Annotated in this window: 96 protein-coding genes, 5 tRNA genes and 2 rRNA genes; 80 read left to right on the top strand and 23 right to left on the bottom strand. The window is 71.7% G+C overall.

Annotation, left to right across the window (positions count from 1 at the left end; all coding sequences use genetic code 11):
* Window positions 1-222: 222 nt before the first annotated feature.
* Together BX285_RS00520 and cimA are read left to right on the top strand one after the other, a co-directional pair.
* Entirely contained in the window at window positions 223-1335 is a 1113-nt protein-coding gene (locus BX285_RS00520; RefSeq protein WP_097236142.1) for a branched-chain amino acid aminotransferase, read from the top strand.
* Window positions 1336-1711: 376 nt separating this feature from the next.
* Complete coding sequence (gene cimA, locus BX285_RS00515; RefSeq protein ID WP_097236141.1) at window positions 1712-3316, top strand: citramalate synthase; 1605 nt, start codon at window positions 1712-1714, stop codon at window positions 3314-3316.
* Between the two features lie 93 nt (window positions 3317-3409).
* Here the strand turns inward: cimA and BX285_RS00510 are convergent, their stop codons facing one another.
* The 8 genes from BX285_RS00510 to BX285_RS00475 form a co-directional block, all read right to left on the bottom strand.
* Window positions 3410-3994, bottom strand: a complete 585-nt coding sequence (locus tag BX285_RS00510; protein ID WP_097236140.1) for an ATP/GTP-binding protein — start codon at window positions 3992-3994, stop codon at window positions 3410-3412.
* The gene (locus BX285_RS00505; RefSeq protein WP_121174188.1) at window positions 3975-4706 is read right to left on the bottom strand and encodes a DUF742 domain-containing protein; all 732 of its coding nucleotides are present in this window, start codon (window positions 4704-4706) and stop codon (window positions 3975-3977) included. Before BX285_RS00505 ends, BX285_RS00510 begins: the two co-directional genes overlap by 20 nt.
* Before the next feature lie 161 nt (window positions 4707-4867).
* Window positions 4868-5281: a roadblock/LC7 domain-containing protein gene (locus BX285_RS00500; RefSeq protein WP_097236138.1), complete on the bottom strand. Its 414-nt coding sequence runs from the start codon at window positions 5279-5281 to the stop codon at window positions 4868-4870.
* A 10-nt stretch (window positions 5282-5291) separates the two neighbouring features.
* On the bottom strand, window positions 5292-8657 hold the full coding sequence (locus BX285_RS39070; protein ID WP_306458852.1) for a nitrate- and nitrite sensing domain-containing protein: 3366 nt from the start codon (window positions 8655-8657) through the stop codon (window positions 5292-5294).
* A gap of 553 nt (window positions 8658-9210) precedes the next feature.
* Complete coding sequence (locus BX285_RS00490) at window positions 9211-9789, bottom strand: ATP/GTP-binding protein (RefSeq protein WP_097236136.1); 579 nt, start codon at window positions 9787-9789, stop codon at window positions 9211-9213.
* Complete coding sequence (locus BX285_RS00485) at window positions 9770-10195, bottom strand: DUF742 domain-containing protein (protein WP_097236135.1); 426 nt, start codon at window positions 10193-10195, stop codon at window positions 9770-9772. The genes BX285_RS00490 and BX285_RS00485 overlap by 20 nt, the downstream gene beginning before the upstream one ends.
* A 164-nt stretch (window positions 10196-10359) precedes the next feature.
* Window positions 10360-10773 carry a roadblock/LC7 domain-containing protein gene (locus BX285_RS00480; RefSeq protein ID WP_097236138.1) on the bottom strand — a complete coding sequence of 138 codons (414 nt, stop codon included), beginning with the start codon at window positions 10771-10773 and terminating at the stop codon, window positions 10360-10362.
* A 10-nt stretch (window positions 10774-10783) separates the two neighbouring features.
* Window positions 10784-14599, bottom strand: coding sequence for a nitrate- and nitrite sensing domain-containing protein (locus BX285_RS00475; protein ID WP_259470390.1), 3816 nt, complete (start codon window positions 14597-14599; stop codon window positions 10784-10786).
* A 579-nt stretch (window positions 14600-15178) separates the two neighbouring features.
* On the opposite strand from BX285_RS00475, the gene BX285_RS00470 reads away from it, so the two are divergent.
* The 8 genes from BX285_RS00470 (at window position 15179) to BX285_RS00435 (ending at window position 18800) form a co-directional block, all read left to right on the top strand.
* Window positions 15179-15397: a hypothetical protein gene (locus BX285_RS00470; RefSeq protein WP_097236134.1), complete on the top strand. Its 219-nt coding sequence runs from the start codon at window positions 15179-15181 to the stop codon at window positions 15395-15397.
* A 334-nt stretch (window positions 15398-15731) separates the two neighbouring features.
* A complete protein-coding gene (locus BX285_RS00465; protein WP_097236133.1) occupies window positions 15732-16532 on the top strand; it encodes a fumarylacetoacetate hydrolase family protein in 801 nt (266 codons plus the stop codon).
* The gene (gltX, locus tag BX285_RS00460; protein ID WP_097236132.1) at window positions 16525-18024 is read left to right on the top strand and encodes a glutamate--tRNA ligase; all 1500 of its coding nucleotides are present in this window, start codon (window positions 16525-16527) and stop codon (window positions 18022-18024) included. Before BX285_RS00465 ends, gltX begins: the two co-directional genes overlap by 8 nt.
* Before the next feature lie 238 nt (window positions 18025-18262).
* Window positions 18263-18334 (top strand) — tRNA-Gln (locus BX285_RS00455).
* A gap of 53 nt (window positions 18335-18387) precedes the next feature.
* Window positions 18388-18460 (top strand) — tRNA-Glu (locus BX285_RS00450).
* Window positions 18461-18487: 27 nt separating this feature from the next.
* Window positions 18488-18560, top strand: a tRNA-Glu gene (locus tag BX285_RS00445).
* 26 nt (window positions 18561-18586) lie between these two features.
* Window positions 18587-18659: transfer RNA gene (locus tag BX285_RS00440), tRNA-Glu, on the top strand.
* A gap of 66 nt (window positions 18660-18725) precedes the next feature.
* Window positions 18726-18800 (top strand) — tRNA-Gln (locus BX285_RS00435).
* A 157-nt stretch (window positions 18801-18957) separates the two neighbouring features.
* Here BX285_RS00435 and BX285_RS00430 read toward each other — a convergent pair.
* On the bottom strand, window positions 18958-19671 hold the full coding sequence (locus tag BX285_RS00430; protein ID WP_030246527.1) for an IclR family transcriptional regulator: 714 nt from the start codon (window positions 19669-19671) through the stop codon (window positions 18958-18960).
* A gap of 234 nt (window positions 19672-19905) precedes the next feature.
* On the opposite strand from BX285_RS00430, the gene leuC reads away from it, so the two are divergent.
* The 4 genes from leuC to BX285_RS00410 all read left to right on the top strand — a co-directional run bounded on the left by leuC (window position 19906) and on the right by BX285_RS00410 (window position 23328).
* Entirely contained in the window at window positions 19906-21345 is a 1440-nt protein-coding gene (gene leuC / locus BX285_RS00425; protein ID WP_097236131.1) for a 3-isopropylmalate dehydratase large subunit, read from the top strand.
* Between the two features lie 3 nt (window positions 21346-21348).
* Window positions 21349-21945 (top strand): 3-isopropylmalate dehydratase small subunit, encoded by a 597-nt coding sequence (gene leuD, locus BX285_RS00420; RefSeq protein WP_097236130.1) that lies wholly within the window; start codon window positions 21349-21351, stop codon window positions 21943-21945.
* A gap of 182 nt (window positions 21946-22127) precedes the next feature.
* On the top strand, window positions 22128-22475 hold the full coding sequence (locus BX285_RS39440) for a hypothetical protein (protein WP_373560477.1): 348 nt from the start codon (window positions 22128-22130) through the stop codon (window positions 22473-22475).
* A gap of 133 nt (window positions 22476-22608) precedes the next feature.
* On the top strand, window positions 22609-23328 hold the full coding sequence (locus BX285_RS00410) for an HU family DNA-binding protein (protein ID WP_097236129.1): 720 nt from the start codon (window positions 22609-22611) through the stop codon (window positions 23326-23328).
* Between the two features lie 206 nt (window positions 23329-23534).
* Here BX285_RS00410 and BX285_RS00405 read toward each other — a convergent pair whose 3' ends face one another.
* Both BX285_RS00405 and cofC read right to left on the bottom strand, forming a co-directional pair.
* The gene (locus BX285_RS00405) at window positions 23535-23756 is read right to left on the bottom strand and encodes a hypothetical protein (protein ID WP_030257846.1); all 222 of its coding nucleotides are present in this window, start codon (window positions 23754-23756) and stop codon (window positions 23535-23537) included.
* Window positions 23757-23876: 120 nt separating this feature from the next.
* The gene (gene cofC, locus BX285_RS00400) at window positions 23877-24560 is read right to left on the bottom strand and encodes a 2-phospho-L-lactate guanylyltransferase (protein ID WP_183106966.1); all 684 of its coding nucleotides are present in this window, start codon (window positions 24558-24560) and stop codon (window positions 23877-23879) included.
* Between the two features lie 230 nt (window positions 24561-24790).
* On the opposite strand from cofC, the gene BX285_RS00395 reads away from it, so the two are divergent.
* The 3 genes from BX285_RS00395 (at window position 24791) to BX285_RS00385 (ending at window position 27841) form a co-directional block, all read left to right on the top strand.
* Window positions 24791-25621, top strand: coding sequence for a 1-acyl-sn-glycerol-3-phosphate acyltransferase (locus BX285_RS00395; RefSeq protein ID WP_097236127.1), 831 nt, complete (start codon window positions 24791-24793; stop codon window positions 25619-25621).
* Complete coding sequence (locus BX285_RS00390) at window positions 25618-26622, top strand: NAD(P)H-dependent glycerol-3-phosphate dehydrogenase (protein ID WP_257032396.1); 1005 nt, start codon at window positions 25618-25620, stop codon at window positions 26620-26622. Before BX285_RS00395 ends, BX285_RS00390 begins: the two co-directional genes overlap by 4 nt.
* Before the next feature lie 73 nt (window positions 26623-26695).
* The gene (locus BX285_RS00385; RefSeq protein ID WP_097236125.1) at window positions 26696-27841 is read left to right on the top strand and encodes a D-alanine--D-alanine ligase family protein; all 1146 of its coding nucleotides are present in this window, start codon (window positions 26696-26698) and stop codon (window positions 27839-27841) included.
* 112 nt (window positions 27842-27953) lie between these two features.
* Here the strand turns inward: BX285_RS00385 and BX285_RS00380 are convergent, their stop codons facing one another.
* On the bottom strand, window positions 27954-28472 hold the full coding sequence (locus BX285_RS00380; RefSeq protein WP_097236124.1) for a DUF3515 domain-containing protein: 519 nt from the start codon (window positions 28470-28472) through the stop codon (window positions 27954-27956).
* 19 nt (window positions 28473-28491) lie between these two features.
* The gene (locus BX285_RS00375; RefSeq protein ID WP_097239984.1) at window positions 28492-28725 is read right to left on the bottom strand and encodes an Lrp/AsnC family transcriptional regulator; all 234 of its coding nucleotides are present in this window, start codon (window positions 28723-28725) and stop codon (window positions 28492-28494) included.
* A gap of 223 nt (window positions 28726-28948) precedes the next feature.
* Here BX285_RS00375 and BX285_RS00370 point away from each other — a divergent pair, with 223 nt between their 5' ends.
* From BX285_RS00370 to thiD, 3 genes are all read left to right on the top strand, one after another.
* The gene (locus tag BX285_RS00370; RefSeq protein ID WP_097236123.1) at window positions 28949-29914 is read left to right on the top strand and encodes a thiamine-phosphate kinase; all 966 of its coding nucleotides are present in this window, start codon (window positions 28949-28951) and stop codon (window positions 29912-29914) included.
* Window positions 29915-30096: 182 nt separating this feature from the next.
* Complete coding sequence (locus tag BX285_RS00365; RefSeq protein WP_097236122.1) at window positions 30097-31122, top strand: ATP-dependent 6-phosphofructokinase; 1026 nt, start codon at window positions 30097-30099, stop codon at window positions 31120-31122.
* A gap of 23 nt (window positions 31123-31145) precedes the next feature.
* Window positions 31146-31973, top strand: coding sequence for a bifunctional hydroxymethylpyrimidine kinase/phosphomethylpyrimidine kinase (thiD, locus tag BX285_RS00360; protein WP_121174186.1), 828 nt, complete (start codon window positions 31146-31148; stop codon window positions 31971-31973).
* Between the two features lie 183 nt (window positions 31974-32156).
* Here thiD and rpmB read toward each other — a convergent pair whose 3' ends face one another.
* Window positions 32157-32342, bottom strand: a complete 186-nt coding sequence (gene rpmB / locus BX285_RS00355) for a 50S ribosomal protein L28 (RefSeq protein ID WP_014138233.1) — start codon at window positions 32340-32342, stop codon at window positions 32157-32159.
* Window positions 32343-32641: 299 nt separating this feature from the next.
* Here rpmB and BX285_RS00350 point away from each other — a divergent pair, with 299 nt between their 5' ends.
* The 10 genes from BX285_RS00350 to mutM all read left to right on the top strand — a co-directional run bounded on the left by BX285_RS00350 (window position 32642) and on the right by mutM (window position 42614).
* Window positions 32642-34273 carry a DAK2 domain-containing protein gene (locus BX285_RS00350; RefSeq protein WP_179852745.1) on the top strand — a complete coding sequence of 544 codons (1632 nt, stop codon included), beginning with the start codon at window positions 32642-32644 and terminating at the stop codon, window positions 34271-34273.
* A gap of 41 nt (window positions 34274-34314) precedes the next feature.
* On the top strand, window positions 34315-36546 hold the full coding sequence (gene recG, locus BX285_RS00345) for an ATP-dependent DNA helicase RecG (RefSeq protein ID WP_097236119.1): 2232 nt from the start codon (window positions 34315-34317) through the stop codon (window positions 36544-36546).
* Between the two features lie 105 nt (window positions 36547-36651).
* Window positions 36652-37185, top strand: coding sequence for a hypothetical protein (locus BX285_RS00340; protein WP_097236118.1), 534 nt, complete (start codon window positions 36652-36654; stop codon window positions 37183-37185).
* Window positions 37186-37297: 112 nt separating this feature from the next.
* Window positions 37298-37882, top strand: a complete 585-nt coding sequence (gene rsmD, locus BX285_RS00335; RefSeq protein WP_097236117.1) for a 16S rRNA (guanine(966)-N(2))-methyltransferase RsmD — start codon at window positions 37298-37300, stop codon at window positions 37880-37882.
* Window positions 37883-37931: 49 nt separating this feature from the next.
* Window positions 37932-38423, top strand: a complete 492-nt coding sequence (gene coaD / locus BX285_RS00330; RefSeq protein ID WP_097236116.1) for a pantetheine-phosphate adenylyltransferase — start codon at window positions 37932-37934, stop codon at window positions 38421-38423.
* Window positions 38424-38610: 187 nt separating this feature from the next.
* Window positions 38611-39792 carry an ATP synthase F0 subunit B gene (locus tag BX285_RS00325; protein WP_121174185.1) on the top strand — a complete coding sequence of 394 codons (1182 nt, stop codon included), beginning with the start codon at window positions 38611-38613 and terminating at the stop codon, window positions 39790-39792.
* 145 nt (window positions 39793-39937) lie between these two features.
* Entirely contained in the window at window positions 39938-40624 is a 687-nt protein-coding gene (locus BX285_RS00320) for a DUF177 domain-containing protein (protein WP_097236114.1), read from the top strand.
* A gap of 2 nt (window positions 40625-40626) precedes the next feature.
* A complete protein-coding gene (gene rpmF / locus BX285_RS00315) occupies window positions 40627-40800 on the top strand; it encodes a 50S ribosomal protein L32 (protein ID WP_097236113.1) in 174 nt (57 codons plus the stop codon).
* A gap of 20 nt (window positions 40801-40820) precedes the next feature.
* On the top strand, window positions 40821-41609 hold the full coding sequence (gene rnc / locus BX285_RS00310; RefSeq protein WP_097236112.1) for a ribonuclease III: 789 nt from the start codon (window positions 40821-40823) through the stop codon (window positions 41607-41609).
* A 126-nt stretch (window positions 41610-41735) separates the two neighbouring features.
* A complete protein-coding gene (mutM, locus tag BX285_RS00305) occupies window positions 41736-42614 on the top strand; it encodes a bifunctional DNA-formamidopyrimidine glycosylase/DNA-(apurinic or apyrimidinic site) lyase (protein WP_121174184.1) in 879 nt (292 codons plus the stop codon).
* A gap of 8 nt (window positions 42615-42622) precedes the next feature.
* Here the strand turns inward: mutM and BX285_RS00300 are convergent, their stop codons facing one another.
* A complete protein-coding gene (locus BX285_RS00300; protein WP_097236110.1) occupies window positions 42623-43543 on the bottom strand; it encodes a hypothetical protein in 921 nt (306 codons plus the stop codon).
* 346 nt (window positions 43544-43889) lie between these two features.
* Here BX285_RS00300 and BX285_RS00295 point away from each other — a divergent pair, with 346 nt between their 5' ends.
* From BX285_RS00295 to ftsY, 5 genes are all read left to right on the top strand, one after another.
* On the top strand, window positions 43890-45248 hold the full coding sequence (locus BX285_RS00295) for a hypothetical protein (RefSeq protein WP_097236109.1): 1359 nt from the start codon (window positions 43890-43892) through the stop codon (window positions 45246-45248).
* 107 nt (window positions 45249-45355) lie between these two features.
* Complete coding sequence (locus BX285_RS00290) at window positions 45356-45655, top strand: acylphosphatase (protein ID WP_097236108.1); 300 nt, start codon at window positions 45356-45358, stop codon at window positions 45653-45655.
* Window positions 45656-46079: 424 nt separating this feature from the next.
* Window positions 46080-46283: a hypothetical protein gene (locus tag BX285_RS00285; RefSeq protein WP_097236107.1), complete on the top strand. Its 204-nt coding sequence runs from the start codon at window positions 46080-46082 to the stop codon at window positions 46281-46283.
* A gap of 160 nt (window positions 46284-46443) precedes the next feature.
* On the top strand, window positions 46444-50055 hold the full coding sequence (gene smc / locus BX285_RS00280; RefSeq protein ID WP_097236106.1) for a chromosome segregation protein SMC: 3612 nt from the start codon (window positions 46444-46446) through the stop codon (window positions 50053-50055).
* A 47-nt stretch (window positions 50056-50102) separates the two neighbouring features.
* Window positions 50103-51329 (top strand): signal recognition particle-docking protein FtsY, encoded by a 1227-nt coding sequence (ftsY, locus tag BX285_RS00275; protein ID WP_097236105.1) that lies wholly within the window; start codon window positions 50103-50105, stop codon window positions 51327-51329.
* A gap of 74 nt (window positions 51330-51403) precedes the next feature.
* Here ftsY and BX285_RS00270 read toward each other — a convergent pair whose 3' ends face one another.
* The gene (locus tag BX285_RS00270; protein WP_121174183.1) at window positions 51404-52096 is read right to left on the bottom strand and encodes a bifunctional DNA primase/polymerase; all 693 of its coding nucleotides are present in this window, start codon (window positions 52094-52096) and stop codon (window positions 51404-51406) included.
* Between the two features lie 614 nt (window positions 52097-52710).
* On the opposite strand from BX285_RS00270, the gene BX285_RS00265 reads away from it, so the two are divergent.
* The 7 genes from BX285_RS00265 (at window position 52711) to ftsH (ending at window position 63572) form a co-directional block, all read left to right on the top strand.
* On the top strand, window positions 52711-54165 hold the full coding sequence (locus BX285_RS00265; protein WP_121174182.1) for a hypothetical protein: 1455 nt from the start codon (window positions 52711-52713) through the stop codon (window positions 54163-54165).
* A 333-nt stretch (window positions 54166-54498) separates the two neighbouring features.
* The gene (locus BX285_RS00260; RefSeq protein ID WP_097236102.1) at window positions 54499-55905 is read left to right on the top strand and encodes an ammonium transporter; all 1407 of its coding nucleotides are present in this window, start codon (window positions 54499-54501) and stop codon (window positions 55903-55905) included.
* Window positions 55905-56243 carry a P-II family nitrogen regulator gene (locus BX285_RS00255; protein WP_097236101.1) on the top strand — a complete coding sequence of 113 codons (339 nt, stop codon included), beginning with the start codon at window positions 55905-55907 and terminating at the stop codon, window positions 56241-56243. The genes BX285_RS00260 and BX285_RS00255 overlap by 1 nt, the downstream gene beginning before the upstream one ends.
* A gap of 266 nt (window positions 56244-56509) precedes the next feature.
* Complete coding sequence (locus BX285_RS00250) at window positions 56510-59014, top strand: [protein-PII] uridylyltransferase (protein WP_121174181.1); 2505 nt, start codon at window positions 56510-56512, stop codon at window positions 59012-59014.
* Window positions 59015-59115: 101 nt separating this feature from the next.
* A complete protein-coding gene (gene ffh / locus BX285_RS00245; RefSeq protein ID WP_097236099.1) occupies window positions 59116-60681 on the top strand; it encodes a signal recognition particle protein in 1566 nt (521 codons plus the stop codon).
* A gap of 107 nt (window positions 60682-60788) precedes the next feature.
* Window positions 60789-61313, top strand: a complete 525-nt coding sequence (locus tag BX285_RS00240) for a GNAT family N-acetyltransferase (RefSeq protein WP_097236098.1) — start codon at window positions 60789-60791, stop codon at window positions 61311-61313.
* Window positions 61314-61454: 141 nt separating this feature from the next.
* Complete coding sequence (ftsH, locus tag BX285_RS00235) at window positions 61455-63572, top strand: ATP-dependent zinc metalloprotease FtsH (RefSeq protein WP_259470389.1); 2118 nt, start codon at window positions 61455-61457, stop codon at window positions 63570-63572.
* A 50-nt stretch (window positions 63573-63622) separates the two neighbouring features.
* On the opposite strand, the gene BX285_RS00230 is transcribed toward ftsH, so the two are convergent.
* Window positions 63623-64450: a class I SAM-dependent methyltransferase gene (locus BX285_RS00230; RefSeq protein ID WP_259470388.1), complete on the bottom strand. Its 828-nt coding sequence runs from the start codon at window positions 64448-64450 to the stop codon at window positions 63623-63625.
* Between the two features lie 282 nt (window positions 64451-64732).
* Here BX285_RS00230 and proS point away from each other — a divergent pair, with 282 nt between their 5' ends.
* The 18 genes from proS to BX285_RS00140 all read left to right on the top strand — a co-directional run bounded on the left by proS (window position 64733) and on the right by BX285_RS00140 (window position 81425).
* Window positions 64733-66145 carry a proline--tRNA ligase gene (gene proS, locus BX285_RS00225; RefSeq protein ID WP_121174179.1) on the top strand — a complete coding sequence of 471 codons (1413 nt, stop codon included), beginning with the start codon at window positions 64733-64735 and terminating at the stop codon, window positions 66143-66145.
* A 432-nt stretch (window positions 66146-66577) separates the two neighbouring features.
* Complete coding sequence (locus BX285_RS00220; RefSeq protein WP_049650398.1) at window positions 66578-67156, top strand: hypothetical protein; 579 nt, start codon at window positions 66578-66580, stop codon at window positions 67154-67156.
* A 429-nt stretch (window positions 67157-67585) separates the two neighbouring features.
* On the top strand, window positions 67586-68014 hold the full coding sequence (gene rpsP / locus BX285_RS00215) for a 30S ribosomal protein S16 (protein ID WP_097236094.1): 429 nt from the start codon (window positions 67586-67588) through the stop codon (window positions 68012-68014).
* 2 nt (window positions 68015-68016) lie between these two features.
* The gene (locus tag BX285_RS00210; RefSeq protein ID WP_030056773.1) at window positions 68017-68256 is read left to right on the top strand and encodes an RNA-binding protein; all 240 of its coding nucleotides are present in this window, start codon (window positions 68017-68019) and stop codon (window positions 68254-68256) included.
* 245 nt (window positions 68257-68501) lie between these two features.
* Complete coding sequence (rimM, locus tag BX285_RS00205; RefSeq protein ID WP_121174178.1) at window positions 68502-69146, top strand: ribosome maturation factor RimM; 645 nt, start codon at window positions 68502-68504, stop codon at window positions 69144-69146.
* A 77-nt stretch (window positions 69147-69223) separates the two neighbouring features.
* On the top strand, window positions 69224-70042 hold the full coding sequence (gene trmD, locus BX285_RS00200) for a tRNA (guanosine(37)-N1)-methyltransferase TrmD (protein WP_097239983.1): 819 nt from the start codon (window positions 69224-69226) through the stop codon (window positions 70040-70042).
* A 154-nt stretch (window positions 70043-70196) separates the two neighbouring features.
* Window positions 70197-70547 carry a 50S ribosomal protein L19 gene (gene rplS / locus BX285_RS00195; RefSeq protein WP_030056776.1) on the top strand — a complete coding sequence of 117 codons (351 nt, stop codon included), beginning with the start codon at window positions 70197-70199 and terminating at the stop codon, window positions 70545-70547.
* Between the two features lie 77 nt (window positions 70548-70624).
* Window positions 70625-71470 carry a signal peptidase I gene (gene lepB, locus BX285_RS00190; RefSeq protein ID WP_121174177.1) on the top strand — a complete coding sequence of 282 codons (846 nt, stop codon included), beginning with the start codon at window positions 70625-70627 and terminating at the stop codon, window positions 71468-71470.
* 220 nt (window positions 71471-71690) lie between these two features.
* The gene (gene lepB, locus BX285_RS00185) at window positions 71691-72470 is read left to right on the top strand and encodes a signal peptidase I (protein WP_373560475.1); all 780 of its coding nucleotides are present in this window, start codon (window positions 71691-71693) and stop codon (window positions 72468-72470) included.
* A 243-nt stretch (window positions 72471-72713) separates the two neighbouring features.
* A complete protein-coding gene (gene lepB / locus BX285_RS00180; RefSeq protein WP_121174176.1) occupies window positions 72714-73742 on the top strand; it encodes a signal peptidase I in 1029 nt (342 codons plus the stop codon).
* 145 nt (window positions 73743-73887) lie between these two features.
* Window positions 73888-74643, top strand: coding sequence for a signal peptidase I (gene lepB, locus BX285_RS00175; protein ID WP_121174175.1), 756 nt, complete (start codon window positions 73888-73890; stop codon window positions 74641-74643).
* A gap of 112 nt (window positions 74644-74755) precedes the next feature.
* Window positions 74756-75229 (top strand): NUDIX hydrolase, encoded by a 474-nt coding sequence (locus BX285_RS00170; RefSeq protein ID WP_097236088.1) that lies wholly within the window; start codon window positions 74756-74758, stop codon window positions 75227-75229.
* 55 nt (window positions 75230-75284) lie between these two features.
* Entirely contained in the window at window positions 75285-75611 is a 327-nt protein-coding gene (locus BX285_RS00165) for a DUF2469 domain-containing protein (protein ID WP_030056781.1), read from the top strand.
* A 168-nt stretch (window positions 75612-75779) separates the two neighbouring features.
* Complete coding sequence (locus BX285_RS00160) at window positions 75780-76328, top strand: YraN family protein (RefSeq protein WP_121174174.1); 549 nt, start codon at window positions 75780-75782, stop codon at window positions 76326-76328.
* A gap of 1 nt (window position 76329) precedes the next feature.
* Window positions 76330-78039: a YifB family Mg chelatase-like AAA ATPase gene (locus tag BX285_RS00155; protein ID WP_121174173.1), complete on the top strand. Its 1710-nt coding sequence runs from the start codon at window positions 76330-76332 to the stop codon at window positions 78037-78039.
* Window positions 78036-79250, top strand: a complete 1215-nt coding sequence (gene dprA, locus BX285_RS00150) for a DNA-processing protein DprA (RefSeq protein WP_121174172.1) — start codon at window positions 78036-78038, stop codon at window positions 79248-79250. Before BX285_RS00155 ends, dprA begins: the two co-directional genes overlap by 4 nt.
* A 591-nt stretch (window positions 79251-79841) precedes the next feature.
* Window positions 79842-80699, top strand: coding sequence for an RNA polymerase sigma factor WhiG (gene whiG / locus BX285_RS00145; protein ID WP_373560553.1), 858 nt, complete (start codon window positions 79842-79844; stop codon window positions 80697-80699).
* Window positions 80700-80840: 141 nt separating this feature from the next.
* Window positions 80841-81425, top strand: coding sequence for a TetR/AcrR family transcriptional regulator (locus BX285_RS00140; protein ID WP_097239982.1), 585 nt, complete (start codon window positions 80841-80843; stop codon window positions 81423-81425).
* A gap of 67 nt (window positions 81426-81492) precedes the next feature.
* Here BX285_RS00140 and BX285_RS00135 read toward each other — a convergent pair whose 3' ends face one another.
* Window positions 81493-82107, bottom strand: coding sequence for a M23 family metallopeptidase (locus BX285_RS00135; protein WP_121177111.1), 615 nt, complete (start codon window positions 82105-82107; stop codon window positions 81493-81495).
* 605 nt (window positions 82108-82712) lie between these two features.
* Between BX285_RS00135 and rpsB the strand changes: the two genes are divergently transcribed.
* The 6 genes from rpsB to rlmN all read left to right on the top strand — a co-directional run bounded on the left by rpsB (window position 82713) and on the right by rlmN (window position 88915).
* Window positions 82713-83582 (top strand): 30S ribosomal protein S2, encoded by an 870-nt coding sequence (gene rpsB, locus BX285_RS00130; RefSeq protein ID WP_121174171.1) that lies wholly within the window; start codon window positions 82713-82715, stop codon window positions 83580-83582.
* Between the two features lie 129 nt (window positions 83583-83711).
* Window positions 83712-84551 carry a translation elongation factor Ts gene (tsf, locus tag BX285_RS00125; RefSeq protein ID WP_097236082.1) on the top strand — a complete coding sequence of 280 codons (840 nt, stop codon included), beginning with the start codon at window positions 83712-83714 and terminating at the stop codon, window positions 84549-84551.
* A 261-nt stretch (window positions 84552-84812) separates the two neighbouring features.
* Entirely contained in the window at window positions 84813-85577 is a 765-nt protein-coding gene (pyrH, locus tag BX285_RS00120) for a UMP kinase (RefSeq protein ID WP_030056790.1), read from the top strand.
* 98 nt (window positions 85578-85675) lie between these two features.
* Window positions 85676-86233: a ribosome recycling factor gene (frr, locus tag BX285_RS00115; RefSeq protein WP_097236081.1), complete on the top strand. Its 558-nt coding sequence runs from the start codon at window positions 85676-85678 to the stop codon at window positions 86231-86233.
* A 281-nt stretch (window positions 86234-86514) separates the two neighbouring features.
* Window positions 86515-87702: a phosphatidate cytidylyltransferase gene (locus BX285_RS00110; protein WP_121177109.1), complete on the top strand. Its 1188-nt coding sequence runs from the start codon at window positions 86515-86517 to the stop codon at window positions 87700-87702.
* Between the two features lie 73 nt (window positions 87703-87775).
* A complete protein-coding gene (gene rlmN, locus BX285_RS00105) occupies window positions 87776-88915 on the top strand; it encodes a 23S rRNA (adenine(2503)-C(2))-methyltransferase RlmN (protein ID WP_097236080.1) in 1140 nt (379 codons plus the stop codon).
* Window positions 88916-88924: 9 nt separating this feature from the next.
* Here the strand turns inward: rlmN and BX285_RS00100 are convergent, their stop codons facing one another.
* The 4 genes from BX285_RS00100 to BX285_RS00085 all read right to left on the bottom strand — a co-directional run bounded on the left by BX285_RS00100 (window position 88925) and on the right by BX285_RS00085 (window position 92976).
* Window positions 88925-90076 (bottom strand): hypothetical protein, encoded by a 1152-nt coding sequence (locus BX285_RS00100; RefSeq protein WP_097236079.1) that lies wholly within the window; start codon window positions 90074-90076, stop codon window positions 88925-88927.
* Between the two features lie 68 nt (window positions 90077-90144).
* Window positions 90145-90885: an ABC transporter ATP-binding protein gene (locus tag BX285_RS00095; protein ID WP_121174170.1), complete on the bottom strand. Its 741-nt coding sequence runs from the start codon at window positions 90883-90885 to the stop codon at window positions 90145-90147.
* A gap of 226 nt (window positions 90886-91111) precedes the next feature.
* Complete coding sequence (locus BX285_RS00090) at window positions 91112-92506, bottom strand: aspartate aminotransferase family protein (RefSeq protein ID WP_121174169.1); 1395 nt, start codon at window positions 92504-92506, stop codon at window positions 91112-91114.
* Window positions 92503-92976 (bottom strand): Lrp/AsnC family transcriptional regulator, encoded by a 474-nt coding sequence (locus BX285_RS00085; protein ID WP_030243538.1) that lies wholly within the window; start codon window positions 92974-92976, stop codon window positions 92503-92505. The genes BX285_RS00090 and BX285_RS00085 overlap by 4 nt, the downstream gene beginning before the upstream one ends.
* Window positions 92977-93275: 299 nt before the next feature.
* Between BX285_RS00085 and BX285_RS00080 the strand changes: the two genes are divergently transcribed.
* From BX285_RS00080 to BX285_RS00070, 3 genes are all read left to right on the top strand, one after another.
* The gene (locus tag BX285_RS00080) at window positions 93276-94721 is read left to right on the top strand and encodes a gamma-aminobutyraldehyde dehydrogenase (RefSeq protein ID WP_097236076.1); all 1446 of its coding nucleotides are present in this window, start codon (window positions 93276-93278) and stop codon (window positions 94719-94721) included.
* A gap of 235 nt (window positions 94722-94956) precedes the next feature.
* Complete coding sequence (locus BX285_RS00075; RefSeq protein ID WP_121174168.1) at window positions 94957-96315, top strand: aspartate aminotransferase family protein; 1359 nt, start codon at window positions 94957-94959, stop codon at window positions 96313-96315.
* 67 nt (window positions 96316-96382) lie between these two features.
* On the top strand, window positions 96383-97582 hold the full coding sequence (locus BX285_RS00070; protein WP_121174167.1) for a spermidine/putrescine ABC transporter substrate-binding protein: 1200 nt from the start codon (window positions 96383-96385) through the stop codon (window positions 97580-97582).
* 71 nt (window positions 97583-97653) lie between these two features.
* Here the strand turns inward: BX285_RS00070 and BX285_RS00065 are convergent, their stop codons facing one another.
* Window positions 97654-99309: a PucR family transcriptional regulator gene (locus tag BX285_RS00065; protein ID WP_097236073.1), complete on the bottom strand. Its 1656-nt coding sequence runs from the start codon at window positions 99307-99309 to the stop codon at window positions 97654-97656.
* 383 nt (window positions 99310-99692) lie between these two features.
* Between BX285_RS00065 and BX285_RS00060 the strand changes: the two genes are divergently transcribed.
* From BX285_RS00060 to BX285_RS00005, 11 genes are all read left to right on the top strand, one after another.
* Complete coding sequence (locus tag BX285_RS00060; RefSeq protein WP_121174166.1) at window positions 99693-101204, top strand: gamma-aminobutyraldehyde dehydrogenase; 1512 nt, start codon at window positions 99693-99695, stop codon at window positions 101202-101204.
* A 61-nt stretch (window positions 101205-101265) separates the two neighbouring features.
* A complete protein-coding gene (locus tag BX285_RS00055; protein WP_121174165.1) occupies window positions 101266-102525 on the top strand; it encodes a spermidine/putrescine ABC transporter substrate-binding protein in 1260 nt (419 codons plus the stop codon).
* 47 nt (window positions 102526-102572) lie between these two features.
* Complete coding sequence (locus BX285_RS00050) at window positions 102573-103715, top strand: ABC transporter ATP-binding protein (protein WP_121174164.1); 1143 nt, start codon at window positions 102573-102575, stop codon at window positions 103713-103715.
* Window positions 103712-104641 (top strand): ABC transporter permease, encoded by a 930-nt coding sequence (locus BX285_RS00045; protein ID WP_121174163.1) that lies wholly within the window; start codon window positions 103712-103714, stop codon window positions 104639-104641. The genes BX285_RS00050 and BX285_RS00045 overlap by 4 nt, the downstream gene beginning before the upstream one ends.
* On the top strand, window positions 104641-105444 hold the full coding sequence (locus tag BX285_RS00040) for an ABC transporter permease (RefSeq protein ID WP_121174162.1): 804 nt from the start codon (window positions 104641-104643) through the stop codon (window positions 105442-105444). The genes BX285_RS00045 and BX285_RS00040 overlap by 1 nt, the downstream gene beginning before the upstream one ends.
* Before the next feature lie 61 nt (window positions 105445-105505).
* On the top strand, window positions 105506-106900 hold the full coding sequence (locus BX285_RS00035; protein WP_121174161.1) for an FAD-binding oxidoreductase: 1395 nt from the start codon (window positions 105506-105508) through the stop codon (window positions 106898-106900).
* A 194-nt stretch (window positions 106901-107094) separates the two neighbouring features.
* On the top strand, window positions 107095-107526 hold the full coding sequence (locus tag BX285_RS00030; protein ID WP_121174160.1) for a bifunctional DNA primase/polymerase: 432 nt from the start codon (window positions 107095-107097) through the stop codon (window positions 107524-107526).
* Between the two features lie 68 nt (window positions 107527-107594).
* Window positions 107595-108368 carry a nucleotidyl transferase AbiEii/AbiGii toxin family protein gene (locus tag BX285_RS00025; protein ID WP_121174159.1) on the top strand — a complete coding sequence of 258 codons (774 nt, stop codon included), beginning with the start codon at window positions 107595-107597 and terminating at the stop codon, window positions 108366-108368.
* A 332-nt stretch (window positions 108369-108700) separates the two neighbouring features.
* Window positions 108701-110224 carry a CoA-acylating methylmalonate-semialdehyde dehydrogenase gene (locus BX285_RS00020; RefSeq protein ID WP_097236064.1) on the top strand — a complete coding sequence of 508 codons (1524 nt, stop codon included), beginning with the start codon at window positions 108701-108703 and terminating at the stop codon, window positions 110222-110224.
* Window positions 110225-110863: 639 nt separating this feature from the next.
* Window positions 110864-112387 (top strand): 16S ribosomal RNA (locus BX285_RS00010).
* 277 nt (window positions 112388-112664) lie between these two features.
* Window positions 112665-115343: ribosomal RNA gene (locus BX285_RS00005) — 23S ribosomal RNA — on the top strand; the annotation flags it as partial.

Below are 115343 nucleotides of genomic sequence, written 5' to 3'. Positions count from 1 at the left end.
TCCGGCCGGCGGGCCGGACCGACAAGGTTTCCGGCCAGGTGGGCCGGACCGCATAACCGCAGCTTGCAGCTCTCAAAGGAGCGGGCAACTGTTCGGCACGGCCCTCTGGATGCGAGTATCGACAGTGGGCCGTGCTGCTGTGCGTTCATTCCGGCGTCAGAACGCCGAAACGTCTCTGCGGTGGTGGCGGCCCCGACCAACCCCACGGTGAAGGAAACAGCCATGAGCACGCCCACCCAGGCGCCCATCACGTTCGACCTCAAGCCCTCCGCCCACCCGCTGCCCGCAGCGGAGCGACAGGCTCGGCTGACCAACCCCGGTTTCGGCCGGGTCTTCACCGACCACATGGTCACCATCCGCTGGACCGAGGGCGTGGGCTGGCACGACGCCCAGCTGGCGCCGTACGCGCCGCTGGAGATCGACCCGGCGAACATGACCCTGCACTACGGCCAGGCGATCTTCGAGGGCCTGAAGGCCTACCGCCAGGCCGACGGCTCCATCGCCACCTTCCGTCCGGAGGCCAACGCCGCCCGCTTCCAGGCCTCGGCCCGCCGCCTGGCCATGCCGGAGCTGCCGGTCGAGACCTTCGTCGAGGCCGTCGAGCTGCTGGTGCAGCAGGAGCAGGAGTGGGTCCCGAACGAGCCGGAGCAGAGCCTCTACCTGCGTCCGTTCATGTTCGCCACCGAGGTCGGCCTGGGTGTCCGCCCGGCCAACTCCTACCTCTTCATGATCATCGCCTCGCCGGCCGGCGCCTACTTCCAGGGCGGCATCAAGCCGGTCTCGGTCTGGCTGTCCAAGGAGTACGTCCGGGCGGCGCCCGGCGGCACCGGTGCCGCCAAGTGCGCGGGCAACTACGCCGCCTCGCTGGTCGCCCAGGCCCAGGCCGCCGAGAAGGGCTGCGACCAGGTCGTCTGGCTCGACGCCGCCGAGCACCGGTGGGTCGAGGAGATGGGCGGCATGAACCTGTACTTCGTCTTCGGCGAGGGCAAGGACGCGAAGATCGTCACCCCGGAGCTGTCCGGCGCCCTGCTGCCCGGCATCACCCGCGACTCGCTGCTCCGGCTCGCCGCCGACCTCGGCTACGCCGTCGAGGAGCGGAAGATCTCCACCGACGAGTGGCAGCAGGCCAACGCCGACGGCACCCTCACCGAGGTCTTCGCCTGCGGCACCGCCGCCGTCATCACCCCGGTCGGCTCGGTCAAGTCCGCGGCCGCCGACTGGACCGTCGGCACCGGCGAGCCCGGCCCGGTCACCATGGAGCTGCGCAAGGCGCTGCTGGCGATCCAGGGCGGCCAGGCCCCCGACACCCACGGCTGGCTGCACAAGATCGTCTGATCCCGGTCGTCTCGTCCCACGGGCGGTCCGCACCGCCCCCGGCCTGCCCGTTCCGCATCGCGAGACGGGCAGGCCGGACCCCGGGGAGCTGTGCCAGACTGCGAGCGTGTCCTCGCTTTCGCTGATTATCGGCAGCAGGCGCGCCGGTCCGCAGTGACCGCTTCCGCAGGACCCGATGCGGAGCGACCACCAGCGTCCAGACCCGCGCGCAGACCTCTCGCACCCGCGAGGGGTTTTTTTGTTTCCCCGGACCGGCCGGGAGCCTCCACAAGGGGCTCAGGGACACCGGGGCGCGCCGCGGGATGCTGGACAGTGGAGCCGGGACGTGAAAATCCGGCAGAGCAGTACGACTCCCCGAAACGGAGCACCAGAGGTCATGACCGAGGTCAGCCGTACCGACGACAGTTTCCACGTGTTCGACACCACGCTGCGCGACGGCGCCCAGCGCGAGGGCATCAACCTGACGGTGGCGGACAAGCTGGCCATCGCCCGGCACCTGGACGAGTTCGGGGTCGGCTTCATCGAGGGCGGCTGGCCCGGCGCCAACCCGCGTGACACCGAGTTCTTCGCCCGCGCCGCCGCCGAGCTGGAACTGCGGCACGCCCAGCTGGTCGCCTTCGGCGCCACCCGCCGGGCCGGCGGCCGGGCCGCGGACGACCCGCAGCTCGCGGCGCTGGTCAACTCCGGCGCCCCGGTCGTCACCCTGGTCGCCAAGTCCCACGACCGGCACGTGGAGCTGGCGCTGCGCACCACGCTGGACGAGAACCTGGAGATGGTCCGGGACAGCGTCGAGTTCCTGCGCTCCCAGGGCCGCCGGGTGTTCATCGACTGCGAGCACTTCTTCGACGGCTACCGGGCGAACCGCGAGTACGCCCTGTCGGTGGTGCGCGCCGCGCACGAGGCCGGGGCCGACGTGGTGGTGCTCTGCGACACCAACGGCGGGATGCTGCCGGCCGACGTCCGGGAGATCGTCGCCGAGGTACTGGCCCGCACCGGCGCCCGGCTCGGCATCCACGCCCAGGACGACACCGGCTGCGCGGTGGCCAACACGCTGGCCGCGGTGGACGCCGGCGCGACCCACGTCCAGTGCACCGCCAACGGCTACGGCGAGCGGGTCGGCAACGCCAACCTGTTCCCGGTGGTCGGCGCGCTGGAGATCAAGTACGACCGCCGGGTGCTGCCCGAGGGCCGGCTGGCCGAGATGACCCGGATCTCGCACGCGATCGCCGAGCTGGTCAACCTGGCCCCCTCCACCCACCAGCCGTACGTCGGTTACTCGGCCTTCGCCCACAAGGCGGGCCTGCACGCCTCCGCGATCAAGATCGACCCGGACCTGTACCAGCACATCGACCCCGAGCGGGTCGGCAACACCATGCGGATGCTGGTCTCCGACATGGCCGGCCGGGCCTCCGTCGAGCTCAAGGGCAAGGAGCTCGGCTACGACCTCTCGGCCGACCGCGACCTCGCCGGGCGGGTGGTGGCCAAGGTGAAGGAGCAGGAGAACCTCGGCTACACCTACGAGTCCGCCGACGCCTCCTTCGAACTGCTGCTGCGCGACGAGGTGCGGGGCAGCCGGGACCGCTTCTACACGCTGGAGTCCTGGCGGACCATCAGCGAGCAGGGCCCGAAAGGGCTCTCCGGCAACGAGGCGACCGTCAAGCTGTGGGCCAAGGGCGAGCGCCGGATCGCGGTGGGCGAGGGCAACGGCCCGGTCAACGCGCTGGACCAGGCGCTGCGCACCGCGCTGGAGGGGATCTACCCGCCGCTGGCCACCTTCGAGTTGGTGGACTACAAGGTCCGCATCCTGGAGGGCCAGCACGGCACCGGCTCCAAGACCCGGGTGCTGATCGAGTCCACCGACGGCACCGTCACCTGGTCCACCGTGGGCGTGGCCGACAACGTGGTCGCCGCCTCCTGGCTGGCGCTGGAGGACGCGTACACCTACGGCCTGATCCGGGCCGGGCTGGAGCCGACCGAGTAGGCGCTCCCCGGCGCGAGGTGAGGCCTATGGACCCGAAGGTCCATAGGCCTCACGCGTACTGCTCAGCGGAGTCGGGTTCCGCGGAGCGGGGGTTCAGCGGAGTCGGGCGAGGAGGGCGTGTTCGACGAGGGTGATGAGGGCGCTTTTGGCGCTGTCCCGGCGGCGGGCGTCGAGGGTGATGACGGGGGTGTCGGTGCCGAGTTGGAGTGCTTCGCGGACTTCGTCGGGGGTGTGGGGCTGGTGTCCGTCGAAGCCGTTGAGGGCGACGACGAAGGGGAGTCCGCTGTTCTCGAAGTAGTCGAGGGCGGGGAAGCAGTCGGCGAGGCGGCGGGTGTCGACGAGGACGACGGCGCCGATGGCGCCGCGGACGAGGTCGTCCCACATGAACCAGAAGCGGTCCTGTCCGGGGGTGCCGAAGAGGTAGAGGATGAGGTCTTCGTCGAGGGTGATGCGGCCGAAGTCCATGGCGACGGTGGTGGTCGTCTTGCCGGAGACGTGGCTGAGGTCGTCGATGCCGGCGGAGGCCGAGGTCATGACGGCTTCGGTGCGCAGGGGGTTGATCTCGGAGACGGCGCCGACGAGCGTGGTCTTGCCGACACCGAAGCCGCCCGCAACGACGATCTTCGCGGAGGTGGTGGCGCGGGTGGGGGCGGCCGCGTTAGAGCTTGCGAAGTCCACTGAGGACCCTTTCGAGCAGCGTGACGTCGGGCTGGTTTCCGGATTCGCCGCCGGAAGCGGGCTGGTGGATGGCGACCAGGCCGGCTTCGGCGAGGTCGGCCACGAGGATGCGGGCCACTCCCAGGGGAAGGGAGAGCAGCGCCGAAACCTCTGCGACGGACTTGACCTCCGTGCACAGCGTGCAGATCCGCTGGTGCTCGGGGAGGAGGGTGGCCAGGCGCTGCGGATCGACGTCGGCGGAGACCAGTGCCTCCAGCGCGAGTTCGTAGCGCGGCCGGGTGCGACCGCCGGTCATCGCGAACGGGCGGATCAGCGGGCCGGAGTCGGGTTCGTCCTCGAACTCCTCGACGTGGCCGGGCTCCTGGGCCGGCTGGTAGCCGGGGGCCGGGTCGGGCGTCGGGGCCGGAGTCGGCCAGCCGTTCGACTGCGGGCCGGGCGCCGGGGCGCCGTACGAGGGCTGCGGCCGGCCGTACTGGTCGTACTGGCTCTGGTGGCCCTGCTGGCCCTGCTGCGGGTCGTACTGACCCTGTCCGCCGTGCTGGTCGTGCTGGCCGTACTGCTCGTCGGGCCGGGAGTACGGGTGCTGGGGCTGCCCGTACTGGTGCCGACCGTACTGCTGACCGTGGCCGACGCCGGGTGCTCCGAAGGCGTCATGGCCTGTGCCAGGGTACGGAAGACCGTACTGGCCGCTGCGGTCGTCGGGCGGTGTCACGGTTCCTCTCCTCACAAGGTGCGGCGGTGCGGTGCGAGCTTCGGCGCAGGTCCGGAGCCGGTGGTGCGAAGGCCGTACAACGTCCGAACCCGAGCCCGCCGAAGCGGGCCCGGGAAGGACGCGGAGGTACTTCGAATACCTGGACGGTATCCGACGAACCGTCAGTGCAGGAGACTGCCCTGGAGTTCCGCGCGGAGTGCGGGGGTGAGGACGGCGCCTGCGCGGTCGACGAGCAGGGCCATCTCGTAGCCGACGAGGCCGATGTCCGAGTCGGGGCTGGCCAGGACGGCGAGGGCGGAGCCGTCGCTGATGGCCATGAGGAACAGGAAGCCCCGTTCCATCTCGACGACGGTCTGGTTGACCTCGCCGCCCTCGAAGATCCGGCTGGCGCCGGAGGTGAGGGAGGTGAGGCCGGAGGCGACGGCGGCGAGCTGGTCGGCGCGGTCGCGCGGGAAGCCCTCGGACATGCACAGGAGGAGGCCGTCCGCGGAGACCACCACGGTGTGGGACACCCCGGGGGTGTTGTCCACGAAATTGGTGATCAGCCAGTTCAGGTTCTGTGCGGCCTGGCTCATCTGAGTCAACTCAACGCTCCTGGTGGTTCGAGCCGCCGAAGAGATCGGTGCTGCGGTTCTGTCCGTTGCCGGACTGGTCTACCTGATCGGGGTCGATCCGGAAGCTTCCGGTGTTGCCGGCGCTGCGGCCCTGCTCCACACCGCGGCGCAGGTTGGTGAGGCGGCCACGGACCTCCTCGGGGCTGCGGGAGACCTGCGGCCCTTCCTGCGGGGCGGGCGGGGCGGACTGGGCGTTGCCGGGCACCAGGTTCTGCTTGGGCACGCGCCGCGGCAGACCGGCCCCGGTGGTTCCGGCGGAGGAAGGCTCGCGCAACTGCTCGGCCCGCTGCCAGTCGCCGTCGTTCGGCGACTGCCAGGCGGTGCTGGCGGTCGGGCCGGTCGGGCCGTAACCGCCGAGCGAGGACACGTCGTGGCCGCGCGGCTCGGGGGTGGCGGAGGTGTCCTTGGCGCCCGCGAACCAGTTCGGGGTCTCACCGGACGAGCCGGAGTTGACCGGCGCGCTGCCGAGGCCGCCGCCGGCCAGCTGCTCGCCGGGGCGGCGCTGCGGCAGCCCGGACGCCAGGGTGGAGCGGGGCTCCTCGGCGGCGGGCAGCGCGGGCGGCTCGGGGGCGTACGGGTGGCCGGCCGGGGCCTCCTGGGCCTGGCGGCCGTACTGGTCGGCGTAGTCGTCCTGCTGGTAGCCGCCGCCGTCGTAGCCGTACTGGTCGTCGGCGTACTGCTCGTCGGCGTAGGGCTGCTGGTCGTAGCCCTGCTGCTGCTGCGGGTACCGGCCGTAGGCGTCCGGGCCGTACCCGTCCTGCCGGTAGCCCTGCTGCTCGTAGCCGTACTGGTCGTCGGCGTAGGGCTGCTGCTGGTCGTAGCCCTGCGGGGCGTACTGGTCGTAGCCCTGCTGGTAGTCCTCCTCGACCTCGGCGTCCACGACCGGCGGCTCCTGGCCGCTCTCCAGGGCCGCGCGGCGGACCTGGTCGAGGCGCTGCGAGCGCTGGACGGCCTCCAGGGCCGGGCTGAAGCCGGAGGAGCCGGCGTTGCCGACACCGGTGAGGTGGTCGTCGAAGCCGAGTTCGGCGGCGCTGCGGTTGCGGTCGTCGGGCGCCCACTCGGAGGTCGGCTGCTGGTCCGCGAAGATCCGGGAGACGGTGAACTGCTCCTCCGGCTCCGGCGCGGCCCCGCCCTGGGTGACGAACGGCGGGAGCATGACCAGCGAGGTGGTGCCGGCCGACTCGCCGGACGGGCGGAGCTGGACGCGGATGTCGTGCCGCTGGGAGAGCCGGCCGACCACGAACAGGCCCATGCGGCGGGAGATGGTGGCGTCGACCGTGGGCGGCTCGGCCAGCTTCTCGTTGATCTCGGCGAAGTCCTCGGCGGTGAGGCCGATGCCCTTGTCGTGGATCTCGACCAGCACGCGGCCGTCCGGCAGGCGGGTCGCGTTGACCAGCACCCGGGTCTGCGGGCTGGAGAACGAGGTGGCGTTCTCCAGCAGCTCGGCGAGCAGGTGGACGAGGTCGGTCACGGCGGCGCCGACGACGTCGACCTCCGGGATGCCGGAGAGCTCGACGCGCTCGTACTGCTCCACCTCGGAGGCGGCGGCGCGGAGCACGTCGACCAGCGGGACCGGGGTGTTCCAGCGGCGGCCGGCCTCCTCGCCCGCGAGGACGAGCAGGTTCTCACCGTTGCGGCGCATACGGGTCGCCAGGTGGTCCAGCTTGAAGAGGTTCTCCAGCTGGTCCGGGTCGGCCTCGTTGTTCTCCAGGTCGGTGATCAGCGCCAGCTGGCGCTGGATCAGGCCCTGGCTGCGACGAGACAGGTTGGTGAAGATCGCGTTGACGTTCCCTCGGAGCAGGGCCTGCTCGGCGGCGAGCGCCACGGCCTGCTGGTGGACCTGGTCGAACGCCCGGGCGACTTCGCCGATCTCGTCCTTGCCGTGCAGCGGGATCGCGGTCACCGAGGTGTCGACCCGGTCGGGGTCGGTCTTGGAGAGCTTCTCGACCAGGTCCGGCAGGCGGTGGTCGGCGATCTCCAGGGCGGCGCTGCGCAGGGTGCGCATGCCGAGGATCATCGAGCGGGCCACGTAGCCGGTGAGCAGGCCGGCCAGGATCAGCGAGGCGACGACGATGACCGTGTTGAGGATGGCGTCGTAGAGCGCGTTGTCCTTCAGGCTGCGGGAGTCGGTGAGGACGTCGTCCAGCAGCGTGACTTCGGTGTTCCGCAGGGCCTGGATGTGGGTGTTGGCGGCCTGGTTCCAGTTGTCCGGGGTCAGGCCGGAGGCCTTCGCCTCGGCGAACGACGCGTCGGCGGCGGCCTTGCCCTTCAGCTGGCCCTCGGCGGCGGACTGGCTGTACGCGGCGGCCAGGGCCAGCAGGCCCTGCATGGTCGGCGCGGAGCCGTTCGGCATCTTGTACGCCGAGCGGTCCTGGGCGGTGGCCAGGGCGACCTGCGCGTCCGAGTACTTCCTGGCGTCCTCGGGGGCGCTACCGGTGTTGAACTCGTTGAGGGAGACCTGCTCCAGCTTCTCCGCGACCACGATCTGCTGGGTCGCGTCGGCGTTCTCGTACCGGGTGGTGCCGTTCTGGGCGATGCCGACCAGCAGGTGCAGCATCAGCGCACGCTGGGTCGAGGCGGAGGCCTTGGCCAGCGACATCGCGTAGATCGCGCGGCCCTTGCTGGTGGCGTTGGAGGAGCCCATGCCGACCGAGTTGTCGTAGGCCAGCAGCGGCGCGAACATCGTCGAGTAGGCGCTCGCGGTCGCGCTGAGGAACAGCTCGGGGCCGTACGCGTTGGCCCGCAGGTGCGGCAGGTCGGCGACCAGGATCTGGAAGGCGTCGTGGCGGCGCGGCAGCTCGCCGGACTTGTCGGAGGCCTCGTAGGCGGCGTTGTAGGCCTTCAGCGCGGCGTCGGTGTCGGCGCGGCGCTTGGCGACCTCGTTGTTCGGGTCCTGCTTGGTGAGCAGGGGTATGAGCGTCTTGTCGCGCTCGTTCTCCAGGGCCTCGGCGAGTTCGGTCGCGGCCTTGGCCAGCTCGGCGGTCTTCTCGGCGCGGGACGCCTTGATGTAGCCGTCGACCGAGGTGTTCACTCGCAGACCACCGAAGACGAGACTGATGATCACGGGGATCAGCAGGATCGCGATCAGGCGGGTCGGCACGCGCCAGTTGCGCGGGCGGAGGAAGTCGTACCGTCCGGAGCCGCCGTCGCCGCCCTGGGAGCCGCCGCTGCGGGGCGCCGTGGAGAGGCTCGGGGGGCTCGCGGCGGGGGTGGCCTGGGGGCGTTCCTCGGTGGGAGTGAACGCGGAGAATCCGGCCTGCTCCCCGGGGGTACGGTTCGGCTCGCTCTGGCGGGGCTCGGAGCGCCGCTGCGGGGCGGGTTGCTGCTTACGCCTCACTCGACAACTACCTCTCGGCCGACAGCCGGCCATGGATCAATCCAGCGCTACCCCCGGGCCCTGACCCGCTGCCGGACGGCCGGCGCGGGAGATTCAGGGGTAGCTGGAATTTCAGCACGTGCAGGGATGGGGGACAAACAGCCGCCGGAGGGCACCCGCGTCGGCACAATCTGGACATTCACCGACATGACGGAGCAAAACCGTGGTCATCTGGCGCTGAGTGACGCTGTTTCGCCACGCTGCGTCATTGTTGATCACAAAATGCCTACCGAACTGTTATCCGCTGCTTATACACGGGTCTTGCGCGGTGCCCCCGGAGGGCACCGGCCGGTAAGCATCGAGGCCCCGGCGGCCCGTTGGGTGGACGGGCCGCCGGGGCCTGACGGTTGCAGTTGTTTCGCGCACTCGCCTCCGGGGCGCTGGGACCCGGTGCCGACGGTCGTCGCTCCGATGCCCCTCGTACCTCGGGGCCTCCTCGCTTCTCCCTTTCGGCACCGGCGCGCCCCTTCGGCTCGGCGCGGGCCGCGCACTCGTCCGGTCTTGGTCGCCCTGTTCAGCGGAGTCGGGCGAGGAGGGCGTGTTCGACGAGGGTGATGAGGGCGCTTTTGGCGCTGTCCCGGCGGCGGGCGTCGAGGGTGATGACGGGGGTGTCGGTGCCGAGTTGGAGTGCTTCGCGGACTTCGTCGGGGGTGTGGGGCTGGTGTCCGTCGAAGCCGTTGAGGGCGACGACGAAGGGGAGTCCGCTGTTCTCGAAGTAGTCGAGGGCGGGGAAGCAGTCGGCGAGGCGGCGGGTGTCGACGAGGACGACGGCGCCGATGGCGCCGCGGACGAGGTCGTCCCACATGAACCAGAAGCGGTCCTGTCCGGGGGTGCCGAAGAGGTAGAGGATGAGGTCTTCGTCGAGGGTGATGCGGCCGAAGTCCATGGCGACGGTGGTGGTCGTCTTGCCGGAGACGTGGCTGAGGTCGTCGATGCCGGCGGAGGCCGAGGTCATGACGGCTTCGGTGCGCAGGGGGTTGATCTCGGAGACGGCGCCGACGAGCGTGGTCTTGCCGACACCGAAGCCGCCCGCAACGACGATCTTGGCCGACGTCGTGGCCCGGGCGGATCCGTTAGAGCTTGCGAAGTCCACTGAGGACCCTTTCGAGCAGCGTGACATCGGGCGTTCCGCCCGACTCGCCCGCGGCGGCGGGCTGGTGGATGGCGACGAGACCGGCTTCGGCGAGGTCGGCCACGAGGATGCGGGCGACACCCAGCGGCACACCGGCCAGTGCGGAGATCTCCGCGATGGACTTGACCTCACGGCAGAGGTTGACGATCCGCGCGTGCTCCGGCAGGAGACCGCCGGTCCGCTCGGCGGAACCGGTCGTGGAGATCAGGGCCTCGATGGCGAGCTGGTACCGCGGACGGGTCCGACCGCCGGTCATCGCGTACGGGCGGACCAGCGGCTGCTGCTCGTAGCCGTCGGACTGCTGCCCGCCGTAGCCGCTGCCGTACCCGTTGCCGTACGCGCCGGCGGGTGTCGAGGGCGGGGTCATGGGTCCTCCTTGTGCTGCAGCCTTGAGCAGCCGGTTCCAGCTGGGGCGGTGCCAGCTGAGGCGGGATCAGCTGCCAGAGGGTAGCTGAGGGTGAGTCGCCGGGTCCGGTCGGGTCGGACCCGGCGGCGGGGTGGGACGGGTGGGTGGATCCGTGCGGGCTCCGGTCAGTGCAGGAGACTGCCCTGGAGTTCCGCGCGGAGTGCGGGGGTGAGGACGGCGCCTGCGCGGTCGACGAGCAGGGCCATCTCGTAGCCGACGAGGCCGATGTCCGAGTCGGGGCTGGCCAGGACGGCGAGGGCGGAGCCGTCGCTGATGGCCATGAGGAACAGGAAGCCCCGTTCCATCTCGACGACGGTCTGGTTGACCTCGCCGCCCTCGAAGATCCGGCTGGCGCCGGAGGTGAGGGAGGTGAGGCCGGAGGCGACGGCGGCGAGCTGGTCGGCGCGGTCGCGCGGGAAGCCCTCGGACATGCACAGGAGGAGGCCGTCCGCGGAGACCACCACGGTGTGGGACACCCCGGGGGTGTTGTCCACGAAATTGGTGATCAGCCAGTTCAGGTTCTGTGCGGCCTGGCTCATCTGGTTCAACTCAACGCTCCTGGTGATCTGCGCCGTTGCCGTCGCTCCGGCCACCGAAACTATCGAATCCGGGCTGCTGAGCACCATGCTGGAAGCCCGGCTGATTGGCAGCCTGTTCGGCGCCGGCCCGGCGGCCCTGCTGGATGCCGCGGCGCAGGTTGGTCAGCCGGCCGCGGACCTCCTCGGGGGCCCGGGAGACCTGCGGGCCGGTCAGCGGCGCCGCCTCGGCGGTGCCGGAGACCAGGTTGGCCTGCGGGGTCCGCCGGGGCAGGCCCGACATCGTGACGCCGTTGGTCGAGGGCTCGCGGATCTGCTCGGCGCGGCGCCAGCGCTCGTCGTTCGCGGACGGCCGCCAGGGAGCCTCGCCGGCGCCCGGCTGCGGCTGCTGCTGGGGCTGCTGCGGCTGCTGGGCCTGGACCTGCTGCGGTTGCTGCGGGGCCTGGGCCTGCTCCTGGAGCTCCGGCGCGGAGGTGCCGGGGCGGCGCGGCTGGTACTGGCGCTGCCGCGCCTGCTCCGGGCCCTGCGGCTGGGTCTCGGCCTGCGGGTACCAGGGCTGCTGGCCGGCCGCCTCGGACGGGCCGGTCGGCAGCGCCATCGGCTCCTGGTGCGGCAGCGGCAGCGGCTGCGGCGGCTGCTGGAGGGCCTGCTCCGGGCGGACCGGCTCCGGCCGCGCCGGGTTCGGCACGTTCGGCAGCACCGGCTCGACCAGGCCGAGGCCCAGCGGGTCGCGCGGGTCGATCTGGCTGGCCTCGAAGCGCGGGCGAGCGAACTGCTGGGTGCTCTCCACCGGCGCCGGCTCGGCCGACGGCAGCGGCTGGGGCTGGACCTGCTGGGGCTGCTGGGGCTGGGCCTGCGGCGGCAGCTGCGGCTGACGGTCGCGCTGCGGCGCGTCCGGGCCGGGGCGCTGCGGACGACGCGGACCCTGGGCACCGGGCCGGCCGGCGGCCTCGGGGGCACCGGGGCCCTGGCGGCCGGGGGCGCGCTGCGGCAGGCCGTCCTGCGGACGGTTGCCCGGACGGGCACCCTGCTGGGGCGCACCGGGACCGCCGGGGCGGCCGTGCTGGGGCTGCTCGCCGGCCCGGGCACCCGGACCACCGTCGAACCCGGCACCGGGGCGCTGCCGTTCCTGGCCGGGCTGCGGCTGACCGGGCTGGGGCTGACCGGGCTGCTGCTGACGGCCGCCGCGGCGGGGCAGGCCGTTCGGGCCGCCCTGCGGCGGACCCTGGCGGCCGGGGGCGCGCTGCGGCAGGCCGCCCTGCGGCGACTGCTGCGGCTGCTGGGCCTGCTGGGCCTGCTGCTGGGTCTGCTGCGCCTGCGCGGGCTGCTGGGGCCGGCCCGGCCGGCCCTGGTTCCGGCCCTGCTGACCCGGGCCCTGCTGACCCGGGCCCTGCGGTGCGGGGTTCTCGCGCAGCGACTGGCCGATCTGGCGGGTCGGCAGACCGCCGGGGCGGCCGCCGGCCGCACCGGGACCGCCCGGCGCGCCCGGGCCGGCCGGAGCCGCCGGACCGCCCTGCGGGCCGGGGCCACCCTGGCCGAGCTGCGGACGGCTGCCCTGCGGGGCACCGCCGGCCGGGCCCTGGCCGAGCGCGGCCGGGCCGTTCTGGCGGCCGGGCGGCACCTGGCGCTGCTGACGCGGCGTCGGGGCGACCCCGCGCTGCTGCTTGCCCGGCGCGGCGCCGGCCCGGCCTGCGCCGCGGCGGTCGCCGGAGTTGGTGACGTCCACCGGCAGCATGACCAGCGCGGTGGTGCCGCCGGAGTCGCTGGGGCGCAGCTGGATCCGGATGCCGTGGCGCAGCGACAGTCGACCGACCACGAAGAGGCCCATGCGGCGGGAGACCGAGACGTCCACCGTCGGCGGGTTGGCCAGGCGCTCGTTGATCTCGGCGAGGTCGTCGGGGCTCAGGCCGATGCCGGTGTCGTGGATCTCGACCAGCACGCGGCCGTCGGGCAGCGCGTGGCCGGTGACCCGGACGCGGGTCTGCGGGCTGGAGAACGAGGTGGCGTTCTCCAGCAGCTCGGCGAGCAGGTGGACGAGGTCGTTGACGACGCGGCCGGCGACCTCGGCCGACGGCACGGCGGCGAGTTCGATGCGCTCGTACTGCTCCACCTCGGAGGCGGCGGCGCGGAGCACGTCGACCAGCGGGACGGGGCGGGTCCAGCGGCGGCCCGGGTCCTCACCGGCGAGGACGAGGAGGTTTTCGCCGTTGCGGCGCATGCGGGTCGCGAGGTGGTCGAGCTTGAAGAGGTTGGCCAGCTGGTCCGGGTCCGCCTCGCGGCTCTCCAGTTCGGAGATGAGCGACAGCTGGCGCTGGATGAGGCCCTGGCTGCGGCGCGAGAGGTTGGTGAACATCGCGTTGATGTTTCCGCGCAGGAGGGCCTGCTCGGCGGCGAGGCGGACGGCCTCGCTGTGCACCATGTCGAAGGCGTGCGCCACGTGGCCGATCTCGTCGGCGGAGTCGACGGCGACCGGTTCGACGGTGGTGTCGACGTCGTGCGGGTCGCTCTCGGAGAGCGTCTTGACCAGTTCGGGCAGGCGGCGCTCGGCGACGTCCTCGGCCGCGGCCTGCAGTCGGGTCAGCGAGCGCACCATCGAGCGGGCGATCAGACCGGCGCCACCGAGGGCGACGAGCAGCACCAGGGCGACCGCGACACCGATGATCAGGGCGTCCGTGTCGGCCTGGGACTGCAGGTCCTGGGCCTTGCCGTCGAGGTTCTCGATGAGCTTGGACTCGATCCGGCGCTCGGCGCTGATCTTGGCGCTGGACTTCTCGAACCAGTCCTTGTAGGTGACCGGCTCGGTCTGGTGGATGCCGCCCTGAGTGAGGATCGTCTGGGCGTAGCGGTCGGCGTCGGCGACGACGCCGTTGTAGCTCAGCTGGCTGCGCAGGTTGTCCAGGTCGTGCGCGGTGTAGATGTTGTTGAAGCTGGCGATCGCGTTGTCGTACGACAGGCGCAGGCGGATACCGAAGGACTCGTCGCTCGGGCTGAGGTCGGGGCCCTTGGGGTTGGCGAGCGCGGCGCTGATCAGGGCCCGCTGCTGCGAGGTCGCGTTCTTGGCGAGCGAGAACTGCTGCAGCGCGCGGGTGGAGACGACCAGGTCCTTGTTGTTCGAGGCGAGTGCGATGTCCTGGGTGATGGACAGCAGGTCGCGGATGATCACGTCGTAGGCGGTGATCGTCGACTGGATGTTCTGGTTGTTCTGGTACGGCAGGCTGCGGGTGTCCGCGATCGAGTTCAGGTCCTTGCGGATCTGCAGCAGCAGCGCCTTACCGCCGGACAGTTCGAGGTTCTCGAACTTGTCGGAGGAGGCGGTGAAGGTGCGGCTCAGGTCGTCGGTGGCCTTGCGGGCGGCGACGATGTCGTCGTCCAGCTGGGCGTTCGGCTCGTGGGTGATCGGGCCGGCGCTGATGTCGCGCTCGGTCTGCAGCGCGTCCGCGAGGTTCGTCGCCTTCTTGGCCAGATCGGACAGGTTGGCCATCTGGGCGAGTTGCTGCGAGTTCTCCATCGAGGTCTGGATGCGCAGGCCACCGAGGACCAGCGAGACCATGACGGGGAGGGCGAGCAGGGCGATCAGACGGGTGCGGATGCGCCAGTTGCGCATCGCGAGCCGGTTCAGACCGGTGGCCCGGCGTCGGGTCAGGGAGGTCCGGAACTTGTCCCGGGCGGACTTCCGCTCCTGACCGTCGTCCTCCGGGCGGCCGACGGCCTCGGGGGTCACCGGCTCGGCCGGGCCGCCGGGCGGCGCCGCCTGCTGGGCGGCTGCCGCGGGCTCGCGCGACTCCGGGTTGCCCGCGGCGCCGCTACCCCTTTTGAAACGTCCCTGCACTGGCGTCGCAACCTCTGGACCGGGCGTCCCGCCGCGTCGCCACGGCCTGGACGGTGTCGAGTTTCCATCCGCCCCCCGGCCGGTCCGGGAGAGCGGGTCACCGGGGTGGACCACTCCCTACCCACGGTCCGTCGCATTCCAGCACAGCCGGGGAATCCCAACAAGGGCCGCCGGAACCCGGCGCCCGGCGCTACCGACCGCTTGTGCGACCTCACTGACTGTGCGGTAACCGGACCGGAATACCGCCTTTTTCGGACACTCGCCGGATACATGCCAAGCGGACCCTAGATCGAAAAGAGTCACAGACCTTCCGGAATGCCCGTTACCACCGATATGTCGGAAAATTCCGATGCGGCGATATGTCGGATATCTGAGTTTCGCTCGGTATTTTGTGAGCAAAATCACAGACTAATGTGTAGCTTTGGTCACGGCCTCTGTGGAAAGAGATCTCGTAACCTGGCTGTCTCCGGAGCACGGCCCCGATCAGCCTGCCCAGAACCCCTCCGAATCAATCGGAATCCATCACGTCGGTGCCGGTCCCTCGGGATCCCGCCCGGCCGCGACCACGAGGTGCTCTCGATGTCCCAGGCGAAGAACGCCACCAAGTCCACGCTGTCCTGCCGCTCCACGGCGAACCCGCGCCGGACGACGCTGGCCTCGGTCGAGGACTTCAGCAAGATCCCGGGCGCCCGCAAGCCCGAGGACGTCGTGACCTACGGCACCGAGCTGCCGGCCGTCACGGCCAACCCGCGACGCACCCAGCTGATGGTCGCCCCGGTCGTCGTCCTGGCGGACTGACCCCCCAGCGCGTTCCCCGAGAGCGCCGCCGTCACCAACGTGACGGCGGCGCTTTCGGTGTTCTCGCCCGCTCGCCTCCGGGGTGCTCTGACCCGGCGCCGACGGTCGGCGCTCCCTCGCTCCTGCGTCGCTCCCTCGCTTCTCCCTTTCGGCACCGGCGCTCCCCTTCGGCTCGGAGCGGATCAAACTGGGCCAAACGGGAGCAAGCGGTCAGCCAGGGCCCCACGCGATAGCCTGGAGGCCGATTGACGGGGCCGCGCCCACTGCGGGCGGGGGGCCCGACCAGCGCCCGGGCGCGCCCCGGGCGGCCGACGAAGCGAGGGGTAGCCCAGCCGTGCGCATTGCCAGGTTTTCCGTCCGGGAAGGGAGTCCTGCCGCCGGCAGCGTCTCCTTCGGCGTGGTGGAGGGCGATCCTTCCCAGCCCGAGTCGATGGTCGTCCACGCGCTGGCCGGCCACCCGTTCGGCCAGCCCCAGCCCACCGGCGAGAGCTACCGCCTCCAGGACGTCCGGCTGCTGAGCCCGATGCTCCCGAACAAGATCGTGGCGGTCGGCCGCAACTACGCGGCGCACGCCGCCGAGCTGGGCAACGAGGTCCCGGACGTCCCGCTCACCTTCTTCAAGCCGTCCACCGCGGTCGTCGGCCCGACCGAGAGCATCGCGTACCCGCCGTTCTCCTCGGACGTCCAGCACGAGGCCGAACTCGCCGTGGTGATCGGCCGGATGTGCCGCGAGGTGCCGCTGGACCGGGTGCCCGAGGTGATCCTCGGCTACACCTGTGCCAACGACGTCACCGCCCGGGACGTCCAGCAGCGCGAGGGCCAGTGGGCCCGGGCCAAGGGCTTCGACACCTCCTGCCCGCTGGGCCCGTGGATCGAGACCGACCTGGACCCGAGCGACCTCGCCGTCACCTGCACGGTCAACGGCGAGCTGCGGCAGACCGGCCGCACCTCCCTGATGCTCCGCTCGGTCGCCGAGCTGATCGTCCACATCTCCGAGGCCATGACGCTGCTGCCCGGCGACGTCATCCTCACCGGCACGCCCGCAGGGGTGGGCCCCCTCAACGTCGGCGACGAGGTCGCCGTCTCCATCGAAGGCATCGGCACTCTCACCAACAAGGTGATCAAGCGTGGCTAACACTGACCCGGCCGTCCGGGTTCGCTTCTGTCCGTCCCCGACCGGCAACCCCCACGTGGGCATGGTCCGTACGGCCCTCTTCAACTGGGCCTACGCCCGCCACACCGGCGGCACCATGGTCTTCCGGATCGAGGACACCGACTCCGCCCGCGACTCCGAGGAGTCGTACGAGCAGCTGCTGGAGGCCATGCGCTGGCTCGGCCTCGACTGGGACGAGGGCCCGGAGGTCGGCGGCCCGCACGCGCCGTACCGGCAGTCGCAGCGGATGGACATCTACGCCGACGTCGCCCGCCGCCTGCACGAGGCCGGCCACGCCTACCACTGCTACTGCAGCACCGAGGAGCTGGACGCCCGCCGCGAGGCCGCCCGCGCGGCCGGCAAGCCCTCCGGCTACGACGGCCACTGCCGGGACCTGACGGACGACCAGGTCGCCGTCTACAAGCTGGAGAAGCGCGAGCCGATCCTGCGCTTCCGGATGCCCGACAAGACCATCAGCTTCGACGACCTGGTGCGCGGCACGCTCACCTTCGAGCCGGAGAACGTGCCGGACTACGGCATCGTCCGGGCCAACGGCGCCCCGCTGTACACCCTGGTCAACCCGGTGGACGACGCCCTGATGGGCATCACCCACGTGCTGCGCGGCGAGGACCTGCTCTCCTCCACCCCGCGGCAGATCGCGCTGTACGCCGCGCTCGCCGAGATCGGCGTCGGCGCGGGCCTCACCCCGCGCTTCGGCCACCTGCCGTACGTGATGGGCGAGGGCAACAAGAAGCTCTCCAAGCGCGACCCGCAGTCCTCGCTCAACATGTACCGCGAGCGCGGCTTCATCCGTGAGGGCCTGCTCAACTACCTGTCCCTGCTGGGCTGGTCGCTGGCCGAGGACCGCGACCTGTTCGACATGGACGAGATGGTCGCCGCCTTCGACGTCGCCAAGGTGAACGCCAACCCGGCCCGCTTCGACCTGAAGAAGTGCGAGGCGATCAACGCCGAGCACGTCCGCCGGCTGGCCCCGGAGGACTTCGCCGCGCGCCTGGTGCCCTTCCTGCAGAACGCCGGGCTGCTGCCGGCCGAGCCGACCGCCGAGCAGCTGGACGTGCTCGCCAAGGTCGCGCCGCTCACCCAGGAGCGGATGGTCGTGCTGAGCGAGATCGTGAACATGGCCGGCTTCCTGTTCGTGGCGCCGGAGGACTTCGCCCTCGACCCGGACGACGCCGCCAAGGTGCTGACCGCGGACGCCCGCCCGGTGCTGGAGGCCAGCATCAAGGCGCTGGAGGAGCTCGCGGACTTCACCCCGGAGCCGATCCAGGCCGCGCTGCGGGCGGCGCTGGTGGAGGGCCTGGGCATCAAGCCCAAGTTCGCCTTCACGCCGCTGCGGGTGGCCGTCACCGGCCGCCGGGTCTCGCCGCCGCTGTTCGAGTCCATGGAGCTGCTGGGCCGCCCCGAGACGCTGCGCCGCCTGCGCTCCGCCCTGGACGCCCTGCCGGCCGCCTGAGCGGGCCGCTGAGCAGGCCGCGGGCCCGGCTTCGTGCCGGGCCCGCGGCGTACCCGGAGGCCATCTGCCGGTCTCCCGGCCGCTGCCTGGGGTTATCGATTTTGGAGCCAGGGCCGACGTCGGGTAATGTTCTTTCTGCGCCGCCCGGGAGGGAACGGACGAGGGAGCGAAAGCCCCCCGCCAGGACCGAACGAGAGGCGCAGCGCCTGGGAAGATCCCGACGAGGGGTCAACTCTGGTGGGGTATGGTGTAATTGGCAGCACGAGTGATTCTGGTTCATTTAGTCTAGGTTCGAGTCCTGGTACCCCAGCGCAGTACCGCAGTTCGCAAGATCCGCGGCATCGCAGTACAAACGAAGATCAAGCCCCCGTTGTGTAGCGGCCTAGCACGCTGCCCTCTCACGGCAGTAGCGCCGGTTCGAATCCGGTCGGGGGTACGGATCCCGCAAGGGATCACCTGGAAAGCCCCCGTTGTGTAGCGGCCTAGCACGCTGCCCTCTCACGGCAGTAGCGCCGGTTCGAATCCGGTCGGGGGTACGGATCCCGCAAGGGATCGCCAGGAAGCCCCCGTTGTGTAGCGGCCTAGCACGCTGCCCTCTCACGGCAGTAGCGCCGGTTCGAATCCGGTCGGGGGTACTTCAGAGCAGGAAGCCGGTGGCTGTGTCCTTTTCAAGGATGTGCCCATCGGCCCTTGCTTTGTGTTGGGGTATGGTGTAATTGGCAGCACGAGTGATTCTGGTTCATTTAGTCTAGGTTCGAGTCCTGGTACCCCAGCCAGAAATTGAAGGCCCCGGTTCCCGGGGCCTTTTTTGCTTTGTGCCGTGAATGCCCAGAAGGGCCCCGCTCGATTCCGAGCGGGGTCCTTCTGCGTTTTCGGTGGGGGGAGTGGGTGGGGGAAAGGGGTGGGTGGGGGATCCGCCCCGGGCAGCGGGGGTCAGCTGCGGCGGAGGGCCTCGGTGAGCCGGTTCGCGGCCTCGATGATGGCCTGGGCGTGCAGGCGGCCCGGGTGGCGGGTCAGCCGCTCGATCGGGCCGGAGACGGAGACGGCGGCCACCACGCGGTTGGAGGGGCCGCGGACGGGCGCGGAGACGGACGCGACGCCCGGCTCCCGCTCGCCGATCGACTGGGCCCAGCCGCGCCGCCGGACGCCGCTCAGCGCGGTGGCGGTGAAGCGGGCGCCCTGGAGGCCGCGGTGGAGCCGCTCGGGCTCCTCCCAGGCCAACAGGACCTGGGCGGCCGAGCCGGCCTTCATCGGCAGGGTGCTGCCGACCGGGACGGTGTCCCGCAGGCCGGAGAGCCGCTCGGCGGCGGCGACGCAGATCCGCATCTCGCCCTGGCGGCGGTAGAGCTGTGCGCTCTCGCCGGTGACGTCGCGCAGGTGGGTCAGGACCGGGCCCGCGGTGGCGAGCAGCCGGTCCTCGCCCGCCGCGGCGGAGAGTTCGGACAGGCGGGGGCCGAGGATGAAACGCCCCTGCATGTCCCTGGTGACCAGACGGTGGTGTTCGAGTGCGACGGCGAGTCTGTGGGCCGTGGGGCGCGCCAGACCGGTGGCGGCGACCAGCCCCGCCAACGTGGCGGGGCCCGACTCCAGTGCGCTCAGCACCAGAGCGGCCTTGTCGAGAACGCCGACGCCGCTAGTGTTGTCCATGCCCTAAGACTGCAGTCTCAGTCCGCGAGACGCAAGTTCAATCTCGCCGGAAAAGCGCCACTCTGGATAGCAGCAGCCCGGGAGACAACCAGGATGCGGCCTCGTCCGAGTGTCCGCATCGTGGACAGCGATCCGGCGTGCAGGTCGTGCGAAGGTGCCCCCGCACTGGGCGGCGCACGCTTCGACCTCGACGACACGAGAAGGCCGGCACCGCGGCCGGCTGGAGGGAATCCGATGGGACGGACACTCGCAGAGAAGGTCTGGGACGACCACGTCGTGCGGCGTGCGGAGGGCGAACCCGACCTCCTCTTCATCGACCTGCACCTGCTCCACGAGGTCACCAGCCCGCAGGCCTTCGACGGGCTGCGGCTGGCCGGCCGCCGGGTCCGCCGCACCGACCTGACGATCGCCACCGAGGACCACAACACCCCCACCCTGGACATCGACAAGCCGATCGCGGACCCGGTCTCCAAGGTGCAGCTGGAGACCCTGCGTCGGAACGCTGCCGAGTTCGGCGTCCGGATCCACTCCCTCGGCGACGTCGAGCAGGGCGTCGTGCACGTCGTCGGCCCGCAGCTGGGCCTGACCCAGCCCGGCATGACCGTGGTGTGCGGTGACTCCCACACCTCCACCCACGGCGCCTTCGGCGCGCTGGCGTTCGGCATCGGCACCAGCCAGGTCGAGCACGTGCTGGCCACCCAGACGCTGCCGCTGGCACCGTTCCGCACCATGGCGATCACCGTCGAGGGCGACCTGCCCGAGGGCGTCACCGCCAAGGACCTGATCCTGGCCGTCATCGCGAAGATCGGCACCGGGGGCGGCCAGGGCTACGTCCTGGAGTACCGCGGTTCGGCGATCCGGAGCCTGTCCATGGAGGCCCGGATGACCATCTGCAACATGTCGATCGAGGCCGGCGCCCGGGCCGGCATGATCGCCCCGGACGAGACCACCTTCGACTACCTCCAGGGCCGCCCGCACGCCCCGCAGGGCGAGGACTGGGACGCCGCCGTGGCGTACTGGAAGACCCTGGTTACCGACGAGGACGCGGTCTTCGACCACGAGATCTTCATCGACGCGAACGAGCTGAGCCCCTTCGTCACCTGGGGCACCAACCCCGGCCAGGGCGCCCCGCTGGGCTCGAACGTGCCGGACCCGGCCTCCTTCGCCGACCCGCAGGAGCGCCAGGCCGCCGAGAACGCCCTGGCGTACATGGGCCTGGAGGCCGGCACCCCGCTGCGCGAGGTGAAGGTCGACGCCGTCTTCGTCGGCTCCTGCACCAACGGCCGGATCGAGGACCTGCGGGCGGCGGCCGCCGTCGTGGAGGGCCGCCGGATCGCCGACGGGGTAAGGATGCTGGTGGTTCCCGGGTCGGTCCGGGTCGCGCTGCAGGCCGTCGAGGAGGGCCTGGACAAGGTGTTCACCGCGGCCGGCGCCGAGTGGCGCCACGCGGGCTGCTCGATGTGCCTGGGCATGAACCCCGACCAGCTCGCCCCGGGGGAGCGCTGCGCCTCCACCTCGAACCGCAACTTCGAGGGCCGGCAGGGCAAGGGCGGCCGCACCCACCTGGTCTCCCCGCAGGTCGCCGCCGCGACCGCGGTGCTGGGCCGACTGGCCTCGCCCGCCGACCTGACCGCCGCCGACCTGGCGGACACCGACGTCACCGTGGAGGCCTGAGCCATGGAGAAGTTCACCACCCACACCGGCCGGGCCGTCCCGCTGCGCCGCAGCAACGTGGACACCGACCAGATCATCCCGGCCCACTGGCTCAAGAAGGTCACCCGATCCGGTTTCGAGGACGGGCTGTTCGAGGCCTGGCGCAAGGACGAGTCGTTCGTCCTCAACCGGCCCGAGCGGCAGGGCGCCACGGTCCTGGTGGCCGGCCCCGAGTTCGGCACCGGCTCCTCCCGCGAGCACGCCGTCTGGGCCCTGCAGAACTACGGCTTCCACGCGGTCATCTCGTCCCGCTTCGCCGACATCTTCCGGGGCAACTCGCTGAAGAACGGCCTGCTCACGGTCGTCCTGCCGCAGGAGACCGTGGAGCAGCTCTGGGTGCTCACCGAGAGTGACCCTTCGGCCGAGATCACCGTTGACCTGGAGGCACGCGAAGTGCGGGCCGAAGGCGTCACGGCGGCCTTCGAACTGGACGACAACGTCCGGTGGCGGCTGCTCAACGGCCTGGACGACATCAGCATCACGCTGCAGAACGAGGCCGACATCGCGGCCTTCGAGGCGACCCGCCCGGCGTTCAAGCCCCGTACCCTGCCGGTCGCCTGAGTTCCCTTCAGAACAAGCATTCTGACGATCCGCCGGATGGCCCGCGCCCCCCTCGGGGGGGCCGGGCCATCCGGCGTTCCGGAGCACGAGTTAGCGCCGGGGGCCGCCCCGGATTGCCCATTTGGCTTTGCGGAAGAGGGCCCCGCGCAAGTACAACTGCGGGTAGATGGCACAATCAGTACATGCACCGGCACCATGAACCTCCGTACGCGGGCGGCGAACCCGCGGCTGAGGACTCCATGGGCCGGCCATCCGAACGCCGAATTGACGATCGGCCGGACGTCACCTCCGCGCCAGCTGAGGGGCCGGACGACCAGGAAGTCGCAGCGCTCTACGCGCTCGTGGCCGAGCGGTTGAAGCAAGCTCACGACCGCGTGCATGCGCTGAACGTGTCTGCCGATGCAAAGACCGCTCTCACCCGTCAACTCCTCATCGTCACCGAGACCGCCAAGCGCGATCTTCCGGAGGCGGCAAGGCGGTTGAGTCGCTTTGTACATGACCTCGACGAGGGGCGCCCGCCGCTCGGCTGAGGTCGCCGACGCGCAAATCCATTGCGACACTAGGGTGATTCGCGCGTTTGGTAATTGAAAGTCCGCAGATACATACCTAACGTGCGAAAAGAACGGATGGAATCATCCGGCGCCCGTTTCCGAAGGGGAAGACGTGAACAAGGCTCAGCTTGTCGAAGCGGTGGCCGAGCAGCTGGGCGGTCGCAAGGCTGCCGCAGAGGCCGTCGACGCAGTGCTCGACACCATGGTCCGTGCCGTCGTGGCCGGTGACCGGGTCTCGGTCACCGGGTTCGGCACCTTCGAGAAGGTGGAGCGCTCCGCGCGCTTCGCCCGCAACCCGCAGACCGGCGAGCGCGTCAAGGTCAAGAAGACCTCGGTGCCCCGCTTCCGCCCGGGCCAGGGCTTCAAGGACCTGGTCAGCGGCAGCAAGAAGCTGCCGAAGGAGGGCCCCTCGGTGAAGAAGGCGCCCAAGGGCTCCCTCACCCCGGGCAAGACCGGTGTGGCCGCCACCCCGGCCGCCAAGCGCGCCGCCACCAAGCGTTCCGCCACCGCTGCCGCCGCCGCTCCGGTCACCAAGAAGGCCGCTGCCAAGAAGGCGACCACCACGGCTGCCGCCAAGAAGACCACGGCCACCGCCGCGAAGAAGGCGACCACCGCCAAGAAGACCGCTGCGAAGACCACCGCTGCCGCCAAGAAGACCACGGCGACCGCGACCAAGAAGACGGCCGCCGCCGCCAAGAAGGCGACCACCACCGCCGCCGCCAAGAAGACCACGGCCACCGCCAAGAAGGCGACCGCCACGGCCAAGAAGACGGCTCCGGCGAAGAAGACCGCCACCCGCAAGACCACCGCGCGCAAGACCACCGCCAAGTAAGTCCCGCGCGACCGTCCTCGGACGGCCTTCGGCCTAGAGCCGCGGCACCCCTCCCGCGCATCGCGGAGACCGGTGGCCGCGGCTCTTTCGGTTTCCGGGCGCTCGGTCAGGATTCGACGGCGTGCGGCGGGCCGGGGGCGTCGACGGTGAACTGCCCGGTGGGGGCCCTGGAGGGGCGTCCTGTCGGGCGGCCGCGGTGCGGAGGTTCAGCCCTCGGCGGGGTCGGGGAAGGTCTGCAGGGTCACGAAGACCACCCGGCGGGCCTCGCCGGTGCCCTCGGTGCGGATCCGCACCCGCTGGCCGGGGCGCAGCAGCCGCAGGCCGCCGGCGTCGAAGGCGGCCGCGTCGAACGGCACCGGGGTCCCGTCGTCGAGCAGCACGGAGCCGGCCCGGGTGGCGGGGTCGAAGGTGAACGCGGTGGCCTGCATGCCAGCAGCATAGCGAGCGGGCCGGGGGCGGGTCGGGGCCGTACGTCGGTCGGGCGGGCTCTGACCGGGCTCGGCCCTGTGGCAGGCCCGGGACGGGCTCAGGGCAGAGCCGGGACCGGTTCAGGACAGGTTCAGGCGGGCGAACAGCGCGCTGGTGTACGGGCCGAGGCCGAGCGCCGCCGCCTCGCCGAGGTCCGCTCCGGTGTCGACGTCCCGGCACACCGACTCCACCTCCGCGAGCCGCAGTTCGAGCGCCCCGCCGGCCGCGTGCCGGGCCCGCGAGCCGTCCCCGAAGGCGGGGAAGAGCGGGCGCCCCGGGGCGCAGGCGAGCAGGGTGGTGCCCAGGCCCGGGGAGTCCGGCAGGAACGCCCGGCCGTCCGGCGGCACGGCGCCCAGCACCCGGGCCAGTTCGGCCGGGCGCAGGGCCGGAAGGTCCGCGGAGAGGGCGGCCAGCGGAGCCCGCGGGGCGAGCGCCAGGGCGGCCGAGGCCCCGTGCGCCAGCGCCCGGTTGAGGCCGCCGCCGGGCTCGTCGGCGACCACCCGCGCGCCGAGCGCGGACAGCCGGGCGCCGGCGGCGGCGTCGCGGGTGACCACCAGGACCCGGGCGACGCCCGGGGTGGCCAGCGCGGCGGTGACCGTGTCCAGCGCGAACGACAGCGCCAGGTCGGCCCGGTGCGGCCCGGCGTACGGGGCGAGTCTGCTCTTCGCCAGGGCGAGCGGCTTGAGCGGGAGCACCAACGACCATCCGGCGGTGGGTGCGGCGGGCGCGACGGGCTCGCTGGGGCGTACGGTGTCCTGGGTCATCGGCGTCATTGTGACGCTGGTCCCGGAGCCCTCGCCAGGCCGTCCGAACTGTGCGGACGTGCGTTTGATCACGCCCGCGGGGCGGGTTGGCGCGGTCGCTCGACAGCCGGTGAGCGGGCGGGCGAGACTGGTCCGCGTCCGTGGCCCGGTCACCGCTCGTTCCGGTGCACGGCACCGGGAGGACATGACCGCGGCACCCCACGTGCCGCATCGGATGAGAAGGAGCTGGGGTGGCCCGCCGCTCGTACGCCAAGTTCGGCAACGCCGACTACGGCATCTGGTACCGCTTCGCGGCCGTGCTGGTGAAGCCGGTGACGACCGCCCTGGTGAAGCCCGACTGGCGGGGCTGGGAGCACCTTCCGAAGGAAGGCGGCTTCATCGCCGCGGTGAACCACAATTCGATCATCGACCCGGTGATCTACGCGCACTGGCAGTACAACAGCGGCCGCCCGCCGCGCATTCTCGGCAAGTCCTCGCTGTTCTCGATTCCCTTCATCGGATTCATGCTCCGCAAGACCGGTCAGATTCCGGTTTTCCGTGATTCCACCGATGCCGCACAGGCGTTCCGGGCCGCGATCGCCGCCGTCAACAGCGGTCAGTGCGTGCAGTTCTACCCGGAGGGAACGCTCACCCGGGATCCGGACCTGTGGCCGATGACCGGGAAGAGCGGGGTCGCCCGGGTCGCGCTGATGACCGGCGCGCCGGTCATCCCGGTCGCGCACTGGGGCGCGCACGAGATCATCCCGCCGTACGGCCGGCCCGGCTACGGGAAGGGCAAGTTCAACCTCTTCCCGCGCCACAAGGTGACCGTCGCGGCCGGGCCGCCGGTGGACCTGAGCAAATACCAGGGCCTGGAGCTCACCACCCAGGTGCTCGCCGACGCGACCGAGGACATCATGACGGCGATCACCGCCGTGCTGGCCGAGGTCCGCGGCGAGGAACCGCCCGCCGAGCGCTACGACATGCGCAAGGCCGCGCGGCAGCGCGCCGCGGCGGCCCTGGCCGAGCGCCGGCGCGCCAAGGGTGAGCCCGACAAGGGCGTCGAGGAGGCCGGCAAGTGACCCGCTGCGCAGTGATGGGGACCGGCTCCTGGGGCACCGCGTTCGCGATGGTGCTCGCCGACGCCGGCTGCGAGGTCGTGCTCTGGGCCCGCCGCCGGGAACTGGTGGACGCCGTCAACTCCACGCACGAGAACCCGGACTACCTGCCGGGCGTCCGGCTGCCCGACACCGTCCGGGCCACCACCGACGCCGCCGAGGCGCTGGCCGGTGCCGATTTCGCGGTGCTGGTGGTGCCCTCGCAGACGCTGCGCGACAACCTCGCCGCCTGGACGCCGCTGATCGAGCCGCAGACCGTGCTGGTCAGCCTGATGAAGGGCATCGAACTCGGCACCGCCAAGCGGATGAGCGAGGTGATCGACGAGGTCACCAAGGTCGGCCCGGAGCGCGTCGCGGTGGTCAGTGGGCCCAACCTGGCCAAGGAGATCGCCAACCGGCAGCCCGCGGCCAGTGTCGTCGCCTGCGCCGACGAGGCCGTCGCCAAGCGGCTCCAGGCGGCCTGCCACACGCCGTACTTCCGGCCGTACACCAACACCGACGTGGTGGGCTGCGAACTCGGCGGCGCCGTCAAGAACGTGATCGGCCTGGCCGTCGGCATGGCGGCCGGCATGGGGCTCGGTGACAACACCAAGGCGACGCTGATCACCCGCGGGCTGGCCGAGACCACCCGGCTCGGCGAGGTGCTGGGCGCCGACCCGCACACCTTCGCGGGGCTGGCCGGGATGGGCGACCTCGTCGCCACCTGCTCCTCGCCGCTGTCCCGCAACAACACCTTCGGCATGAACCTGGGCCGGGGCATGTCGCTGGAGGAGACCATCGCGGCCACCCGGCAGACCGCGGAGGGCGTCAAGTCCTGCGAGTCGGTGCTCGACCTGGCCCGGCGCAACGGGGTCGACATGCCGATCGTCGAGGCCGTGGTGGACGTGGTGCACAACGGGCGGCCGACCCAGGAGGCGCTGCAGGCGCTGATGTCGCGCTCGGCGAAGGCCGAGCGGCGGCGCTGACACTCCGGGGGGACGTGCCCGCCGGGGCGGTTGACGTCCCGGAAACACGTCGCACGGTAGTCTCAAACCCGATATGAGCATCGAACAGTCCTCCCCGAACCCGTCCGCCCCGAAGCCGCGCGTCGCGCTGGTCTTCGGCGGACGCAGCTCCGAGCACGCCATCTCGGTCTCCACCGCGGGCAGCGTGCTCAGGTCGATCGACCGCGACAAGTACGACGTGCTGCCGATCGGCATCACGCACGAGGGCCGCTGGGCGCTGACCAGCGACGAGCCGGCCCGGATGGCCATCACCGACGGCAGGCTGCCGGACGTGGCCCACGTCGCCGAGGCCGTCGACGGGCAGGTCGCGCTGCCGGTCGCCCCGGGCAGCCGGGAGGTGCTGCTCAACGAGCCGGGCAGCGCCCCCAAGGCCCTCGGCGAGGTCGACGTGGTGTTCCCGCTGCTGCACGGCCCCTGGGGCGAGGACGGCACCCTGCAGGGCCTGCTGGAGCTCTCCGGCGTCCCGTACGTGGGCAACGGCGTGCTGGCCAGCGCGGCCGGCATGGACAAGGAGTTCTCCAAGCGGATCCTGGCCTCGCACGGCCTGGACGTCGGCCGCTACACCATCGTCCGGCCGCGCGACTGGGAGACCGAGGAGGGCCGCGCGGAGGTGCGCGAGCGGGCCGGCGAGCTCGGTCTGCCGCTGTTCGTGAAGCCCTGCCGGGCCGGCTCCAGCATCGGCATCACCAAGGTCAAGGACCTGGCCGACCTCGACGCCGCGATCGAGGAGGCCCGCCGGCACGACCCCAAGCTGATCATCGAGGCGGGCGTGACCGGCCGCGAGATCGAGTGCGGCGTGCTGGAGTTCGAGGACGGCCCGCGGGCCAGCGTGGCCGGCGAGGTCCTGGTCGGCGAGGGCTACGACTTCTACGACTTCGAGGCCAAGTACATCGACTCCTCCGACGTGCAGATCCCGGCGAACCTCACCCCCGAGGAGCTCGCCGAGATCCGGCGCCAGGCCGTCGTGGCCTTCGAGGCGCTCGGCTGCGAGGGCCTGGCCCGGGTGGACTTCTTCCTGCTGGAGGACGGCACCTGGATGATCAACGAGATCAACACCATGCCCGGCTTCACCCCGATCTCGGCCTACCCGAAGATGTGGGAGGCCAGCGGGGTCCCCTACCCGGAGCTGATCGACCGGCTGCTGCAGACGGCGCTGCGGCGCTCGACCGGTCTGCGCTAGCGGTCCGTACGGCGGAGGTCTTCGTACGGCGCAGGTCTTCGTACGGCGGAGGGCGGGCCGGGAGCTCCCGGCCCGCCCTCCGTACGTCGTGCGCCGTGTGGTGCCGTCCGGCTCAGCCGGGGACGTTGGCCTTGACCAGCGGGGTGAGCGCGGCCGCCGGGTCGAAGGGGTTCCGTGCGGCCCCGGCCGGGACGGTCACCTCGACGTAGGCGGCGCGCATGGTCGTCACGAAGCGGTAGCCGCCGTCGCCGAGCTTCTGCGACCACCAGGTGACGTCGTCGACGGTCGGGGACCAGTCCTTGGCGTGCTCGCCGTCCAGCTCCTCCGGGCGGTCGATGCCGCAACGCAGCACCGTCCGGGGCGAACTGTCCCAGGCGGCCACGTACGGGGAGGCGGGCGACGGGTCCTTGCGGGCGTGCCCGAGCAACTCCGGTGGCAGCGCGGCGGCCAGCGCCCTGCAGTAGCCGGCCGCCTTGCCGCCCGGCGTCGGGGCCTCGACCTTCGGATCGGCCGGGCCCCAACTGCCGACCAGTGCGACGACCGCGCAGGTCAGCGCGACGGGCAGGGCAAGCCAGCGGATCGGCGCCGGCAGGGCGGTCAGCGCCCGGGGGACACGGAGTTCTCTGGCCACCCGCCGATGGTAGCCGGGGTTACAGGTGGACCACGGGACAGGTGAGGGTGCGGGTGATGCCCTCGACCTTCTGCACCTCGGCCACCACCAGGCGGCCCAGGTCGTCCATGGTCTCGGCCTCGGCCTTGACGATCACGTCGTAGGGGCCGGTGACGTCCTCGGCGGTGAGCACGCCGGGGATCCCGGCGATCGTACGGGCCACCGCGGTGGCCTTTCCTACCTCGGTCTGGATCAGGATGTATGCCTGTACCACGGGGACCTCCCGGCGGCCGGTTACGGGGATCGCCGCCGTGATCACCCGGTCAGGATTCGAGGGTGGGGTGGGCTCACCGGCAGTCTGATCACCACGCTACCGCGCAGCGGGCCGGGGAGGGGAGACTTCCGCACCTCCGAAGGGCGTACGCTGCGCGCGGGGGAGCGCGACGGGGACCGGAACGGATGGCAGTGCCATCCGGAAGAAAGGCGAGAGGACGCAGATGCAGGGGACCGTGGGCGAGCTCGGCGAGTTCGGCCTCATCAGGGAGCTGACCGCCCGGGTACCGCTCACCGATGCGGTCGACCTCGGCCCGGGGGACGACGCCGCGGTGGTGCGGGCTCCGGACGGCCGGGTCGTGGCGACCACGGACGTCCTGATCGAGAACCGGCACTTCCGCCGGGACTGGTCCACCGCCTACGACGTGGGCCGCAAGGCCGCCGCCCAGAACCTCGCCGACGTGGCCGCGATGGGGGCGGTGCCGACCGCGATACTGCTCGGCCTGGTCGCCCCCGCCGACCTGCCGACCACCTGGGCAACCGAGTTGATGGACGGGCTGCGCGACGAGTGCCAGGTGGCCGGGGCGACGGTGGTCGGCGGCGACGTGGTGCGCGGCGACACCGTCACGCTGGCCATCACGGCGCTCGGGGACCTCCAGGGGCGCGCGGCGGTGACCCGCTCCGGCGCGCAGGTCGGCGACGTGGTCGCGGTGACCGGCTGGCTCGGCTGGTCGGCCGCCGGACTGACCGTGCTGCAGCGCGGCTTCCGCTCCCCGCGCGCCTTCGTCGAGGCGCACCGCAGGCCCGAACCGCCGTACCACGCGGGCCCGGCGGGGGCCGAGTTGGGCGCCACCTCGATGATCGACGTGAGCGACGGGCTGGTCGCCGACCTCGGCCACGTGGCCCGGGCCAGCGAGGTGGACATCGACCTGAAGGCCGCCGACTTCGACGTCCCGGCGCAGATGGCGGACATCGGCCAGGCGGTCGGGGTGGACCCGTTGGTCTGGGTGCTCTCCGGCGGCGAGGACCACGCGATCGTGGCGACCTTCCCGCGCGGGGTCCAACTCCCGGCCCGCTGGCGGGTGGTGGGCGAGGTGACCGGCCGGCCGACGGGCAGCCGCAGCGGCCGGGTCACGGTGGACGGCGCGCCCTGGGACCGGGTCGGCGGCTGGGACCACTTCGCCGAGTGAGAGGCTGCCGATCGCGCAGTCGCGGGTGCTGTTCTCCTCGCGGGGAGCGGGACATGACGCTCCGCGCGGGCGAGGGACGGGCTTCGCGGGTGCGTTGTGCGTAGGCTTGCGCCATCCGAGCCCGCCCGCCGGCCCGTCCGGCGCGGGCGGGCCGAACCACGGCGAGCGGGAGCACACCTGACATGCGCATCGGTGTACTGACCAGCGGCGGCGACTGCCCCGGCCTCAACGCGGTGATCCGCTCGGTGGTGCACCGGGGGACGGACGTCCACGGCGACGAGATCGTCGGCATCCTGGACGGTTTCCTCGGCCTGATCGAGGGCCGTACCCGGACGGTCTCGCACGACGACGTCACCGGTCTGCTCACCCTCGGCGGCACCGTCCTCGGCTCGGCCCGGGTGCGGCGCGACCGGATCGCCTGGGCGGTGGAGAACGCCAAGGTGCTGGCCCGGGACATCGGCATCGACGCGCTGATCGCGATCGGCGGCGAGGGGACGCTGACCGCCGCCAAGCTGTTCAGCGAGGCCGGGCTGCCGGTGGTCGGGGTGCCGAAGACCATCGACAACGACATCGAGGCCACCGACGTCACCTTCGGCTTCGACACCGCGGTGCACGTCGCGACCGAGGCGATCGACCGGCTGAAGACCACCGCCGAGTCCCACCAGCGCGTCATGGTCGTCGAGTTGATGGGCCGGCACACCGGCTGGATCACCCTCACCGCGGGCATGGCCGGCGGTGCGCACGGCATCCTGATCCCGGAGAAGCCCTTCGACATCGAGGCGGTGGCCCGGATAATCGAGGACCGCTTCGCCCGGGGCAAGAAGTTCGCCATCATCGCCGTGGCCGAGGGCGCGGCCCCGGTGCCCGGCACCATGCGCTTCGACCACGGCGAGGTCGACCAGTACGGCCACCGGACCTTCGGCGGGATCGGCAACCGGCTCGCCCACGAGCTGGAGGACCTGCTCGGCAAGGAGGCCCGTCCGGTCATCCTCGGCCACGTCCAGCGCGGCGGCACCCCGACCGCCCGGGACCGGGTGCTCGCCACCCGCTTCGGCTGGCACGCGGTGGAGGCCGTGCACCAGGGCGCGTTCGGGCACTTCACCGCGCTGCGCCGGACCGGGATCGAGCTGCTGCCGATCGGCGAGGCGGTGACCCGGCTGAAGACGGTGCCGGAGGACCGCTGGGTGGAGTCCGAAGCCGTGCTGTGAGGCCGCGCGGGTAGGTTGGGGGCATGGTTTCGACTGCACCTCCCCAGGTGGCACGCCCGCACGTGGCGCCCCCGCGCGTGCTCACCGTCGCCGGCTCGGACTCCGGCGGCGGCGCCGGCATCCAGGCCGACCTCAAGGCGATGCTCGCCCTCGGTGTCCACGGCATGAGCGTGATCACCGCCGTCACCGCGCAGAACTCCCTCGGCGTCCAGGGCTACTGGGAACTGCCCGCCGAGGCCGTCCGGGCGCAGTTCCGCAGCGTGGTGGACGACATCGGCGTGCAGGCCGTGAAGACCGGCATGCTCGCCTCGATCGAGCTGGTCGAGACCGTCGCGGAGCTGCTGGCCGGGGTGGGCGCCCCGGTGGTGGTCGACCCGGTCGGCGTCTCCAAGCACGGGGACGCGCTGCTGGCCGCGGAGGCCGTCGCCACCGTCCGCGAGAAGCTGCTGCCGGTCGCCACCCTGGCCACCCCCAACCTGCACGAGGTGACGCAGCTCACCGGCCGGACCGTCGAGGCCGAGGCGCAGATGCTGGACGCCGCGAAGGCGCTGCTCGACCTCGGGCCGCGCTGGGTGCTGGTCAAGGGCGGCCACCTGGAGGGCGAGGCCGCCGACCTGCTGTACGGCGGGCCGGGAGAGGAGCACTGGTACCGGGCGCCGCGCTACGACAACCGGCACACCCACGGCACCGGTTGCACCCTGGCCAGCTCGATCGCGGCCGGCCTGGCCAAGGGCGAGTCGCTGCCGGAGGCGGTGGGCTCGGCCAAGGAGTACATCACCGGTGCGATCGCCGGGGGGTTCGCCCTGGGTGCGGGCATCGGGCCGGTCGACCACGCCTGGCGCTGGCGCTGAGGGAGCCGGGGAAGCCCGGGGGAGCCGGGAAACGGCTCCGGAAACAGTGGTGGGCGGGCTCCCGGGAGAGCCCGCCCACCACTGGTGAGTCCGGAAAACGGCGTGACCGGTCCGAAGAACAGCGAAGCCGGTCCATCCGAGGATGAACCGGCTCACTGGAGGACCGGCATGCCGGTCTGCGCGTCAGCGCGAGACCTTACCGGCCTTGATGCACGAGGTGCAGACGTTGAGCCGCTTCGGCGTCCGCCCAATCACAGCGCGCACCGTCTGGATGTTGGGGTTCCAACGACGGGGGGTACGGCGGTGAGAGTGGGAGATGCTGTTGCCGAAGCCCGGCCCCTTGCCGCAGACGTCGCAGTTGGCAGCCACAGGAGTCACTCCAAGACTTCAGATCAGTTACTTTCGAAAACCCCGCCCACCCACCGGAGCACTCGCGTGAACCAGACCGGACAAGGGGGTGAGCCTGGACGGTTCCAGGCAACCGGAAGAGCATACAACGCTTGCTTCCGTCCCACGAAACTACCATGACCGGCCGAGTGATCGCTGCGGTCGCCGGTCCGGACGGCCCTCCCCGGCCCCCGATAACCTGCCGGTACCACCCCTCGCCGCAGCTCTGCACGTGCTGCTGCCCCACAGGCCATCGCGGCGTCCCATCCGGAGGAGACCTGGTGCTGCACACGCTCGACGCCCCGGCCGTGCGCACCTGGTGCCAGCTCGCCCTGCGCGCGCTCGGCCAGGCGCGCGAGGAGATCGACGCGCTCAACGTCTACCCGGTCCCGGACGGCGACACCGGCACCAACCTCTACCTGACCGTCGAGTCCGCCGCCGCCGAGGTGGAGAGCCGCTTCGCCGACCCCGCCGCCGACCCGGCCCCCGGACTGGCCGACGCCGTCCGGGCGATGGCCCGCGGTGCGCTGGTCGGCGCCCGCGGCAACTCCGGGGTGATCCTCGCCCAGTGGCTGCGCGGAACCGCCGAGACGCTGGCCGAGGGCGGCGGCGCCGAACAGCTGCGGGCCGCCCTGCAACGGGCCGCCGACTCCGCCTACCAGGCCGTCGCGGAGCCCGTCGAGGGCACGCTGCTGACCGTCGCCAGGGTTGCCGCCCGGGAGGCGGTGCAGGCCGGGGACGGGCTCGCCCAGGTCGCCGACACCGCGTACCGGGCCGCCCGGGACGCGCTGCGGCACACCCCCGAGCAGCTCGCCGTCCTGGCCGAGAACGGGGTCGTGGACGCCGGCGGGCGCGGCCTGGTCACCGTCCTCGGGGCGCTCGCCGACGCCGTCGCCGGGCAGCAGCCGATGGGGCCGGTCGCGCTGCGCGGGGACGTCCGGGCCATGGAGAGCTGCGAGGTGCACCTGCGGCCGCCGGGCCCCGGCCACCCCGCCTTCGAGGTCATCTACCTGCTGGACGCCCCCGACGAGGCGCTGCCCGCGCTGCGCGAGCGGCTCGGCGGGCTCGGCGACTCGCTGGTGATCGGCGGCGGCGACGGCCTGTGGAACGTGCACGTCCACGTGGACGACGCGGGCGCCGCCGTGGAGGCGGGCGTCGAGGCCGGGCGCCCGCACCAGATCCGGATCACCCACTTCGCCGAGGCCGCCGCCCGCTCCGGCACCGCCGCCGAAGGCGGCGAGCGCGAGGAGCGGGCCCGCGCGGTGCTCTCCGTCGTCTCCGGCGGGGGCCTGGCCGAACTCTGCGAGCAGGCCGGCGCCGTCGTCCTGCACGCCGACCCGGACCGGCCGCCGTCCAGCACCGAACTCGCCGCCGCCGTGCGCCGCTCGGCCGCCCGCGAGGTCGTCCTGCTGCTCAACGACCCCGAGCTGCGCGCCGCCGCCGGGGCCGCCGCCGACCAGCTGCGCGAGGAGGGGGTCCGGATCGCCGTCCTGCCCACCCGCTCGCCGGTGCAGGGGCTGGCGGCGCTCGCGGTGCACGAGGGCGGCCGCCGCTTCGACGAGGACGTCGTCGCCATGACCTCCGCCGCCGGGGCCACCCGGTACGCCGAACTCGCCGTCGCCGAGGGGGAGTCCTGGACGATGGCCGGGGTCTGCCAGGCCGGTGACGTGCTCGGCCTGATCGACGGCGACGTCGCGGTGATCGGCACCGGGCTGGCCGAGGTCGGCGAGAGCGTGCTCGACCGGATGCTCGGCGCGGGCGGCGAACTCGTCACCCTGGTCCTCGGCGAGGGCACCGAGGAGGCGCTGGCCGAACGGCTGGTCGCGCACGTGCGGCACCGGCGGCCCGAGGTGGACGCGGTGGTCTTCCACGGCGGGCAGGAACCGGCACCGCTGCTGATCGGCGTGGAGTAGGGCGCGGTTTTTGTCGGTGGTGTGGTGTAAACAGGGCGCTGATGGGCGCTCTCGATGAACCACTGACCAAGCTCGTCGGCGACCGCACCGCGAAGGTGCTCGCCGACAGCCTCAAGCTGCGCACGGTCGGGGACCTGCTGCACCACTACCCGCGGCGCTACGTCGAACGCGGCCAGCTCACCAGCCTGGACGAGCTGGAGGTCGACGAGCACGTCACCGTGCTGGCCCGGATCGAGAAGGTCACCCTGATCCCGTTCCGCGGCCGCAAGGGCGACCGCCTGGAGGTCGTCGTCACCGACGGCCGCAGCCGGCTCTCGCTGGTCTTCTTCAACCAGGGCTGGCGGCAGAAGGAGCTCAAGGCCGGCGCCCAGGGCCTGTTCGCGGGCAAGGTCGGCGTCTTCAACCGCAGCCGCCAACTGGTCTCGCCCGACTACCAGCTGCTCGACGAGGACGCCACTGCATCGACCGGAGCTGGCGACGCCGCGAAGCAGTTCGCCGGCCGGCTCATCCCGGTGTACGGCGCCAGCGCGCAGATGCCCAGCTGGAAGCTGTCGATCTGCATCGAGACCGCGCTCACCAAGCACCTCGGCGACGTCGGTGAGCCGCTGCCCGCAGAGCTGCGCGAGCGGCACGAGCTGATCCCGCTGCCCGAGGCGCTGGAGCTGATCCACCGCCCGCGCAGCCAGGCCGACCGCGAGCGCGCCCAGAGCCGGCTGCGCTGGGACGAGGCCTTCGTGCTCCAGGTCGCCCTGGCCCGGCGCCGGGCCGCCGACTCCGCGCTGCCCGCCAAGCCGCGCGAGGCCCGTGCGGGCGGACTGCTGGACGCCTTCGACGCCCGGCTGCCGTTCACCCTCACCGAGGGCCAGCAGAAGGTGTCCGCGGAGATCGCCGCCGACCTCGCCACCGACCACCCGATGCACCGCCTCCTCCAGGGCGAGGTCGGCTCAGGCAAGACCTTGGTCGCGCTGCGGGCCATGCTGGCCGTGGTCGACGCGGGCGGCCAGGCCGTGCTGCTGGCGCCCACCGAGGTGCTGGCCCAGCAGCACCACCGCTCGATCGTCGAGATGATGGGGGACCTCGCCGAGGGCGGCATGCTCGGCGGCTCCGACCTCGGCACCCGGGTGGTGCTGCTGACCGGCTCGATGGGCGTCCCGGCCCGCCGCCAGGCGCTGCTGGACATGGCCTGCGGGGACGCCGGAATCGCCATCGGCACCCACGCGCTGATCGAGGACAAGGTGCAGTTCCAGGACCTCGGCCTGGTCGTGGTGGACGAGCAGCACCGGTTCGGCGTCGAGCAGCGGGACGCGCTGCGGGCCAAGGGGGACCAGCCGCCGCACCTGCTGGTGATGACCGCCACCCCGATCCCGCGCACCGTCGCGATGACCGTCTTCGGGGACCTGGAGACCTCCGTCCTGGACCAGCTGCCGGCCGGCCGCTCGCCGATCTCCACCCACGTCGTCCCGGCGCTGGAGAAGCCCAACTTCCTGGCCCGGGCCTGGGAGCGGGTCCGCGAGGAGGTCGCCAAGGGCCACCAGGCGTACGTGGTCTGCCCCCGGATCGGGGACGAGGAGCCCGCGGCCGAGCCGAAGAAGCGGCGCCGGGCCGCCGAGGAGGACTTCGAGGAGGTCGCCGACATCGGCGCCGCGAGCGACGAACGACGGCCCCCGCTCTCGGTGGTGGAGACCGCCGAGCAGCTGCTGAAGGGCCCGCTCGCCGGGCTGCGGGTGGAGATCCTGCACGGGCGGCTCGCCCCGGAGGCCAAGGACGAGGTGATGCGGCGGTTCACGGCCGGCGAGGTGGACGTGCTGGTCGCCACCACGGTCATCGAGGTCGGCGTCAACGTCCCCAACTCGACCGTGATGGTCATCATGGACGCCGACCGCTTCGGCGTCTCCCAGCTCCACCAGCTGCGCGGCCGGGTCGGCCGCGGCAGTGCGGCCGGCCTGTGCCTGCTGGTCAGCGACATGCCCGGGGGCAGCGCCGCGCGGGCCCGGCTGGACGCGGTGGCGGGCACCCTGGACGGTTTCGAGCTGTCCCGGATCGACCTCGAACAGCGCCGCGAGGGCGATGTGCTGGGCCAGGCGCAGTCCGGGGTGAAGTCCTCGCTCAAGGTGCTCTCGGTGCTGGAGGACGAGGAGGTCATCCTCACCGCCCGGACCGAGGCCACCCGGCTGGTCGCCGAGGACCCGGAGCTGGCTGCCCACCCGGAGCTGCGCACCGCGCTGGAGAGCCTGCTCGACGAGGACCGCGCGGCCTACATGGAGAAGGGCTGAGCGGGTCGCAGGGGAGGCCCGATTGTCAGACCCCCGGGAGAGAATGAAGGTGTTCAGGACGCACCCTCAAGGTGCGTACCTGGCGCGACACTTGGGGGTCCTGCCATGGCATTCCGTCATCTCAACGAGCTCCCGCTGGGCGACAAGGTCTTCCGGATCGAACTCGCCAGCGACGACGACCGCGAGGTCACCCTCACCCTGACCGGCTGGCGCGAGGGGGCGGCCGCCGCGCCGCTCGCCTCGGGCAAGCTCCGCCTGCCGGTCGAGGACGTCGCCTCGCTGCGGATCGCGCTCAACCGCGCGCTGCGGGCGCTGGCGATCGTCGCCGACGTCTCCGAGCCCATCCCCGACCGCGACGTGCTGCGCGAGCTGTACCCCGGCCACGGCGCCCCCTGGGTGCCGCAGCACGAGGAGGAGCTGGTCCGGCGCTTCCACGACAGCGAGACCATCGCCCGGATCGCCGCCCGCTTCGGCCGCACGCCCGACTCCGTCCGGACCAAGCTGCGCGAGCTCGGGCACGACCCGCGCCGCCCCGAGTTCTGCCCGCCCGACGGCTGCCTGTCCTGGTCCCGCTACGCGTCGCCGGCCCTGCTCGGCGCGGCCGTCCCGGCCCAGCAGACGGGCTCCGAGGCGAGCTGACCGCCCGACTCCGCAGGCCCCGCCGGTCCGATCGGCGGGGCCTGCGAAGGTCACTCGCGGGCTCGGCGCGGGATAGCGTGGTCGGGCAGCGACGAAAGGACCTTCCACCACCATGACCCGCGTGATCGCCGGGTCGGCCGGCGGCCGCCGGCTGGCCGTACCGCCCGGCCGGGGCACCCGTCCGACCTCCGACAAGGCCCGGGAGGCGATGTTCTCCACCCTGGAGGCGTTCCGCGGCACCCTGCACGGGGCGCGGATGCTGGACCTGTTCGGCGGATCGGGCGCGGTCGGCCTGGAGGCGCTGTCGCGCGGCGCCGAGCACGTCCTGCTGGTCGAGGCGGACAGCCAGGCGGCCCGGGTGATCCGGGAGAACGTCCGCACGATCGGCCTGCCGGGCGCCGAGGTGCGGGCCGCCAAGGCGGAGAAGGTGATCGCCGGGCCACCTCCGCAGTCCCCTTACGACCTGGTGTTCCTCGATCCGCCGTACGCCGTGACGGACGAGGAACTGCGCGAGATGCTGATCACACTGTCGGCTGGGGGCTGGCTCGCGGAGGACGCACTCGTCACCGTGGAGCGCAGCACCCGTGGCGGCGAGTTCGGCTGGCCCGAGGGCTTCGAGGTGCTGCGCTCCCGCCGCTACGGCGAGGGCACGCTCTGGTACGGTCGCGCCGCCGCCGAGGCCAGCGATCACGAGTAGCGGGCCGCGGCCCGCAGCAGCCGTCACCCCACGAGGGAGCACACACGCCATGCGCCGAGCCGTCTGCCCCGGTTCGTTCGACCCGATCCACAAGGGCCACCTGGAGATCATCGAGCGGGCCTCGAAGCTCTACGACGTGGTGCATGTCGCGGTCCTGATCAACCGGAACAAGCAGGGCATGTTCACCGTCGAGGAGCGGATCGGCCTGATCGAGGAGGTCACCGCCCCGTTCGGGAACGTGGTGGTCGAGTCGCACCACGGCCTGCTGGTGGACTACTGCCGGGAGCGCGGCATCCCCGCGATCATCAAGGGCCTGCGGGCGGTCAGCGACTTCGACTACGAGCTGCAGATGGCCCAGATGAACCACGGCCTGTCCGGCGTGGAGACGCTGTTCCTGCCGACCTCGCCGACGTACAGCTTCCTCTCCTCGACGCTGGTCAAGGAGGTCGCCTCGTACGGCGGCGACGTCTCGCACCTGCTGCCGGAGACGGTGCACCGCCGGCTGGTCGAGCGGATCGCGGAGCGCAGGGCCGAGCAGTAGTCGGCTGCCTGCCCCTTTCTGCCGGTTCGTCACGGATTGTCCGAAGGGCGGGAGGCGGGTTCGACGCAGGCGTTGTGACCCTGCCCCGCGGTGGCCGTACAGTCTGTATTCCTGCCCTGCGGTGAGGTCCACCGCGCCGGGCCTGCCTCCGCCGGACCGTCGGCGGCACACGGAAAGACGAAGCCCCGTGGACGTGCAGAACAAGGTCGACGAGATCGTGGCGGCGGTCGAGAACGCCCGCTCGATGCCGATGTCGGCCTCCTGCGTGGTGAACCGGGCCGAGCTGATCGGCCTGCTCAACGACCTCAAGGCGGCGCTGCCCGCCGAACTGGCCCAGGCGCAGTCGGTGATGGCCGACCACGAGCAGGTGGTGGCCGGTGCGCAGGAGGAGGCCGAGCGGATCATCCAGGGGGCGCACGCCGAACGCGGCTCGCTGATCTCGGACACCGAGGTCGTCCGCCAGGCGCAGTCCCAGGCCGACCGGATCCTCGCCGAGGCGCGCGCCGAGGTCGAGACCAAGCGGGCCGAGGCCGACGACTACGTGGACAGCAAGCTCGCCAACTTCGAGGTGGTGCTGACCAAGACGCTCGGCGCGGTCGGCCGCGGCCGCTCCAAGCTGCGCGGCGACGCCGGCGTCTTCGAGAGCGAGCCCGCGGGCGAGGGCGACGGCGAGGAGTTCCGCCCGCAGCGGATCAGCCCGAGCCCCGAGGTGGACGAGTACGTCGATGTGAAGCTCGCCACGCTGGAGAACGTGCTGAGCGCCACCCTGGACGCCGTCGGCAAGGGCCGCGACAAGCTGCTCGGCAAGCGCCCCATCGACGAGCTGGGCGCCTACCTGGCCGCCGCCGACGAGGCGCAGCAGGCCAAGGAGCGGGCCGAGGCGGTGGCGGCGGGCTTCGCCGACGACGCCGACGGCGCGGACATCGCCTGGTACCGCGAGGACGTCCCGCAGCAGCAGAGCTGGCCGGAGCAGACCCCGGCCGCGGCCGGCTGGCAGGGCCCCGGGGCCGACCAGTACGCCGCCGCCCAGCAGCCGGGCGGGCAGTACGCCGAGGTGTACGGCGGGGGCTTCGACCCGGCCGGCCAGGGCGACCCGTACAACACCCAGTGGGGCCAGCAGCAGGGCGGTTACCCGCAGCAGGGCTACCCGGACCAGCAGCAGGCCGGCTACGGCTACGAGCAGCACCAGCACCAGCACCAGCAGCAGCAGCAGGGCTACGGTGCGCAGGGGTACGACGGCTACGCCTACCCGCAGCCGCCCGCCGCCCCGCCGGCCGTGCCGCACCAGCAGCAGGGCCTGGACGAGACCAGCTTCTTCGACACCAGCATGATCGACATGACCAGGCTGCGGGAGCTCGGCGGCCGCTGAGCGGGCCGCCGAGGGGCCTCCCGACAGGACCGAAGTTGGGCCTGACGGGAGACTCCGGTAGTCTGACCACTCCGGCATCCCCATGCCCGCCTCTCGGCTTGCCCTCGCAACGTCGACTTGTATGGGGACACATCGAAGATTCCCCATGGAAGTCAGGACCACCGTGAACCGCCTCGACCACCGCGACCCCCTCGTGTTCGACACGCACGAGCTGGGCCGTCGTCCGGGTTCGATGCGCAAGGTGACCCGGACCCTGGAGGCCCCCGAGGGCTTCGGGATCGTCGACGTCATCGGCGTCCCGGAGAAGAGCCCGATCGAGCTGGAACTCCGCCTGGAGTCCGTGGTCGAGGGCGTGCTGGTCACCGGCACCGCCGACGCCCACGTCGAGGGCGAGTGCGTCCGGTGCCTGGAGCCCGTCGAGTTCGACATCGACGTGGACTTCCAGGAGCTGTACTACTACCCGGAGTCCGACGAGCGCCACCGCGCCCGGACCTCCGGGGCCGAGGACCTCGACGAGGACTCGGAGGAAGAGACTTACCGCCTGGAGGGCGACTTCTTCGACCTCCAGCCGGTGCTGCGTGACGCGGTGGTGCTCGCACTGCCGCTGCAGCCGGTGTGCCAGGAAGACTGCCTGGGCCTGTGCTCCGAATGCGGAGCGCGCCTGAGCGACGACCCGGCGCACCACCACGACGCCGTCGACCCCCGGTGGGCGGCACTGCAGGGACTCTCCGCCACCCCCGGCGACGAGGCCCGCGGCGAAGCCGCTAACGGGCGGCGGGGAACCAAGACCAGCGACACCCGTGAGGGTCTCGCCGAGAACCAGGAGAAGTAGCCGTGGCTGTTCCGAAGCGGAAGATGTCGCGCAGCAACACGCGCCACCGTCGGTCCAACTGGAAGGCCGTTGCCCCGGCCCTCGTGGCGTGCGACCGCTGCCACGAGCCGAAGCTCTCGCACATCGCGTGCCCGAGCTGCGGCACGTACAACCGTCGCCAGGTCCTCTCGGTCTGATCGGCGGGGTGCACGGATCGATGTCGGACGGTAACTCCACCCGCAAGGCGTCCACCGCCCCGAAGGGTTCTTCGGGCGGCGGCAAGGCCGGCGGGCCGGCTTCGACCGAATACGACGTCCTGGAAGGGCGCCTCGGGTACACGCTCGAGCGCGCCCTTCTGGTGCGTGCCCTGACCCACCGCTCGTACGCGTACGAGAACGGGGGGCTGCCCACCAACGAGCGCCTGGAGTTCCTCGGCGACTCGGTGCTGGGCCTGGTGGTGACCGACACCCTCTACCGCGTCCACCCGGACGTCCCGGAGGGCACGCTCGCCAAGCTGCGCGCCGCGGTGGTCAACTCCCGTGCGCTCGCGGACGTCGGCCGGGGCCTGGACCTCGGCGCGTTCATCCGGCTCGGCAAGGGCGAGGAGGGAACCGGCGGCCGCGACAAGTCGTCGATCCTCGCCGACACCGTCGAGGCCGTGATCGGGGCCGTCTACCTGGACCAGGGCCTGGACGCGGCAACCGAGTTCGTCCACCGGCTGTTCGACCCGCTGATCGAGGAGTCCTCTCAACTGGGTGCCGGCCTGGACTGGAAGACCAGCCTCCAGGAGCTCACCGCCTCGGTGGGCATCGGCGTTCCCGAGTACGTGGTCATGGAGTCCGGTCCGGACCACGAGAAGACCTTCACCGCGGCGGCCCGGGTGGCCGGCGAGGACTTCGGCAGCGGCGTGGGCCGCTCGAAGAAGGAAGCCGAGCAGAAGGCCGCCGAGAGCGCCTGGCGCGCGATCAAGGAGAAGTACGCCGACCGGCTGCCCGCCGGGGCGTAGCGCGAGCGCGGCGAGCGACCACGAGAAGGTGCCCGTCGCGCGGAGCCCCACCGGGCACAGCGAGGCGGGTGGACCGCGAAGTAGCCTGTCCCTGCTGATCGGTACCGAAGCAGGAGGTTCCTTCCCGTGCCCGAACTTCCCGAAGTCGAGGTCGTCCGCCGCGGTCTGGCCAACTGGGTCGCCGGGCGTACCGTCGCCGACGTCCAGGTGCTGCACCCGCGCGCGGTGCGCCGCCAGCCGGCCGGCGCGGCCGACTTCACCGCCCGGCTGACCGGCGCCACCCTCGGCAGCGCGCAGCGGCGCGGCAAGTACCTGTGGGTGCCGCTGGCCGGTGCCGGCGCCGGGTTCTCGCTGATCGGCCACCTCGGGATGAGCGGCCAACTCCTCGTCCAGGACCCGTCGGTGCCGGACGAGACGCACCTGCGGGTACGGCTGCGCTTCGCCGACGGCGGGCGCGAACTGCGCTTCGTCGACCAGCGGACCTTCGGCGGCCTGGCCGTCGAGGAGGCCGAGGAGGGCGACCCGGAGGGCACGCCCGTCTCCATCGCGCACATCGCCCGCGACCCGCTCGACCCGCGCTTCGACGACGCGGCGTTCGCGGCCGCGCTGCGCGCCAAGCGCACCACCGTGAAGCGCGCGCTGCTCGACCAGACCCTGATCAGCGGCGTCGGCAACATCTACGCCGACGAGGCGCTGTGGCGCTCCAGGCTGCACTACGACCGGCCGACCGCGACGCTGACCCGCCCGCAGGCCGCGCTGCTGCTGGCCAACGCCCGGGACGTCATGACCGCGGCGCTCGCCGTCGGCGGCACCAGCTTCGACAGCCTCTACGTCAACGTGAACGGCGAGAGCGGCTACTTCTCCCGTGACCTCGACGCCTACGGCCGCGAGCACGAGCCCTGCCGCCGCTGCGGCAGCGCGATCCGGCGGGCGGCCTGGATGAACCGCTCCAGCTACTTCTGCCCCCGCTGCCAGCGCGTGCCGCGGGCCCGCAGCGGGGGCTGAGCCGGCCGCTACTTGTGGGCGAGTTCGGGGTGCTCGGCCGAGGTGTCGCCGGGTGTGCCGTGGGTGTCCTGGCCGAAGTAGGCGACCCCGACCGCGGAGACCACCGCGAGCAGGAAGCCGAGCACCCCGAGCCAGCCCAGGCCGGGCTTGGAGGAGTCGCCGAGCCAGAGCACGCCGACCGCGCCGGGCAGCACCGTCTCGCCGACCACCAGGGCGGCCGTCGCGCCGTTCACCGAGCCGATCTGCAGCGCCACGGTGTGGATGTACATCCCGCCGAGGCCGCCGACCAGGATCGCGTACAGCGCCGGATCGGAGAGCAGCGGGCCGAGCGCGAACGGCTCGACGCCGTTGAGGATGCGCACGCCGACGCCCAGCGCGCCGAAGCCGAGGCCGGAGAGCAGACCGGCGACGATCGCGCCGCCGGCGCCCATCCGCCGCACCAGCAGGCTGCCGCCGACCAGCAGCACGGTGCTGACGATCAGCAGCCACCAGTGGAAGGACATGTCCGCGTGGTGGCCGCCCTCCGGGCCGGCCGAGACGGCCAGCATCACCAGGGCCGAGCAGAGCACGCCGATCGAGGCCCACTCCAGCTGCTTGAGCCGGATGCCCAGCAGCTTGATGCTGAGCAGCGCGGTGATCACCAGGTTGGCGCTGATGATGGTCTGGGAGAGGAACAGCGGCAGCAGCCGGGCGGCCAGTGCGCCGAGCCCGAAGCCGATCAGGTCGAGCACCGTGCCCAGGATGAACTCCCAGGTGACGGCGGCCTTCGCGGTCGAGGAGAGGCTGGGCCCGCCGTGCTCGGTGGTCGAGGTGGTGGCGCCCTTGGCGGCCTCCTCCCGGGCGGAACGGCGGGATCCGACGGCCTGCAGGACCGATCCGGTGCCGTAGCAGGCGGATGCCGCCACGGCCGTGACGAGGCCGATGATCACCGGGGAGCTCCGATCGGGAGTTGGGTCAAGAAAGGGTAAGGGGACCGGCGGTCCAGGACTGCGGTGCCCGTTCGCGCGGTACGGTCGGGACGTCCCCCGCAGCGCCCGAGAGCGCCCGAGAGCGCCCGGGAGCGCCCGGGGGTGCTCCGGGAATCGGGCCGGGCCCGCCGGGACGTACGTCCGGGCAGACCCCGCGGTTCCCCTGCCCGACCCGATTCGGGGGCGGCTGGGGGAAACATCATCCCCGAGAAGGGGAGCGGCCCCGGCGGACGGCGGGGAGTCTTGCCACCACCAGTATGCGAAGGGTATGGCGTGCTCCGACGCCGCTCGCGGTAGCGTCGGGGGCATGAGAACCCTTGCACGACGTTCCCGGGGCGCCGGGCCACTTGCCCTGGTGGCGGCGCTGCTCGGGCTGCTGCTCCTGCTGGCACCGGCGGCCTCGGCCGCCGGCGGTCTGAGCGACGCCGCCGCCACCCTGAAGAAGGGCAAGGTCTACGTCGACCCGGCGATGACCGACCGCTTCAGCCAGGCCCAGGCCGACGCCCTGACCAAGAAGATCGACAAGGCCGACAAGCCGATCTTCATCGCGGTCGTCCCGGACTCGCCGGCCTACAACAAGGACACCGTCTTCAAGGACCTGCGGACCCTGGTCGGCGTCGACGGGGTCTACGCGGTCTGGCGCGGCAACGCGTTCCGGGCCGACGCGGACCGGGGCGCGATGGCGGCCGGTGCCGCCACCCGGATCTCCGGCGCCGTCCTCCGGGCCCACAACGGCGACATCGACGCCACCCTGAACGACTTCGTCGACCAGGCCGCCCCGCAGGCCAAGGGCCAGGGCGTCAACCACAGCACCTCGATCGCCTGGGTGGTCATCCCGGTCGTCCTGGTGGTCCTGGCCGGCGCCGGCGTCTTCTTCCTCTTCCGCCGCGCCAAGAAGCGCAAGGAGGAGCAGGCCCGGGCCGAGCTGGAGCAGCTGCGCCGCGTCGTGGACGAGGACATCACCGCCTTCGGCGAGGAGCTGGACCGGCTCGACTTCGACCCGCGCGCCGCGGACGCCGACGACGCCCAGCGCGCCGACTACACCCACGGCCTGGACTCGTACGAGAAGTCCAAGCGCCTCATGGAGGAGGCCAAGCGGCCCGAGGACGTCAAGCAGGTCACCGAGGCGATCGAGGACGGCCGGTTCGCGCTGGCCACCCTGGCTGCCCGGCGGGACAAGCGCCCGCTGCCCGAGCGGCGTCCCCCGTGCTTCATGGACCCGCGCCACGGCCCGTCCGTCAAGGACGTCGACTGGGCCCCGGCCGGCGGCTCGGCCCGCTCCGTCCCGGTCTGCCAGGCCGACGCGGACCGGGTGGCGGCCGGCCTCGACCCGGCCGTCCGTACCGTCGACACCGACCACGGCCCGCAGCCGTACTGGAACGCCGGCCCGGCGTACGCCCCGTACGCGGGCGGCTACTACGGCGGCTTCGGCGGCGGTCTGCTGCCGGGCCTGCTGGTCGGCACCATGCTCGGCTCGATGATGAGCACCCCGGCCTACGCCGCGGCGCCCATGACGGACGGCGGCCACCACGGCTACCAGGACCAGTACGAGGGCGGCGACTACACCGGCGCCGACTTCAACGCCGGCGACTTCGGCGGCTTCGGCAGCGGCGACTCCGGCGGCGACTTCGGTGGCGGCGGGGACTTCGGCGGCGGGGACTGGTAACCGACCGACCCGCAGACCCGGGCACGACTCCACGCGGCCCCGCCGGTCCTTCCGGCGGGGCCGCTCCCGTGCGGGCGTGCGGGCGGGCGGGCGGCTAGGGTCGGGGCATGCACGGTCGCGACGCCCACAGTGAGGAACCGGTCCGGGTCACCGCCTGGGTCCGGGGGAAGGTCCAGCAGGTCGGGTTCCGCTGGTGGACCAGGGCACGGGCGCTGGAGACCGGCCTGACCGGCTACGCGAGCAACCTCGGCGACGGGCGGGTGCAGGTGGTGGCCGAGGGGCTCGCGGCCGACTGCGAGCAGCTGCTGGCCCTGCTGCGCGGCCCGGACACCCCCGGGAACGTCACCGGCGTGACCGAGATCTGGACGGCCGTCGGCCCTGGTTACGAGGGTTTCGAGATCCGCTGAGCCGCCGCCCCCGGGCACACCGACCGCCCCCTCGCCGGACCCGTCGCGAAAAGATCCGGAACGGTCGGTGTCACGAGGTTGCCATCCGGGCAGACTCGTGGTTGACTCCGCATCGAACGATGATCCACGAGCATGTGGTGGACCCGCCCAAAGAGCCCCCGGCGTGACGACACCGCCAGGCAGGTGACAGGGCCGCGGTAGCGTGCGGTGATCGTGTTGACCCTTTCCGTCTTTGGTGAGACGCTGGAAGCCCGCGCACACGACCGCGTTCGCCCGGCAGGCGCATGCCCTCGTGAGCCCAGCTCACGGTGGATGTGCCGTAGTGCCCAGCCAGCACTTCCGGTGACGCGCCGCGCGTGCGTCCCCCTTCCCCCTAGACACGAACCATTCCGGTTCTGTCACTCAGCGTGGAGGACCATTCATCATGGCAAAGGCGCTTCTCGGGTACGTCGGCGGCCCCGACCCGCGAATGCTCTCCGAGATGCGACGGCTCCAGCAGCGCGTCCACGAGCTTGAAGCCGAGCTCCTTCGGATGCAGGCTGAGAACGACGCGCTCACCGCTGTCGCTGACGAGCACTCGCTGCTCAACAGCATCGATCTGGATCAGCGGGAGCCGGCTCTCACCTGAGTCCCGCCCGGTCCTCGCAGATCGACGCCGCTGTGCACTGAGCCGCCCCGAAAGGGACGCAGCTTGCAAGGGACGCCCTGATGTGGCGTCCCTTCGTCGTGTCCGAGTCCGGCTACAGTCGCACGCTGGGGCCCCTGGCGAGCGATGAGGAGACCGGCGCGTGCACCTGAAGAGTCTGACGCTGCGCGGGTTCAAGTCCTTCGCCTCCAGCACCACCCTGCGCTTCGAGCCCGGCATCACCTGCGTCGTCGGCCCGAACGGCTCCGGCAAGTCGAACGTGGTGGACGCGCTGTCCTGGGTGATGGGCGAGCAGGGGGCCAAGACGCTGCGCGGCGGCAAGATGGAGGACGTCATCTTCGCCGGGACCAGCGGGCGCGCCCCGCTCGGCCGCGCGGAGGTCAGCCTCACCATCGACAACGCCGACGGCGCCCTGCCGATCGACTACGCCGAGGTGACCATCACCCGGACCATGTTCCGCAACGGCGGCAGCGAGTACGCGCTCAACGGCGAGACCTGCCGCCTGCTGGACATCCAGGAACTGCTCTCCGACTCCGGCATCGGCCGCGAGATGCACGTCATCGTCGGGCAGGGGCAGCTGGACTCCGTGCTGCACGCCGATCCGATGGGCCGGCGCGCCTTCATCGAGGAGGCGGCCGGCGTCCTCAAGCACCGCAAGCGCAAGGAGAAGGCGCTGCGGAAGCTGGACGCCATGCAGGCCAACCTCAACCGGGTCCAGGACCTGGTGGCCGAGCTGCGCCGCCAACTCGGCCCGCTCGGCCGACAGGCCCGGATCGCCCGCCGGGCCGCCGGCATCCAGGCCGCACTGCGCGACGCCCGGCTGCGGATCCTCGCCGACGACCTCGACACGCTCCGCCGGGCCGTCGAGGCCGAGGTCGCGGACGAGCTGGCGCTGCGGCTGCGCCGGACCACCGTCGAACAGGAGCTGGCCCGCGCGGTGCAGCGCGAACGGCTCCTGGAGGCACAGGTCGGGCAGCTCGGGCCGAGCCTGGAGACCGCCCGGCAGACCTGGTACCGGCTCTCCGCGCTCGCCGAGCGCACCCGCGGCACGATCGGGCTGGCCGAGGCCCGGGCCCGGCACGCCGCCGCCGGCGGACAGACCGAGGAGCGGCGCGGTCGCGACCCGGAGGAGCTGGAACGGGAGGCCGAACGGGTCCGCGAGGAGGAGGCCGCCCTCGCCGAGGCGCTGGAGGAGACGCAGTACGCCCTCGCCGAGGCCGTCGAGCGCAAGGGCGAGCTGGAACGGGAGCTGGCCGCCGAGGAGCGCCGGCTGCGCGACGCCGCCCGGGCCATCGCCGACCGCCGGGAGGGCCTGGCCCGCCTCCAGGGGCAGGCCGCCGCCGCCCGGTCCCGGGCCGCCTCGGCGCAGGCCGAGATCGGCCGGCTCGCCGAGGCCAGGGACGAGGCCCTGCTGCGCGCCGAGGCCGCACAGGGCGAGCTGGACGAACTCCGGCAGCAGGTGGACGGCCGGGCCGGGGACGACGAACAGTTCGAGGCCGGCCACCAGGAGGCCCGCGAGCGGCTGGCCGCCGTCGAACGCGACCTCGCCGCCGCCCGCGACACGGCCGGCGCCGCCGAGCGCGAACGGGCCGCACTCACCGCACGGCACGAGGCGCTCTCCCTCGGACTGCGCCGCAAGGACGGCACCGGCGCGCTGCTGGACGCGGGCGGGCGGCTGGGCGGGCTGCTCGGCCCGGCAGCCGCGCTGCTGCGGATCGAGACCGGGTACGAGGTGCCGGTGGCGGCGGCGCTCGGCGCGGCGGCCGACGCCGTCGCGGTGGACTCGCCGTCCGCCGCCGCCGAGGCGCTGCGGCTGCTGCGGGCGGACGAAGCCGGCCGGGCCGCGCTGCTGATCGCCAGTGGCGTGGCCGAAGTGCCGTGCCCGGACGGTGAGTTGCCGCACGGTGCCCGCTGGGCCGCCGAACTGGTCGACGGCCCGGCCGAGTTGCTGGCCGCCGCCCGGCAACTGCTGTCCGGGGTGGCCGTGGTGGCGGACCTGGACGCGGCGCTGCGGCTGGTCGACGGACACCCCGGGTGGTGCGCCGTCACCGCCGACGGGGACCGGCTGGGTGCCGGCTTCGCCCACGGCGGCTCCGGCGGCGCACCCAGCCTGCTGGAGACCCAGGCCGCGGTGGACGAGACGGCCCGGGCGATCGGTGAACTCACCCTCCGCTGCGCCGAGTCGGCCGAGCGGCTGGCCGAACTCACCGAACTGCGCCGGGAGTCGGCCGCCGAAGTGGAGCGGCTCGCCGAACGGCGGCGGCAGGCGGAGCAGGAGCGGGCCCAGGTCGCGGGCGCACTCGGCCGACTCGGCGGCCAGGCCCGGGCCGCCGCCGGGGAGGCCGAACGGCTGTCGGCCGCGGCCGACCGGGCCGAACAGGGCCTGGCCGAGCTGCTGGCCACCGCCGAGGAGCTGGCGGAACGCCTGGCCGCGGCCGAGGAGTCGGCGGAGGCAGGAGCGGACGAGCCGGACAGCGGAGAGCAGCAGCGGCTGGCCGGGGCGGCGAGCGCCGCCCGGCAGGCCGAGCTGGAGGCCCGGCTCGCGGTGCGCACCCACGAGGAGCGGGTCCGCGCGCTGGCCGGCCGGGCGGACCAGCTGGACCGGGCCGCCCGGGCCGAGCGCGAGGCACGCGCTCGTGCCGCCGAGCGCCGCCGGCGCGCCGAGCACGACGCCGAGGTGGCGAACGCCGTCGCGGCGGGCGCCCGCGGGCTGCTGGCCTGCCTGGAGGTGTCGCTGGCCCGCGCGGACGCCGGGCGGGCGGCCGTCGAACGGGCGCGCGCCGAGCGCGAGGAGGAGCTGCGCGAGCACCGCGAGCACGGCCGCGGGCTCAAGGAGGAGCTGGACAAGCTGGTCGACGCCGGCCACCGGGACGAGGTGCTGCGGGCCGAGAAGCGGCTGCGGATCGAACAGCTGGAGGCCCGGGCGCTGGAGGAGTTCGGCATCGACGGCGGCGAACTGCTCGCCTCGTACGGCCCGGACCGGCCCGTCCCGCCGGACGCCCCGGAGGAGGGCGGGGAGCCGGGGGAGCCGTACCCGTACGTGCGGGCCGAGCAGGAGAAGCGACTGAAGGCCGCCGAGAAGGCCTACCAGCAGCTCGGCAAGGTCAACCCGCTGGCGCTGGAGGAGTTCACCGCGCTGGAGGAGCGGCACACCTTCCTCGGTGAGCAGCTGGACGACCTCAAGCGCAGCCGGCGGGACCTGCTGGACATCGTCCGGGACGTGGACCAGCGGGTGGAGCAGCTGTTCACCGCGGCGTACCACGACACCGCCGCCCAGTTCGAGGGCGTCTTCGCCCGGCTCTTCCCGGGCGGCGAGGGGCGGCTGGTGCTGACCGACCCGGAGAACATGCTCGCCACCGGGGTCGAGGTGGAGGCGCGCCCGCCGGGCAAGAAGGTCAAGCGGCTGTCGCTGCTGTCCGGCGGCGAGCGCTCGCTGACCGCGGTGGCGCTGCTGGTGGCGATCTTCAAGGCCAGGCCCAGCCCGTTCTACGTGATGGACGAGGTGGAGGCGGCGCTGGACGAGACCAACCTGCGCCGGCTGATCGGGATCATGGAGGAGCTGCGGGAGAGCTCCCAGCTGATCGTGATCACGCACCAGAAGCTCACGATGGAGTCCGCCGACGCGCTCTACGGCGTGACGATGAAGGGCGACGGCATCTCGCAGGTGATCAGCCAGCGGCTGCGCGTGGAGGCACCTCCCGGCCGCCAGGCTGCGGGAGAGCACCGGGAACGACGCCCGGCGGTATCCGTGTAGTCGCGGTGCGGTCCATCCGGGCGCCGGTCACGGATACTGGACGGGTTATGGAATACGTGATCCTTGCCGTAGTCATCGCCGTGGTCGCCGTCGGCGCGATCGCCGGCCTCGTCGTTTCCGGCAGACGACGCCAGCAGCTGCCCCCGAAGTCGCAGGCGCCGGTCATCACGGCGCCGAAGCCCACCCCGCAGGAACCCCAGGTCGGCGAGGAGGCCGCCCCGCCCCGCGAGGAGCCGCGCCGCACCGTCGAGGAGGTGGAACTCCCGGCGGAGCCCGAGGCCGTCGAGGTCGTCGAGGCCCCCGAGGTCGAGCCGGCCGAGGCCGAGGCGGCCCCGGCGATCGAGGTGCCCGAGCCCACCGCCGGCCGGCTGGTCCGGCTGCGCTCGCGGCTCTCCCGCTCGCAGAACTCGCTCGGCAAGGGCCTGCTCTCGCTGCTCTCCAGGGAGCACCTGGACGAGGACACCTGGGAGGAGATCGAGGACACCCTGCTCACCGCCGACGTCGGCGTCGCCCCCACCCAGGAGCTGGTCGAGCGGCTGCGCACCCGGGTGAAGGTGCTCGGCACCCGTACGCCCGCGGAGCTGCGCGCGCTGCTGCGCGAGGAGCTGGTCGAGCTGGTCGGCAAGGACGCCGACCGCACCGTGCGCTCCACCAAGCACGAGGAGGGCCCGGCCGTGGTCCTGGTCGTCGGCGTCAACGGCGTCGGCAAGACCACCACCACCGGCAAGCTGGCCCGGGTCCTGGTCGCCGACGGCCGTACGGTGGTGCTCGGCGCCGCCGACACCTTCCGGGCCGCCGCCGCGGACCAGCTGCAGACCTGGGGCGAGCGGGTCGGTGCGCGCACCGTGCGCGGCCCGGAGGGCGGTGACCCGGCTTCGGTCGCCTTCGACGCGGTCAAGGAGGGCATCGCCGAGGGCGTGGACACCGTCCTGGTCGACACCGCCGGCCGGCTGCACACCAAGACCGGCCTGATGGACGAGCTGGGCAAGGTCAAGCGGGTCGTCGAGAAGCACGGCCCGGTGGACGAGGTGCTGCTGGTGCTGGACGCCACCACCGGTCAGAACGGCCTGATCCAGGCCCGGGTGTTCGCCGAGGTGGTCGACATCACCGGCATCGTGCTGACCAAGCTGGACGGCACCGCCAAGGGCGGCATCGTGGTCGCGGTCCAGCGCGAGTTGGGCGTGCCGGTCAAGCTGATCGGTCTGGGCGAGGGTGCGGACGACCTGGCGCCGTTCGAGCCGGGTGCGTTCGTGGACGCGCTGATCGGGGACTGACCGGGTTCCCCCGCCTGCTGCCGGAAGGGTCCGCTCCGCTCGGGGCGGGCCCTTTCACGTGCCCGGCTCTGCTCTTACGAGGCGATCCAGGCCGGCTCGGCGGTGCGCTCGCGGCCGCGGTGGCAGGCGTAGGCGAGGGTGCCGAGCAGCAGCCGGGCCTCGGGCGGGCAGCCGGCGTTGTCGCGGGTGGGGCGGCGCAGCCAGCGGACCGGGCCGAGGCCGCCGAGGACGGTGGGCGGGGCGGCGACGTAGCTGCCCTCGCCGTGGCAGATGAGGTCGAGCGCGGCGTCGTCCCAGCCCATCCGGTAGAGCAGGTCGGGCAGTCGGCGGGCGGTGCCGGCGGCGACCAGGAACTGCAGCCGGCCGGTGGGGGCGGCGAGCACCGGACCGACCTGGGTGCCCATCCGCTCCAGCCGGACCAGCGCCTGCAGGCCGGCCTGCTCGGGGACGTCCAGGACGTCGAAGGCGCGGCCGGTGGGGAAGAGCACCGAGCTCTCGGCGCGGGCGGCGCGGCCGCGGCCCTCGGTGCCCGGCACGGGGTGCAGGCCGGGCGCGGCGCAGCGGGCGGAGCCGCAGGGACAGCGGGTCGGGGCGGTGGCGCCGGTGGCCGGAGTGTCGGTGGCCGGGTCGCCGGTGGCGACCGCCCAGCCCCAGCGGCCGGTGTACTCCGCGGCGGCCTGGGACGCGGTGACCTTGGTGCGGCGGCGCGCGCCCAGCGGTGCCAGCCGCAGGTGCCCCAGTCGAAGTTCGCCGAACAGGTTGTCCATGCCTCCCCCAACAGGTTCTCGTTGCCGATGGTTACGGGACGGTGACTGTGTGTCGATTGTCGGTTGCGTGGTGTGTTGTGCGGTGGCGGCGCGCAGCGCGTGGCGTGCGCCTGTTCCCGTGGTGTGCCTCGGGCGCCGCCTTGTGGGGGCGGCGCGGATGCCGGATCGTCGTGTACGCGAGGCTGTTGCCGCCCGGAGTGGGTGGTGAACTCGCTTGTGGCTGCGGTGGGTTGTGGGGCCTGCCGGGTCTTCCGGGGTGAGCCGGTGGACTGGGCGGCCCGCATATGCCGGACCGTCGGGACTACCTAGTGAAGCGCGTGCCCCGAGGCTTCGGTTCACTCCTGGGGGTGGCGAAAGGTGGCGTTTCGCCAGGGCCGCTCCCACGGGCCCCTCGTGGGGCATTACGTTCAGCACGCGGATGTCGTCGAGGATCCCGCTCCGGGCTTTCGGGGAGCGGGAGTTGGGGCCTGACGGATCGTCCGCGACGATGGCACACCAGTACGACGACGCGGCACGGCGGCACCTCAGGCACGGCACGTCTGGCAAGAGCCCGCAACCGTCGGGCGGTCACGATCGGGGGCCCCGTGAGGGGCCGGGCGGGATGGGACGTTCCCATGGCAGAGAAGCAACCCAATGAGAAGCTGACCACGTGGTTCGCCCGCAGCGGCTGGTCCAAGGGCGAGTTGGCGCGTCAGGTCAACCGCCGGGCCCGCCAGATCGGCGCCCACCACGTGTCCACCGACACCTCACGGGTGCGCCGCTGGCTGGACGGCGAGCAGCCGCGCGAACCCATCCCCAAGATCATGTCGGAGCTCTTCTCCGAGCGCTTCGGCTCGGTGGTGTCGATCGAGGACCTCGGCCTGCGCGCCGCGATCCCGGTCTCCACCGTGGGCGGCGGGGTGGACCTCCCGTGGAGCGGCCCGCAGACCGTCCAGCTGATCAGTGACTACTCCCGCAGCGACCTCATGCTCAACCGTCGGGGTTTCCTCGGCACCTCGCTGGCGCTGACCGCCGGCGCCGCGCTGATCGAGCCGATGCAGCGCTGGCTGGCCCCCGGCCCGACCGGCATCCCCACCCCGATCCTCACCGCGGCCAACGGCGGCGAGGCGTTCACCGGCCGGCTCTCCGAGCCCGAGCTGGAACTGCTGGAGCAGACCACGGTCATGTTCCGTCAGTGGGACGCGCAGAACGGCGGCGGGCTGCGCCGCAAGGCCGTCGTCGGCCAGCTGCACGAGGTCACCGACCTGCTCCAGGAGACGTACAGCGAGGACACCACCAAGCGGCTGTTCCGGCTCACCGCCGAACTCGCCCACCTGGCCGGGTGGATGTCCTACGACGTGGGGATGCACCCGAGCGCGCAGAAGTACTACGTGCTGGCCCTGCACGCGGCCAAGGAGGCCGGCGACCGCCCGTTCGGCGCGTTGATCCTCACCGACATGAGCCGCCAGATGATCCACCTCAACCGGGGCGAGGACGCCCTGGAGCTGATCCACCTGGCGCAGTACGGCAGTCGGGACACCGCCACCCCGCGCCAGCAGTCGCTGCTGTACGCGATGGAGGCGCGCGCCTACGCCACCATCGGCGAGGTCAACCGTTGCGCCCGGGCGATCCGGCTGGCCGAGGACACCTTCACGGACATCCGGGAGGGGGACGAGGAGCCGGACTGGCTGAAGTTCTTCTCCCCGGCCGAGCTGAACGCCGAGAACGCGCACTCCTTCCGCGACCTCGCGTACCACTCCGACAACGCCCAGCTGTACGCCTCGATGTCCGCGCCGGTGATGGAGCGTGCGGTCGACCTGTTCCGCCAGGACGGCGACCACGTGCGCAGCTACGCCTTCAACCTGATCGGCATGGCCAGCGTGCACCTGCTGCAGAAGGAGGCGGAGCAGGCGGCGGTGATGGCCGAGCAGGCGGTGGACATCGCCACCAAGGTGCGCTCGGAGCGGCTGAACTCCCGGGTGCGCAAGACCACGGAGGCCGCGGCGGCCCGGTTCAAGGGCGTGGACGCGGTGAGCCGGCTCAAGGAGCGGGTCGTCCAGGACATCCCGGAGTTCGTCTCGGTGGTCTGAGCCGCCCGGGGCCCCTCCCCGTGACTCCACCGGCCGTGGTGGCCGCCGCCGCCACGGCCGGTGGCCTGCGCGGGTCGGGGTGTTTTCCGTCCGGGACCGGGGCAGGGGGCGGGGCAGGGGCCGGGCGGGTGGCGGAACGGTAGCCCGTCCGGGCGTACCCGGGGGTGCGGTTCACGCAGCCGTAACCCGCGCGTCGCACGCGTCACGGTCGCGAAACAACCGGCCGCACTGGCCGAAACCCGCCTTCGGCACGCTCCTCTTCATCGCCGACACCCCGGGTGGCACGGGACAGGTACCCGGGAGCGGATCGGCTTGGACGCAGAGGAGACGCCGATGCCGGACGGCTTCAGCGCGGGCGACACCGCCTTCGTGCTCATCAGTGCGGCCCTGGTCATGCTCATGACCCCGGGCCTGGCCTTCTTCTACGGGGGCATGGTCAGGGCCAAGAGCACACTGAACATGCTGGCGATGAGCTTCCTCTCGCTCGGCATCGTCAGTGTGCTGTGGGTCCTCTACGGCTACTCGCTCAGCTTCGGGCCCGACGCGTTCGCCGGACTGATCGGCAACCTGGACTTCCTCGGGATGCGCGGCATCGGCCTGAACGAGCTGGCCGGGACCATCCCGGTCACCGCCTTCTCGATCTTCCAGCTGATGTTCGCGATCATCACCCCGGCGCTGATCAGCGGCGCCATCGCGGACAGAGCCAAGTTCGCCGCCTGGGGCCTGTTCATCGCGCTCTGGGTGACGATCGTCTACTTCCCGGTCGCGCACTGGGTGTTCTTCTTCGACGGCGGCAACGGCGGCTGGCTGGGCGACCGCAACGGCGTGATCGACTTCGCCGGTGGGACGGCCGTGCACATCAACGCCGGGGTCGCCGGCCTCGCGCTCTGCCTGGTGCTGGGCAAGCGGGTCGGCTTCAAGAAGGACCCGATGCGCCCGCACAGCCTCCCGCTGGTGATGCTCGGCTCCGGGCTGCTGTGGTTCGGCTGGTTCGGCTTCAACGCGGGCTCGGCGCTGGCCGCCAACGGGGTCGCCGCGATGGCCATGGTCAACACCCAGGTCGCCACCGGCGCGGCGCTGGTCGGCTGGCTGATCTACGAGAAGCTCAAGCACGGCGCCTTCACCACGCTGGGCGCCGCCTCCGGCGCGGTGGCCGGACTGGTCGCGATCACCCCGGCCTGCGGCTCGGTCAGCCCGCTCGGCGCGGTGGCGATCGGCCTGGTCGCGGGAGCGGTCTGCGCCGCGGCCGTCTCGCTCAAGTACCGCTGGGGCTTCGACGACTCGCTGGACGTGGTGGGCGTGCACGCGGTGGGCGGGGCGATCGGCTCGCTGCTGATCGGCCTGTTCGCCACCGGCGGGGTCGGCCAGACCGCCAAGGGCCTGTTCTACGGCGGCGGGCTGGGGCAGCTCGGCAAGCAGGCGATGGGCGTGGCCGTGGTCGCGGCGTACTCGTTCGTCCTGTCGTGGCTGCTGGCCAAGGCGGTCGACAAGCTGGTCGGCTTCCGGGTCGCCGAGGAGGTCGAGGTGGCCGGCATCGACCAGGCCGAACACGCCGAATCCGCCTACGATTTCAGCGCGGTCGGAGCGGGACTGGCCCGGGCCCTGCCCGGCCTGGCCGCCGCCGCGTCGGCGGGCCCCTCCGCAGGGACGGCCGTCGCGACGTCCGCGGAGAAGACCAGCGAGAAGCCCACCGAGAAGGCCGCCGGCAAGGCCGCCGAGAAGACCGAGGTCGACGCCTGATGAAGCTCATCACCGCCGTGATCAAGCCGTACCGCCTGGACGAGGTGAAGGCCGCGCTGCAGGCCTTCGGGGTCCACGGCCTGACCGTCACCGAGGCCAGCGGCTACGGCCGCCAGCGCGGCCACACCGAGGTGTACCGGGGCGCGGAGTACACCGTGGACCTGGTGCCGAAGGTCAGAATCGAGGTCCTGGTCGAGGACGAGGACGCCGACGACCTGATCGAGGTCCTGGTGAAGGCCGCCCGGACCGGCAAGATCGGCGACGGCAAGGTCTGGAGCATCCCGGTCGACACCGCCGTACGGGTCCGTACCGGCGAGCGGGGCCCCGACGCCCTGTAGGGCGTGAACGGCACTCCCCGGCCCCCACCTGCGGCGGGCCCGTGATCCCCCGGGGTGGGGGCGCGGGCCCGCCGACGGCGTACCGGCGGCCGGCGCTCGGCCGCCACGACCCACCTGTACGACGACCCACCTGTACGACGGCGCAACCGCATGACGGCTCAGCTGTCACGGCTCACCCGCACCACGGCTCACCCGCACCACGGCTCACTCGCACCACGGCTCACTCGCACCACGGCTCACCCGCACCACGGACGGGACGCACGCGCATGACCACCGAGACCAGGCCTTCCGACCCCGCCGACCACGCCGCCGCCCGGGCCGCGCTGCTCGCCGACCCCGGCCCGGTGGGCCGCCCGCGCCGCGAGGCGCTGGCCGCGGCCACCGACGACTGGCTGGCCGGCCTGCTCACGGCCGCCGGCGCCCCGCCGGGCGTGGCACTGGTCGCCGTCGGCGGGTACGGGCGCGGCGAGCTGTCCCCGCGCAGCGACCTGGACGTCCTGCTGCTGCACGACGGGCCGATCGCCCGGGAGCTGCCCGAGCGGATCTGGTACCCGGTCTGGGACGCGGGCGCCAAGCTCGACCACTCGGTGCGCACCGTCGCCGAGGCCCGGGCGGTCGCCGCCGCCGACCTCAAGGCGCAGCTCGGCCTGCTGGACGCCCGCCACCTGGCCGGCGACCCGGCACTCACCGCCGCGCTGCGCTCCGCCGTCTTCACCGACTGGCGCGCGAGCGCCCCCGCGCGCCTGCCCGAGCTCCGCGAGCTGGGCCGCGAGCGGGCCGAACGGCACGGCGAGCTGTCCTTCCTGCTGGAGCCCGACCTCAAGGAGGCCCGCGGCGGCCTGCGCGACGTGGTCGCGCTCAACGCCGTCGCCGCCACCTGGCTGGCCGACGCGCCCCGGGACGGCCTGGACGCCGCCGCGCTGCGGCTGGCCGACGTGCGCGACGCGCTGCACCTGGTCACCGGCCGGGCCACCGAGCGGCTCAGCCTGCAGGACCAGGACCAGGTCGCCGAACGGCTCGGCGTGCTGGACGCGGACACCCTGCTGCGCCAGGTCTACGAGGCCGCCCGCACCATCGCCTACGCGAGCGACGTCACCTGGCGGGCGGTGGAGCGGGTGCTCGCCGCCCGGACCGGCCGGGGCCGCCGGGTGGGCCGGCTGGCCATCCCGTTCACCGGGGTCAGCCGGGGAGCGGGGGCGGTGGCCCGCGGTGCGGTGGAGCGCCGCCCGCTCGCCGAGGGGGTGGTCGAGCAGGACGGCGAGGCGGTGCTGGCCCAGGGCGCCCGCCCGGCCGCCGACCCGGTGCTGCCGCTGCGCGCCGCGGCCGCCGCCGCGCAGAACGGTCTGACCGTCTCGTACGCGACGGTGCGCCGGCTGGCCGCCGAGTGCCGCCCGCTGCCGGTGCCCTGGCCGGACGAGGCGCGCGAGCAGCTGGTCACGCTGCTGGGCGCGGGGGAGGCGGCCGTCCCGGTGTGGGAGGCGCTGGAGGCGGAGGGGCTGGTCACCCGGCTGCTGCCGGACTGGGAGCGGGTGCGCTGCCGTCCGCAGCGCAACGCCGTGCACCGCTGGACGGTGGACCGGCACCTGGTGGAGACGGCGGTGCGGGCCGCCGCGATGACCCGCCGGGTGGCCAGGCCGGACCTGCTGCTGGTCGCGGCGCTGCTGCACGACATCGGCAAGGGCTGGCCCGGGGACCACAGCGAGGCCGGCGAGGTGATCGTCCGCGACCTCGCCCCCCGGATGGGCTTCGGCGCGGAGGACACCGAGACCTTGGCGGTGCTGGTCCGCCAGCACCTGACCTTGGTCGACACCGCGACCCGGCGTGACCCGGACGACCCGGCCACCGTCGAGGCGATCACCAAGGTGGTGACCACCCTGCCGGAGCTGGAGCTGCTGCACGCGCTCACCGAGGCGGACGCGCTGGCCACCGGTCCGGCCGCGTGGAGCAGCTGGCGGGCCTCCCTGGTGGACGGGCTGGTGGCGCGGGCCGCCGACCGGCTGGCCGGGGCGGTCACGGCGCCTGTGGAGGCGGCGCCCAGCGCCGAGCAGGAGCGGCTCGCGGTCGAGGCCGCCCGCACCGGCGAGCCCGCGCTGTCGCTGCGGGCCCAGGCCGAGGGGACGGACCCGGGTGCCGGGCCGACGGGTGCCGGGACGGCCGGTGCCGGGACGGCGGCCGCGCCGATGGGCACCGAGCGCATGGGCACCGGGCCGATGGGCGTCGAGCTGAACCTGGCCGTTCCGGACCGTCCGGGGCTGCTCGGCACCGCCGCCGGGGTGCTCGCGCTGCACCGCCTGACCGTCCGCTCGGCCGGGCTGCGCGAGCTGGACCCGATCGGCGCCGGGCCGGTGCTGCTGCTGTCCTGGCGGGTGGCCGCCGAGTTCGGCGAGCTGCCGGAGGCGGCCCGGCTGCGGGCCGACCTGCGCCGGGCGCTGGACGGCTCGCTGGACGTCGCCCGGCGCCTCGCCGAGCGGGACGCCGCCGCCCCGCGCCGCCGGGGCATCCCCACCCCGCCGCCGCTGGTCGCGGTGGCGCCCGCGGTGGCCTCGGCGACCGCGACCGTGCTGGAGGTCCGCGCCCACGACGCCCCAGGACTGCTGCACCGGATCGGCCGGGCGCTGGACGAGTCGGGCGTACGGGTGCGCACCGCGCACGTCTCCACGCTGGGCGCGGAGGCGGTGGACTCGTTCTACCTGACCGACGAGGCGGGCCGTCCGCTCGCCGCGCAACGGGCCGGTGAGGTGGCGGCCACGGTCCGGGCGGCGCTGGGCTGAGAGCCCGCGGGGACAGGGGTGGAGACCGTACCCGGGGCGGCCGGATACCCTGGGGGACGACGACCGTACCGATACCGATGCCGTAGAGGACCCGCGACGACGTGTTCGACACCCTTTCCGATCGCCTCGCAGCGACGTTCAAGAACCTCCGGGGCAAGGGCCGCCTGAGCGAGGCGGACATCGACGCCACCGCCCGCGAGATCCGCATCGCGCTGCTGGAGGCGGACGTCGCGCTGCCGGTCGTCCGGGCCTTCATCAAGCAGGTCAAGGAGCGGGCGCTCGGTGCCGAGGTCTCCGGGGCGCTGAACCCGGCGCAGCAGATCATCAAGATCGTCAACGAGGAGCTCATCGCGATCCTCGGTGGCGAGACCCGCCGGGTGCGGTTCGCCAAGAACGGCCCGACGGTCATCATGCTCGCCGGTCTGCAGGGTGCCGGTAAGACCACCCTCGCGGGCAAGCTCGGCCACTGGCTGAAGAAGCAGAAGCACACCCCGCTGCTGGTCGCCTGCGACCTCCAGCGCCCCAACGCGGTCAACCAGCTCCAGGTGGTCGCCGAGCGCGCCGGTGTGGCCTTCTACGGCCCGCAGCCGGGCAACGGCGTCGGCGACCCGGTGCAGGTGGCGAAGGACTCGATCGAGTACGCCAAGCAGAAGCAGTACGACGTCGTCGTCGTCGACACCGCCGGCCGCCTGGGCATCGACGCCGAGCTGATGCAGCAGGCCGCGGACATCCGCGCCGCGGTCGACCCGGACGAGGTCCTGTTCGTCGTCGACGCGATGATCGGCCAGGACGCGGTCACCACCGCGCAGGCCTTCCTCGACGGCGTCGACTTCACCGGTGTCGTGCTCTCCAAGCTCGACGGCGACGCCCGCGGTGGTGCCGCCCTGTCGGTCGCGCACGTCACCGGCCGGCAGATCATGTTCGCCTCCAACGGCGAGAAGGTCGACGACTTCGACGCCTTCCACCCGGACCGGATGGCCTCGCGCATCCTCGGCATGGGTGACGTCCTCTCGCTGATCGAGAAGGCCGAGCAGACCTTCTCGCAGGCCGAGGCGGAGAAGATCGCCGCCAAGCTGCGCGGCGGCCCGAAGCAGTTCACGCTGGACGACTTCCTGTCCCAGCTGGAGCAGGTCCAGAAGATGGGCTCGATCTCCAAGCTGCTCGGCATGCTGCCCGGCATGGGCCAGATCCGGGACCAGATCAACAACATCGACGACAAGGACGTCAACCGGGTCGGCGCGATCATCAAGTCGATGACCCCGACCGAGCGGGCCGAGCCGGAGCTGATCAACGGCTCCCGCCGGGCCCGCATCGCCAAGGGCTCGGGCGTGCAGGTCGGCGAGGTGAAGAACCTGGTCGAGCGGTTCTTCGAGGCCCGCAAGATGATGTCCGCGATGGCCTCCGGCAAGGGCATGCCCGGCATGCCGGGGATCCCGGGCATGGGTGGCGGCGCGAAGAAGTCCGGCAAGAAGGCCCCGCAGGCCAAGGGCAAGCGCAAGAGCGGCAACCCGCTGAAGCGGGCGCAGGAGGAGGCCGCGGCCGCCGAGCGCCGCGCGCTCGGCCCGGGTGCCGGCCAGGCCCCGGCGGACGGCGGTGCGTTCGGCCTCGGCGCGGGCAAGGGTCCGGCCGACTTCGAGCTGCCCAAGGAGTTCAAGGACCTGCTGTAGGCCTTGATCGGCTCGGACTCCCTGTGGATCGGCCTTGATCGATTCCGTTCGGCCCGTCGTCCGGTGTTTCCGGGCGGCGGGCCGATCGCGTGTCCGATGATGGGGGCATGCGAGTGATGATCAGGGCCCCGAGGGCCGAGGACGCGGTTGCGTACGCCGAAGCGGTCCGGCGGTCCGCCGAACACATCGGCCGGTGGAACCCGGTCGAGCCGGACGGGCTGCCGGAGCTGCTGCAGCGCCAGGGGGCGGGCCTGCGCACCTTCCTGATCCTCGACCGGGACACCGGCGGGCTGGTCGGCAAGGTGAACGTCGCCAACATCGTGATGAGCCGCTTCTGCAACGCCGCGCTGGGCTACGACGCGTACCTGCCGTTCGCCGGCACCGGGCGGATGACCGAGGGCATGCGGCTGGTCCTGGACCGCTGCTTCGCCCCGCAGTCGGCCGACGGGCTGGGGCTGCACCGGCTGGAGATCAACGTGCAGCCGGAGAACGAGCGCTCGATCGCGATGGCCAAGCGGCTGGGCTTCCGGCACGAGGGCTTCTCCCCGCGGATGCTGTTCCTGCAGGGCGACTGGCGCGACCACGAGCGGTTCGCGCTGACCGCGGAGGAGTGGCCGGGCGCCTCGGCATAGCCGCTGGTCAGAGGCCTCGACCCGGCCGCCGGCGGGAGGCCGTGCGCGGTCCTCGGCGGCACGCTCCGGCACGGCCGTACGGGTGCTCGGGCGCGGCGTTGCGGTTGGCCGGCCCGAGCGCCTGTCCGTATCGTCCGATGGGTGACCGAACCCGTGCCACCGCGTCAGACCCCCGACCAGCCCTGGCGTTCCGAGGGCGCCCCGCCCCCGCCACCGCCGCGCCGTCGGATGCCCGGCGGTTGGGCCGGCCTGGTCCTCACCGCCCTCGTGGTGTTCCTGATCTCGGACGTGCTGCTCTCGTTCTTCGGCAACGAGGGCGCCACGACGATCTCGTACACCGAGTTCAACAGCCAGCTGAACAAGGGCAACATCACCAAGATCTACTCCAAGGGCGACTCGATCGAGGGCACCCTCAAGAGCGCCCAGCCCAAGCCGGACGGCGGCAAGGGCGACTACACCGAGTTCGACACCCAGCGCCCCTCCTTCGCGGGCGACAACCTCTGGGCCACCCTGCAGCAGCAGGGCGTCGAGGTCACCGCCACCTCACCGGTGCAGCAGCGCAGTTTCCTCACCAACCTGCTGCTCTCGCTCGCACCGATGCTGCTGCTGATCTTCATCTGGGTGCTGCTCGCCCGCCGGATGGCCGGGGGCCTCGGCGGCGGACCGCTCGGGCGCAAGGCCCCGCCCAAGCCCGTCACCGCCGAAAAGGGCAAGCGCACCACCTTCGCCGACGTGGCCGGCATCGACGAGGTCGAGGCCGAACTCACCGAGGTCGTCGACTACTTGAAGAACCCCGACCGCTACCGCAGGCTCGGCGCCAAGATGCCCCGCGGCGTCCTGCTGAGCGGGCCGCCCGGGACGGGCAAGACCCTGCTGGCCCGGGCCGTGGCCGGCGAGGCGGACGTGCCGTTCTTCTCCGCTTCGGCCTCCGAGTTCATCGAGATGATCGTCGGTGTCGGCGCCAGCCGGGTCCGCGAACTGTTCGCCGAGGCCCGCAAGGTCGCCCCGGCGATCATCTTCATCGACGAGATCGACACCATCGGACGCCAGCGCGGCGCGGGCGGCGGCATGGGCGGGCACGACGAGCGCGAGCAGACGCTCAACCAGATCCTCACCGAGATGGACGGCTTCTCCGGCTCCGAGGGCGTCATCGTCATCGCCGCGACCAACCGGGCGGACGTGCTCGACCCGGCGCTGCTGCGCCCCGGCCGCTTCGACCGGCGGATCACCGTCAGCCCGCCCGACCGGGAGGGCCGCGCCGCCATCCTGCGCATCCACACCCGGACCGTCCCGCTGGCCGGCGACACCGACCTCACCCAACTCGCCAAGGTCACCCCCGGGATGACCGGCGCCGAACTCGCCAACCTGGTCAACGAGGCGGCCCTGCTGGCCGTCAAGCGCCGGCAGGACGCGGTCAACGAACGGGACCTCTCGGACGCCCTGGAGAAGGTCCAACTCGGCGCCGTACGGCCGCTGGTGATGCCGCAGGAGGAGCGCGAGCGGACGGCGTACCACGAGAGCGGGCACGCGCTGCTGGGCATGCTCCAGCCCGGCGCGGACCCGGTCCGCAAGATCACCATCGTGCCGCGCGGCCGGGCCCTCGGCGTCACCCTCTCCACCCCGGAGAACGACCGCTACTCCTACACCGAGCCCTACCTGCGCGGCCGGATCATCGGCGCGCTCGGCGGCATGGCGGCCGAGCAGGTGGTCTACGGGGTCATCACCACCGGCGCGGAGAGCGACCTGGAACAGGTCACCAGCATCGCCCGCGGCATGGCCGGGCGCTGGGGGATGAGCGAGCGGGTCGGCCGGCTCACCGCCGTGCCCGCGGACGTGCAGGGCGCCGGTGCGTACGGGCTCTCCGCGGCGCCGACCACGCTGGACGCGGTGGACGAGGAGGCCCGGCGGATCGTCGCCGAGTGCTACGACGACGCGGTACGGCTGCTGACCGAGCAGCGGCCCCGGCTGGACGCGCTGGCGGCGGCGCTGCTGGAGGCGGAGACGCTGGACGAGGAGGAGGCGTACCGGGCGGCGGGGGTGGCGCGGGAGGGGGCCGAGGGGGGCCCGGAGGGCTCCCAGGGAGGCTTGGAAGGCTCCGAGGCGGGTTCGCAGGGCTCCCCGGGGCACGTGGGAGGCTCCTCGGGGCACGTGGGAGGCCCCTCGGGGCACGCGGGGGGCTCCGAAGGGGGCGTGGAGGGTTCCGGAGGGGCTGGTGGTTCCGGCGACGCTCCCGGCGGGAAGTCGCTCGGCCAGGCGTGAATCGACGGCCGGGGGCGCTCTCCGAGATGGCGGGCGCCCCCGGTTCGCGTCTACCTGCGCGGCCGCTCGGCAACCAGGTAGCGGAACACGTTCTCCATCCGGACCGAGCCGTCCGGGCGCAGGTACGGCTGCAGCGCCTCCTCCAGCTCCTTGGCCACCAGCGAGGCGCCGGAGAACTCCTCGGCCGAGTCGAACAGGCCGGTGGAGAGCAGGCCCCGCACCGCGCTGTCGATGTCCGCGTAGGCGAACGGGCAGGCCACCCGCCCGCCGCCGGCCGGCCGCAGGCCCGCCGGGGCGAGCAGGTCCTCCAGCGCTCCCGGCGCGCTCAGCTCGAAGGGGTCGCGCGCGGTGGTCCGGCCCGCCATCCGCCGGGCCACGTCCAGCACCGGGGCGCTCGCGCAGCGCTCCGGCGGGCCCCACACGGCGAGCACCACGTGCCCGCCCGGCAGCGCGAGCCGGGCGGCCTCGGCCACCACCGGGCCGGGCGCGGCGGCGCCGGGCAGCTGGTCGAAAACGGTCACCAGTGAATGGGCCGAGCGGGGGACGGCGGCCGTCGGCCGGAACCCGGCGCACACCCGTAGTCGGCGGCCGTGCGCCAGCTCGCGCAGCTCCTCCCGCGGCTCCTGCCCGGCGACCTGGGCGCCCCGTCCCGCGGCGAGCAGCAGCGCCAGCCCGGACCGGCAGCCCAGGCCCAGCACACTGCTCGCCGGGCCGACCTCCAGCCGGTCGTAGACCGCCTCGTAGAGCGGCACCAGCATGCGTTCCTGGATCTCCGCCCAGTCGCGCGCCCGCGCGGGCGCGGTGGCCCCGGGCTGCGGGTGGTGCGCCTGTGCGCCCGTTGGTCGTACGGCTGTGCCGGTCGTCCGAGCTGAAGCCATCGCGGCCTCCCATCCGGTCCTTCGGTGTGCTGCTACGGCTCCCCCAAAGTCCCGCCCCACTCCAGCGAACAGCGGGTAGGGCCCGGCGTCCAGAGGGGTGCAGGGTGGTGCGCCCGTGTCGCGGTGGTGCGCCCCCCGCCGGGCGACCCCGGGCGCCGCCGTCCGTGGGTGCGGTGGCGGCGGTGGCGGCGAGGGTGGAGTAGCGGGGTTGCGGTCCCGGGGGCCCTCCGCGGGTGCGATACCGATTCGAAGTCAGGGGGCCGCTCCCCGTACCATTCGCCCATGGCTAAGGCACCCGTTCTCACCCCTCAGGCGGAAGACTTCCCGCGCTGGTACCAGGACCTCATCAACAAGGCCGAGCTGGCCGACAACGGTCCGGTGCGCGGCACCATGGTCATCCGACCGTACGGCTACGGCCTGTGGGAGCGGATGCAGCAGGAGATGGACGCGCGGATCAAGAAGGCCGGCGCGCAGAACGCCTACTTCCCGATGTTCATCCCGCAGTCCTACCTGACCAAGGAAGCGGAGCACGTCGAGGGCTTCGCCCCCGAGCTCGCGGTGGTCACCCACGGCGGCGGCAAGCAGCTGGAGGAGCCGGTCGTCGTCCGGCCGACCTCCGAGACGATCATCAACGAGTACTTCTCGAAGTGGGTGCAGAGCCACCGCGACCTGCCCCTGCTGATCAACCAGTGGGCCAACGTGGTCCGTTGGGAGCTGCGCCCGCGCGTCTTCCTGCGCACCACCGAGTTCCTCTGGCAGGAGGGCCACACCGCCCACGCCACCTACGAGGACGCCCGCGCGTACGCGTCGATGATCCACACCCAGGTCTACGGCGACTTCATGACCAACGTGCTCGCCATCGACGTCGTGCTCGGCCGCAAGACCGCCAAGGAGCGCTTCGCCGGCGCCATCAACACCCTCACGCTCGAAGGCATGATGGGCGACGGCAAGGCGCTGCAGATGGGCACCAGCCACGAGCTGGGCCAGAACTTCGCCAAGGCGTTCAACACCACCTACCAGCTGCAGGGCGCCGAGCGCGAGCACGTCTGGCAGACCTCCTGGGGCGTCTCGACCCGCATGGTCGGCGGCCTGATCATGTCCCACGGCGACGACAACGGCCTGCGGGTGCCCCCGCGTCTGGCCGCCGTCCAGGCCGTCGTGCTGGCGATCAAGGGCGACGACGCGGTCATCGCCAAGGTCCGCGAGATCGGCGCCCAGCTGGAGGCCGTCGGCATCCGGGTCGCGGTCGACGACCGCACCGACACCCCGTTCGGCCGCCGCGCCGTCGACTGGGAGCTCAAGGGCGTCCCGCTGCGCATCGAGGTCGGCCCGCGCGACCTGGAGAACGGCACCGCGATGCTGGCCCGCCGCATCCCGGGCGGCAAGGAGCCGGTCTCCATCGACGCCCTGGCGACGCTGCTCCCGGGCGTCCTGGAGGAGGACCAGGCGCTGCTGCTGCGCCAGTCCCGCGAGCGCCGCGAGGCCCGTACGGTCGACGTCAAGACCATCGACGAGGCCGTCGAGGCCGCCGCGACCGGCTGGGGCCGGATCTCCTGGGCCGACCTCGGCGCGGAGGGCGAGGCCAAGCTGGCCGAGCAGGGCGTCACGGTGCGCTGCATCGTCGCGGCCGACGGTTCGGTGCCGCAGGCGGACGACCAGGACGGCAATATCGCGATCGTCGCCCGCGCGTACTGACATCCGTTCGGGATCCGTTCGGACCACGTTCGAGATCCGTTACCTGTGGGTAATGGCCGTCGACGGAGACATTTGCCCGGAATGCGGATGAGTAAGAATCCGGTAACTCTTCCGAGCGGGTCCGGATGGCGGACATCCCTACTGGCCGGTCAACTCCCGGTATTAACGGAATAGCGGTACGGTGTACGGCCCGTGGTCCTGTCAATCGGACGGGACCACGGGCCGTACGTCCTGGGGGCGACAGCCCGCTCCCGGATGGAATTCCTCAGGCGCGCCGACTCTGCGGCGGGCCGAAACCGGCAGGGGGTTGGTCTTGCGTCAGATCCGGAGCGCGCAATTCGCGCGCGGCCTTGCATTCCTGGGAGTTCCCTGTGAATTCCCGGAGAACGGGAACATGCGGAACATCGGCTCGCACTCCATCGTTGGTCTAGCGTGAGCACGACACAGCCCCTCGTTCTCGCGGCCGAACTGGCCGCCGCCTGGAGTGACATCCAGGCCTACCATCAGGATCTCCCCGACCTGGCCTCGCCCGAGGCCCTGATCGGCGAATCCTCCTCGGCCTGTGGGACGCGGCTCGGTTTCGAGCGGCTCCTCCACGAGGCTGCCCACGGTCTGGCCGCGGCCCGGGACATCCGGGACACCTCGCGGGCCGGCCGCTACCACAACCGGCGCTTCCTGATGCTGGCCTCCGAGCTGGGCCTGGCGCACCCCGTCGAGCCGCACGCGAGCAGCGGTTTCTCCCAGGTGACCATGCTCAAGGAGACGCAGGAGCGCTACGCCGAGACCATCGAGCGCCTGGACCGCGCCCTCGGCGCGCACCAGGAAGCGGTGGCCGGTGACGGCGCGACGCGCGCCTTCCGCGGCCCGGCCGCCCGGCACGGCTCCTCCGGGGGCGGCGTCCGGGTCAAGGCGGTCTGCGGCTGCGGACGCAACGTCCGGGTCGTACCGTCGGTGCTCGCACAGGCGTCCATCGTCTGCGGCGCGTGCCAGCAGCCGTTCAAGATCGCGTAGTCGGATCGCGCCATCGGGACTGCGTGCTCGGGATCGCGCAGTCGGATCGGGTGATCGGATCGCGTGATCGGAGCGGGTGATCGATCGCGTGATCGGTCCGCGGCCGGTTCGTGGCCGGGCGGACTGCTGTGCGGGCAGCGGGCCGGCGGGCGAAAGAGCGTGTGCTGTGTGACGGGACGGTCGTGCGGCACGACAGCGGTGAATACGTGGGTTGGACCGGGGGCGGGGGCTCCCGGTCGAACCCTGATCGGTCCCTGGGCCCGTGTGCAGGCGGTTCGCGCCGGTATGGCAGAATGGACAGCTGAGTACTCGGCAGCCGAGCAGGACCCCTCTCTCCTACGGCTGGCGTGTCCCTTGAACGGTCCGCCCCGCAACCCCACGCGGTGGCGATCCCGCTCACCCACGTCAACACCAGGAGAATCCACTCCCGTGGCAGTCAAGATCAAGCTCAAGCGTCTCGGCAAGATTCGCTCCCCGCACTACCGCATCGTCGTCGCCGACTCGCGCACCAAGCGTGACGGCCGCGCGATCGAGGAGATCGGCATCTACCAGCCGACCTACAACCCCTCGAAGATCGAGGTCGACAGCGACCGCGCCCAGTACTGGCTGTCCGTCGGCGCCCAGCCGACCGAGCCGGTGCTCGCCATCCTGAAGCTGACCGGCGACTGGCAGAAGTTCAAGGGCCTGCCGGCTCCGGCCCCGCTGAAGGTCGCGGAGCCGAAGGTCGAGGACTTCTCGCACCTGTTCGCCAAGGCCGTCGCCGGCTTCGAGGACGCCACGACCGGCGTCGCCATCACCCCGAAGGCCAAGAAGTCGGACAAGGCCGAGGCTGAGGCCGACGCCGCCGCCGAGGCCTGATCGTGATCGAGGACGCCCTCGACCACCTGGTGAAGGGCATCGTCGAGCACCCCGACGAGGTGCAGGTGCGCTCGCGCAACCTGCGTCGGGGTAACACCATCGAGGTGCGGGTGCACCCCGATGACCTCGGCAAGGTGATCGGCCGGGGCGGCCGTACGGCGCGCGCTCTGCGCACCGTGGTCGGCGCCCTCGGCGGTCGCAACGTCCGGGTCGACCTGGTCGACGTGGACAACATTCGCTGACGCAGCTGCTCGTTCAGCCGTCAGGGCTTGGGGCCGACCGGGACGCATGTCGTCCCGGTCGGCCTTTTCTCGTTCCTTCGCCCTGCTGCTCCTTCGCCCCGCTGCTTCGGACTCCGTCGCGCTTCGGCTCCGGTCCGCTCGGCCCACTCGGTCGGCTTGACCGACTCGGTCCGCGCAACCCATTTCGACTCATTTCGACCCACTTCGACCCACTTCGATCCAGGAACTCCAGGAGAACGATCACCGTGCAGCTCGTCGTCGGCAGGATCGGCCGTGCCCACGGCATCAGGGGGGACGTCAGCGTCGAGGTCCGCACCGACGAGCCGGAACTCCGGCTCGGCCCCGGTGCCGTCCTGTTCACCGACCCCGCGTCGGCCGGGCCGCTGACCGTCGAGTCCGGCAAGGTCCACAGCGGCCGGTTGCTGCTGCGCTTCGCCGGCGTCAAGGACCGCAACGCGGCCGAGGCCCTGCGGGGGACCCTGCTCATCTCCGAGGTCGACCCGGAGGAGCGTCCCGACGACCCGGAGGAGTACTACGACCACCAGCTCATCGGCCTGGACGTGGTGCTGCTCGACGGCACCCTGGTCGGCGAGCTGACCGAGGTGGTCCACCTGCCGTACCAGGACCTGCTCACGGTGAAGAAGGCCGACGGGACGGAGGTGCTGGTGCCCTTCGTCAGCCAGATCGTGCCGACCATCGACCTGGAGAACCAGCGCGCGGTGATCACCCCGCCGGCCGGGCTGATCGATCCGGACCAGGCCGAGGTCGCCGGTACGTCGTCGGCCGAGCGCGTCGAGAGCGCCGAGCGCGCCGAGGACTCGGAGGGGTCGGAGGCCTCGGGCGAGCCCGAGAGCTCGGAGGGGACCGAGGGTCCGGGGGAGTCGGAGTGACCGTCGAGGAGACCGGCGGCGTGCAGGTCAGCGGTGCGCACAGCGGCGGCGTGCAGGGCGGCGGCGTGCAGAGCGGCATGCGGATAGACGTCGTCACGATCTTCCCCGAGTACCTGGAGCCGCTGAACATCTCGCTGGTCGGCAAGGCCCGCGCCCGCGGCCAGCTGGACGTGCACGTCCACGACCTGCGCGAGTGGACGCACGACGTGCACCGCACGGTGGACGACAGCCCGTACGGCGGCGGCCCCGGCATGGTGATGAAGCCCGAGCCGTGGGGCGAGGCGCTGGACGCGGTGGTCGCCGGCGGGCCCGAGGGCGAACTGCCCACCCTGGTGGTGCCCACCCCGAGCGGACGCCCGTTCACCCAGGAGCTCGCGCAGGAGCTGGCCGGCCGCCCCTGGCTGGCCTTCACCCCCGCGCGCTACGAGGGCATCGACCGCCGGGTGATCGAGGAGGCCGCCACCCGCATGCCGGTGGTCGAGGCCTCGATCGGCGACTACGTGCTGGCCGGCGGTGAGGTCGCGGTGCTGGTGATGGTCGAGGCGATCGCCCGGCTGCTGCCCGGGGTGCTCGGCAACGCCGAGTCCCACCGCGACGACTCCTTCGCGCCGGGCGCGATGGCGGACCTGCTGGAGGGCCCGGTCTACACCAAGCCCGCCGAGTGGCGAGGCCGGGCGGTGCCGGACGTACTCCTCAGCGGCAACCACGGCCGTATCGCCCGCTGGCGGCGCGAGCAGGCCTTCGCCCGCACCTTGGCCAACCGGCCGGACCTGGTCGAGCGCTGGCAGTACGGCGCCTTCGACAAGAAGGACCGGGAAGCGCTCAGCATCCTGGGCCTGGCCTGGGACGAGAAGCTCGGCCGATTTCGGTCGGCGGCCGGTGGTGTGGAAGAATAGGCCGCTGTTGTCTGTCGCTGGCTCCCTCCCGTAGGGGGCACGTGGACCGGCGCCCCCGCCACGGGGGGCTCGCCGTCAGCCGATGCGGCCCGCAGCAAACCCCATTGTGACGATTTTCCGTGGGCGGCCCGTGGCGCCTGCGATGGAGAGCAACATGAGCAACAAGCTCGCTGCTGTCGACGCGGCCTCGCTGCGTACCGACATCCCGGCCTTCCGCGCCGGTGACACCCTGAAGGTCCACGTCCGGGTCATCGAGGGCAACCGCTCCCGTGTCCAGGTCTTCCAGGGCGTCGTCATCCGTCGCCACGGCGCCGGCATCGGTGAGACCTTCACCGTTCGCAAGGTCAGCTTCAACGTCGGCGTGGAGCGCACCTTCCCGGTGCACACCCCGGTCGTCGAGAAGATCGAGGTCGTGACCCGCGGTGCGGTTCGCCGCGCCAAGCTGTACTACCTGCGTGACCTCCGCGGCAAGGCCGCGAAGATCAAGGAGAAGCGCGACCGCTGATCCACCGGCCCCCGGCCTGGCCGGGGGATCGGAGCGCTCCGGGGGGCCGAACGGCCGCAAGGTAAGCTCACCCCCCGATGAGCACGCACGAACCACCCGCGGACCGCGACGGCAGTCCCGCACCCACCGGTGCGGGCTCGCTGTCGCGGTCCGCGGTCGTTTCCGGGGAAGCGGTGACCAGTACGGCTGCTGCCGACGACATGGCGGAGGAGACTGCCGAGGACTCGGAGCAGGGGGCGGAGCCCGGCCACTCGCGCTCGCGCGACCTGCTGCTGCTGGTGGGGATCTGCCTGGCGGCCCTGCTCGTGGTGAACGCCTTCGTCGCGCGTCCGTTCGCGGTGCCCTCCGGGTCGATGGAGGACACCCTGCGGCCGGGGGACCGGCTGGTCGCGAACCAGCTCGCCTACGCCTTCGGCGGCCACCCGCAGCGGGGCGACGTCGTGGTCTTCGACGGAACGGGCTCCTTCCTGAGGGAGTCGGCGAAGCCGTCGGGCTTCTGGGACGGCCTGCGGGCGTTCGCCCAGGACCTCGGGCTGGCCCCGGCCGGTGACACGGTCTACGTCAAGCGCGTGATCGGCGTCGGCGGCGACCGGGTGACCAGCACCGGCCCGGGTGCGCCGATCACCGTCAACGGCGTAGCGGTGGACGAGACCTCCTACCTGGCCCCGGGGGACGACCCGTCGAGCGTGGCCTTCGACGTGGTGGTGCCGGCCGGCGAGCTGTGGGTGATGGGTGACCACCGCAGTGCCTCCCGGGACTCCCGCGACCACCTCGGTGAGCCCGGCGGCGGCTTCGTGCCGGAGGAGAAGGTGATCGGCCGGGCGGACTGGGTGGTGTACCCGTTCTCGCGGTGGACCGGCCTGGACCGGCCCGCGGCCTTCGCCGCGACTGCGGGGACGGGTGGTCATGGGGACCAGAGGTAGGGGTAGGGTCGCCGACCGTCCGGCCCGGGAGCCGGGCGAGGCGCGGTCAGCCGGTGTGCGACCGGGCGGTGTGGGAACGGGTGGTACCGAACCGGGCAGTGCGGGAGCGGGCAGTGTGCGACCGGGGGACACCGGGGCTGCCGGAGGTCGGGCGGTTCGCGGTCGGGCCGAGCGCCGCCGCAGTGCCCGACGCGTGGCCCGTCGGCGCAAGCGGTCGCTGGTGCGCGAGATTCCGATGATCATCCTGGTGGCCCTGCTGGTGGCGCTGGTGATGAAGACCTTCCTGATCCAGGTGTTCGTGATCCCCTCGGGCTCGATGGAACAGACCATCCGGGTCGGTGACCGGGTGCTGGTGGACAAGTTGACCCCCTGGTTCGGCAGTGAGCCGCAGCGCGGCGACGTGGTGGTGTTCAAGGACCCGGGGGGTTGGCTGGAGCACGACCGCAAGCCCTCCGGCGACGGTGCGGCGCTGGGCGCGGGCAAGCGGGTGCTGACCTTCGTCGGGCTGCTGCCGTCCGACGACGAACAGGACCTGATCAAGCGGGTGATCGGGGTCGGTGGGGACACCGTCGAGTGCTGTGACGCGCAGGGGCGGCTCAGCGTCAACGGCCACCCGGTGGACGAGCCCTACCTCGCGCCCGACAATCCGCCGTCCCGGCAGCCCTTCAAGGTGAAGGTGCCGGAAGGCCGGTTGTGGGTCATGGGCGACCACCGGGACGTCTCCGCCGACTCCCGTTTCCACATGGGCAATCCGGGCCAGGGCACGATCCCGCTGAGCGGCGTGGTCGGTCGCGCCTTCGTGATCGCCTGGCCGCTGGACCGGTTCCGGCAACTCGACGTGCCTACGTCACTCTCCTCTCTCCCCACGGCGCCGCAGGCCGCCGGAACTGCCGCGGAATCCGTGGGTGTTGGGCCGGTTCCTATGGAACCTCCGCTCGTTATGGGTGTGTTGGGCATCCTTCCGCTCGTCGTTCGTCGGCGGGGCCGGCCTCCGGAGTGAGCCGCGCCGACCGCCGACCGGCCGGGCCTCGCGTGTGGAACCGCGAGCCGGGTGCCTTGGAGTGATAGAGAAGTGCAGGTGCGGCCGGGAGTGGTCCCGGTCGTACGGCCGAGGCTGTGCCGGTGTCAGGGGAGCCCGCGGTGGGCAGCCCTGAGGCGTTCATGGTCATGGCGAGCGTGGTGCCCGCTGTGCGGCACTCTGAGCGCGGGCGCGCGGGCGTCCGCACAGCAGGGAGGAGACGTTGTGGGGGATTTGGTGATCGGTGCCCGCTCAGGCGCCGGAGAACCCGAGGGCCCAGGCCGCCGGGTGGCCCGGTCCGCCGACTCCGCGGCGCCCTCGGCCGCGGTCGAGGACGCGGCGGCCCAGACCGCCGACGAGCACGGCGCCGGAGCGGAGGACTCCCCGGAACGCTCGCACTCGCAGCCCTCGCATCCGGGACCTTCGCATGCGGAGACCGAGCCGGCGGACGGGTCGGAGTCTCCGGCCAAGCCGCGCAAGCAGCGTTCCTTCTGGAAGGAACTGCCGATCCTGATCGGGATCGCGCTGATCCTCGCGCTCGTTATCAAGACCTTCTTCGTCCAGGCGTTCTCCATTCCGTCGGAGTCGATGCAGAACACGCTGCAGGTGGGTGACCGCGTCCTGGTGGACAAGCTGACCCCGTGGTTCGGGGCGGAACCCGAGCGCGGTGAGGTCGTGGTGTTCCACGACCCGGGCGGCTGGCTGAACGACGAGCCGACCCCACAGAGCAGCAACTCCTTCGTCCGCGGCCTGCAGGACGTGCTCAGCTTCGTCGGGCTGATGCCCTCCGCCAACGAGAAGGACCTGATCAAGCGGGTCATCGCGGTCGGCGGGGACACCGTCGAGTGCGAGGGCGAGGGACCGGTCAAGGTCAACGGCGTCGCGCTCAACGAGCCGTACGTCTACCAGGGCAACACCCCCTGCGGTGACCACCCCTTCGGGCCGGTGAAGGTGCCCAAGGGCCGGATCTGGGTGATGGGCGACCACCGCGCCAACTCGCTGGACTCCCGCTTCCACATGGACCAGCCGGGCGGTGGCACCGTCCCGGTGGACAACGTGATCGGGCGGGCCTTCGTGGTGGCCTGGCCGATCGACCACTGGTCGACGCTGCCGGTGCCGGACACCTTCGACCAGAAGGGCCTGGCGGCGGCCGCGCCGCCGGCGCCGCCCGTGGCCGGTGCGGTCGGGGCCGTCGCGCTGCTCCCGCTTGTGCGTCGGGTGCGGGGCCGGGAGGAGCGCCGGAAGGAGTCCTGAGCTCCACGGGGTCGTCCCCGACTCTTGCGCGGGCCGTGGTACCGACGAGTAATCTGCTCGGACGTGCCACGGCCCGTCGGCTTTCCCGCCGGTGCCCCCGGCGTGCCAGTGGAGTTCTCCGGTCGGCCAGAGGTGGACGGTGTCGATGAGCAGTGTCGTGGAGCAGACGGCGGACCGCCCGGTCGCGCCCGCCGACGGGCGCCGCCGGCCCGGCACGGTGCTGCAGGGCATCGCACTGGCGCTCGGGCTGCTGCTGATGGTCGGCGGCTTCGCCCTCATCGCGATCGACTACCGGCCGTACAACATCCCCAGCCCCTCGATGCACCCGACCCTGCAGGCCGGGGACACCGTGCTGGCGCGGAAGGTCGGTGGCGGCGCCATCGGCCGGGGCGACGTGGTGGTCTTCCGGGACCAGGCCTGGGGCGGCGAGCTCATGGTCAAGCGGGTGGTCGCGGTCGGCGGCGACACCGTCGCCACCAGCGGGGACAACCGCCGGCTGACGGTCGACGGACAGCCGGTGGACGAGCCGTACCTCGCGGCTCAGGGCCGCCAGGGCGAGTCGTTCAGCGTGACCGTGCCGCAGGGCAGGCTGTTCGTGCTCGGCGACAACCGGGTGGGCTCGCTCGACTCCCGCAGCCACCTGGAGGTCGACGGCGGGACCGTCCCGGTCGCGGCCATCGAGGCCAGGGTCGAGGCCACCGTGATGCCCTTCGGTCGGATGGGCCTGCTCGGCCGCACCGCCGCCTTCGACGGTTTCGCGGGCCCGCGGGCGTCGCAGCCCGGCCCCCTGGAGCCGGCCGCCTACGCCACCGTCGCGGGTGCGGCGCTGATCCTGGTGACCTCGGCGGTGGGAGGGGTGGCGAGCCTGGCCCGCCGGCTCCGCCGGGGGCGCAGCTCCTGACCGGGGCCGTCGCGGCGCGGGCCGCTCTGCCGAACATCGCCCCGGACGGCCGCGCCGGGTGGCAGGATCGGTAGCGCCACCGAGACGGACGGAAGGAGCGTGGAGGGCCGCCATGACCGCACAGCGCCGCCGCGCGGCGCGGATCCTGCTGCTGGACGGGCTGGACCGCATCCTCCTCTTCCTGGGCGCCGATCCGGCGGTCCCCGGGGAGACGTGGTGGTTCACGCCCGGGGGCGGCTTGGAGCCGGGGGAGGACGTGCGCGAGGCCGCCGAGCGGGAGCTAGCGGAGGAGACCGGCTTGCGGGGCGTGGACCTGGGGCCCTTGGTGGCGTACGGCACGGTGTCGTTCTCCTTTCGGGGACAGCGCTACGAGCAGGAGCAGTGGTTCCACCTGGCCCGGACCACGGAGACCGGGCTGGACCACTCGGGGATGGGCGCGGAGGAGCACGCCCAGCTGCTCGCCGCGCGCTGGTGGACGGTCGAGGAACTGAGGGGGACCGCCGAGACGGTCTATCCGGCCGGCCTGGCGGACTTCCTGGAAGTGCTGCTGGCCGAGGGCCCGCCGGAGGATCCGGTACGGCTCTGACCGTGGGTGCGGTGGTCCACAATGGGTGGACGTGACAAGTTGAGGGGACGCCTGGATGAGTGCCGAAGATCTCGAGAAGTACGAGACCGAGATGGAGCTCAAGCTCTACCGGGAGTACCGGGACGTCGTCGGCCTGTTCAAGTACGTGATCGAAACCGAGCGACGGTTCTACCTCACCAACGACTACGAGCTGCAGGTGCACTCGGTCCAGGGCGAGGTGTTCTTCGAGGTGTCGATGGCGGATGCGTGGGTCTGGGACATGTACCGGCCGGCCCGGTTCGTCCGCAAGGTCCGGGTGCTGACCTTCAAGGACGTGAACATCGAGGAACTCGCGAAGAGCGATCTGGAGCTGCCCTCGGACGAGTCCGGCTTCGGGAACTGACGTTGGACGATTCCGTCCCGCGTTGTCCAGCCGAATTTCGCGGGATCGGAGCTTCTCACCCCTGCGGGTGACAAAGTTATCCACAGGCCCCGGGTTATCCACAGGGTCTGAGAATTTCCGCGCCTCTCGGTGCGCGGTGGGGCAGCCTCCTCGGCGGAGGTGGTCACCATGCAGCACACCGTCGTGCAGGACCAGGCCGTACCGGACGCGGAAGCGCCGGAGACGGTCGTACCCGTCGCAGCCGCGCCCGCCACGGCCGCGCCCGGGGAGAGGGAGCGGGCCGTCCCGGGCCGCTCCAGCAAGAACGGGCTCGGCCGCTACGGGGAGCGGGTCGCCGCCCGCCGCCTCGCGGAAGCCGGGCTCCGCATCCTGGACCGCAACTGGCGCTGCGTCGAGGGCGAGCTGGACATCGTCGCCCTCGACGGCGACACGGTGGCGGTCTGCGAGGTGAAGACCCGCTCCGAGCGAGGCTTCCAGCAACCCAGCGAGGCCATCGACCGGGCCAAGGCCGCCCGGCTGCAGCGCCTGGCCGAGCGGTGGATGGCCGAGCGCTGGCCCGGCCACTTCGCCCGGCTGGCCGGGCCCGACTACGACGCCGGCCCGACGGACCCGCACTGGCCCCCCGCCCCGCCGGGCGGAGTGCGGATCGACCTGGTCGCCGTGGTCAACCGGGCGCGGGGTGCGGCCCTGGTCGACCACCTGCGGGGGGTGGTCTGAGATGGCCTTCGCCCGCACCTGTTCCGTCGCGCTGGTCGGCGTCGACGGCGTGATCGTCGAGGTCCAGGCCGATCTGGAGCCCGGGGTGGCCGCGTTCACCCTGGTCGGCCTGCCCGACAAGGCACTCACCGAGGCCCGCGACCGGGTCCGCGCAGCGGTCGTGAACAGCGGCGAGGCCTGGCCGCAGCGCAAGCTGACGGTCGGCCTCAGCCCCGCCTCGGTCCCCAAGAGCGGCAGCGGCTTCGACCTCGCAGTGGCCTGCGCCGTGCTGGCCGCCGCCGAGCGGCTCGACCCCTCCTCCATCGCCGACCTGCTGATCATCGGCGAGCTGGGGCTGGACGGCCGGGTGCGGCCGGTCCGCGGGATCCTGCCGTCGGTGCTGGCCGCCGCGGACGCCGGGTACGAACGGGTCGTGGTCGCCGAGCAGACCGCGCCCGAGGCCTCGCTCGTCCCCGGGGTGACGGTGATCGGCGTCCGCAGCCTGCGCCAACTGCTCGCCATCCTGACCGGGGCGGCGGCACCGGAGGAGCCGCCCGACCCGATCGGCGGCCGACCGGATCCGCTGATGGCCGGGCTGATGCTGCCCAGCGCGAGCGTGCGGGGCCTGTCCGACGACAAGGCCGCCCACCTCGACATGGCCGACGTGGCAGGCCAGTACGAGGCCCGGCGCGCCCTGGAGATCGCCGCCGCCGGCGGGCACCACCTCTACCTGAAGGGGCCGCCGGGCGCGGGCAAGACCATGCTGGCCGAGCGGCTGCCCGCGCTGCTCCCACCGCTGACCCAGAAGGAGGCACTGGAGGTCACCGCCGTGCACTCGGTGGCGGGCCTGCTCCCGGCCGGGCGCCCGCTGATCGACACCGCGCCCTACTGCGCCCCGCACCACTCCACCACGATGCCCGCGATCGTCGGCGGCGGCAGCGGCCTGCCGAGACCGGGCGCCGTCTCGCTGGCCCACCGGGGCGTGCTGTTCCTGGACGAGGCCCCGGAGTTCCCGGTCCGGGTGCTCGACGCGCTGCGCCAGCCGTTGGAGTCCGGCGAGGTGCTGATCGCCCGCTCGGCCGGCTCGATGCGGCTCCCGGCCCGCTTCCTCCTCTGCCTGGCCGCCAACCCCTGCCCATGCGGACGGTTCTCACGGCGCGGCGAGGGGTGCGAATGCACCCCGACGATGGTCAGCCGCTACCAGGGGCGGCTCTCCGGGCCGCTGCTGGACCGGGTCGACCTCCAGGTCCAGGTCGCCCCGGTGACCAGGGTCGAACTCATGGAGCGGGACGCCACGGCGGAGAACACCGCGACCGTCGCGGCCCGGGTGCTGGCGGCCCGGGAGCGGGCGGCAGCCCGGCTGGCGGACACCCCGTGGCGGACCAACGCCGAGGTGCCGGGCCATGAGCTGCGCACGCGCTGGCAGCTCGCGCCCGGTGCGCTGAACGACGTCGCACGCCAGTTGGAGCGGGGGCTGCTGACCGCCCGCGGCCTGGACCGGGTGCTCAGGGTCGCCTGGACGGTGGCGGACCTGGCCGGCCGCGACCGGCCCGACCAGCGGGACGTGCGCACCGCCCTGGTCCTGCGCACCGGGGTGGAACACGGACTGCCCTCGCAGGAACGGGCCCTGGGCCGCCTCGGCGGTATCCCGGCCCAGTGCACCGGCCCGCCGGGCGAAGGCCGGCCCGGCCCGGGCATCGAACGTTCGGAGAGCGAGAAGGGCGAGGCATGAAGCAGCTGTCCAGGCACCCCCAGGCACACGGCGAGACCGGAGCGGCGGGTGACGCCGCGGCCGGCCCGGCGCCCCGCCCCACCGCGGCCTCCGAACCCGAGCGCCTCGCCCGTGTCCGGCTCAGCCGGCTCAGCGAGCCGGGCGACGCGGTGCTCGGCCGCTGGCTCGGCCGCCTCCCCGCCGTCGACGTGGTCGAGGCGATCCGGACCGGGACGGTGCCCGACCATCCGGGGCTGGACGCCGAGCGGCTGGCCGGGTACCAGGCGAGACTCCCGGGGCCGGATCCGGAAACGGACCTGAAACGGGTACGGCACGCCGGTGGACGGTTCATCATTCCGGGGGACACGGAATGGCCGAGTCAACTCGACGATCTGGGCGACGGACGCCCGATCGGGCTCTGGACGACCGGCACCGGCTCGCTGCGGCTCCTGGCGCTCCGCTCGGTCGCCGTCGTGGGCTCCCGCGCCTGCACGGCCTACGGCGCCCACGTCGCCGGCGAGCTGTCGGCCCAACTTGCCGAGCGCGGCTGGGTGGTGGTCTCCGGGGCCGCCTACGGGATCGACGCGGCCGCGCACCGAGGGGCACTCGCCGTCGGCGGGATGACCATCGGAGTGCTCGCCTGCGGGGTCGACGTGGCCTACCCGAAGGGGAACGCCGAACTGATCCGGCGGATCGGTGTCCAGGGCCTGTTGGTCAGTGAACTCCCGCCCGGGGAGCACCCGAACCGCTTCCGCTTCGTCCTGCGCAACCGGGTCATCGCGGCGCTCACCCGGGGCACCGTGGTGGTCGAGGCCGCCGTGCGCAGCGGTGCCCTGAGCACGGCCCGACGGGCTCGGGACCTCAACCGCCACACCATGGGCGTGGCCGGCCCGGTGACCTCGGAGCTCTCGGCCGGGGTGCACGCCCTGATCCGCAGCGGCGGCGCCACGTTGGTCACCGACGCGGCCGAGATCAGCGAGTTGGTCGGGGCGATCGGGGACGACCTGGCTCCGCAGCGCAGCGGACCGGTGCTGCCGCGCGATCTGCTGGAGCCCCCGGTGGCCCGGGTGCTGGAGGCCGTACCGGCGACGGCCGAGGGCGCGCCGGTCGAGCGACTGGCCCGCCAGTGCGGGCTCCCGCCGGACGAAGTCCTGCAACGGCTCTACGAGTTGGTCTCGCTCGGCTACGTCGAGCGACACGGCGCGCACTGGCGCATGGTACGGAGGAGGTGAGCGTCGGAGCAGAGAACACCGGTACGCCGAGGGGCCCTGCGACGGGGGCGGCCCGGTGGGACGGCCCGACTGACCTGCTGATCCGGTCTCCGCTCGGGTGGCCGGATCCGATGAGTGAACGCCACCGGATCGGGGGACGACCGAGTGGCGGTAGCGCTTTGCAGTGAGTCGGTCACGCTACGCTCCACATGCCTTCCCTATCAGCACATGACTCGGCAGAACGGCGCAGACCAACGCATGCCCACACACATTCCCGGACACAGAGTGACCGGTGGCGGCACCCGGTCCTCGGGAGGGCCGAGGACGGAGCGGCGCTCCGCGACCGAGTTCCCGTCCAAGTCGGCGGGGACGATGGGAGGCCTGTCGCGCCAGGGCGGCCGGCCGGCGGCGGTTCCAGGCCAGCCCGCGGACGCGGCCCGGGACACCGAGGCGACGCGCGACGGCGAGGCGGCCCGCACCGCCGACGCGTCCGCCGACACCTCCGTCGGCCCCGAGGCCGACGGTGCGGCCCGGCCGCTCGGAGTGGCCCGCCCACCGGGTGCGGCCGGTCCGCCCGGCACCGACCAGCAGCCGGACGCGGCCCGCCCGCCACTGCCCTCGCCCCTCTCGCAGTCCCGCCGGGAGCAGCCGGCGGGCGGTCCGCGGCAGGCAGCTCCGGGCCAGGGCAGCCAGGACGCCGCGGCCCGGGGCCGCAGCGCGCTCGAAGAGCTCTGGCGCTCCTACAAGGAGACCGGGGACCAACGGCTGCGGGAGCAGCTGATCCTGCACTACTCACCGCTCGTCAAGTACGTCGCGGGTCGGGTCGGGGTCGGTCTGCCCTCCAATGTCGAGCAGGCGGACTTCGTCTCCTCCGGCGTCTTCGGGCTGATCGACGCGATCGAGAAGTTCGACATCGATCGCGCCATCAAGTTCGAGACCTACGCGATCAGCCGCATCCGCGGCGCGATCATCGACGAGCTGCGCGCCCTGGACTGGATCCCCCGCTCGGTGCGGCAGAAGGCCAAGGCGGTCGAGCGGACGTACGCGACGCTGGAGGCCCGGCTGCGTCGGACGCCGCACGAGCCCGAGGTCGCGGCCGAGATGGGCATCGCGATCGAGGACCTGCACGCGATCTTCAGTCAGCTGTCGCTCGCCAATGTCGTGGCGCTGGACGAACTGCTCCACCCGGTGGGGGAGAGCGGCGACCGGCTGAGCCTGATGGACACCCTGGAGGACCACGGCGCGGACAACCCGGTCGAGGTGGCCGAGGACCGCGAGCTGCGCAGACTGCTGGCCCAGGCGGTCAACACCCTCCCCGAGCGGGAGAAGACGGTGGTGACGCTCTACTACTACGAGGGGCTCACCCTCGCCGAGATCGGACAGGTGCTGGGAGTGACGGAGAGTCGGGTGAGCCAGATCCACACCAAGTCCGTCCTCCAACTGCGCGCCAAGCTGTCGGACGTCCGGTAGCCCGCCGGTCCGGTGGGGCAGGAGTCCGGCCTGGAGGGAACGGGTCAGGCGGGTCCGCGCCGGCTCCGGATGCGCGGCGCCGTATCGGCCGCGGGTAGGGCTCCGTACAGTGGGAGCGTGCCGAAGATCCGAGCGGCCACGGTGGCCGAGCATCGCCAGCTGCAGCGGGCAGCCCTCCTCGACGCTGCCCGCACCCTGCTCACCGAGGGCGGTATGGAGGCCCTGACCTTCCCCGCGCTCGCGACGCGCACCGGGCTGGCGCGTTCCTCGGTCTACGAGTACTTCCGCTCCCGCGCCGCCGTGGTCGAGGCGCTCTGCGAGGTGGACTTCCCGCTCTGGGCGGCCGAGATCGAGGCCGGGATGGAGAGCTGCGACACCGCCGCCGAGCGGATCGAGGCGTACGTCCGGGGCCAGCTGGCGCTGGCCGCGGACCCGCGCCACCGTGCGGTCGTGGCGATCTCGGCGCTGGAGCTGGACGAGGCCGCGCGCGAGCGGATCCGGGCGGCGCACGGCAGGCTGGCCGGACTGCTCGTCCAGGCGCTGGAGGAGCTGGGCCACGAGCAGACCCGGCTGGCCGCGGCACTGCTGCAGGGGGTCGTGGAGGCGGCCGTCCGCAGGGCCGAGCAGGCGGCGGCCGGGAATCGCGCCGGCTGCGCGACCGAGAGCAGCGAGCAGATCGCCGACGCCGCCGTCGCCCTGGCGCTGCACGGCCTCGGCCGGGCCTGATCCGCTGCAGTCTCCCCGTCGGACGTGAACTCCTCCGGTGGGAACCCCCCCAGCTATCCACTCCCTGTTATCCGCTCCCGCCGTTGAAGGGCAGCAGTCGGGCCGTGCCCGCGCCGAACAGGGCCAGCGGGTCCAGGTAGCGGCCTCCGCGTAGCAGCCCCCAGTGCAGGCAGTCCTGAGCGGGGCAGTGCCGACCGTCCGTGGCGAGCTGCCCGATCACCTGCCCGGCGGTCACCGCGGTGCCGACCGGGACGGTGCCGGTGACGGGCAGGTAGGTGGTCCGGAGCGGGGGAGAGCCCGAGCCCGGGTGCGCGACGGTCACCACCGGGCGGCCCGCCACCAGGCCGGAGAACGTGACCACCCCGGCGGCCGCCGCCCGCACCTCCGCCCCGGGCGCGGCCGCGAGATCCACCCCGCGGTGTCCGGCGGCCCAGGGCTTCGCCGGCGGCTCGAACCGCCCCAGCACCCCTCCGGGCCCGCCCACCGGCCAGGCCCGTGCGCCGCTCCGGCCGCCACCGCCACCGCCACCGCCACCGCCATCCACGCCATCCACGCCACCCACGGAGCCTCGGGAGCCCCCGGTCCGGCCCTCGGCCGTCGCGGCGCCCGACAGTACGAGCACCACCCCCAGCACCACGGAGAGCGCTCCCCGAACCCCGACGAACCACGCACGAGCTGTCATGCACGAAGGCTCGCGGTCGCGCCGCCGCCGCACCACCCACATCCGGATTCCTGTGGACAAACCGCCTCCACCCCAGGCCGCCATCCCTCCGACGGGTGTACGGACGCCGCCATCCGGTGTACAAGAGGCATACCGACGGCCCACGAGGGGCAGGCGGCCACGCCGGGCACGGCTCGGCCCCCACCTGCCGCAGACCCCGGCAGTCCCCCCGAAGTTCCTCCCGCAGTTCCCCCGCCGACCCGCCCGCTCCGGCCGTTTCCCGGGCTCTTCCCAGGTCCCCGGCGGCCCCCCGGCCGCTCGCGAAGTCGCCCGCCGCTCGGCGCTTCCCGTACACTTCACACGCGACCCGGTCCGCCGGGTCGACTTCGCACGCCCCGCCACCGGTGGTCGGACGCGGTACATCCGCGGCCCCGCCAGGTGCGAGTGCCGCTCGGTCCGCCGAGCCCGACCGGCCCCAGGCCGAGCGGGCGCAAGCGGCTCGGCACGTTCGGGGCGTCAGGCGTGGCTGTCACCTGGCCGCCACGGACAAACCGAGACTGACCCGGCTGTGGGCGATCGCTGCGACGCAGTGCCGCCGCCGGGCCGCAACACCAAGGAGTACGGCAATGGCCGTCGTCACGATGCGGGAGCTGCTGGAGAGCGGCGTCCACTTCGGTCACCAGACCCGCCGCTGGAACCCGAAGATGAAGCGCTTCATCATCACCGAGCGCAACGGCATCTACATCATCGACCTCCTGCAGTCGCTGAACTACATCGACCGCGCCTTCGAGTTCATCAAGGAGACCGTTGCCCACGGCGGCAGCGTCCTCTTCGTCGGCACGAAGAAGCAGGCCCAGGAGGCCATCGCCGAGCAGGCCACCCGCGTGGGCATGCCCTACGTGAACCAGCGCTGGCTCGGCGGCATGCTGACCAACTTCTCGACCGTCTACAAGCGCCTGCAGCGCCTGAAGGAGCTCGGCGAGCTGGACTTCTCGGACGTGGCCGGCTCCGGCCTCACCAAGAAGGAGCTCCTGGTCCTCCAGCGCGAGCACGACAAGCTGGAGAAGACCCTCGGTGGTATCCGCGACATGCAGCGCGTTCCCAGCGCTGTCTGGATCGTGGACACCAAGAAGGAGCACATCGCGGTCGGCGAGGCCCGGAAGCTCAACATCCCGGTCGTCGCCATCCTCGACACCAACTGTGACCCCGACGAGGTCGACTACAAGATCCCGGGCAACGACGACGCGATCCGCTCCGTCACCCTGCTGACCCGCGTGATCGCCGACGCCGTCGCCGAGGGCCTGAAGGCCCGCGCCGGTGTCGCCAAGGGCGACGCCAAGGCCGAGCCGGGCGCCGACCAGCCGCTGGCCGACTGGGAGAAGGACCTCATCGAGGGCGAGAAGAAGGCCGAGGAGGCCCCCGCCGCCGAGGCTCCGGCCGCCGAGGCCCCGGCTGCCGAGGCCCCGGCTGCCGAGGCTCCGGCCGAGCAGGCCTGACGTACCAAGGGTGAGGGGCACCCGCCGGTACGAAACCGGCAGGTGCCCCTCTCTCCCGCGCCGGGACCGAACCACCGGTCCCGGCGCCACCCCACGCAGACACGCGAGACGCGAGAAGAGATTCACACCATGGCGAACTTCACCGCCGCGGACGTCAAGAAGCTCCGTGAGCTCACCGGCGCCGGCATGATGGACTGCAAGAAGGCCCTGGACGAGGCCGAGGGCAACGTCGAGAAGGCCGTCGAGCTCCTGCGCATCAAGGGCCAGAAGGGCGTTGCCAAGCGCGAGGGCCGCGACGCCTCCAACGGCGCCGTTTCCGCGCTGATCGCCGAGGACAAGAAGTCCGGCGTCCTGGTCGAGCTGAACTGCGAGACCGACTTCGTCGCCAAGGGTGACAACTTCGTCAAGGTCGCCGACGCCATCGCGGCCCACGTCGCCAAGTCCGCCCCGGCCGACCTGGACGCCGCCCTGGCCTCCGAGATCGAGGCCGGCAAGACCGTTCAGCAGTTCGTGGACGAGGCCAACGCGACCCTGGGCGAGAAGATCGTCTTCCGTCGCTTCGCCCAGTTCGACGGTGACGGCTTCGTCGCGGTCTACCTGCACAAGACCAGCCCCGACCTGCCGCCGGCCGTCGGCGTCCTGGTCGAGCTGGACAAGGAGAACGCCGAGGTCGCCAAGGACGTCGCGCAGCACATCGCCGCCTTCGCGCCGAAGTACCTGTCCCGCGAGGAGATCCCGGCCGAGGAGCTTGAGAACGAGCGCCGCGTCGCCGAGGCCACCGCTCGCGAGGAGGGCAAGCCGGAGGCCGCCCTGCCGAAGATCGTCGAGGGCCGCGTCACCGGCTTCGTGAAGGAGAACTCCGTTCTGGAGCAGGCCTTCGCGAAGGACAACAAGAAGACCGTCGCCAAGGTCCTTGAGGAGAACGGCGTCGCCCTCAAGCGCTTCGCCCGCTTCCGCGTCGGCGCCTGAGCCACGTTCCACCTGGTCCCCGGCCCCCTTAGGCTGGGAACCGCCCCCGCCCGCTGACCGGGGCGGGAGGAACGCCGAACGGGCTCACCCAGCGCCTACCGCCCACGGGCGGGCTCGCGTCGGCACCATGAACGACGAGGAGGCCATTGCCGTGCAGGACACCGAACCGGTTCCCGCGGCAGTGGCCTCCTCGCGTGTACGCGCAGGCGGGGCATCCGCACACCCGCGCCTGTGACCAGTAGGTGCAAAAAGGAGAAGTCCATGCAGGAGACGCAGGAGACCGCGCAGGACCCCAAGGCCGGCTCGCGCCGCCGGGTGCTGCTCAAGCTGTCCGGTGAAGCCTTCGCCGGTGGCGGCGGGCTCGGCGTCGACCCGGACGTCGTGCACGCGATCGCCCGGGAGATCGCCACCGTCGTCCGCGCCGGTACCGAGGTCGCGGTGGTCATCGGCGGCGGCAACTTCTTCCGGGGCGCCGAGCTGCAGGTCCGCGGCATGGACCGGGCCCGCTCCGACTACATGGGCATGCTCGGCACCGTCATGAACTGCCTTGCGCTGCAGGACTTCCTGGTCAAGGAGGGCATCGAGACCCGGGTCCAGACCGCCATCACCATGGGCCAGGTCGCCGAGCCGTACCTGCCGCTGCGCGCCGTCCGGCACCTGGAGAAGGGCCGCGTCGTGATCTTCGGCGCCGGTATGGGCATGCCGTACTTCTCCACCGACACCACGGCCGTCCAGCGGGCGCTGGAGATCCACGCCGACGTCCTGCTGATGGGCAAGAACGGCGTGGACGGCGTCTACGACTCCGACCCGCGGACCAACCCGGACGCGGTCAAGTTCGACGCGCTGGAGTACTCCGAGGTCATCGCGCGCGACCTCAAGGTCGCCGACCTCACCGCGATCACGCTGTGCAAGGACAACAACCTTCCGATGCTGGTCTTCGAACTGCTGGCGGAGGGCAATATCGCGCGTGCGGTGAAGAGTGAGAAGATCGGCACACTCATCAGCCAGGATTCTGTCCGGGCCTGAGCAGCAACCAGCCGTACGGGACGGCGCGGGCGCCGCGACCGGCCTCCGAGCCGTCACCGGTCGGAACAACAGCAGATGAACCGGACAGGGAGACCACAGTGATCGAAGAGACCCTCCTCGAAGCCGAGGAGAAGATGGAGAAGGCCGTCGCCGTCGCCAAGGACGACTTCGCCGCCATCCGCACCGGCCGCGCGCACCCGGCGATGTTCGCCAAGATCGTCGCGGAGTACTACGGCGCCGTGACGCCGATCAACCAGCTGGCCTCGTTCTCGGTGCCGGAGCCCCGGATGGCGGTCGTCTCGCCGTTCGACAAGACCGCGCTGAAGGCCATCGAGCAGGCGATCCGCGACTCCGACCTGGGCGTCAACCCGTCCAACGACGGCAACATCATCCGCGTCGTGCTGCCCGAGCTGACCGAGGAGCGCCGCCGGGAGTTCATCAAGGTCGCCCGCGGCAAGGGCGAGGACGCCAAGGTCTCCATCCGTTCGGTGCGCCGCAAGGCCAAGGACGCGATCGACAAGCTGGTCAAGGACGGCGAGGTCGGCGAGGACGAGGGCCGCCGCGCCGAGAAGGAGCTCGACGACACCACGGCCAAGTACGTGGCCGCCGTCGACGAGCTGCTGAAGCACAAGGAAGCCGAGCTGCTCGAGGTCTGATGAACGACGCCCCTGACGCCCCTGGCTACTGGGGCCCGTCCGACCAGCAGTTCCAGCCCTACCGCCCGGCGCCGCAGCCGCAGCCACTCCGCGACCCGGTCGGACCGGCGCCGGGGTACGGCGAGCAGCCGGCGCCGGTCCAGGGACGTCCCGGCCACCCGGGCGGCCCGGCCGTGCCCCCGGGCGTGCCGGGTGCCGTCCCGGGGGACCAGGGTCTCCGTTCGGATCACTTGCGGCAGCCCCCGGTGTACTGGGGCGGCGACGCGGAGGAGACTCAGGTCATGCCCCCCGTCCCGGCCGACCCCGGCCCGCCCCCCGGTGTGCCGGGCCGCGGCCGACCGGCCGCCTCCGGCGCCTCCGCGGCGGAGCCGGCCCGGGAGGCCGGCCGACTGAGCGGTCCGCTGTTCCGCGACGAGCCGTCCGAGCCGGCGCCGCCCGCCGTGACGGAGACGGTCGTGCTGCGCGCGATATCGCCCGACGTCGCCCCCGCCCCCGCCCCCGGTCACGGCACCCCGCCGCACCCGGGGGCACCGGTGCATCCCGCGCCGCCGCCCAGCCACCCGGCGGCCGGACAGCCCCGCTTCGTGCCGTCGTCCCACCCAGGGCAGGAGACACCCGTGGCCGCCCAGCCCGACCCGCAACCGCAGCCGCGCAAGCAGCGCGGTGGCCGTAACCTCCAGGCCGCCATAGGCGTGGGGGTCGGCCTCGGCGTGGTGATCATCGCCTCGCTGTTCGTGGTGAAGGCGCTGTTCCTGGTCGTCGTGATGGCCGCGGTCGCGGTCGGCGTCTGGGAGCTGACCAGCCGGCTCTCCGAGCGCAAGGAGATCAAGGCGCCGCTGGTCCCGCTGGTCGTCGGCGGCATCGCGATGGTCGCCACCGGTTACTGGTCCGGGGTCGAGTGGGCCGCAGCCTCACTCGCACTGACCGGCCTGGCGGTGATGGTCTGGAGGATGGCCGAGCCGCCGGAGAACTACCTGCGGGACATAACGGCGGGCGTGTTCACCGCCTTCTACGTGCCCTTCCTGGCCACCTTCGTGGCGATGATGCTGGCGGCCGACGACGGCCCCCAGCGGATCGTGCTCTTCCTGATCGTCACGATCTGCAGCGACACCGGCGCCTACGCCGTGGGCTACAAGTTCGGCCGGACCAAGCTGGCCCCGACGATCAGCCCCGGCAAGACCCGCGAGGGCCTGGCCGGCGGCATCGCCCTGTCGATGCTGGCCGGCGCCGTGCTGATGCAGCTGATCATCGACGACGGCAGCTGGTGGCAGGGCCTGATCCTGGGCGGCTGCGCGGCGGTCACCGCGACCCTGGGCGACCTGGGCGAGTCGATGATCAAGCGCGACCTGGGGATCAAGGACATGGGCACGCTGCTGCCCGGCCACGGCGGCATCATGGACCGGTTGGACTCGCTCCTGCCGACCGCCCCGGTGGTCTGGCTGCTGCTGGTGGCCTTCGTCGGCAGCTGATCCGCGCGTACGACGGAGGGCCCCGGACGCCTGGCGTCCGGGGCCCTCGCGCGTCTGCGACACTGGAACAACCATGCCTAAGCCCGGAGAACTCACCTTTGTCGCGCCGCGCGGCGCCAAGCCCCCGCGACACCTCGCCGACCTGAGCCCCGCCGAGCGCAAGGAGGCCGTCGCCGAGCTGGGCGAGCAGCCGTTCCGCGCCAAGCAGCTCTCCAACCACTACTTCGGCCGGATGTCGAACGACCCGGCGGGCTGGACGGACATCCCCGCCGCCAGCCGGGAGAAGCTCACCGGGAGCCTGCTGCCCGAGCTGATGTCGGTGGTGCGGCACGTGTCCTGCGACGACGACGCCACCCGCAAGACGCTGTGGAAGCTCTTCGACGGCACGCTCGTGGAGTCCGTGCTGATGCGCTACCCGGACCGGGTCACCATGTGCATCAGCTCGCAGGCGGGCTGCGGGATGAACTGCCCGTTCTGCGCCACCGGTCAGGCCGGGCTGACCCGCAACCTCTCCACCGCCGAGATCGTCGAGCAGATCGCCGCCGGGATGCGCGCGCTCAAGGTCGGGGAGTTCGGGGCGCGCGGGACGTCGTCCGTCGAGGACGGCAGCGGTCCGGCCGGCGAGGCGCGGCTGTCCAACGTGGTCTTCATGGGCATGGGCGAGCCGCTGGCCAATTACAACCGGGTGCTGGCCGCGATCCGCCGGCTGACCGACCCGGCGCCGGACGGCTTCGGGCTGTCCCAGCGCGGCATCACGGTCTCCACCGTCGGCCTCGTCCCGGCGATGCACCGCTTCGCCGACGAGGGCCTGAGCTGCCGCCTGGCGCTGTCGCTGCACGCCCCGGACGACGAGCTGCGCGACGAGCTGGTGCCGGTGAACACCCGGTGGAAGGTCGCCGAGGTGCTGGACGCGGCCTGGAACTACGCGGAGAAGTCCGGCCGCCGGATCTCCATCGAGTACGCGCTGATCAAGGACATCAACGACCAGGCCTGGCGGGCCGACCTGCTCGGCCGGTTGATCAAGAACCACCGGGTGCACGTCAACCTGATCCCGCTGAACCCGACGCCGGGTTCCAAGTGGACGGCCTCCCGGCCCGAGGACGAGCGCGAGTTCGTCCGCCGGCTCCGGGCCCACGGCGTGCCGACGACCGTCCGCGACACCCGCGGCCAGGAGATCGACGGCGCCTGCGGCCAGCTCGCCGCGGCCGGCTGACCGGAGCGGTCAGCGCAGACCGGCGGCCGCCAGCGCGGCGGTCGCCCCGCCGGTCAGCAGCAGCGTCGTGCCGACGGCCAGGGTGCGCAGTGCGACCGCGCCGAACAGCAGCCGGGGCGAGGTGCCGAGGCGCAGCAGCACCTCGGTGACGTCCCGGCGGTCGGTGCGGACCTCGGCCAGCCGGGCGATCACCGCGGCGGCCGCGCAGCCGAGCACCAGGCAGGCCTCGACGGCGGGCAGGGCGTCGGCGCTGCCGGGGGTGCCGATCCAGTAGCGGATGGTGGTGAGCACCAGCGCGACGGCCAGGGTGAGGACGGCCAGCGGCGCGCCGAGGCGGGGGGCCTGGGCGGTGAGCCCGCGGCCGGCCAGCAGCCGCAGCGGGGTGGGCCGGCCGAGGGCGAGCAGCCGTCCGGCCCAGGCCAGCAGCGGGCCGGTGAGCAGGGCGAGGCCCAGTGCGCCGGCCGCCCAGCCGCCGAGGGCGGCGGTGCTGGTGGTGCCGAGCCCGGCGGGCAGGTGGATCGGGCGGCCGTCGGCGGGGGCTCCGGGCCGCAGCGCGATGAGTTCGAGGGCCGCGCCGATCACGCTCACTCCGATCGGCAGCGCGATCCGCCAGACGCCGAAGCCGGTGCGGTGGTGGGTGCGGCCGCCGGGCAGGTCCTCGGTGACGGGCACTGCGCAGGCGGCGGCGATGCCGGCGGTGAGCGGGACCAGGGCGAGCAGGGTGACCGGTGCGGCGGCCGGCAGCGGGACGCCCATGCCGAGGTCGGGGGCCAGTGAGGGCCCGGCGATGTCGTTGCGCAGTACCAGGAAGACCAGCAGGGTGAGCACGCTGCCGAGGGTGCAGGCGAGGGCGACCTCGCCGGCGATCAGGGCCCGGATCCGGCGGGAGCCGGCCCCGGCGGCGGTGAGGCCGGCGATCCGCTCGGGCCGCCGGGCGGGGACCGAGCGGGCGGCGACGGCGGCGAACCAGGCGACGGCGGCGAGCGGGGGCAGGCACCAGAGCAGCCGGACCAGCGGGTCGGCACCGCCGAGCGGGTCGCTCATGGCCCGGCCGAGGGAGCGCAGCAGGAAGGCGGCCACCACGGCGGCGGCCAGTGTGGTGAGCAGCCAGCGGCCGAGGTCGGGCGCCCGGTAGCCCCGGGCCAGACGGAGATAGAACACGGCGACTCTTTCAGCGGCTCGGCGTCGTCAGCGGCACGGTGTCGTCAACGGCTCGGTGTCGTCCGTCGTCAGAGGCGGGTGGCCGTGACGGCGGGTGCTCCGGTGGTCCCGCGCGGGACGGGGGCGGCGGGGGCGGTGAGCCGGCCGTCGACGAGGGCGACGGCGCGGTCCGCGAACCGGACGAGTTCGGGGTCGTGGGTGGCCAGGACGAGGGTGAGCTGGTGCGAGCGGGCGGCGCTGGTCAGTATCCGCAGGACCTGGTCGGCGGCCTCGCGGTGCAGCGGGGCGGTGGGGTCGTCGGCGAAGACGACGGGCGGCTGCGGGGCGAGGGCGCGGGCGACGGCGACCCGCTGGCGCTGGCTCTGGACCAGCCGGTCGGGGCGGTGCCTGGCGAAGTCGCCGACGTCCAGGCGCTCCAGCCACTCGTCGGCGGCGGTGTACGCGGCCTTGTTGCCGGCCCCGGCGAGCAGCAGGGGCAGGGCGACGTTCTCCCGGGCCGTCAGTTCGGGGACGAGCTGCGGCTCGGAGCCGACGAAGCCGAAGCGGTCGCGGCGCAGCCGTTCGCGGCCGGCCCGGTTGAGGGTGTGCACGGGGGCGCTGTTGAACCAGACCTCGCCCTCGTCGACCGGGAGCCGGGCGGAGAGGCAGCCGAGCAGGGTGCTCTTGCCGGAGCCGCGCGGGCCGGTGACGGCGAGTACCTCGCCCTCGCGGACGCCGAGCGAGATGCCGCGCAGGGCGGGGGTGCCGTGATGGGACTTGACGATCCCCCGGGCCCACAGCACGTCGTTGTCAGGCGGTGCCGCTGACATGAGGTTCCATCCTGGGTGGCCGCAGGGATATGACAGTCGTCAGATTAGAACGACCGTGGCGGGTCGCGGTTGCGGCGCACTGGTCCATCACGGGCAAATCACCCGCATTCAGGCATGTTTGGTCGTACGACTGTGATGTTCGGTGACGGTGGTGTGAACGCCGAAGGGCGGCCCCGCGGGAGCGGGACCGCCCTTCGGCGGAGGGTGGGGAAGAGGGCTCAGGGGATCAGAGCTTCGCCCACGCGTCGGTGAGGCTGGTCCGCAGGATCTGCTCGATCTCGTCGAAGGTCGACTGGTCGGAGATCAGCGGCGGGGCCAGCTGGACGACCGGGTCGCCACGGTCGTCGGCGCGGCAGTACAGGCCGTTGTCGAAGAGCGCCTTCGAGAGGAAGCCGTAGAGCACGCGCTCGGTCTCCTCGTCGTTGAAGGACTCCTTGGTGACCTTGTCCTTCACGAGCTCGATGCCGTAGAAGTAGCCGTTGCCGCGGACGTCGCCGACGATCGGCAGGTCGCGCAGCTTGCTCAGGGTGCCCAGGAAGCGCGACTCGTTGTCGAGCACGTGCTGGTTGAGGCCCTCGCGCTCGAAGATGTCGAGGTTGGCGAGCGCCACGGCCGAGGAGACCGGGTGGCCGGCGAAGGTGTAGCCGTGCAGGAAGGTGTTGTCACCCTTGTAGAACGGCTCGGCGATGCGGTCCGAGATGATCGTGGCGCCGATCGGGGAGTAGCCCGAGGTCATGCCCTTGGCGCAGGTGATCATGTCCGGCACGTAGCCGAACTTGTCGGCGCCGAACATGGTGCCGAGGCGGCCGAAGGCGCAGATGACCTCGTCCGAGACCATCAGCACGTCGTGGCGGTCACAGATCTCGCGCAGGCGCTGGAAGTAGCCGGGCGGCGGCGGGAAGCAGCCACCGGCGTTCTGCACCGGCTCGACGAAGACGGCGGCGACGGTCTCGGGGCCCTCGAAGAGGATCGCCTCCTCGACCTGGTCGGCGCACCAGCGGCCGTACGCCTCGGGGTCGACGGTGCCGTCGGGGCCCTCAAGGTAGTGCGGGGCGCGGTAGATGTTGGTGTTCGGGGCCTTGTGGGTGCCCGGCACCAGCGGCTCGAACGGGGCCTTCAGGCCCGGCAGGCCGGTGATGGACAGCGCGCCCTGCGGGGTGCCGTGGTAGGCGATGGCGCGGGAGATGACCTTGTACTTGGTCGGCTTGCCGATCAGCTTGAAGTACTGCTTGGCGAGCTTCCAGGCGGTCTCGACGGCCTCGCCGCCACCGGTGGAGAAGAAGACCTTGTTCAGGTCGCCCGGGGCGTAGTTGGCCAGGCGCTCGGCCAGCTCGACGGCCTTGGGGTGCGCGTAGCTCCAGATCGGGAAGAACGCGAGTTCCTTGGCCTGCTTGGCGGCGACCTCGGCGAGCTCGGTGCGGCCGTGACCGGCCTGCACGACGAACAGGCCGGCCAGGCCGTCGATGTACTTCCGGCCCTTGTCGTCCCAGATGTAGGTGCCCTCGCCCTTGACGATCGTCGGCACGGGGGAGTTCTCGTACGACGACATGCGGGTGAAGTGCATCCACAGGTGGTCGTAGGCGGTCTTGGAAAGGTCCTTCTGCGCCGGGTCGGCTGTCATCGGGTGCCCCAGGTGTAGGTCTGTTTCCGGAGCTTCAGGTAAACGAAGCTCTCGGTGCTCCGCACGCCGGGAAGGGCGCGGATGCGCTTGTTGATCAGTTCGAGCAGGTGCTCGTCGTCCTCGCAGACCAGTTCGGCCAGGAGGTCGAACGAGCCTGCGGTGCAGACGACGTAGTCGACCTCGTCGAGGGCGGCCAGCGCGTCGGCGACGGGCTCGATGTCGCCCTCGACCCGGATGCCGACCATCGCCTGGCGGGTGAAGCCGACGGTGAGCGGGTCCGTGACGGCGACGATCTGCATCACGCCTTGGTCGAGCAGCTTCTGGACGCGCTGCCGTACGGCTGCCTCGGACAGGCCGACGGCCTTGCCGATGGCGGCGTACGGGCGGCGCCCGTCCTCCTGGAGCTGCTCGATGATCGCCTTGGAGGCGGCGTCGAGGGGAACGCTGGCGTTCCGGTCGCGGTTGGCCACGCGGCCACTGTGCCTGATCGATTCGGCGTTCGCAAGCTTGGAAGCTGCTGATTTCGTCGCGATCTTGGAAAACGCGTACGGATTTCATCGCGTACATCCACTTGGCCTGTCGATTACGGCAGTGGTGCGGCTACCCTGGCACGGTACGCGCGCGGCCCCGCGGGATGCGGCGCGTACCGCCACCAGTGGACCGCGCCGTTTCGGGCCCGGCCACTCGGCACCCTTCGTACGCCGGATCCGCCGACGTACCATGGCGCCGGAATCTGCAATGCCGCAGGCCCAGACCGAGGAGAGACCCCGTGAGCGACCTTCGTACGCTGCGCAACTACATCAATGGTGAGTTCGTCGACGCGGCTGACGGCCGCACGCTCGACATCGTGGACCCGACCACCGGCGAGGTGTACGCGACGTCGCCGCTGTCCGGTGCCGCGGACGTGGACGCCGCCATGGCCTCCGCCGCCGCCGCGTTCCCGATCTGGCGCGACGCCACCCCGAGCACCCGGCAGAAGCTGCTGCTCAAGATCGCCGACGCGGTCGAGGCCCGGGCCGACGAGATCGTCGACGCCGAGGTGCGCAACACCGGCAAGCCCCGCGGGCTGACCCTCTCCGAGGAGATCGGCCCGATGGTGGACCAGATCCGGTTCTTCGCCGGTGCCGCCCGCCTGCTGGAGGGCAAGGCCGCCGGTGAGTACATGGACGGGATGACCTCGATCATCCGCCGCGAGCCGGTCGGCGTCTGCGCCCAGGTCGCCCCGTGGAACTACCCGATGATGATGGCCGTCTGGAAGTTCGCCCCGGCCATCGCCGCGGGCAACACCGTCGTGCTGAAGCCCTCGGACACCACCCCGGCCTCCACCGTGCTGCTGGCCGAGATCATCGGCGGCGTCCTCAAGGAGCTGGAGCTGCCGGCCGGCATCTTCAACGTCATCTGCGGCGACCGCGAGAGCGGCAAGCTGATGGTCGAGCACCGGACGCCGGCGATGGCCTCCATCACCGGTTCGGTCCGGGCCGGCATCCAGGTCGCCGAGTCGGCCTCCAAGGACGTCAAGCGCGTCCACCTGGAGCTGGGCGGCAAGGCCCCGGTCGTGGTCTTCGAGGACGCCGACATCGCCGAGGCCGTCGAGGGCATCTCGGTGGCGGGCTACTTCAACGCCGGCCAGGACTGTACGGCCGCCACCCGCGTGCTGGTGCACGAGTCGATCCACGACGCCTTCGTCGAGGCGCTGGCCAAGGCCGCGGCCGAGACCAAGACCGGCGGCGTGGACGACGAGGACGTGCTGTACGGCCCGCTGAACAACGCCAACCAGCTGAAGCAGGTGGCCGGCTTCATCGAGCGGCTGCCCGCCCACGCCAAGGTCGAGGCCGGTGGCCACCAGGTCGGCGACAAGGGCTACTTCTACGCCCCGACCGTCGTCTCCGGCCTGAACCAGGACGACGAGATCATCCAGAACGAGGTCTTCGGCCCGGTCATCACCGTGCAGAAGTTCACCGACGAGGACCAGGCCGTCGAGTACGCCAACGGCGTCGAGTTCGCGCTGGCCTCCTCGGTGTGGACCAAGGACCACGCCCGCGCCATGCGGATGTCGCGCCGCCTGGACTTCGGCTGCGTCTGGATCAACACCCACATCCCGCTGGTCGCCGAGATGCCGCACGGCGGCTTCAAGAAGTCCGGCTACGGCAAGGACCTGTCGTCGTACGGCTTCGAGGACTACACCCGCGTGAAGCACGTCATGACCGCGATCTAGCGGGTCGTGACCGCGATCTAGCGGGTCGTGACCGTCGAGCGGGGTATGACCGCGATCTAGCGGGTCATGACCGTCGAGCGGGGTATGACCGCGATCTGAGTGCTGGTATGAACTGACCATGGGCCCGGGGCTTTTCGCCCCGGGCCCTGTGTCTTTGCATCCTGTCGACGGATCGGGTGACCGGCTGACAAGATGAAACTGCCCTTCGGGGACGACCGGCCCTAGCCTTACCGGCATGAGCATCCCCACCGCTGACTCAGCCACCGGCCAGGCGGTCAAGGCCGCCGACCGCGCGCACGTCTTCCACTCGTGGTCCGCCCAGGCGCTGATCGACCCCCTCGCGGTGGCCGGCGCCGAGGGCTCGTACTTCTGGGACTACGACGGCAACCGCTACCTCGACTTCTCCTCGCAGCTGGTCAACACCAACATCGGCCACCAGCACCCGAAGGTGGTCGCCGCGATCCAGGAGCAGGCGGCGAAGCTCTGCACCATCGCCCCCGGCTTCGCGGTCGAGGCGCGCAGCGAGGCCGCCCGGCTGGTCGCCGAGCGCACCCCGGGCGACCTGGACAAGATCTTCTTCACCAACGGCGGCGCCGAGGCCAACGAGAACGCCATCCGGCTGGCCCGGCTGAACACCGGCCGCCAGAAGGTCCTGTCCACCTACCGCTCGTACCACGGCGCCACCGCCAACGCGATCGCCCTGACCGGCGACCCGCGGCGCTGGGCCAACGAGATCGGCGTCTCCGGCGTGGTGCACTTCTGGGGCCCGTACGCCTACCGCTCCAACTTCCACGCCGAGAACGAGGCGCAGGAGTGCGAGCGCGCGCTGCGGCACCTGGAGGAGGTGATCGCGTTCGAGGGGCCGGGCACCGTCGCGGCGGTCATCCTGGAGACCGTGGTCGGCACCGCGGGCATCCTGGTCCCGCCGCCGGGCTACTTGGCGGGGGTGCGGGAGATCTGCGACCGGTACGGCATCGTGTTCATCCTCGACGAGGTGATGGCGGGCTTCGGCCGCACCGGCGAGTGGTTCGCCGCCGACCACTGGGGCGTCACCCCGGACCTGCTCACCTTCGCCAAGGGCGTCAACTCCGGTTACGTGCCGCTGGGCGGCGTGGCGATCAGCGCCGAGATCGCGGCCACCTTCGCCGAGCGGCCGTTCCCCGGCGGGCTCACCTACTCCGGCCACCCGCTGGCCTGTGCCTCGGCGGTGGCCACCATCAACGCCATGGCGGAGGAGGGCATCGTCGAGAACGCCAAGCACATCGGCGAGACGGTGCTCGGCCCCGGGCTGCGCGAGCTGGCCGAGCGGCACCCCTCGATCGGAGAGGTCCGCGGCCTCGGCGTGTTCTGGGCGCTCGACCTGGTGAAGGACCGGGAGACCCGCGAGCCGCTGGTGCCGTACAACGCCGCCGGCGCCGCCAACGCGCCGATGGCCGAGCTGGCCGCGGCCTGCAAGCAGCGCGGGCTCTGGCCGTTCGTCAATATGAACCGCTTCCACGTCGTCCCGCCGTGCACCGTCACCGAGGAGGAGGCCAAGACCGGCCTCGCGGTGCTGGACGAGGTGCTGTCGCTCACCGACGCGCACACTGTCTGACGTACCTCCCAGGACGGCCCCGGCGCCCGCGCGTGCCGGGGCCGTCCCACGCTCCGGAAGGCTCCCCATGTCCAGCTCCACCCTGACCCGCCGTTCGTCCGACTCCCGTACTGTGCGCCGACGTTCCGTGCTCGGCGGGGCGGCGCTGCTCGGTGCCGGCGCACTGACCGGCTGCGGGATCCCGTCCGCGTACGTCCCCGAGGACCGCCGCTCGGCACCGGACCGTTCGGAGAGCGACCGGAGGCTCGCCTTCTCCAACTGGACGCAGTACATCGACACCGACGACCAGGGCGGCCGACCGACCCTGGACGCCTTCAGCGCCAGCACCGGGATCGCGGTCACCTACACCGAGGACATCAACGACAACGACGAGTTCTTCGGCAAGATCAGCCCGGTGCTCACCCAGGGCGCCGACCCCGGCCGGGACCTGATGGTGGTCAGCGACTGGATGGCCGGGCGGTACGTCTCGCTCGGCTGGGTGCAGGCCATGGACCGGGCCAACCTGCCCCACGTGACCGCCAACCTGGACCCGCAGCTCGCCGATCCGGCCTTCGACCGCGGGCGCCGGCGCAGCGTGCCCTGGCAGTCCGGGATCACCGGCATCGCCTACAACCGCAAGGCGCTCGGCCGGGAGATCAAGTCCACCGCCGACCTGTGGGCGCCCGAACTCAAGGGCCGGGTCACGCTGTTCGCCGGGCTGGACGAGGCGCTCGGGCTGCTGATGCTCTCCCAGGGCGCGGACCTCGCCAGGTTCACCGGGGACGACGCGGACAAGGCGATGGACCTGGTGCAGAAGATGGTCGACACCGGCCACGTCCGCCGCTTCACCGGCAACGACTACACCAGCGACCTCGCCTCCGGGGCGGCCCTCGCCTGCCAGGCCTACTCCGGCGACGCCGTCCAACTCACCGCCGAGAACCCGGACATCGAGTTCGTGGTGCCCGAGGAGGGCGGCGAACTGTGGGCGGAGAGCCTGATGATCCCCAACCGGGCCGTCCACAAGCGCAACGCCGAGGCGCTGATCGACTACTACTACCAGCCCGAAGTGGCCGCCGAACTCGCCGCGTTCGTCCAGTACATCTGCCCGGTGCCGGCCGCCCGCGAGGTGCTGGCGGCCAGCGGCGACAAGGAGAAGGCCGAACTCGCCGAGAACCCGCTGGTGTTCCCGACCGAGGAGATGCGAGCCCGGCTGCACACCATGCGCGACGTCACCTCGGCCGAGCGGCCGCAGCTGCACAAGGTCTGGGGGCGCATCACCGGGGTGTGATCCGCCGGGTTGTGATCCGCGGGGTGTGATCCGCCGGGGTGCGACGGCAACCGGAGCGCGGCCCCCTGGGCTCAGCGGCGGACGGCGTCCAGGGCGAGCAGCGCCACGTGCAAGGACAGGCAGGACTCCACCTGGTCCAGGTCCACGCCGAGGATCCGCTCGACCTTGTGCAGCCGGTCGTAGAAGGACGGCCGGGACAGGTGGGCGGCGTCCGCCGCGGCCGACTTGTTCCGGCCCTGCTCCAGGTAGATCCGCAGCATCTGCACCAACTGGCCGTTGTGCTCGGCGTCGTGGGCCAGCAGCGGGCCCAGCTCCCGCTCCACGTAGGTCTGCAGCCGGGCGTCGTCGCGCAGCAGGTGGAGCAGGCCGCGCAGCCGGACGTCCGGCAGCCGGTAGTAGGAGGAGGTGCGGCCGCCGCCGGGCACGTCGTGCAGCGCGGCGTCGGCGACCTGGGTGGCCTCCAGCAGGGTGCGCCGGGCGTCGCGGACCGATCCGACCGAGGAGCCGACCGCGACCACCGGGGCGGCCGGGTCGCCGCCCTCCCGGCCGGCCTCGGCCGACATCCGGCGCAGGGTGGCCGAGAAGGCGTCCAGCGAGGCGTGCTCCTCCTGCTGGGCGCCGAGCGAGATCAGCAGGCCGACGGCCTCGTCGTCCAGCGCGCCGACCAGGGCGGAGAGCCGGGCGGCCCGGGCCGCGCCCGCGGCCAGCTCGGTGAAGTCGCGCAGCCGGGCCTGTGCCTCCAGCGCGGCCGGGATCGGCCCGCGCCGCTGGCGCAGCACCACGCCGACCAGCCGTCGGCCCTCCAGCGGGACGCCGAGCGCCTGGGCGCGCAGCGCCGCCTCGGAGACGGTCAGGGCGTGGGTGAGGATGCCGGAGAGCAGGGTGCGGTGGGTCTGCCGCTCCAGGGACTCCCGGTCGCGGACCACCAGCCGGTTGAGCGCCAGCGCGGAGGCGCCGCGTTCCAGGAGCATGGCGTGCGGGTGGGTCTCGCCCTCGGGCAGCGGGCCGGGCTCCTGGACCAGCACCAGCCGGCCCCAGTCCTGGCCGCGGGCGCCGACGGTGGTGACCAGCCAGCCGCTGCGCGGGTCGTGCCCGGTGCGGCCGGACGGGCGCACCCCGCGCGAGCGGCGCTCCCAGTCCTCCAGTACCTCGGCCTCCGGGCGTCCGGCGGTGTCGTGGGCCAGCACCTGGTGCGCCAGGTTCTCCAGGACGACCGGCGCGCCCGCCATCCGGGCGACCTGCCGGATCACCTCGGGCGGCTCGGCGCCCTCCACCACCAGCTCGTTGAACACCTGGTGCACGGACTCGGAGATGCGCAGCTGCTCCAGCTGGGCGTTGACCACCAGGGCGTGCACGGCCTCGGTGACGGCGACGAAGCGCAGTTCGCGGCGGAGCGTGATCAGCGGCAGCCCGCGTTGCTCGGCGGCGTTGACCAGGGCGCGGGGGAGCGCGTCGAAGTAGCGCCGCCCGAACTCGACGACCAGGCCGGCGACCCCGACCTCGTCCAGCTCGCGGACGTAGCGGGCCAGGCCCTCGCGGTCCTCGGGCAGCGCGATGCCGGTGGTCAGCACCAGCTCGCCGCCGCGGAGCATTCCGGCGACGTCGGGCAGCTCGCTGACGTGGACCCAGCGGACCGGGCGCTCCAGGTGGTCGGCGCCGGCCACGACCTGGGGCAGGCCGCGCCGCATCACCTCCAGGTCGAGTACGCGGGCGACGGTGGGGAGCATCGCGGGCCTCCAGGACCGTGTGGGTTCGGGCTATCCAGGGTTCGGGCTATTCAGGGTGTCAGGTGAATCATCCATCGCCGCGACGACCTGTTGCCCTGCCCGCACCCTTGCACCCTGTAAGGCGCTTCGTACCGAGATTGCCGCAGTGACCCTTGTCACGCCCCGGCGGCAACGGGCATGGTCAGCGGGTCAGCCGTGGCGGAAAACCGATCCTGCACAGGAATCCGTCGCGTGACCGGAAAGCAACCGCGGAATCCCTTGCTAGGAACCCCGCCGGGCTGTCAGGATCGCGCAACCCCCAGTGATCGACACGGCGGACTCCGCTACCGCGGAAGCGCGCTACGGCCCTGCGCAGTCGTACCACCGGCACTTGGAGGAACCAGATGGACCTGACCGACTTCGGCGCAGGCGCGCAGTACATCGCGGGCCGCCGGACCCGGGGCGGCGGCGAGGCCTTCCAGGTCGTCAACCCCGCCGACGGCAGCGTGGTCGAGCAGGTCTCCCTGGCCACCACCGAGGACGTCGACGCGGCCGTCGCAGCGGCAAGAGCCGCCCTGCCGGGCTGGTCCTCGGCCACCCCCGGTGCGCGTTCCGAGGCGCTGACCCGGCTGGCCGCGGTGCTGACCGAGGCCTCCGGGGAGCTCGCCCGGGTGGAGACCGCGCAGACCGGCAAGCCGGTCAAGCTCGCCACCGAGTTCGACGTGCCCGGCACCATCGACAACGCCGCGTTCTTCGCCGGCGCCGCCCGCAACCTGGAGGGCAAGGCGGCCGGCGAGTACTCCGGCGACCACACCTCCTACGTCCGGCGCGAGGCGATCGGCGTGGTCGGCTCGATCTCGCCGTGGAACTACCCGCTGCAGATGGCCGCCTGGAAGATCCTCCCGGCGATCGCGGCGGGCAACACCATCGTGCTCAAGCCGGCCGAGCTGACTCCGCTGACCTCGCTGATGTTCGCTTCGGCGTGCACCGCGGCGGGCATCCCGGACGGTGTGGTCAACGTGGTCACCGGCGCCGGGCGCACCGCCGGCGAGCACCTGGTCGGCCACCCGGACGTCGCGATGGTGTCCTTCACCGGCTCCACCGCGGTCGGCAGGCGGGTCGCCGAACTCGCCACCGCGAGCGTCAAGCGCACCCACCTGGAGCTCGGCGGCAAGGCCCCGTTCGTGGTCTTCGACGACGCCGACCTGGACGCCGCCGTGCACGGCGCGGTCGCCGCCTCGCTGATCAACGGCGGCCAGGACTGCACGGCCGCGACCCGCGCGTACGTCCAGCGCCCGCTGTACGACGCGTTCGTGGCCGGGGTGGCCGAGCTGTTCGCGGCGATCCGGATCGGCGACCCGCTGAACCCGCACACCGACCTCGGCCCGCTGGTCTCGTACACCCACCGGGACCGGGTGGCCGGCTTCGTGGAGCGCGCCCGCTCGTACGCCACCGTGGTCACCGGCGGCCGCGCGCCGGCGAAGGGCCACGACGGCACCGACCTCACCCGGGGCGCGTACTACCCGCCGACCCTGATCACCGGCGCGGCCCAGGACAGCGAGGTCGTCCAGGGCGAGATCTTCGGCCCGGTGCTGGTCGTGCTGCCCTTCGACGGCGACGACGAGGGCCTGCGGCTGGCCAACGACACCCCGTACGGCCTGGCCGCCTCCGCCTGGACGGGCAACGTGCACCGCTCGCTGCGCGCCACCCGGGAGCTCGCCGCCGGGTGCGTCTGGGTCAACGACCACATCCCGATCATCAGCGAGATGCCGCACGGCGGCTACAAGGCGTCCGGCTACGGCAAGGACATGTCCCAGTACTCGCTGGACGAGTACACCCAGGTCAAACACGTCATGTTCGACACCACCGCGGTGGCCCGCAAGGACTGGCACCGCACCGTCTTCGGAGACAGATAACCCCCCGGACCGGGGCGCCCCCCCCCACGCGCCCCCTCTCCCTCCCCAGGAGGCCCGTTCCATGACGTTCAAGGCGTTCAACGAGCTCACCGACGGTCTGCCCGAACCGGTCCGCAGGGCCTGGGAACGCAGCCTGACCAGCGGCCGGGCCGCACTCGGGCGCCGCACCCTGCTGCGCGCCGCCGCGCTGACCGCCGGAGCGGGCACCCTGGCCGCCTGCGGCATCCCGGCGGCGCCCCGGGCGACCGGCGACTCCACCGCGAACGCCGCCAAGGACCTCTCGGGCACGGAGAAGGAAGTCAGCTTCTCCAACTGGCCGCTGTACGTGGACACCGACGAGAAGGACAAGGAGAAGCACGGCACCCTGGACGCCTTCACCCAGGCCACCGGGATCAAGGTCAAGTACACCGAGGACGTCAACGACAACGTCGAGTTCTTCGGCAAGATCAAGCCGCAGCTCGCCTCCGGCGAGGACACCGGCCGCGACCTGATGGTGCTCACCGACTGGATGGCCGCCCGGCTGATCCGGCTCGGCTGGGTGCAGAAGCTCAACCCGGCGAACGTCACCACCGCGATCACCAACGTCGAGGCCCGCTTCCGCGCCCCCGACTGGGATCCGGGCCGGCTCTACTCCTACCCGTGGGCCGGCATCCAGGTCGTCGTCGCGTACAACAAGAAGGCGACCAAGGGGAGGGAGGTCACCAGCGTCTCCCAGCTGCTGGACGACCCCGAGCTCAAGGGCCGGGTCACCTTCCTCTCCGAGATGCGCGACAGCATCGGGATGGTCCTGCTGGACATGGGCAAGGACCCGGCGAAGTTCACCGCCGACGACTTCGACGCCGCGATCGCCCGGGTGCAGAAGGCCGTCGACAGCAAGCAGATCCGCCGCTTCACCGGCAACGACTACGGCCAGGAGCTGTCCTCCGGCGACATCGCGGCCTGCGTCGCCTGGGGTGGCGACCTGATCCAACTGCGCGCCGACAACCCGGACATCGAGTTCGTCGTCCCGGAGCAGGGGTTCATCGCCTCGACCGACAACCTGCTGGTTCCGGCCAAGGCGCAGCACAAGACGAACGCGGAAAAGCTGATCGACTTCTACTATCAGCCGAAGATCGCGGCGCAGCTGGTCGCGGGCATCGGCTACGTCTCCGCCGTCACGGGGATGAAGGACGAGCTCGCCGCCCTCGCCCCGGACACCGCGGCCAACCCGCTGGTCGTACCCACCCCCGAGATGGCGGCCAAGGCGCACGTGTTCCGCACCCTCACCGAGAGCGAGGAGAGCGACTTCGAGCAGAAGTTCTCCAAGCTCATCGGCGCCTGACCCCCCCGTCCCGGCAGAACCGCAGAGACCCAGGAAGACACCACCCCATGACAGACCAGCAGCGAGACGCGGCCGCCGGCGGCGACGTCCGGCTCACCGGCATAGGCAAGACCTACGGCTCCTTCACCGCCGTCCACCCGCTCGACCTGACCGTCCCCCAGGGCTCCTTCTTCGCCCTGCTCGGCGCCTCCGGCTGCGGCAAGACCACCACCCTGCGCATGATCGCCGGCCTGGAGGAGCCCACCAGCGGCACCGTCCTGATCGGCGGCCAGGACGTCACCGCCCTGCCCCCGTACAAGCGGCCGGTGAACACCGTCTTCCAGAGCTACGCGCTCTTCCCGCACCTCGACATCTTCGAGAACGTCGCCTTCGGGCTGCGCCGGCGCGGCAAGAAGGACGTCAAGAAGCAGGTCGACGACATGCTGGAACTGGTCGAACTCGGCCAGTACGCCCGGCGCAAGCCCCACCAGCTCTCCGGCGGCCAGCAGCAGCGCGTCGCCGTCGCCCGCGCGCTGATCAACCACCCGCAGGTGCTGCTCCTGGACGAGCCGCTCGGCGCGCTCGACCTCAAGCTCCGCCGCCAGATGCAGTTGGAGCTCAAGCGGATCCAGACCGAGGTCGGCATCACCTTCGTGCACGTCACCCACGACCAGGAGGAGGCCATGACCATGGCCGACACCATCGCGGTGATGAACGGCGGCCGGGTCGAGCAACTGGGCGCCCCCGCCGAGCTGTACGAGAACCCCGCCACCACCTTCGTGGCCAACTTCCTCGGCCAGTCCAACCTGCTGCCCGCCGAGGTCACCGGCACCGCGGGCGGCGACCTGCTGCTCAGCGCGGCCGGCGCCCGGCTCACCGTGCCGAAGGCCCGCTGCGCCACCGACGCCAAGCGCGTCCACCTGGGCGTGCGCCCGGAGAAGATCACCATCACGCACGCCTCCGAGGAGGTCGCCGACGGCCGCAACCAACTCGCCGGCACCGTCCTCGACTCCAGCTTCATCGGCGTCTCCACCCAGTACGTGGTGCGCACCGAGGGCGGCCAGGAAGTCAGCGTCTTCGAGCAGAACATGGAACGCGACGCCCGGATCGTCCCCGGCGCCGCCGTCCGGCTGCACTGGAACCCGGCGCACTCCTTCGCCCTCGACGCCTCGCAGGCGATCGACGCGGGCACCGCGGAGGAGGCCGCATGACCGCCGCCACCCCGGCCGCGCCGCCGCAGGTCATCCCGTTGGCACCGGCGGAGCGGAAGCCGAAGCGCAAGCGCACTCCGTACTGGCTGCTGCTGCCCGGCATCGCCTGGCTGGTCGTCTTCTTCGCCGTCCCGATGATCTACCAGGCGTCCACCTCGCTGCAGACCGGTTCGCTCGAAGAGGGCTTCAAGGTCACCTGGCACCTCTCGACCTACTGGGACGCCCTGGTCGAGTACAAGTGGCACTTCGTCCGCTCGTTCTCCTACGCCGCCGTTGCCACCGTGCTCTGCCTGGCCGTCGGTTACCCGCTCGCGTACACGATCGCCTTCAAGGCGAACAAGCGCTGGCGCAACGTCATCCTGATCCTGGTCATCGCGCCGTTCTTCACCAGCTTCCTGATCCGCACGCTGGCCTGGAAGACCATCCTGTCCGACGGCGGACCGGTGGTCGGCGCGCTGAACGCGCTGCACGTCCTGGACCTCACCAACCTGGTCGGCCTCACCGACGGCGACCGGGTGCTGGCCACCCCGCTCGCGGTGGTCTGCGGACTGACGTACAACTTCCTGCCGTTCATGATCCTGCCGCTGTACACCTCGCTGGAGCGGATCGACCCCCGCCTGCACGAGGCGGCCGGCGACCTCTACGCCCGCCCGTTCACCACCTTCCGCAAGGTCACCTTCCCGATCTCGCTGCCGGGCGTGGTCGCGGGCACCCTGCTGACCTTCATCCCGGCCTCCGGCGACTACATCAACGCCCAGCTGCTGGGCTCGCCGAGCGAGCAGATGGTCGGCAACGGCATCCAGAAGCAGTTCCTGAACGTGCTCGACTACCCCACGGCAGCTGCGCTGAGCTTCATCCTGATGGCCCTGATCCTGGCCATGGTGACGGTCTACATGCGCAAGGCCGGGACGGAGGAACTGGTCTGATGTCCCGCATCGTCAAGTGGATCCGCGCCCACCTCGTGGTGCTGGCCGGCCTGCTGGCCCTCGCCTACCTGGTGCTGCCCAACCTGGTCGTGCTCGCCTTCTCGTTCAACAAGCCGGTGGGCAAGTTCAACTACGAGTGGAACGAGTTCTCCACCGACGCCTGGACCAACCCCTGCGGCGTGGCCGACATGTGTCAGTCGCTCTCGCTCAGCCTGCAGATCGCGGTGTTCGCCACCATCGGCGCCACCGTGCTCGGCACCATGGTCGCCTTCGCACTGGCCCGCCACCGCTTCCGCGGCCGCTCGGCCACCACCGCGATGATCTTCCTGCCGATGGCCATGCCCGAGGTGGTCATGGCAGCCTCGCTCGGGACGCTCTTCCTCAACATGCGCATCCCGTTCGGCTTCACCACCATCCTGATCGCGCACATCATGTTCTGCCTCAGCTTCGTGGTGACGGCCGTCAAGGCGCGCGTGACGAGCATGGACCCGAGGCTCGAACAGGCCGCCCAGGACCTGTACGCGACCCCCACCCAGACCTTCCTCAAGGTCACCCTGCCGCTGGCCGCCCCCGGCATCGCGGCGGGCGCACTGCTCAGCTTCGCGCTCTCCTTCGACGACTTCATCATCACCCAGTTCAACTCGGGCCCGACCACCGTCACCTTCCCGATGTTCGTCTGGGGCGCCTCGCAACGCGGCATCCCGGTGCAGGTGAACGTCATCGGCACCGCGATGTTCCTCGCCGCCGTCGCACTGACCGTCGCCGGCCAGTGGCTCGGCAACCGCAGGAAGGCCACCGTCTGACGTACGGTCGGTCAGCGGTGGCTCGTAACGTCATCTATCCGTGGAAAGTGGCTGATAATGCATGGACTCCGCGCGCGCACTCAGTGACGCCAGGCCCACCCCCTTCTGGCTGGAGGACCCGGGCCGGCCGGCGGCACTCCCCGCCCTGGTGGGCGACACCACCTGCGACCTGCTGGTCGTCGGCGGCGGCTACTCCGGCCTGTGGACCGCCCTCATCGCCAAGGAACGCGACCCCGCCCTGGACGTCGTGCTGGTCGAGGGCAACGAGGTCGGGTGGGCCGCCTCCGGGCGCAACGGCGGATTCTGCGCGGCCAGCCTCACCCACGGCTTCGGCAACGGCCTGGAACGCTGGCCCTCCGAACTCGCCCAGCTGGAACGCCTCGGCGCGGCCAACCTCGACGCCATCGAGGAGACCCTGAAGCGCCACGGCATCGACGCCGAATGGGAGCGCACCGGGGAGATCGACGTCGCCACCCAGCCGCACCAGGTGGAGGAACTGCACGAGGTCGCCGAAGCCGTCGCCCGGTACGGCCTCGACATCACCGTCCTGGACGCCGACCAGCTGCGCGCCGAGGTGAACTCGCCGACCTTCCTCGGCGGCCTCTGGGACAAGGAGGGCGTGGCCATGGTCCACCCCGCCAAACTCGCCTGGGGCCTCAAGGACGCCTGCGTGCGGCTGGGCGTGCGGATCTTCGAGCACACCCGGGCCACCGACCTGCGGGAGCACGGCAGCGGCATGGCCGCCCGCACCCCGTACGGGCGGGTCTTCGCCCGGCGGGTCGCGCTCGGCACCAACGTGTTCCCGTCCCTGCTCAAGCGCGTCCGTCCGTACATCGTGCCGGTGTACGACTACGCGCTGATGACCGAACCGCTCAACGCGGAGCAGCTGGCCTCGATCGGCTGGCGCGGGCGGCAGGGGCTCGGCGACAGCGCCAACAAGTTCCACTACTTCCGGCTCTCCGCCGACAACCGGATCCTGTGGGGCGGCTACGACGCGGTCTACCACTACGGCGGCCAAGTCCGGCACGAGTACGACCAGCGGCCGGAGACCTTCCGCACCCTCGCCGGCAACTTCTTCCGCTGCTTCCCGCAGCTGGAGGGGCTGCGCTTCACCAACGCCTGGGGCGGGGCGATCGACACCTGCAGCCGGTTCTCGGCGTTCTTCGACACCGCGTACCGGGGCAAGGTCGCGTACGCGGTCGGCTTCACCGGGCTCGGCGTCGGCGCCACCCGCTTCGGCGCCGAAGTGATGCTCGACCTGCTCGCGGGCGAGCGCACCGAGCGCACCTCGCTGGAGATGGTGCGCAGCAAGCCGCTGCCGTTCCCGCCCGAGCCGGTGCGGTGGGCCGGGATCGAGATCACCACCCGGTCGCTGGAGCGGGCCGACCGCAACGGGGGCCACCGCAACCTGTGGCTGCGCACGCTCGACCGGCTGGGTCTGGGCTTCGACAGCTGACCTCGGCCGGCGGCAGCTGACCCCGGCCGGCGCAGCTCCGGGCAGCTCGCAGCAGCTTTCGACCGCCGATCCGTTCGTTCCCGCGTCCGCGACCCGTGTAAGAGGGACCCGCCGTCCGCCTCTCCTTGGTGACGGCGGGTCTCGCCTTTCCCGCCGCGCCCCAACAGGACGAACGGCAAGAAGCGGGGACAGACATGGAGAGCACCGGACTGCACTGGCTCGCCCAGGTGGCACCGGACCCGGAATCCTTCCGGGAACAGTGGGAGCGCACCCCGCTGGGCCTGATGCTGCTACCGGCCGGCCGCCGCTGGGACGTCCTCTCCGTCCCCGGACGGCTCGGGCGCCCGGCGCTGGAGATCCTGGACACCGGCTCCCGCGGCCCGGCGCTCACCGACTTCGGCGAGGAGCACGTCAACTTCCTGGTGCCGGTCGGCACCGCCGCGCGCTGGGTCGGCACCGGCGTGCGCGGCGCGGGGGAGGGCACCTGGATCGTCGTCCCGCACCCCGAGCGCAGCAGTCGGGGGGTGCGCTGGCTGGTCCCGCCCGACGGCTCCGGGCGGCTCAACGACCCGGTGCTGCTGGAGCTCGCCCTGCACGAGGCCGCGGCGGAGCTCAGCGGGTGGTGAGGCGGGCGACTCGTCCCTGAGGGGCCGGCGGTGGCGCGCGGAGCGGGCGGTCGCGTCAGACTGGAGGTGTGACCACCGCCCCGCACACCGTCGACGCGTCCCTGCGACCGGGCCGCGCGCAGCTGCGCCTCGCCGCCGTGGCCGCGCCGGTCTGCGACCGGTACGGCCTCGCCCTGGCCGGCGGGCACGCGCTGCGCGCCCACGGCGTCGCGGCCTGCGCCCAGGACGGGCTCACCCTGGCGACCGGCGGGGCCGACCTGCCGGAGGTGGCCGAGGCACTGGGCGAGGCCTACCGGGCGGCGGGCGGCGGGGTCGCCGAGCGGCCGGGCACGCCGCGGCTGGAACAGCTGGTCGTCCGGCTGGCACTGGGCGGGCGGTCGCACTCGGTGGAACTGCGCAAGGAGCCGCTGGGGCACCGGCCGGTCCGGCTCGACCTCGGCACGCCCGGGCCGGACGGGCCGGACGGGCCGCCGGTGGTGCTGCCGGTCGTCGCCCTGGAGGACGCGGCGGCGCTGGCCACCACGCTGCTCGTGGACCGCGGCATGCCGCGCGACCTGATCGACGTGCACGCCCTCACCCGCTGCTACCGGGAGGGCGAACTGCTCGCCCTGGCAGGGGAGTTGGACCAGGACTTCCAGCCCGCGGCGCTCGCCGACCGGCTGGAGACGCTCGCCGAGGCGGCAGACGGACGGTTCCGTGCCCGGGGCGTCCCGGCCGGGGCGGTGGACGGGCTGAAGCGGTGGGCGCTGGCGTGGGCGCAGGACCTGAGGCTGGACCTGCTGGAGACCCAGGAGGCGGCGGACGGGCTGCACGATCCGTACCTGGAGGACGAGGAGGCCTGAGCGGCCTCGGTGCCCCGGCGGCCTCGGTGCTTCGATGGCCTCGGTGCTTCGATGGCCTCGGTGCCTCGACGGCCTCGGTGCCTCGACGGCCTCGGTGCCTCGACGGCCTTGATCCCGCCTGGCGCGCACCCGTTCGGAGTAGTGACCGGACGACCTGTAAGGCTGAATCCAGGATCCCCGTCAGCCTGTTCGTTGAGCCCGGCTCGGTCGGCCACCAGACTGGAGACGAGAGCGCGGTAGCCCCGTGAATTCCCGTCGCCCGGCCCACTCGCGGGCGGCGCCAGACCGGACCGGTGGCAGGACGCCGCCCGGGACTTCGGAGGCAGACGGACTTGAGCAAGCACATCATTCACTGGATCGCCGGCAAGCCGGTCGCCACCGCCGGTGCGGCGCCCCGCCGCGGCGACGTCTTCGACCCGGCCACCGGCCAGGTCGCCGGTCAGGTCGACTTCGCCGGGATCGCCGAGGTCGACCAGGCCGTCGCCGCCGCCGCCTCGGCGTTCACCGAGTGGCGCACCGCCTCGGTCGCCAAGCGGTCGACGGTGCTCTTCGCCTTCCGCGAGCTGCTGAACGCCCGCCGTGAGGAGCTGGCCTCGATCATCGTGGCGGAGCACGGCAAGGTGCACTCCGACGCCCTCGGCGAGATCGCCCGCGGCCTGGAGGTCGTGGAGTACGCCTGCGGCATCCCGCAGCTCATCAAGGGCGGCTTCACCGAGCAGGCCTCCACCGGCATCGACGTCTACTCGATCCGCCAGCCGCTCGGCCCGGTCGCGATCATCTCGCCGTTCAACTTCCCGGCCATGGTGCCGATGTGGTTCTTCCCGATCGCCATCGCGGCCGGCAACACCGTCGTGGTGAAGCCCTCGGAGAAGGACCCGTCCGCCGCCAACTTCCTCGCCGAGCTGTGGAAGGAGGCCGGCCTGCCGGACGGCGTCTTCAACGTCGTCCACGGCGACAAGGTCGCCGTCGACCGCCTGCTGGAGCACCCGGACATCAAGTCCGTCAGCTTCGTCGGCTCCACCCCGATCGCCCGCTACGTCTACGAGACCGGCACCCGCTACGGCAAGCGCGTGCAGGCCCTCGGCGGCGCCAAGAACCACATGCTGGTCCTGCCCGACGCCGACCTCGACCTGGCCGCCGACGCCGCCGTCAACGCCGGCTTCGGCGCGGCCGGCGAGCGCTGCATGGCGGTGTCCGTCCTGGTCGCGGTCGACCCGATCGGCGACGAGCTGGTCGAGAAGATCAAGCAGCGGATCGCCACCCTGAAGGTCGGCCCCGGCTGCAACGGCGACTCCGAGATGGGTCCGCTGGTCACCGGCCAGCACCGCGACAAGGTCACCTCCTACGTGGAGTCCGGTGTCGCCGACGGCGCCGAGCTCGCCGTGGACGGCCGCAAGCACCCGATCACCGCCGAGGACAGGGACGGCACCCCGACCGCCGACGGCTTCTGGCTCGGCCCCACGCTGTTCGACCACGTCAAGCCCGGCATGTCCGTCTACAACGACGAGATCTTCGGCCCGGTCCTTTCCGTGGTGCGCGTCTCCTCCTACGACGAGGGCCTGGCGCTCATCAACGCCAACCCGTACGGCAACGGCACCGCCCTCTTCACCAACGACGGCGGCGCCGCCCGGCGCTTCCAGTTCGAGGTGGAGGTCGGCATGGTCGGCATCAACGTGCCGATCCCGGTGCCGGTCGCCTACTACTCCTTCGGCGGCTGGAAGGCCTCGCTGTTCGGCGACGCCCACGCGTACGGCCCGGACGGCGTGCAGTTCTTCACCCGCGGCAAGGCCGTGACCCAGCGCTGGCTGGACCCGTCGCACGGCGGCATCAACCTGGGCTTCCCGACCAACAGCTGACCCCGCAGCCCCGCCCGCGTGCCGGCCGGGTCCCTCTCCCCGGGGCCGCGGCCGGCCGCTTTGCACATCGTTTGCATCCGGCCGTCGTATCGCGTAGAGTTCTTCGAGCTGCCTGGCAGGGAGCACCGGACACGCATCGGCGCGGACGGTCCCGGGGCAGCCAATCCCTTGAAACACCACTTCCCGGCTCGGGCTGGGTCGTTTATGCGTTTTTACGCTCAGCGGCTCGGCGCTATTCGGCGTGTTCGTTTTATCGGATTGCGGCTGGATTCGCTTCTCGGAGCGGGGATCGGCTAGAGTTTGGAACGTCGGACGGGGCGTCAAACCCCGGAAGACTCCGGCGAGTTGGATGAACGAAGCCCCGGAAACGGAGCGGAAATCATCTGATAAGCTGGGAACACGAATGAACGAAGCCCGGAGGGTCCGCTGGAAGGCGGTCCGAAGGAAGCGTCCGTTCCTTGAGAACTCAACAGCGTGCCAAAAGTCAACGCCAGATATGTTGACATCCCCGGCCTCAGGTTTCCTGGGGTTGGAGATTCCTTTTGAAATAACACTAGCGAGGACGCAGTGCGCGGGATCACCCTATTCCGGTGGTTGCCGTGCCGCTCAACGCGAGTGCCGCCCGATTACGGGTAGACATTCACGGAGAGTTTGATCCTGGCTCAGGACGAACGCTGGCGGCGTGCTTAACACATGCAAGTCGAACGGTGAAGCCCTTCGGGGTGGATCAGTGGCGAACGGGTGAGTAACACGTGGGCAATCTGCCCTGCACTCTGGGACAAGCCCTGGAAACGGGGTCTAATACCGGATATGACCCGGGAGCGCATGCTCTCGGGTGGAAAGCTCCGGCGGTGCAGGATGAGCCCGCGGCCTATCAGCTTGTTGGTGGGGTAATGGCCTACCAAGGCGACGACGGGTAGCCGGCCTGAGAGGGCGACCGGCCACACTGGGACTGAGACACGGCCCAGACTCCTACGGGAGGCAGCAGTGGGGAATATTGCACAATGGGCGCAAGCCTGATGCAGCGACGCCGCGTGAGGGATGACGGCCTTCGGGTTGTAAACCTCTTTCAGCAGGGAAGAAGCGCAAGTGACGGTACCTGCAGAAGAAGCACCGGCTAACTACGTGCCAGCAGCCGCGGTAATACGTAGGGTGCGAGCGTTGTCCGGAATTATTGGGCGTAAAGAGCTCGTAGGCGGCCTGTCGCGTCGGATGTGAAAGCCCGGGGCTTAACCCCGGGTCTGCATTCGATACGGGCAGGCTAGAGTGTGGTAGGGGAGATCGGAATTCCTGGTGTAGCGGTGAAATGCGCAGATATCAGGAGGAACACCGGTGGCGAAGGCGGATCTCTGGGCCATTACTGACGCTGAGGAGCGAAAGCGTGGGGAGCGAACAGGATTAGATACCCTGGTAGTCCACGCCGTAAACGTTGGGAACTAGGTGTTGGCGACATTCCACGTCGTCGGTGCCGCAGCTAACGCATTAAGTTCCCCGCCTGGGGAGTACGGCCGCAAGGCTAAAACTCAAAGGAATTGACGGGGGCCCGCACAAGCAGCGGAGCATGTGGCTTAATTCGACGCAACGCGAAGAACCTTACCAAGGCTTGACATATGCCGGAAACACCTGGAGACAGGTGCCCCCTTGTGGTCGGTATACAGGTGGTGCATGGTTGTCGTCAGCTCGTGTCGTGAGATGTTGGGTTAAGTCCCGCAACGAGCGCAACCCTTGTTCTGTGTTGCCAGCATGCCTTTCGGGGTGATGGGGACTCACAGGAGACTGCCGGGGTCAACTCGGAGGAAGGTGGGGACGACGTCAAATCATCATGCCCCTTATGTCTTGGGCTGCACACGTGCTACAATGGTCGGTACAAAGGGCTGCGATGCCGTGAGGCGGAGCGAATCCCAAAAAGCCGGCCTCAGTTCGGATTGGGGTCTGCAACTCGACCCCATGAAGTTGGAGTTGCTAGTAATCGCAGATCAGCATGCTGCGGTGAATACGTTCCCGGGCCTTGTACACACCGCCCGTCACGTCACGAAAGTCGGTAACACCCGAAGCCGGTGGCCTAACCCGTAAGGGGAGGAGCCGTCGAAGGTGGGACCAGCGATTGGGACGAAGTCGTAACAAGGTAGCCGTACCGGAAGGTGCGGCTGGATCACCTCCTTTCTAAGGAGCACATAGCAGCTTCGGGCGAATGTCCCGGAGTGCTCGCTCATGGGTGGAACGTTGACTATTCGGCACAGGAAGAGATCGGACTGCTAGTACTGCTTCGGCGTGGAACGCTTCCGGGATTGACTGTGTCGGGCACGTTGTTGGGTCCTGAGGGAACGGGTAACCGTTGTCTCAGTGGTTGCCGGCCTCACTTGAGGCAGCCCGGTTCGGGTTGTTGAGGGTGTGTGACTGGTCGTTGTTTGAGAACTGCACAGTGGACGCGAGCATCTGTGGCCAAGTTTTTAAGGGCGCACGGTGGATGCCTTGGCACCAGGAACCGATGAAGGACGTGGGAGGCCACGATAGTCCCCGGGGAGCCGTCAACCAGGCTTTGATCCGGGGGTTTCCGAATGGGGAAACCCGGCAGTCGTCATGGGCTGTCACCCGCTGCTGAACACATAGGCAGTGTGGAGGGAACGCGGGGAAGTGAAACATCTCAGTACCCGCAGGAAGAGAAAACAACCGTGATTCCGGGAGTAGTGGCGAGCGAAACTGGATGAGGCTAAACCGTTTTGGTGTGAGACCCGGCAGGGGTTGCCATTGCGGGGTTGTGGGAATGAGCTTCAGTCGTCTGCCGGCGGCTGGGCGAGTCAGAAACCGTATGGGTAGTCGAAGGACATGCGAAAGGTCCGGCGTAGAGGGTAAGACCCCCGTAGACGAAATCTGTACGGCTTGCTTGCTCATCTCCCAAGTAGCACGGGGCCCGAGAAATCCCGTGTGAATCTGGCGGGACCACCCGCTAAGCCTAAATATTCCCTGGTGACCGATAGCGGATAGTACCGTGAGGGAATGGTGAAAAGTACCGCGGGAGCGGAGTGAAATAGTACCTGAAACCGTGTGCCTACAAGCCGTGGGAGCGTCGTCGTGGTCTTCGGATCACGGCCGTGACTGCGTGCCTTTTGAAGAATGAGCCTGCGAGTTTGCGGTGTGTAGCGAGGTTAACCCGTGTGGGGTAGCCGTAGCGAAAGCGAGTCCGAATAGGGCGACTCAGTTGCATGCCCAAGACCCGAAGCGGAGTGATCTAGCCATGGGCAGGTTGAAGCGCGGGTAAGACCGTGTGGAGGACCGAACCCACCAGGGTTGAAAACCTGGGGGATGACCTGTGGTTAGGGGTGAAAGGCCAATCAAACTCCGTGATAGCTGGTTCTCCCCGAAATGCATTTAGGTGCAGCGTCACGTGTTTCTTGCCGGAGGTAGAGCACTGGATAGGCGATGGGCCTTACCGGGTTACTGACCTTAGCCAAACTCCGAATGCCGGTAAGTGAGAGCGTGGCAGTGAGACTGTGGGGGATAAGCTCCATGGTCGAGAGGGAAACAGCCCAGAACACCGACTAAGGTCCCTAAGCGTGTGCTAAGTGGGAAAGGATGTGGAGTCGCAGAGACAACCAGGAGGTTGGCTTAGAAGCAGCCACCCTTGAAAGAGTGCGTAATAGCTCACTGGTCAAGTGATTCCGCGCCGACAATGTAGCGGGGCTCAAGCACATCACCGAAGTCGTGTCATTGCAGCATTGAGGGCCAACGCCTGCTGTGATGGGTAGGGGAGCGTCGTGTGCCGGGTGAAGCGGCGGTGGAAACCAGTCGTGGACGGTATACGAGTGAGAATGCAGGCATGAGTAGCGATACAAGAGTGGGAAACTCTTGCGCCGATTGACCAAGGGTTCCTGGGTCAAGCTGATCTGCCCAGGGTAAGTCGGGACCTAAGGCGAGGCCGACAGGCGTAGTCGATGGACAACGGGTTGATATTCCCGTACCCGCTTTGAAGCGCCAACGCTGAACCTCTTGATGCTAAGCCCGTGAAGCCGGCCCGGAGTCTTCGGACAATGGGACGTGGTGGAAGCCGGTGACCCAACGGGGTAGTAGGTGAGCGATGGGGTGACGCAGGAAGGTAGTCCAGCCCGGGCGGTGGTTGTCCCGGGGTAAGGGTGTAGGCCGTGAGGTAGGCAAATCCGCCTCACGTTAAGGCTGAGACCTGATGCCGAGCCGATTGTGGTGAAGTGGATGATCCTATGCTGTCGAGAAAAGCCTCTAGCGAGTTTCATGGCGGCCCGTACCCCAAACCGACTCAGGTGGTCAGGTAGAGAATACCGAGGCGTTCGGGTGAACTATGGTTAAGGAACTCGGCAAAATGCCCCCGTAACTTCGGAGAAGGGGGGCCATTCCTGGTGACGGGCCTTGCGCCTTGAGCTGGGGGTGGCCGCAGAGACCAGCGAGAAGCGACTGTTTACTAAAAACACAGGTCCGTGCGAAGCCGTAAGGCGATGTATACGGACTGACGCCTGCCCGGTGCTGGAACGTTAAGGGGACCGGTTAGCTCCATTTCGGTGGGGCGAAGCTGAGAACTTAAGCGCCAGTAAACGGCGGTGGTAACTATAACCATCCTAAGGTAGCGAAATTCCTTGTCGGGTAAGTTCCGACCTGCACGAATGGCGTAACGACTTCTCGACTGTCTCAACCATAGGCCCGGTGAAATTGCATTACGAGTAAAGATGCTCGTTTCGCGCAGCAGGACGGAAAGACCCCGGGACCTTTACTATAGCTTGATATTGGTGTTCGGTTCGGCTTGTGTAGGATAGGTGGGAGACTTTGAAGCGGCAACGCCAGTTGTTGTGGAGTCGTCGTTGAAATACCACTCTGGTCGTGCTGGATGTCTAAACCTGGGTCCGTGATCCGGATCAGGGACAGTGTCTGGTGGGTAGTTTAACTGGGGCGGTTGCCTCCTAAAGGGTAACGGAGGCGCCCAAAGGTTCCCTCAGCCTGGTTGGCAATCAGGTGTTGAGTGTAAGTGCACAAGGGAGCTTGACTGTGAGACTGACGGGTCGAGCAGGTACGAAAGTAGGGACTAGTGATCCGGCGGTGGCTTGTGGAAGCGCCGTCGCTCAACGGATAAAAGGTACCCCGGGGATAACAGGCT

The sequence above is a fragment of the Streptomyces sp. 1114.5 genome (genome assembly GCF_003635085.1).
In the GTDB taxonomy this organism is placed as follows: domain Bacteria; phylum Actinomycetota; class Actinomycetes; order Streptomycetales; family Streptomycetaceae; genus Kitasatospora.
Note: the sequence above shows the minus strand (reverse complement) of the source record. Positions and strands in the feature narration are given on the sequence as shown.

Excerpts from the sequence above, each read along its gene's own strand:
- BX285_RS00290 (WP_097236108.1), top strand. The coding sequence starts at position 45,356 with ATGCACGGTCGCGACGCCCACAGTGAGGAACCGGTCCGGGTCACCGCC.
- cofC (WP_183106966.1), bottom strand. The coding sequence starts at position 24,560 with ATGACCCAGGACACCGTACGCCCCAGCGAGCCCGTCGCGCCCGCCGCA.
- leuD (WP_097236130.1), top strand. The coding sequence starts at position 21,349 with ATGGAGAAGTTCACCACCCACACCGGCCGGGCCGTCCCGCTGCGCCGC.
- BX285_RS00170 (WP_097236088.1), top strand. The coding sequence starts at position 74,756 with ATGACCGCACAGCGCCGCCGCGCGGCGCGGATCCTGCTGCTGGACGGG.
- BX285_RS00055 (WP_121174165.1), top strand. The coding sequence starts at position 101,266 with ATGACGTTCAAGGCGTTCAACGAGCTCACCGACGGTCTGCCCGAACCG.
- BX285_RS00270 (WP_121174183.1), bottom strand. The coding sequence starts at position 52,096 with ATGGACAACCTGTTCGGCGAACTTCGACTGGGGCACCTGCGGCTGGCA.
- BX285_RS00050 (WP_121174164.1), top strand. The coding sequence starts at position 102,573 with ATGACAGACCAGCAGCGAGACGCGGCCGCCGGCGGCGACGTCCGGCTC.
- BX285_RS00265 (WP_121174182.1), top strand. The coding sequence starts at position 52,711 with ATGGCAGAGAAGCAACCCAATGAGAAGCTGACCACGTGGTTCGCCCGC.
- leuC (WP_097236131.1), top strand. The coding sequence starts at position 19,906 with ATGGGACGGACACTCGCAGAGAAGGTCTGGGACGACCACGTCGTGCGG.
- BX285_RS00030 (WP_121174160.1), top strand. The coding sequence starts at position 107,095 with ATGGAGAGCACCGGACTGCACTGGCTCGCCCAGGTGGCACCGGACCCG.
- pyrH (WP_030056790.1), top strand. The coding sequence starts at position 84,813 with ATGCAGGAGACGCAGGAGACCGCGCAGGACCCCAAGGCCGGCTCGCGC.
- BX285_RS00230 (WP_259470388.1), bottom strand. The coding sequence starts at position 64,450 with ATGGCTTCAGCTCGGACGACCGGCACAGCCGTACGACCAACGGGCGCA.
- BX285_RS00405 (WP_030257846.1), bottom strand. The coding sequence starts at position 23,756 with ATGCAGGCCACCGCGTTCACCTTCGACCCCGCCACCCGGGCCGGCTCC.
- BX285_RS39440 (WP_373560477.1), top strand. The coding sequence starts at position 22,128 with ATGCACCGGCACCATGAACCTCCGTACGCGGGCGGCGAACCCGCGGCT.
- BX285_RS00470 (WP_097236134.1), top strand. The coding sequence starts at position 15,179 with ATGTCCCAGGCGAAGAACGCCACCAAGTCCACGCTGTCCTGCCGCTCC.
- BX285_RS00160 (WP_121174174.1), top strand. The coding sequence starts at position 75,780 with ATGCAGCACACCGTCGTGCAGGACCAGGCCGTACCGGACGCGGAAGCG.
- lepB (WP_121174175.1), top strand. The coding sequence starts at position 73,888 with ATGAGCAGTGTCGTGGAGCAGACGGCGGACCGCCCGGTCGCGCCCGCC.
- ftsY (WP_097236105.1), top strand. The coding sequence starts at position 50,103 with ATGGAATACGTGATCCTTGCCGTAGTCATCGCCGTGGTCGCCGTCGGC.
- rplS (WP_030056776.1), top strand. The coding sequence starts at position 70,197 with ATGAGCAACAAGCTCGCTGCTGTCGACGCGGCCTCGCTGCGTACCGAC.
- tsf (WP_097236082.1), top strand. The coding sequence starts at position 83,712 with ATGGCGAACTTCACCGCCGCGGACGTCAAGAAGCTCCGTGAGCTCACC.
- BX285_RS00065 (WP_097236073.1), bottom strand. The coding sequence starts at position 99,309 with ATGCTCCCCACCGTCGCCCGCGTACTCGACCTGGAGGTGATGCGGCGC.
- BX285_RS00070 (WP_121174167.1), top strand. The coding sequence starts at position 96,383 with ATGTCCAGCTCCACCCTGACCCGCCGTTCGTCCGACTCCCGTACTGTG.
- recG (WP_097236119.1), top strand. The coding sequence starts at position 34,315 with ATGGGCGCTCTCGATGAACCACTGACCAAGCTCGTCGGCGACCGCACC.
- dprA (WP_121174172.1), top strand. The coding sequence starts at position 78,036 with ATGAAGCAGCTGTCCAGGCACCCCCAGGCACACGGCGAGACCGGAGCG.
- BX285_RS00365 (WP_097236122.1), top strand. The coding sequence starts at position 30,097 with ATGCGCATCGGTGTACTGACCAGCGGCGGCGACTGCCCCGGCCTCAAC.
- BX285_RS00240 (WP_097236098.1), top strand. The coding sequence starts at position 60,789 with ATGCGAGTGATGATCAGGGCCCCGAGGGCCGAGGACGCGGTTGCGTAC.
- BX285_RS00155 (WP_121174173.1), top strand. The coding sequence starts at position 76,330 with ATGGCCTTCGCCCGCACCTGTTCCGTCGCGCTGGTCGGCGTCGACGGC.
- rpsB (WP_121174171.1), top strand. The coding sequence starts at position 82,713 with ATGGCCGTCGTCACGATGCGGGAGCTGCTGGAGAGCGGCGTCCACTTC.
- BX285_RS00430 (WP_030246527.1), bottom strand. The coding sequence starts at position 19,671 with ATGGACAACACTAGCGGCGTCGGCGTTCTCGACAAGGCCGCTCTGGTG.
- thiD (WP_121174186.1), top strand. The coding sequence starts at position 31,146 with ATGGTTTCGACTGCACCTCCCCAGGTGGCACGCCCGCACGTGGCGCCC.
- lepB (WP_121174177.1), top strand. The coding sequence starts at position 70,625 with ATGAGCACGCACGAACCACCCGCGGACCGCGACGGCAGTCCCGCACCC.
- cimA (WP_097236141.1), top strand. The coding sequence starts at position 1,712 with ATGACCGAGGTCAGCCGTACCGACGACAGTTTCCACGTGTTCGACACC.
- BX285_RS00040 (WP_121174162.1), top strand. The coding sequence starts at position 104,641 with ATGTCCCGCATCGTCAAGTGGATCCGCGCCCACCTCGTGGTGCTGGCC.
- BX285_RS00485 (WP_097236135.1), bottom strand. The coding sequence starts at position 10,195 with ATGACCCCGCCCTCGACACCCGCCGGCGCGTACGGCAACGGGTACGGC.
- rnc (WP_097236112.1), top strand. The coding sequence starts at position 40,821 with ATGTCGGACGGTAACTCCACCCGCAAGGCGTCCACCGCCCCGAAGGGT.
- BX285_RS00045 (WP_121174163.1), top strand. The coding sequence starts at position 103,712 with ATGACCGCCGCCACCCCGGCCGCGCCGCCGCAGGTCATCCCGTTGGCA.
- BX285_RS00035 (WP_121174161.1), top strand. The coding sequence starts at position 105,506 with ATGGACTCCGCGCGCGCACTCAGTGACGCCAGGCCCACCCCCTTCTGG.
- BX285_RS00110 (WP_121177109.1), top strand. The coding sequence starts at position 86,515 with ATGCCCCCCGTCCCGGCCGACCCCGGCCCGCCCCCCGGTGTGCCGGGC.
- BX285_RS00295 (WP_097236109.1), top strand. The coding sequence starts at position 43,890 with ATGAGAACCCTTGCACGACGTTCCCGGGGCGCCGGGCCACTTGCCCTG.
- BX285_RS00095 (WP_121174170.1), bottom strand. The coding sequence starts at position 90,885 with ATGTCAGCGGCACCGCCTGACAACGACGTGCTGTGGGCCCGGGGGATC.
- trmD (WP_097239983.1), top strand. The coding sequence starts at position 69,224 with ATGCGGATAGACGTCGTCACGATCTTCCCCGAGTACCTGGAGCCGCTG.
- BX285_RS00320 (WP_097236114.1), top strand. The coding sequence starts at position 39,938 with ATGGAAGTCAGGACCACCGTGAACCGCCTCGACCACCGCGACCCCCTC.
- BX285_RS00520 (WP_097236142.1), top strand. The coding sequence starts at position 223 with ATGAGCACGCCCACCCAGGCGCCCATCACGTTCGACCTCAAGCCCTCC.
- coaD (WP_097236116.1), top strand. The coding sequence starts at position 37,932 with ATGCGCCGAGCCGTCTGCCCCGGTTCGTTCGACCCGATCCACAAGGGC.
- BX285_RS00480 (WP_097236138.1), bottom strand. The coding sequence starts at position 10,773 with ATGAGCCAGGCCGCACAGAACCTGAACTGGCTGATCACCAATTTCGTG.
- BX285_RS00340 (WP_097236118.1), top strand. The coding sequence starts at position 36,652 with ATGGCATTCCGTCATCTCAACGAGCTCCCGCTGGGCGACAAGGTCTTC.
- rlmN (WP_097236080.1), top strand. The coding sequence starts at position 87,776 with ATGCCTAAGCCCGGAGAACTCACCTTTGTCGCGCCGCGCGGCGCCAAG.
- BX285_RS00135 (WP_121177111.1), bottom strand. The coding sequence starts at position 82,107 with ATGACAGCTCGTGCGTGGTTCGTCGGGGTTCGGGGAGCGCTCTCCGTG.
- BX285_RS00255 (WP_097236101.1), top strand. The coding sequence starts at position 55,905 with ATGAAGCTCATCACCGCCGTGATCAAGCCGTACCGCCTGGACGAGGTG.
- BX285_RS00285 (WP_097236107.1), top strand. The coding sequence starts at position 46,080 with ATGGCAAAGGCGCTTCTCGGGTACGTCGGCGGCCCCGACCCGCGAATG.
- BX285_RS00385 (WP_097236125.1), top strand. The coding sequence starts at position 26,696 with ATGAGCATCGAACAGTCCTCCCCGAACCCGTCCGCCCCGAAGCCGCGC.
- rsmD (WP_097236117.1), top strand. The coding sequence starts at position 37,298 with ATGACCCGCGTGATCGCCGGGTCGGCCGGCGGCCGCCGGCTGGCCGTA.
- BX285_RS00165 (WP_030056781.1), top strand. The coding sequence starts at position 75,285 with ATGAGTGCCGAAGATCTCGAGAAGTACGAGACCGAGATGGAGCTCAAG.
- BX285_RS00075 (WP_121174168.1), top strand. The coding sequence starts at position 94,957 with ATGAGCATCCCCACCGCTGACTCAGCCACCGGCCAGGCGGTCAAGGCC.
- BX285_RS00370 (WP_097236123.1), top strand. The coding sequence starts at position 28,949 with ATGCAGGGGACCGTGGGCGAGCTCGGCGAGTTCGGCCTCATCAGGGAG.
- proS (WP_121174179.1), top strand. The coding sequence starts at position 64,733 with ATGGCTAAGGCACCCGTTCTCACCCCTCAGGCGGAAGACTTCCCGCGC.
- BX285_RS00260 (WP_097236102.1), top strand. The coding sequence starts at position 54,499 with ATGCCGGACGGCTTCAGCGCGGGCGACACCGCCTTCGTGCTCATCAGT.
- BX285_RS00500 (WP_097236138.1), bottom strand. The coding sequence starts at position 5,281 with ATGAGCCAGGCCGCACAGAACCTGAACTGGCTGATCACCAATTTCGTG.
- BX285_RS00250 (WP_121174181.1), top strand. The coding sequence starts at position 56,510 with ATGACCACCGAGACCAGGCCTTCCGACCCCGCCGACCACGCCGCCGCC.
- BX285_RS00090 (WP_121174169.1), bottom strand. The coding sequence starts at position 92,506 with ATGACAGCCGACCCGGCGCAGAAGGACCTTTCCAAGACCGCCTACGAC.
- BX285_RS00060 (WP_121174166.1), top strand. The coding sequence starts at position 99,693 with ATGGACCTGACCGACTTCGGCGCAGGCGCGCAGTACATCGCGGGCCGC.